Source organism: Xanthomonas sp. fls2-241-TYG-148 (assembly GCF_030208815.1).
In the GTDB taxonomy this organism is placed as follows: Bacteria; Pseudomonadota; Gammaproteobacteria; order Xanthomonadales; family Xanthomonadaceae; genus Xanthomonas; species Xanthomonas campestris.
Window position 1 is genome coordinate 115,343 of sequence record NZ_JARVTE010000018.1, and the last position, 115,343, is coordinate 230,685.

A 115,343-nucleotide genomic window follows, 5' to 3' on the forward strand; every position below is an offset into this window, starting at 1 on the left:
GCCGCTGTGATGTTCCAGCCAGCGCTGATAGCTCAGATACTCGCGCCAGGCCATCAGCAGATACACGCCGAGCGAGAGCAGCACCAGCGCGTCCTGCAGCGGCGCGATCCAGGGCCGCTGCACGGCGGCGTCCCAGGCCCATTTGCGCTGCAGCGGCCAGGTGAACAGCCAGGCGTAGTAGCCGCCCTGCAGCAGTGCCGGCAGCAAGTGCAGCGCCCACCGGCGTGGCAGATGCGCGCGCGCCAACTGGCGCACATAGAGCCAGACCAGCGGGCCAATCGCCAGCTCCCAAAACAAGGGGGCGTAGGTCAGGTCGGGATAGGCGTCGTAGGCACCGGCGTAGCCGAGCGTATAGGGCGTGATCAGCGCCACCACCACCAGCAGCAGTGCGGCCAGACAGCGGTTGGCAATGCGGTTGCGCGGCGCCCATAGCAGCAGGCCCGCGCCGATCACGCCGTGCGCGCTGCCAAGCAGCAGGCTGGTGCTCCACATCCCGAAACTGATGCTGGACATGTCACCCCGCTGTGCCGATCGCGCCGAGTATAGGCCCGCCTCCGCGGCGCGGTGCATCAGGCGTATGCAGCCATCTCCGCAGCCGCGCAACAACGGTGTGTCAGTGCAGCCCGGCCGAGATCTCGGCGGTTGCCGCACGCAGTGCGCTCAATGCGGCCTGCGGGCCGACCAGCTCCGGGCGGCGTTCGATGAAGGGCACGGTGAGCGTGTAGGTGGCACTGCCGCGCTGCAGGATCGGTGCGGTGAGGTCCACCACGCCCACCACCGCCTCGCTGGCGTGCATCGCGTAGCCTGCCTGGCGGGTCTGCTCGGCATCGCGCAGGAACTGCGCGCGGTCGTAGGGCACGTCGCTGGCGTCCAGCTGCTCCAGCCAGCGGGTCTGCACTTCCGGCTGCTGAAAGGCGAACAGCACCAGGCCCGAGGTGGAATGGGCGAGCGGGCGGCGATGCCCGGGCCGCACCACCAGGCCCAGGTCACTGGGCACGTCCATCTGCGCGATCACCACGATCTGGTCGCCGGACGGCGCCACCAAATGACAGGGCTGGAAGATCGCATCGGCCAGCCGGCGCATCACCGGCAACGCGGCGTCGGTAATGGTCTGCACCTGCGGCTGCTGCATGCCGAGCATGAACAACCGGTTGGTCAGCACGTAGTCGCCTTCGCCATCGCGGGTGAGGTAGCCGCGCTCTTCCAGCACCTGCAGCATGCGGAAGATCTCCCCGCGCGAGCGGCCGATGCCCTGCGAGATCGCGCCCATGCTCATGGGCTGCGCCTGGCGCGCCAGCAGCTCCAGGATGTCCAGGCCCTTGTCCAGGGCGGGGGCACGGTACTTGGCGGGTTCGATGCTCATCCGTTTGCAACTCCAGGCACGATGCAGCGCGTCAGGGTACAGGCATCGGCTGGAGGCCCGCCAACGCCGTTCGGTGCAAATATAAACAAAGTTTTTATATTTGCATGCCACTGCGGCGCGCAGTACGCTCGCCTGCACAATCTGCGCAAGCGCCACAGCCTTGGGAGGGGAGAGGTCGCATGCATTACAGCGATACCGCCGCGTCACCGCGCGGCAACCTGGCGCGTACCGCCGTGGTGCCCCTGTTGTTGATCGTCAGCCTGTTTTTTCTATGGGGCATGGCGAACAACCTCAACGACATCCTGATCAAGCAGTTCAAGAAGGCCTTCGAGCTGTCCGACCTGCAGGCAGGGCTGGTGCAGAGCGCCTTCTACCTAGGCTATTTCGTGTTCGCGATGCCGGCGGCGATGTTCATGCGCCGCTACAGCTACAAGGCCGCGGTAGTGCTGGGCCTGCTGCTGTATGCCTGCGGCGCGTTCCTGTTCTATCCGGCCGCGCAGGTGCACACCTACTGGCTGTTTCTGCTGGCGTTGTTCGTGATCGCCAGCGGCCTGGCGTTTCTGGAAACCACCGCCAATCCGTTGGTCACCGTACTGGGCCCGGCCGATGGCGCGGCGCGTCGGCTCAATCTTGCGCAGGCCTTCAATCCGCTGGGCTCGATCACCGGCGTGCTGGTGGGCCAGCATTTCATTTTCTCCGGCGTGGAGCACACCCCAGCCGAGCTGGCGGCAATGGCGCCGGCCGCGCGCGAGGCCTTCTTCGCCACCGAATCCTCAGCCGTGCAGATGCCCTATCTGATCATCGGCGTGGTGGTGGTGCTGTGGGCGATCCTGATCGCGCTGGTGCGCTTCCCGACCGGCGATGCCGGCGTGGGCGCGGCGGCCCCCAAGCGTGCCAAGTTCGGCGAATTGCTGCGTAACCGGCTGTTCGTGTTTTCGGTGGTGGCGCAGTTCTTCTACGTGGGCGCGCAGGTCGGCATCTGGAGTTATTTGATCCGCTACCTGCAGGATGCGGTGCCGGGCACGCCGGAAAAAAGCGCAGCCACCTATCTGACCATCTCGCTGGTGCTGTTCATGGCCGGGCGCTTTATCGGCACCGCGCTGCTGCGCTATCTGGCGGCGGCCAAGTTGCTGGCCAGCTTTGCCACGATCAATCTGCTGCTGTGTGCAGTCGCGATCGCGTTGCCCGGCTGGACTGGCCTGTATGCGCTGGTTGCGGCCAGCGTGTTCATGTCGGTGATGTTCCCGACCATCTTCGCGCTGGGCCTGGATGGCATGCACGATGACGCACGCAAGCTGGGGTCTTCGTTGCTGGTGATGGCCATCATTGGTGGCGCCTTGCTCACTGCGCTCATGGGTGCGGTGTCGGACATGGCCGGCATCCATTGGGCGATGGTGGTGCCCGGTGTGTGCTTCGGCGTGATCCTGCTGTTCGCGTTGCGTGCCCGTCGCGTAGCGCCTGTCGTGGCGGGGGCATGAGCATGCAGCGGCTGTGCTATGTGCTGGATCTGCACGACGATGCGGCGTTGATTGCGCAGTACGAGCGTTGGCATCGGCCGAGCGAGGTGTGGCCGGAGGTGGTGGCGTCGTTGCAGCAGGCCGGGATTGCGGAGCTGGAGATCTTTCGCAGCGGTGACCGGTTGGTGATGTTGATGACGGTCGGTGAGGACTACGATCCGGCGGCCAAGGCGGCGCGTGATGCGGGGGATCCGCGCATCCAGGCATGGGAGGCGCTGATGTGGCGGTTTCAGAAGGCCTTGCCTGGGAGTGCGCCTGGGGAGAAGTGGCGGGAGGCTGGGCGGATTTTTGCGTTGAGTGAGGCGGTGAGTGTGCAGCAGGGTTGAGTACTGTTGCTTAAGCTTTTTGCAGATTTTTGGTCTGGAGTTTGGGCCTTTTAGTCCAACGTACGTTTGCGTAGGCCTCGGCATTTGGCGCTTGCTCTGATAATAATTTCGCCCTGAACGGTGTGGATAATTTCCGCTTTCTCCGGATTTCCTGCGATGAGTTGCGTTCCGCAAGTTCAGGAGCTTTCACGCCCTGTCGGGCGCGAGTCACTTTTCTTTGCTTGTGCAAAGAAAAGTAACCAAAAGAAAGCACACCCCGTCCTCGCGCCCGACGCGCTGCGCGCGACGGGTGCGCAAGGCCGGCAGAAATTTTTGTAAGGGACATCCATGTCCCTTACAAAAACGTCGCGCATCCATGCGCGCCGCCCTGCGGGTTGTATCTGCCGGCCTTGCCGCTGCGGTATGGGGCCCTGGAAGCGAATGACAGAGCAAGAGCAAGAGCAAGAGCAAGAGCAAGAGCAAGAGCAACAGCCAAAGCCAGTGAGAGCGAGAGTCAGCGCAACATTCGGAGCCACGGTCGAAGAAAAAAGTCGGTGCAGCAAGCATTGCAGCAGTGCCAAAGCAACAATAGCCAAGCAATACCGGCGGCTCAGGTATTAGGCGAGGGCAGTAGGTTCTCGCCGGTTGCTGGTACGCGGTCGCGTCGCTCGCCGGAAGCGTGGATGGGTAAGCGATACCGGGTGCCAGAAGGTCTGTACATCAACGTCAGTTTCCCGACCCGGTTTGCCAAGGCGCTGAAGAAAAGCGCGAAGAAGGCGGTCACGTTGCGCGGTGACGCTTACGCGATGTGCCTGGCCTGGCCTGTCTTGGACTTGTTGCCGTGTTGTCGTGTTGTCGTGTTGCCTTGTTGCTTCGGTGCTGACGTTGCGTACCGAAAATGCGTTTCTTGCTGTGGCGGTCGCAGTACCAGCCACGCCTCTTGGGCAGCCGATCGGCGTGGAGCTGTTGTGGAATGCAGCGCGTTGTCGCCGCTCGTCGCTCGTTGGAGGTGAGTGACTCCACACCTGCACACTGTGTAGGCATGGCGCAGCGCCCCGCATCGCCTAGCTGTGTTTGTCAGTGCACCGCTCGGTCACGCCCTGGTCCACTGCAAACCAACGAGAAACGGCTTCAGTCGCAATCAGGCTCAGCGAAAACTGCCCGTCGCTCATGAAGCCGTTTTGCACCGCGCACTGCTGCAGCACGCGGTGCGTTGACGCTGCTTATGACTTCGCCTTGCTGGCTGCCAGGTCTTCGACCCAGAAGCGGCCGTCGGGGTAGCTGAATTCTGCGATCGAGGCGGGGTGCATTTCTGCCGAGAAACCGGGCACCTCTGGGGCAAGATAGCGGCCGTGCTGGATGCGTACCGGGTCCAGGAAGTGCTGGTGCAGGTGGTCGACGAATTCGATGGCGCGGTCTTCCATCTTGCCGGTGATCGCGACGAAGTCGGCCATCGCCAGGTGCTGCACCAGTTCGCACAGGCCCACGCCGCCGGCGTGCGGGAACACGCGCACGCCAAACTTGGCGGCCAGCAGCAGGATGGCGAGGTTTTCGTTGACGCCGCCCACGCGTGCGGCATCGATCTGGATCAGGTCTACCGCGCCGGCCTGCAGCAGCTGCTTGAACACCACCCGGTTCTGGGTGTGCTCGCCGGTGGAGACCGGCACCGGGGTGATGCCCTGGCGAATGGCGGCATGGCCCAGCACGTCGTCCGGGCTGGTGGGTTCTTCGATCCAGGCGATGTCGAATTCGGCCAGCTGGCGCATCCAGTCGATGGCCGGGCCCACGTCCCAGCGCTGGTTGGCGTCTACCGCCATTGCGATGTCCGGGCCGATCGCGGCGCGCGCCAGGCGACAGCGGCGGATATCGTCCTGCACGTTGGCGCCGACCTTGAGCTTGATGGTGCGGAAGCCGTCGGCCACCGCTTCCTTGGCCAGGCGCACCAGCTTTTCATCCGAATAGCCGAGCCAGCCGGGCGAGGTGGTGTAGGCCGGATAGCCCTGTTCGATCAGCGTGGCGATGCGTGCTGCACGCTGCGGTTGTGCATCGCGCAGGAGGGCCAGCGCTTCGTCGCGGGTGAGGGCGTCGCTGAGGTAGCGGAAGTCGATGGTGTCCACCAGCTGCTCGGGCGTGAGCTCGGCAATGAAGCGCCACAGCGGCTTTTTCGCCGCGCGCGCGGCCAGATCCCAGGCGGCGTTGATCACCGCGCCGATCGCCATGTGCATCACGCCCTTTTCCGGGCCCAGCCAGCGCAGCTGCGAGTCGTTGGTGAGGCGGCGTGCGAACGCGCCCAGGTCCGCGATCACCTCGTCCACCGATAGGCCAACCACGTGCTCGGCCAATGCGGCCACGGCGGCGGTCTGCACGTCGTTGCCGCGGCCGATGGTGAACACCAGGCCGTAACCGGCCAGGTCTTCCGCGCCGTCGGTGCGCAGCACCACATAGGCGGCCGAGTAATCCGGATCGGGATTCATCGCGTCCGACCCATCGAGCTCGCGCGAGGTGGGGAAGCGGACGTCGTGGGTCTCGAGGGCGATGATGGTGCTCATGGAAGTCCTGGCGATGGAAACGGGAATAGGAAAATGGGTTGAAAAAACGTGAGCGAAGCGGTGCGCTTGACCCTCTCTCCTCGGGAGAGGGGTGAGGGTACGGACGCAAAGCGCCGGAGATATTGAAGCGCTGCAATGACCATGCGCTTGCAACGCAGATCAGTAAGAGCAGCTATCAAAACTACTGCGCAGCCGCCAGGCGGGCGCGGCCGGTGCTCGGAATCCTCATGTACCCACGTACATTCCGGTTCCTCCGCGCCGTCCGCACCCACCTGACGACTGCTCGCTACGTTTTGTTAGCCGCTCTAAATCAACTTCCTGACTCACTGCGCGTCGGTATCGACGCGCTGCGACGCTTGGAAGTTCAACGCCCTCGCACCCCGCATATAAAAATTTGCGCATGACGCATCGACATGTCAGGCCTAACAACAAAGACACAGTGCGACGACTGCTTGGATACGTCGCTACGTACCCTCACCCCAACCCCTCTCCCGCGGGGAGAGGGGCTTAGGTTGCATCGCGCGGATGCATCATTACCTGTCTTGACTGCAAGCTCGCTCCCGGGGGACCAGCATCCCGGGAAGGGAGTTAGGCAGCTTCAAACAGCATCACGCGGATGCGCCACCACCGGCTGACGCTGGCGACCCAGGCCTTCGATCTCCAGCTCCATCACGTCGCCCGGCTTGAGATACACCGGCGGCTTCTGGCCCAGGCCCACGCCCGGCGGGGTGCCGGTACTGATCACATCGCCCGGCATCAGTGTCATGTAGCGGCTGATATGGCTGACCAGTTCGGCCACGCCGAACACCATCGTGCGGGTGCTGCCGTTCTGGTAGCGGTGGCCGTTGACCTCCAGCCACATCGACAGGTTCTGCGGGTCGGCGATCTCATCGCGCGTCACCAGCCACGGGCCGATCGGGCCGAAGGTGTCGGCGCTCTTGCCCTTGACCCACTGGCCGCCGTGTTCGAGCTGGAATTCGCGCTCGGACAGATCGTTGATCACCGCATAGCCGGCCACGTGGTTTAGCGCCTCGTCCACCGACACATCGCGCGCCACATCGCCGATCACCACGCCCAGTTCCACTTCCCAGTCGCTCTTCACCGAGCCGCGCGGGATGATCACGGTGTCGTTGGGGCCGCACACCGCGGTGGTGGCCTTCATGAAAAGAATCGGCATCTTGGGCACTTCCATGCCCGATTCGGCGGCGTGGTCGGCGTAGTTCAGGCCAACGCAGATGAACTTGCCGATCTGGCCAACCGCCGCGCCGTAGCGCTGCTCGCCTTCGATCAGCGGCAGCGATGCGACATCCAGCGCGCGCAACGTGTCCAGACCGGCGTTGGTGATGTGCTCACCGGCCACGTCGCTGATCACGCCGCTCAGGTCGCGGAGCTTGCCGTCGCTGTCGATCAGGCCGGGACGTTCCTGGCCGGGGGCGCCTACGCGTACGAGTTTCATGCAGTCTTCCTTTGCAGATGAGGAATGGAGCGGCTAGCAAACCTAGCGCGCGTGCATCGGGTGGGTAAGGACGGGGTGCTCAAATCAGGGCGGACGCGCGATACAGACCGTATCTGGCACTGGCCGCGTCCACGCTGTGGTGAGCGCCACCTTGATGCGTTGCCGCGCTCAGTTGGACCAGCCGCCGTCGATGATGTGGGTCTGGCCGGTGGTGAATGACGATTCGTCCGAGGCCAGGTACACCACCAGCTGCGCGATCTCGCGCGGGTCGCCCAGGCGGCCCATCGGCTGGCGGTCGGTGAAGCTCTTCCACACCGCCTGCTCGTCGCCGCCGAGCGCTTGCACGCGCTGGCCCAGCGACGGCGTCTTGATGGTGCCCGGGCAGATCGCATTGCAGCGCACGCCCTGGGCCACGTAATCGGCGGCGATCGCCTTGCTCAAGCCGATCACCGCGGCCTTGGTCACGCCGTAGACGAAGCGGTTCGGCACGCCCTTGATGCTGGAAGCCACCGAGGACATGTTGATGATGCTGCCGCGGGCGCGCTCGAGCATGCCCGGCAGCACCGCCTTGCAGGTGTAGTACATCGCATCGACATTGATCGAGAACGAACGGCGCCAGGCCGGCTCGTCGCAGTCCAGAATGCTGCCCTGGTGCACGTAGCCGGCGCAGTTGAACAACACATCGAACGGGCCGTGCGCGGCCACCAGCGCAGTGATCGCCGCCGCGTCGGTGACATCCAGCAACTGGGTGGTGATGGCGTCGGATTCGGCGGCCAGCGCCTGCAGCGCGGCGGCGTCGATGTCGGTAGCGATCACGTGCGCACCGGCGCGTGCGCAGGCCAGCGCGCTTTCGCGGCCGATGCCGGCGCCGGCGGCGGTGATCAGGCAACGCTTGCCCTGCAGGCGGGTGTTGGACGTCGTGGGAATGGAGACTGTCATACCGATAAGGTTCCGTGGGTGGGGGCCGCCGGCCGTGGCAGACGATAGAACGTGCGTGCGTTGTCGCCGAACACCGCCGCGGCGTGGCCGTCGGCGTACTGCTGTACCAGCTGCTGTGCGATCTGCAGCCACTGTGCGTAGTCCGCGCGCTGGGTCAGCACCGGCCAGTCGCTACCCCACAGCACACGTTGCGCGCCGAAGCGTGCGAACAGATGCGCCACATAGGGCTCGAGCGTCTGCGCGGTGGCACCGCGCGCCGCTTCGGTGAGCAGGCCGGAGAGTTTGCAGTGCACGCCGGGATGCTGCGCCAGCGCCGCGATGCCGGCGGCCCAGGCAACGAATTCGCCCGCGGCAATCGCCGGTTTGCCGCCATGGTCGACGACCACGCGCAGGCCGGGATGACGCTGCAGGCGCGCCTGCAACGCGGGCACGTGCGCGGCGCGGATCAAGGCATCGAATGCCAGGTCGTGCGCGATCAATGCATCGAAGGCAGCATCCAGCGCGGGGCTGGCCAGCCACTGCACATCGGCAATGTCCTGCACCATCGGGCGCAGGCCCTTGAGCAGGCCACCGCCGGCGCGCACCAATGCGCCGATCCGCGCAGGTGCATCGGGCGCGGCAAAATCCACCCAGCCCACCACGCCGGCGATGCGCGGGGTGTCGCGCGCCAGCTCGAACAGGTAGCAGGTTTCCGCCTCGGTGGCGGCGGCCTGCATCACCACCACGCTGTCGACATCGGCCGCATCCAGCGCGGCGCTCACATCGTCCGGACCGAAGTCGCGGTACAGCGCGCTCAGCTCCGGCGTGAGCCAGTCGTAATCGCCACGGCCCAGGTGCCAGAAATGCAGGTGCGCATCGACCCGGCTCATGGCGTGGGCAACGCCGCGTCGAGCAGGCCGTCGTCGCGCAGCCGCTGCCACAGCGCGGCCGGCACCGTCGCTTGCAGGCGCGCACTGGCCGACTGCACTTCGGCCACGCTGCGCATGCCTGCCACCACCGTGATCACCGCCGGATGCGCCAGCGGGAACTGCAGCGCGGCCGCACCGATATCCACGCCGAACGCGGCGCAGGCGGCGTACAGACGCTGCGCATGGTCCAGCGTGGCCGCATCCACCGGGGCGTAGTTGTAGGTGGCGCCGGGGCCGCGCGCGTCGCTCAGCAGGCCCGAGCTGTATGGGCCTGCCGACAGGATCGCCACGTTGCGTTGCTGCGCCTGGTCGAGCAGCGCGCGTGCGCCGTGCTGTTCCAGCAGGGTGTAGCGGCCGGCCAGCATTACGCAGTCGAGCGGAAACCGTGGCAGCACCTCCAGTGCCACGTCCTGCTCGTTGACGCCCAGCCCGATCGCTCCGCATGCACCGGCCGCCTTCAGCTCCGCCATCGCCGGCAAGGCCTCCTCCAAGGCCTGGCGCAGCACGTTGGCATGGTTGTCGCCGTGGGTCAGCGCACCGATGTCGTGCAGCAACAGCACATCGATGTAGTCGGTGCCCAGGCGTTCCAGGCTGGAGGCGAACGCGCGCCGCACGCCATTGGCGCTGTAGTCGAACTCGGCGCGCCGGCCGGCCACCGCAAAGCCGTCGCGCCCGGCAACCGCCGTTGCGTCGTCATAGACGCAGCGGCCCACCTTGGTCGACAGCGTGTAGTCCGCGCGCGGCACGCCGGCCAGCCCACGGCCCAGGCGCGCCTCGCTCAGCCCGTAGCCGTAGTAGGGCGCGGTATCGAAATGGCGGATGCCGGCCTCGAACGCGCCCGTCACCGCGGCCAGCGCGTCGCCCTCGTCGACCGCGCTGTACAGATTGCCGATCGGCGCCGCGCCAAAGCCCAGTGCCGACAACTGCACTGCGGTGCTGCCCACACGCTGGCGCGGCACATTCATGCCGGCCACCGGGTGCGCAGGGCGCGGGCGGCAAGGGGGCGAACGTGATCGGCACAGCGGTGATGCGACATCGGGGACATCCAGCAGCCGGTGGGGCCGGGCTGTTCGCATATGAATATCGCAATCATAAGTGAACAGGGCACGCTGCAGTGCAGCATATGCCGGCAGGCGCGCCCGCCAGTCGAGGTTCCTATAGAAGGTCCGATTGCGGTTGCCTGCACGCAGGCGCTGGGGCTAGATACCAGGTCCTCATGACGCCACAGGCCCTGCATGCCAACCACCACCCGGCGGGACGTATTCAAGCTGCTGGCCGCAAGTGCCGGTGCCGCCGTGGCACCGGCGGCGCTGGGCGCCACCGCAGCGCCGCCGGCCGCGGGCTGCGCGCAGCCCCCGCAGTGGGGGCGCGGGGTCGAGGGGCAGCGCACTGCGGATCTGGGCAACGGCACCTATCGCAATCCCATCGTGGCCGGCGACCATCCGGACCCGACCATCCTCAAGGATGGCGACGACTACTACATGACGTTTTCGTCGTTCTTCTCCTACCCGGGCATCGTGCTGTGGCATTCCACCGACCTGGTCAACTGGACGCCGATCGGCCCGGCCCTGCGCCAGCAGCTTGGCACCATCTGGGCGCTGGACCTGTGCAAGCACGACGGCCGCTACTTCATCTACATCCCGGCCAATCCCGACGACCGCGGTTGGTCGATCTTCGTGATCTGGGCCGATGACATTCGTGGCCCGTGGAGCACGCCGGTCGATTTGAAGATCGCCGGCTGCATCGACCCGGGCCACGTGGTGGGCGAAGACGGCGCGCGCTATCTGTTCGTCAACGGCATCCGCAAGATCCGTCTACGCGCCGATGGCCTGGCTAGCGACGGCCCGCTCGAACCGGCGTACGCGCCGTGGCGTTATCCAGACGACTGGGTGGTGGAAAACTTCGCGCCCGAAGGCCCCAAGCTCACCTGGCACAACGGCTGGCTGTATCTGGTCACCGCGGTCGGTGGCACCGCCGGGCCGGTGACCGGGCATATGGTGATCGCCGCGCGTTCGCGCTCGGTGCATGGGCCGTGGGAACACTGCCCGCACAATCCACTGGTGCGCACGCAATCACCGCAGGAGCCGTGGTGGTCGCGCGGCCACGCCACGCTGGTGGAAGGCCCACGCGGCGACTGGTGGATGGTCTATCACGGCTACGAAAACGGCTTCCGCACGCTGGGCCGGCAGACCTTGCTGGAGCCGATCGAATGGACCGCCGATGGCTGGTTCCGGGCCACCGGCGGTGATCTGTCCAGGCCGTTGCGCACGCCGGCGCGTCTGGCAACGGCGGCGGCACCGATGGCGACAGGCTTCGCGTTGTCCGATGATTTTTCCACCGACAAGCTCGGCACCCAGTGGAGCCTGCATGCGCCCAAGCCCGGCGAGCAGGCGCGCGTGCGGCGGGCCAACCAGGCGTTGACGCTGGCCTGCACCGGCACATCGCCGGCAGACAGCGCACCGCTGACTTGCGGCGTACCGGATCGCGCCTACACGGCCGAGGTGACGTTGGAGCTGGTCGGCAATGCCGAAGGCGGCATCCTGCTGTTCTACAACCACAAGGCGTTCGTCGGGATTGGCTTCACCGCCGATACCATGAAAACCTACGAATATTCCGAAGAACTGGTGTGGGCACGCGCACCGAACACGCAGCGCCACATCCGCGTGCGCCTGACCAACGATCAGCAGGTAGTGACCTACCACTATTCGTTCGATGAGGGCCGCAACTGGGTGCGCCATCCCACTCGCATGGAAGTCTCCGGCATGCATCACAACGTGTTCGGCGGCTTCCTGAGCCTGCAGCTGGGCATCTACGCCGCGCAGGAGGGCAGCGTGGTGCTACGTGATTTCCGCTATCGCGCGCTGGGTTGATGCGGCTGGCTGCGCTTGGGTGAGTTGCCAGTGCATGCGCACGTGTGGACAGCATGCGCGAGGACATGCGGGAACACGTTGAGGCAGCGCTATTACCTAGGCACTTTCAGCGTATGCGCACGTCACTGCATTGCAACGCCGAGAAAACAGCGCACATCACGCGCGCCGTCTATTGCGACATCCACCAGGCGCTTGCTGCCCTGCACGCAGTGCGCCTCACAGTTCCCGCGTGCGGAAAAGCGGGGCCGCGCGGCCCCGCCTGGCGGCTTAGCCGCAGCAATAGCACACGTTGCCTTGCCCCAATTGGCCGCCGAATTCCGGACACTCGGCCGCGCATTGCCATGCGCTGCAGGCTTCAGTCGTGGGCTGGGTGTTGCTGCCTGCCATGACCTGGAATGCGCCGAAGCCGGTACTGGCCAGGAACGCCGCTGCCACCAACGCATTGCGTACAGATAACCAACGCTTGTTCATGCACTCACTCCTTCACCGTTGCCAATGCCGCTGGCGCATCCGTGCGGCGCAACGCGGCGACCAGGTCCTGCACCCGCTCCGTGGTATCGAACAGGCCAACATGGGAATGGCGCACGCGCCCCTCCCCATCGACGGCCATCACCAATGGCACATTGCGCGCCCGAAACAGCATCAGCGCGCGGCGGTCGGTCAGCGTGACCACCGGAAAATCGAAACCATGCACGTGCGCATAGCGCGCAGCCTGCGCCGAGTCGCAATGGCAGACACCCAGCAATTGCGGACGGCCCGGCAGGTTGGCCTGCAACTGGCGCGCCGCACGCACCACCGTCGGCGCCGAGCGCTGGCAATACGGGCAGGTGGTGGTAAAGAAGAACAGCACTTGCGGCTGCCCCTGCGCGGCGCCCAACGTATAGCTGCGTCCATCCACACCCGTGGCAGCGATGGTCGGCACGTACATGCCGGCGTAGGGCGCAGTCACGCGCGTCTGCAGCCAATGTTGCTGCGTGCGCAATTGCTGGTTCTGCCACGCCAGCACCGCCACCAGGATGCACGCCGCCAGCAAGCCCAACCATAGCCATGGAAAACGTCGCGCCATCTGTGCTCCTGCTGCATCGCGTGAGCACGAGCCTTGTCCAGGCATCAGCAGATGGTCAATGGTGATATCGACAACTGCGATGGCGCGCGACACCTGGCTGTGGAAGCGATCACGCCGCAGCGCTTGGGCTTGCCAGTCTTTCCGCGTGACGCAGCTGTTAGTTGCGCAAGTGGACGCGGTTGGCGCGCGGTGCGCACGTTGCCAACAGGTCGTGTTGCAGAAGGTGTGGGTTCGCCGGCGGCCGGCAAAAGATGAGCAAGCGCCTCGCACCCGCTTGCGAGCAGTGACTGCGGTGTGGCGCTTGGGCCTGCTGCGCCTGGAGACGGCGTGGCATGCTAGCGCTCTGCGGCGCGTCGGTGCGCGCTGGTACCCAGGGGACCCATGCATACGCTCTTTTCCGCACGCCGCCTGCTGGCGCTGGCCGTGCTTGTCTGCGCCAGCGCGCAGGCCAATGACAGCAGTTTTGGCGATGACAACGGCACCATCCGCTTGCTGCACCAGCCCGACATCAACATGGACAAGGAAGTGCTGTTCCTGAGCGAGGAGCGCGTACAGGTGGACTACGTGTTCACCAACAACAGCGAGCGCGACCTCAGCGTGCCGGTGGCCTTCCCGATGCCGCCGATGTATTTCGGCATGGCCGACCACAGCGAACTCACCGATTTCAAACTGTGGGCGGACGGCAAGCCGATTGCCACCACGCGCAAGTTGGTGGTGTTGCTGGACGACGGCAGCGACATCTCCAAGGCGTTCGTTGCCACCGGCTGGACCCAGGACGATGTGGCCGCCTTCACCGAATCCGGCACCCCACCCAAGGGACGCAAACCGTTGCCCGCGCGTTGGGTCGATGCCGACGCGCAACCGCGTTTCACCCTCAACGAGTACTTCGTGTGGCAACAGGCTTTTCCGGCGCGCCGCAGCGTGCAGATCCGGCATGCGTATGCGCCCAGCCTGTCCACCGGCGTGCCGCAGCCCAGCACGTATTTGCTGGAGTCTTATGCCAAGGACACGTGCATTGAACCGGCCACCAAGAGCAGCATGCAACGCCGCGAAGGCCAGTCCGGCCTGGCCTGGGCCAACTTGCGCTACGTGCTCACCACCGGCAAGAATTGGAACGGCCCGATCAAGGACTTCCAGTTGACCATCCGCAAGCAAGCCGCCAGCGACATCCTCAGCCTGTGCTTCGACGGCGAGCTGAAAAAGATCGACCCGCTGACCTTCCAGGCCAAGCAGGCCAACTTCGTGCCGATGCGCGATCTGAACATCTTGTTCGTGCGCGCGCCGGAATAGACGGCAGCGCTCCACATGTAGGAGCGCACCCAGGCGCGACGGAGCTTTACCGGTAACGCCCACCACAGTCGTCTGCGCCAACGCGCATCAGGGGTCTTCTGCAACACGCGGCTTCGCCGAGAAAGCCCATCGCGTCCAGGTGCGCTCCTGCGCTGGTGCGGCGTTGCGTTGTGCGGCATTGCAACTCTATCGTTTAACCCAACAACAACGACGGCAAAGGGTAGCGGGATCACACGTAGGAGCGCGCTCGCGCGCGACCGGGCTTCCTCCGACCAACCCAACGCCCGCACACGCACGCGTGCGCGCGTCAGTCGTCTTCCGGCGGAGGCAACACGATGCCGTCGGCATCGATGGCGAGCTTGCCGGCCATCAACACCGCCTGGGTGCGATTCGTCACCCCAAGCTTGCGCAGGATGGCAGTGACGTGTGCCTTGATGGTGGCTTCGGACACGCCCAGGTCGTAGGCGATCTGCTTATTGAGGCGGCCGGCGCCCAGCATCTGCAGCACACGGAATTGTTGCGGTGTGAGATCGCGCAGGCGTTGGCCAACCTCACGTTCTTCGCTGTCGGTCGGCGGCAGGTTCTGTGCCTCGGCCGGAATCCAGCGTTCGCCATCGAGCACCGTGGCCAGGGCGCGGCCAATGGTGTCCGAGTCGGCGGATTTGGGGATGAATCCGAATGCGCCATGGTCGATCGCACGCCGCATCACCGTGGGTTCTTCGCGTGCAGACACCACCACTACCGGCAGCTGCGGATGCAGCGAGCGCATATGCACCAGCGCGCTGAATCCCTGCGCGCCCGGCATGTTGAGATCCATCAACAACAGGTCGGCATCGGGCTGCGCATCTGCCAAGGTATATAGCGCATCGACGTTGTCGGCCTCGAACAGTTCCACCCCCGGCATCACCCGCTGCACCGCCCCGCGCAAGGCTTCACGGAACAAAGGATGGTCGTCGGCAATCAGCAGGGTGGTCATTGTGGGGCCGGGAATCGGGAGTGGGGAATCGGGAATTGCAAAAGCAACAGCGGAAAGCGAAGGGCGTGCGATCTGGCGTTGGGCGTGTAAGGCGGCGGGAGCGGGGCGCCGAAGAGGAGGTGCGCGAGCAGGGATCGGCGTCTCACCAATCCCCACCTCGCGCCCTAACTCCCCAGCCCCCAGGGAACCGCTCTCACGATTCCCCACTCCCGATTCCCCACTCCCAGCTCCTCAGCGCGTCAGCCGCTCATTGACCAGCGAATCCACCACCGATGGATCGGCCAGCGTGGAGGTGTCGCCCAGCTGATCGGGTGCGTTTTCGGCGATCTTGCGCAGGATGCGGCGCATGATCTTGCCCGAGCGGGTCTTCGGCAGGCCCGGAGCCCACTGCAGATGGTCCGGCGAGGCGATCGGGCCGATCTCCTTGCGCACCCAGCTCACCAGTTCCTTGTGCAGCTCTTCGCTGGGCGTCTCGCCGGCGATCAGGGTCACGTAGGCATAGATGCCCTGGCCTTTGACGTCGTGCGGGAAGCCGACCACGGCCGCTTCGGCGACCTTCGGGTGCGAGACCAGCGCGCTTTCCACCTCGGCGGTGCCGATGCGGTGGCCGGAGACGTTGATCACGTCGTCCACGCGGCCGGTGATCCAGTAGTAGCCATCGGCGTCGCGGCGGCAGCCGTCACCGGTGAAGTAGCTGCCCGGGTAGGTGCGGAAGTAGGTGTCGATGAAGCGCTGGTGGTCGCCGTAGACGGTGCGCATCTGGCCCGGCCACGAATCCAGCAGCACCAGGTTGCCCTCGGTGGCGCCTTCCAGGATCTTGCCTTCGGCATCGACCAGGGCCGGCTGCACGCCGAAGAAAGGTAGGGTGGCCGAGCCGGGCTTGAGGTCCACCGCGCCGGCCAGCGGCGAGATCAGGATGCCGCCGGTTTCGGTCTGCCACCAGGTGTCCACGATCGGGCAGCGGCTGTCGCCGACCACCTCGTAGTACCAGCGCCACGCTTCAGGATTGATCGGCTCGCCAACGCTGCCGAGCAGGCGCAGGCTGCTGCGCGAGGTCTTCTTGACCGGCGCTTCGCCTTCGCGCATCAACGCGCGGATGGCGGTGGGCGCGGTGTAGAAGATGGTGACCTGGTGCTTGTCGATCACTTCCCAGAAACGCGAGACGTTGGGGTAATTCGGCACGCCTTCGAACATCACCGCGGTGGCGCCGTTGGCCAGCGGTCCGTAGACGATGTAGCTGTGGCCGGTGACCCAGCCCACGTCGGCGGTGCACCAATAGATGTCGTCCTCGCGCAGGTCGAACACCACTTCATGCGTGTAGCTGGCAAACAGCAGGTAGCCGGCGGTGGTGTGCAGCACGCCCTTGGGCTTGCCGGTGGACCCGGAGGTGTAGAGGATGAACAAAGGGTCTTCCGCGTTCATGCGCTCGGGTTCGCACTCGGCTGGTTGACCGTCGACCACGTCATGGAACCAGCGGTCGCGCGGGGCCTGCATGTCCACCGCGCCGCCGGTGTGGCGCACCACCAGCACGGTTTCGACCGTATTGGTGCCGGGAATCTTCAGTGCCGCATCCACGTTGGCCTTGAGCGGGATCTTCTTGCCGCCACGCAGGCCTTCGTCGGCGGTGATGATCAGCTTGCTCTGGCAGTCGATCACGCGGTCGGCGATGGAGTTGGCCGCAAAGCCGCCAAACACCACCGAGTGCACCGCACCGATGCGCGCGCAGGCGAGCATCGCCACGGCGGCATCGACGATCATCGGCAGATAGATGGTGACCCGGTCACCCTTCTTGACGCCCAGGTTGCGCAGCGCGTTGCCCAGCTTGCACACGCGCTCATAGAGCTCGCGGTAGGTGACCGGGTAGGACGGCGAATCCGGGCTGTCAGGTTCGAACAGCAGCGCGGTCTTGTCGCCGCGGGTAGCGAGCTGGCGGTCCAGGCAGTTGACGCTGGCATTGAGCTCGCCGTCGCCGAACCAGCGCACGTGGAAGTCGTCCAGCGCGAAGCTGACGTCCTTGATCTGGGTGGGTTGCTTGAACCAGTCCAGCCGCTGCGCGGCCTTGCCCCAGAACTGCTCGGGGTGTTCGATCGATTCGCGGTACAGCGTTGCGTACTGTTCCCGCGTGATGCGCGCACCGGCGGCGAACGCGGGATCGACGGGATAAACATCAGCCATGGCACCCTCACTTGCGATCAACTTGTCGGAAGAGGGCCGCTTGCGCGTGCCCCGTAGACAATCAGTGTGCCGCATCCATTCTGTCCCGGCGGTCAACGGAGCCTTAGACCATGGTCGTAACTGCCGCTGCGACAGTCGGTCGCCTTGCCAAATGCTGCATTGCAGCTACGACCAAAGGCGAATAGGCGGCAAAGCGTGGCCTGCCGCACGCTCCGCCTAGCGTCGCCGTCCATGCGCGATGCCTTCACCGGGGAGGGGGTTCCATGAAACACCGTAAAGCACCGTTGGTGCGCAAACCGCTGGCTGCCGCTTTGTTCGTGGCCACCATCCTGCCGGGTGTCGCGTTCGCGCAGACCTCCAAGGAAAAGGCGCTGGAAGCACGCATTGCCGATCTGGAACGCCAGGTCCAGATGCTGGTCTCCGCCCAGCAGCAACAGCAGGGCCAGATCACCCAGACGCAGACCCAGGTCGGCGAGGTGCGTGCCGCGCAGGCACAGGCACCTGCAGCCCCGGCACTGCCGGCGGGCAAGCGCCCGATCCAGCTGACCAGCATCACGCCCAATGCGGCGGCGGGCACCACGTTCCGCTACGGTGGCTTCATCAAGGCCGACTTCATGACCACCCGCACCTCCGACGGCGCATTGCCCGAAGGCGCGGTGGGGCGGTACCTGTATATCCCGACGCAGACGCCTGTCGGGGGACAGGCCTCGAGCACGGACACCGACTTCCATGCCAAGTTCTCGCGCTTCAACCTGGGCGTGGACACCGTCACCGAGAACGGCGACAAGCTCACCGGCTTCATCGAACTGGATTTCTTCGGCAACGCGCTGGCCAACCAGGTCAACAATCTGTACGGCGGCACTTTGCGGCATGCCTACATGAGCTGGAACAACTGGCTGGCCGGCCAGACCTGGTCCAACTTCGTCGATGCCACGATCCTGCCCGAAGCGGCGGACATCGTCGGGCCGACCGACGGCGCGCTGTTCAGCCGCCAGACCCAGATCCGCTACACCCGCGGCGCCTTCAGCGTGTCGGCAGAAAACCCCGAGACCCTGACCACGCCCTACCAGGGCGGCAACACCATCCTGGCCTCGGACCACGGCGCCATGCCGGACCTGACCGCGCGCTACAACTGGAAGGGCACCTGGGGCACCTTCGGCCTGTCGGCGATTGCCCGCCAGTACCGCACGCGCAGCGCGCTGACCAACGACACCGACTTCGGCGGCGCCATCGCCGGCGGCGGCCGCTGGATCATCAATGCCAACAACGATCTGCGCTACCAGCTCAGCTACGGCGAAGGCCTGGGGCGGTATCTGGGCCTGGGCAATGGCTCGGACGTGGAGATCGACATCGACGGCAAGATCCAGACCGTCAGCACGCTTGCCGGCTGGGTGGCCTGGCGCCATGACTACAACGCCAAGCTGCGCAGCACGATCATGTATTCGCGCGTGAACTACGACCACGACATTGCCAACACCGGCGCGCTGGCGAGCAAGTCGCAGCAGAGCATCCGCGCCAACGTCTTCTATTCGCCACTGCCCAAGGTGGATGTGGGCGCAGAGCTGATGTATGGCCGCCGCGAAGCCGAAAACGGCGACAGCGGCGACATCTCGCGCCTGCAGTTCACCACCAAGTACAGCTTCTAAGTTTCACCCATCGGTTGCCCCTGCCACCGCGGTGGTGGGGGCCGTACCGCCCCTGCAGCACTGGAGACTGACCATGACCGTCTCGAATGACGCACTGATCGCCAAGATCGATGCCAATCCGAAGTACCACGCCCTCAAGCGCCAGCGCAACACGCTGGGCTGGACCCTCACTGCGCTGATGTTGCTGGCCTACTACGGCTACATCGGGTTGATCGCCTTCGACAAGGCGTTCCTGGCCAAGCCCATCGGCGACGGCGTGACCTCCGTCGGTATCCCGATCGCGATCGGGGTGATGGTGTTCACCATCATCATCACCGCCATCTACGTGCGTCGTGCCAACAACACCTACGACCAGCTGACCGCGCAGATCCTGGAGGAAGCCCGCAAATGAGCAAGACTTCGCGCCTTCTCCTGATTTTGGCCGGTCTGCTGCCGGCCGGCCTCGCGCTGGCCGCCGGCGGCGACATGGGCCAGGTCGACAAGCAACCCACCAACTGGGTGGCGATCGGCATGTTCGGCTTCTTCGTGCTGGGCACCTTGTGGATCACCAAATGGGCGGCCGCCAAGACCAAGTCGGCCTCTGACTTCTACACCGCCGGCGGTGGCATCACCGGCTTCCAGAACGGCCTGGCGATCGCCGGCGACTTTATGTCGGCTGCCTCGTTCCTGGGCATTACCGCCGCGGTGATGGCCAACGGCTACGACGGCCTGATCTACGCGATCGGCTTTCTGGTCGGCTGGCCCATCCTGACCTTCCTGATGGCCGAACGGCTGCGCAACCTCGGCAAGTACACCTTCGCCGACGTGGCCGGCTATCGCTTTGCGCCAACCGCGATCCGTAGCTTTGCCGCATCTGGCACGCTGGTGGTGGTGCTGTTCTATCTGATTGCACAGATGGTCGGCGCCGGTGCGTTGATCAAGTTGCTGTTCGGCCTGGACTACTGGGTGGCGGTCACCCTGGTCGGCGTGCTGATGATGGTCTACGTGCTGTTCGGTGGCATGACCGCAACGACGTGGGTGCAGATCATCAAGGCGGTGCTGCTGCTGACCGGCGTGACCTTCATGGCCGTGGCGATCATGTGGCACTTCAACTTCAGCTTCGAGGCGTTGTTTGCCGAGGGCGTGCGGGTGAAGACCGCGATTGCGGCCAATGGCGGTGCATCGCCTGAGGATGCAGCCAAGGCGGGCCTGTCGATCATGGGGCCGGGCGGCTTTGTGAAAGACCCGATCTCGGCGATCTCCTTCGGCATGGCGCTGATGTTCGGTACCGCCGGCCTGCCGCACATCCTGATGCGCTTCTTCACCGTTCCCGACGCCAAGCAGGCACGCAAGTCGGTGCTGTGGGCCACCACTTGGATCGGCTACTTCTACATCCTGATCTTCATCATCGGCTTCGGTGCGATCGCCCTGGTGCTGACCAACCCGCAGTTCGCCGATGTCACCACCGGCACCATCCACGGCGGCAAGGGCGCGGCCAACATGGCGGCAGTGCTGGTCGGCAATGCCGTGGGCGGCAACGTGTTCATGGGCTTCATCTCGGCGGTGGCCTTCGCCACCATCCTGGCGGTGGTCGCAGGTTTGACCCTGTCCGGCGCCTCGGCGGTGTCGCATGACCTGTACGCCACGGTGATCAAGAAGGGCAACCCCGCGCCGGGTTCGGAGCTGAAGGTCTCGCGTGCCACCACCCTGGTGCTGGGCGTGATCGCCGTGCTGCTGGGCATCGTGTTCGAGAAGCAGAACGTGGCCTTCATGGTGTCGCTGGCGTTCGCCATCGCCGCCTCGGCCAACTTCCCGGTGCTGATCCTGTCCTTGTTGTGGAAGAACTGCACCACGCGCGGTGCGGTGGTCGGCGGCTTCCTGGGCCTGATCTCCTCGCTGGTGCTCACGGTGCTGTCGCCGTCGGTGTGGGTGGACACGCTGGGTAACGCGGCCGGTTCGGCGCCGTTCCCGTACACCTCGCCGGCGCTGTTCTCGATGACGATTGGTTTCGTCGGTATCTGGCTGTTCTCGGTCCTGGACCGCAGCCCGCAGGCGGCCAACGAGCGCGCCGCGTTCAAGGCACAGCAGATCCGTGCCGAAACCGGCCTGGGTGCGTCCGGTGCCTCCGGTCACTGATCCACCGCATCACTGAGTGCTGTCACGCAGACGCCGGCCTTGTGCCGGCGTCTTGCGTTTGTGGTATGAGAGCGACGGACCGGTGTGCTGCGAATACCTCTCGTCGATGGGTTCATGGGCGCCTGCGCGTGCGCCGGGGAGCTGCGGCTGTGCAAAGGCGCAGCCGAACCCTTCTCCAAAGGCCGCCTGTCTGCCCAGCGCACGCAATGCCCGGATCTAACGACGATTGCGAATCGAACGCCGAAAGTCCCGTGCCTGACCACCACACCCCTGACAGTCGACGCCGGCGTTCCATGCCAGATGTGCACGCATCCGCATGCGGTTGCGCGTTGCCTCATCTCGCGCCGATTCGGGTGACGCCGTCATTCACTTCGTTTTTCGCGCCACCGCTGCGCGGTCGCAGAAAACGGCAACACCAGCGAAGAAATTAAGTCATCGAGAGTGACTAAATTGGCCCACAAGCCGAACGCTGATCACGCCCGGCTTGGCCTCTCCCCGGTATCCACCGGCTGGCGAGTGCGCTGCAAGCGAGTTCGCCGATTGCGTCGACCCATCGGCTCTCGTCCATCCCTTGCCCTTCCTGCACCTACGAACCGGGACACAGAGACCATGTCTACCATCCTTGCTCCACATCCGCTGGCCCGCGCCTGCCGCCTGCTCGGCGCACTGGCCCTGCTGGCTGCACTGCCGCAGCTGGCGTTGGCGGCCTGCAACGACAGCTCCGACCTCAAGATGCAACGCATCCTGTTCAACTCCTCCAACACCGTGGTGCTGGCACACCGCGGCCTGTGGGGCAAATACGCCGGTATCGCCGACATGCCGGAAAACTCGCGCGGCTCGCTGCAAATTGCCAACGACCAATGCATGGACGGCGTGGAGCTTGACGTCAAGCTCACCAGTGACGGCGTGCCGGTGCTGCTGCACGACTACAACCTGGGCCGCACCACCACTGTGTGGCAGCACCATCCGGGGGTGAAGTACGACCCGATCACCAACCAGGGCGTCAATCCATCCATTCTGGTCACCCCATGGTCGGAGGTCAGCCAGTTGTTCCTGCTGACTCCGGACCGCCGCACCACCACTGGCTATCACGTGCCGCGCGTGGATGAGCTGTTCGCCTATTACAAGCAGCACAACTTGCGTACGCCGATGGTGTTCGACATCAAGGATGCGGCCACGGTACGCGCGGTGCGCAAGGCCGCCGAGAGCCAGTTCGGCGTGGCATCCGGAAGCTACGTCGCCGCCAAGGTCAATGCGACGCTGTATACCAGTCGCGATGCCTACCGTGCAGATGGCAGCGGCATGGTCGGCATTCCAGTGTTCACGACCAACATGCTGGGCAAGATCAATGTGCGCCAGACGATCTCGGCATGGATGAGTTCGGGTAACCAGACGATGGAGATCAACGTCAAGCAACTCGGTGGCTTACTGCAGAGCGATGCCGATTTCATCCGCGAGCGTGGTTATCGTGTCGGCGTGTTCCAGGCGATTCCGGACGGCCCGTCTGCCGGCAAGTTCTATCAGAACAGCGGCGCCTGTTGCTACGCCCTGTCGGATCTGTATTTCTCCTATTCCGGTGGCCGCGATACCGCAGATAACCGCGGCAATCTGGACTACATCGTCCACAGCCAGGCCTTCGGCCTGATCACCACCGATGATCCGAAGGCCGCGATCCGGTATCTGCAGGCAGCCCACAAGCACGACTAACTGGTGCCTTTCCCGGCCCATGCGGGCCAGTGGCCCCGACGGCGGCATTGCCCGTCGTCGGGGCCTGTCATCACGGAGATCTCTTGCATGTTGCAGTCCCTTTGTTTGTCCGGCGCGCTTGCGCTGGGTCTGATTGCTGGCGTGCCGTCGGCGCAGGCCGCCACCGCCGATTCCGGCGTATCCCACGGCGTCACCACGGTGTTACAGATCGGCAAGCAGGCGTTTACTGCGCCGGAATATCGCGCGCTTGCGCTGGCGGATCTGCCCCAGGGCGCCAACCCGGCCGGTGCGGCTGACCCGGCATTTGTCCGCGCGTTTGCCGACCGGAGGCTGCTGCTGGATCAGGCACGTCAGGTGCACCTGCAAGACGACCCGGTGGTCGCTGTGCAGCTCCGCCAGGCCACTGACGCCATCCTTGCCGACGCGATGCAGCGGCGCGCACGCACCACGGCACACATCGATGCAGCGCAAGTGCAGGCGCAATTCAACGCGCACCCGCACGACTATGACGAAGTCCGCTTGAGCCATGTGTTCGTGGCGCTGCAGCCGCAAGGCGATGCTCGCCGTGGGACGCCGCTGAGCGATGCGCAGGCATTGGCCCGTGCACAGCAGCTCAAGCGTCAGCTGGACAGCGGCACGCCGTTCGAGGAAGTGGCAAAGCGCGAATCCGACGATGGCAGCACGGCCGCAGAGGGCGGCGAACTGTCGTCGATCTTCCTGCGCAACGTTGCCGATGTCTTCGCTGCCCCGGTCCAGGCGCTGGGCGTGGGCGACGTATCGGCACCGGTGCGTGGGCCAGAGGGCTATCACCTGATCCGTGTGGACGCGCGCATCCCCGCCGCGCTGGAGACCGCACGCGGGCAGATCGAGGTGCAGTTGCGTGAGCAGGCGGCGACGGCCGCGCTGGAGCGACTGCGGCAGGCCAACCCGTTGCAGTTCGATCACGCGGCGTTGGAAGCGGCGCTGCGCTAAAGGCAGGAACCGATGGAGATGTCCGTCCCCGTTGCGCGCGCTGCCGTCGGCAGATCACGCTGGGTGTTGGCGGCCGTGTTGGCAGTCGCCGCGCTGGTGGTGGCGTGGTGCATGCACGGTGCGGCGAACTCCGCGGGCCGTGCTGCAGCCGTCGTGGCCGTACCAGCGGCGGTGAAGGTCGCCGCTCGTGCGCCCGTTCGACACGCAACATCAGGCGACCTGTTCGACACTGCGATGCAGGCGCTTGCCTGCACCGAGCGGCTGCAGCAACGCACGGCGCAGATCGCCCGTGGCGCAACCGCGCAGCCTGAGCAGGCGCTGTGCACGGCGATGCCGCCAGAACAGGTCGACGCGCTGCTGCGTACAGCGGCGGCGCGTGGCGACCTGGCCGCGCAGCGCTATCTGTTGGCGCAACGTGCCGCGCAGATGATGCAAGCCACTGCCGCCGCGACACCCGCCGGCCAGCAGGCACGGCTGGCGCCCAATGACGAGCGGGAGATGGCCTCGATCGTCAGCGCGCTGGAGTTGCTGGCGCTGCAGGGGCAGCCCGATGCCATCGAGAGCCTGGCGCAGGTGGTGGCATCACCGCTGCTGCGTGCGCCTGACCCGGTGTATGCCGCGGCCTGGCGCCTGGCCGCGCGCCAACCTGCGGGTTCATCGCACGATGCTTCCACAGCGTTGCAAGGCGAGGAGGAACTGCTCGACGGTTTGAGCGAACAGCAGGGCGCGCAGGCACGCACCCTGGCGTGGGAGATCTTCGATGCCTGCTGTCGTCGCGCAGCCGATGACGCACCTAGATGACGCACCTAACCGTGGTGCAGCCAGTCAACCGAAATAGCGCGCCTGCAACGGCAATGTCGCCGCACCAATCGCGCAGGCATCGGTCGGTGCTTCGGCCGGCAGCAGCAGTGGCATCGGGCGTGCTTGCCCGCGGCGTGGCAGGTTGTCGATGCGGACCGCGGCAATCAGGCGGCGCGCCAGATCCGCAGGCAGGCGGCCGCCGAACACGATGGCCTCCGGGTCGCACACCGCGGTGATGGCCGAGACGATCAGCGACACACCCGGGGCACTACGCGCCAGCCAGCGTTCGATCGCCGGCCAGCGCGGGTCGTAGGCGGCCAGCAGTGCGCGGATATCCGGCAGCTCCACGCCGTCTTCGGCCAATAGCTCGCGCAGCAATTCCAGCGTGGCGCGTTCCAGCCGCTGCGCGGGCAGCATGCCGGCGAATTCACCGGCGTTGCCGCGTGCGCCGCGTAGTACCTGGCCATTGATCACCAGGCCGCCGCCCAGGCCGTAGCTGAGATACAGATAGGCAAAGTCGCGATGACGCCGGCCTACTCCGAGCATCGCCTCGCCGGCGGCGGCCACGCTGCCGTCGTTGTCCATCCACACCGGCTGCGCGCAGGCCTCGGCCAGCCACGGGCAGAGGGCGAACTCGCCCAGCGCACGCAACGGGTCGGGCGGATTGATACGCCCGTCCTGGCCGGTGAAGAACCCGGTCATCGCCACGCCGATGCCCAGGCGCGGGCCGGGCGCATGCGGCAGGCTGGCCAGCAGCACAGCATCGCCGGCCTGCAGCTGCGCCAGCACGCCGGCGGCGCTGGGGTCGGTGAGCGGCAGCTCCTGCACGCCGAGCACCTGCCCGGCGAAGTCCATCAGCGCCAGGGTCAGCGCGTCGGTGGCAATCGAGACCCCGAGCGTGTGCCCATGGCCGGGGCGCAGCGACACCGCGATGCCCGGCTTGCCGCGGCCAGGCCGCGCCAGCCCCTCGCCCATGCGCACCATGCCGCGCGCCTGCAGGCTTTCGATCAACCGCACCGCGGTCTGCACGGTCAGCCCCGTGCCACGGCTCAGGTCGGCACGGGTCAGCACGCCGGCCAGGCGCAGGCGGTTGAGCATGTCGCGCTCATTGAGGCTCAGCCCTTCGAAGGGCTGGCGGTGCGCGGGCGCGGCGAAGGCGGTCGAGGACGGCATGGGCGAGCAGGGCGGAAGAGCAACGCGCAAGCATACCGGCTGCGGCTGAAATAATTAATTCACAGTAAGTTATTAAATTGGCAGCTTCTGCCCTCATTGGTTGCGCCATGTCACGTTTCAGCGCCTTTCTTTGCCCTCGTCGCGGTCTGCTGGCGCTGGGTGTCGCGGCCAGCCTGAGCGCGCAGGCCGCCGAACCCGTGGTTGCCGCGGCCGGGGACGAGACCGCCCCGGTGCAGCTGGATGCCGTGCAGGTCTCCGGCCAGCACCTGTCCATCCGCCAGGCTATTGGCGCCAAGCGCGAGGCGGCGGTGGTCTCCGATGGCGTGGCGGCCGATGACATCGGCTCGATCCCGGACTTCGGCCTGGGCGAGGCGCTGCAGCGCGTGCCCGGCGTCTCGATGGTGGTCAACAACGGCCGCGGCGAAGCGCAGTTCATGAGCCTGCGTGGCTTCAATCCCGACTACAACACGGTGCTGATCGACGGCGTGGCGCTGCCGTCCACCGAAACCAGCCGGCGCGTGCAATCGCTGGACGTCATTCCCGCCTCGCTGGCGCAGCAGGTGGATATCTACAAAACCTTCAACGCCGACATGGACAGCAATGCCATTGGCGGCATCGCTGCGTTGCGCACGCGCAGCGCCTTCGATCACGACGGCCGCTTCGCCACCGTGCGGGCCAATGTGGCCGATTGGGAAAACCGCCGGCAGCTGCAGGGCAGCACGCCGTCCGGGCAGGTGCAAGGCAGTTTCAGCCAGACCTTCGGGCCGGACAATCACTTCGGCGTGGTGCTGTCTGCGGACTACTTCCGCCGCGATTCGTCGTCGTTGAACACCGCCATCGACAGTTACAGCTACTACGCCAACGGCCGCCGCCAGGACCTCACCCCGGCACTGGACACCGATGGTCTGGCGATCGCGCCGGACCGGTTTCGCCCGCTCAGCTACGACAACGTGCGCCAGCGCCGCAGCGCGTTCGGCAAACTGGAATACGACGATGGCGACAGCCTGAAACTTGCGCTCAGCGCCGGCGTGTTCGAGCACAGCAACGACGAGCAACGCCGTTCGCAGTGGATCAACCGCGTCGGCAATGCGGCGGTGACCGATGCCGACAGCGGCCGGTTCGCGCAGGGCAGCGCGCAGGTGGATGCCAACCGTTTCGACCAGACCCGCACGCTGCGTTACGCCCAGCTTGGCGGCAGCTTCCGGCTCAATCCCGAAGGCCATGTGGATCTGGTGCTCAACCGCGCCACCGGGCGCTATGTGCAGGACACCCGCGAAGACGTCTTTGCGGCGGCCGCGTCCGCGCGGCTGGGCTTTGGCTATGCGCTGGGCAGCGACACGCGGCCCACCATCACGCTGGCCGACCCGGCGTACTACGCCAACCCGGCCAACTACACGCAGTCGTACTTCCTGACCCGCACTGAGAAGAGCAGCACCGACACCACCACGGTCAAGCTGGATTACAGCCAGAACGCCGATGCCGACGCGCAAGGCTGGGGGCTGCGCACCGGCCTGCAGTACCGCGATCTGCAACAGCGCTACAACCTGGATGAAGTGCGCCGCAATCCATCCGGGCGCGTCACGCTGGCGACTGTTGGCACCGATGATGCGCGCATCTGCCCGTACGCCGATTTCAACTGCCTGCTGCTGGTCGACCCCGGCAAGGTGGCCGCGTTCGCCGCTGCTGCACCTGGCGCCTACGTGCTGGCCAACACCAATGCGCGTAACAGCGCGATCAGTGATTTCCGCATCGATGAGCGCAATGGTGCCGCCTACGCGATGGGTGTCTGGCATGGCGCACGCACCCAGGCCACGCTGGGCCTGCGCAACGAATACCTGCAGCGCACCGTGCTCAGCGCGGTGCCGCAGCCGCTGACCAGCACCAGCAACTACGTCCAGCAATCGGCCGACAGCGACCGCCGCTTCTTGCTGCCATCGGCGAACTTCGCCTGGGACATCACCCAGGCACTCAAGCTGCGTATGGCCGGCAGCCGCACGATTGGCTTGCCCACCTATGGCGACATCGGCCAGAACAGCAGCCCGGTGGTGGATGTCACCGGCTTCACCATCAACCGCAGCATCGCCAACCCGCAATTGCGCCCGCGCCGCTCGGACAACCTGGATCTGTCGCTGGAGTGGTACCCGGACCGCGACTCGCAACTGTCGGTGGCGCTGTTCCACAAGCGCATCGACGACGAGATCGTGCGCACCACCAGCACCGACACCCAGCGCGATCCCGGCGGGTTGAGCGGCACCTACCAGGTGACCACCACCCAGGCGATCAATGCCGGCACCGCGCAGGTGCAGGGCATCGAGTTCACCGCAATCGACAGCCGCTTCGATTTTCTGCCCGGCGGCTGGTCCAACCTGGGCGCGATGCTCAACCTCACCGTGCTCGACCCGCGCACGGCCGAGATACAGATGGCCGATGGCAGCCAGCGCGGCTTGCCCGGGCTGATGGAATCGCCCAAGCGCAGTGCCAACGCGTCGCTGCTGTACGACGTGGGCCCGTTCAGTGCGCGCATCAGCGCCAACTACACCGGCGCGCAATTGATCTCCGCAGCCACCGACAACCGCGTCAACGACCGCTATTACGACGCCATCACCAGCTACGACGCGCAGCTGGCCTGGCGCCTGAGCGCGCAGCTGCGGCTCACCCTGCAGGGCCGCAACCTCAGCAATGCGCGGCTCACCCGCGTGATCGGTGCAGAGCAACAACTCATGCGCGAGCAGCTCGATAACGGCCGTGCCTATTACCTTGGAGTGGACTATGCGTTTTGACCCGATGCGTGCCGCCGCGTTGCTGTGCGCAGTGCTGGCCCCGATCGGCGCTGCCGCCGGTGCAGAGACCAACGCGCCCGCTGCCAGCGTGCCGTTCGTGCCGATCGAAACCGTGGTCAGCGGCGACTGCTGGGGCCAGTGGCCGCAGGATGTGCTGGCGGCGGTGAGCCGCTGCAAACCGGCCGAAGGCAACCGCCTGGCATTGCAGGTGCGCGATGACGCGCGCGGCCCGGCGCGGGTGGGGATGGATGCCACGCCGTGCACGGGCGCGCGCTGCGCCGGGTTGTTGCAGGTGCTGCAGCTGGCGCCCACCCAGCGCCTGCTCTTGCGCGTGCCGCCGGCGCAGCTGGACAACGTGCTGGCGGTGCTGGACCAGGCCCAGGCGCGTGCGCGCGTCACCATCGAGCCGCTGGTCGCGCCGGTGCCCGCACCCACCGCACCGCTTACGCTGGCACCGGGGGTGCGTTATTGGCGGCAAGCCATCGGCGGGGCGCAGCCGGTGATGCTGCACATCGCCCAGATCGACCTCACCACGCCGGGCCTGCAGCTGGTCGGCACCCCCGGCGACCGCAGCGACGGCGGCGAATTCCGCGCCACGCCCACCACCGCGTTCGTGCGTGACGGCGCGCTGGCATTGGCGATCAATGCCGACTACTTCCTGCCCTTCGATGGCGGCCATCTGCTGGACAAGCCGTTCGTACCGGTCGCCGGCCAGGGCGTTACCGCCGAAGGTCTGGCCATCGACGCCGGCCGCACCGATTCGGCGGCGGCCACCAGCGACCCCCGCGTCAACGCGGCGCTGTGCGTCAGCCAGCGCGAGGCGGTGCGCATCGTGCGCGGCAGCTGCCCGGCCGGGTCGCGGCTGGGCGTGGGTGCAGGTCCCTTGCTGTTGCTCGATGGCAAGCGTCAACCGCGGGAAGCCAGCCGCGCCGCCTATTACGATGGCCCCGAACCGCGCAGCGCCGTGGGCCTGGACCGCAGCGGACACACCTTGTGGATGGTGGTGGCCGACGGGCGCCAGCCCGGCTACAGCGCCGGCATGACACTGGACGCGCTCACCGCCGTGTTCGAGCAACTTGGCGCGCATGCAGCGATCAATCTCGATGGGGGTGGCTCCAGCACCCTGGCCGCACGCGTGGACGGTGATGTGCGCGCGCTCAATCGCCCCATCCACACCGGCATCCCCGGCCGCGAGCGCCCGGTGGCCAACCAGCTGGGCGTGCGCATCGCGCCACAGCCCTGAGGCGGATCGGGCCATGGACGAGGGCGCGGTACCATTGGTGGTTTGAACCACGGTCCGCGCCATGAAGATTGCCTCCTGGAACGTCAACTCGCTCAACGTGCGCCTGCCGCACCTGCAACAGTGGCTGGCGGATTTTGCGCCGGACGTGGTGGGCATCCAGGAAACCAAGCTGGAAGACCACAAGTTCCCGGATGCGGCACTGGCCGCGCTGGGCTACCGAAGCGTGTTCTGCGGGCAGAAGACCTACAACGGCGTGGCGATCCTGTCGCGCTCGCCGGCGCTGGAGGTGCAGATGGGCATCCCCGGGTTCGATGACGTGCAGCAGCGCGTCATCGCCGCCACCGTCGATGGTGTGCGCATCATCAATCTGTATGTGGTCAACGGCCAGGACGTCGGCACCGACAAGTACGCCTACAAGCTGCGCTGGCTCGAGGCGGTGCACGACTGGATCGCGCAGGAGCTGCAACGCCACCCGCAGCTGGTGGTGCTGGGCGACTTCAACATCGCCCCGGACGCGCGTGACGTGTACGAGCCGGAGGTGTGGAGCGACAACCACATCCTCACCTCCACCGCCGAGCGCGGCGCCCTGCACAAGCTGCTGGCGCTGGGCCTGCACGATGCTTTTCGCCTGCATCACGACGATGCCGGCCACTTCAGTTGGTGGGATTACCGCCAGGCCGCCTACCGCCGCAACCTGGGGCTGCGCATCGACCTGACGTTGGTGTCGGATGCGCTGCGCGCCCGCGCGGTGGAGGCGGGCATCGACCGCGAACCGCGCACCTGGGAGCGCCCCAGCGACCACGCACCGGCGTGGGTGCGGCTGGCCGAGGCAGGCGCATGAGCGAGCGGCATCTACGGCGCAGCACGCACAAGGTGGGCGATGTCACGCTGGGCGCCGTGCATCGGTTGAATTGCCACTGCGGGGCGGTGCAGATCGATCTGGACCTGCCGCACGGCCTGGTGGATCCGCGCCGCTGCGATTGCTCGATGTGTCGCCGGCGCGGGGCCATCGTCGCGTCGGTGCCGCTGCAAGGCCTGCACGTGCGTCAAGGCGAAGACGTGTTGCGGCTGTACCAGTTCAACACGCATGCAGCCGCGCATTATTTCTGTGGGGTGTGCGGCATCTACACGCACCACCGCCGGCGTTCCAATCCCAACGAATACGGCTACAACGTCGGCTGCCTGGAGGGCGTCAACCCGTATGCGTTGAACATCACCGTGCCGGTGGAAGACGGCATCCATCACCCGGCCGATCGCGTTGCACCGCAGTGAGCCCTTGGCCAGCTGAAACAACAACGCCCGGGCAAGCCCGGGCGTTGTATTCACAGCACTGCGCTGGACTCAGCGCACGCGGCCGCGGGTAAACAGATTGACGATGGCCAGCAGGATCACCGCGCCCACCAGCGACCACACGAAGGTCCACAGCGTGATGGCTTGGTTGATGCCGCCGCCGAACAGGAAACCGGCAATCAACGCACCCACGATGCCCACCACCACGTTGAGGATGATGCCCTGCTGCGCATCACGCCGCATGATGATGCTGGCCAGCCAACCCACGATCCCGCCGACGATCAACCAGATGATGATGCCCATGCCGCCACTCTCCTCGTTCGTTCGCACCGGAGCTGGTGCGTGGGCGCCATTCAACGCAGCCGGCCGTGAAACGCTTGTGCAGCGCGCTGAACGGCGCGGCCTGCGGTTCGGGTTGGTGCAGGCCACGTGATGGCGTCCGGCATGCAGCCAGCCGCGGAGGCGGACCACTGGCAATTCGGCACCACCCAGGTCTGGCGGCGTGCGCATCGGCATGGCGAACGCGGCGAGCCGCAGGCGCGCGAACTGCTAGGCAAGGCGCTGGGACTGGACCCGGCGCAGGTGCCGCTGCAGCGTGACGCGCGTGGGCGGCCGACCTTGCAGCCGGCCCTGCCCGAGTGGGACACCGGCTGGAGCCACAGCGGCGATCACCTGCTGGTGGGGCTGGGCCACGGCGTGCGGCTGGGCGTGGATCTGGAACGCATCCGCGAACGCCCCCGCTTGCTGGACATCGCGCAGCGGTTCTTCCACCCGGACGAAATCGCCTGGCTGACGGCGCTGCCCGCCGAGACGCAACAGCCGCTGTTCTTTCGCCTGTGGTGCGCCAAGGAAGCGCTGCTCAAGGCCCATGGCCACGGGCTATCGTTCGGCCTGCACCGGTTGGCGTTTGCACCGGTTTCCTCCGGTGCGCTGCAGCTGCACTGGTGCGACCCGGCGCTGGGCGAGGCTGCGCGCTGGCAGCTGCACGAATGGCTGGCCGCGCCCGACTGCCGCGCGGCGCTGGCCTGTTACCCGTTGGCGGTGTGAGGCGGCAATGCACCGTGCGGCAGGATCGGCTGGCGAAACTGCGCCACACCATCGAGGTCGCGCAAAGTCACCGTGAGCACGCCGCTGTGGCCGTCGATCTCCACCTCGCCAAAGAACTGAAAGCCTGCCAACGGTGAGGTGTTCGGTGCCGGTGGCGCCTTCTGGAACACCACCGTGGGGCCGAAGGTGGCATCCAGTGCATTCGGCCCGAAACTGCCGGCATTGAGCGGGCCGGCGACAAATTCCCAGAACGGTTCGAACTGCTGAAACGCGGCCTGATCCGGATGGTAGTAATGCGCCGCGCAGTAGTGCACGTCGGCAGTGAGCCAAAGCGTATTGCGAATACGCGCGGTGCTGATGAAACGCAGCAATGCGGCGATTTCCTGCTCGCGGCCGCGCGGCACGCCCGGGTCGCCATTGGCAATGGCTTCCCAGCGCGCACGTCCATCCGCATCCTGGCCGTCGGGAACCTGCAGCCCGATCGGCATGTCGGCGGCAATCACTTTCCATTGCGCGCGCGAGCCGGCCAATTCGCGCTGCAGCCAGGCCAGTTGTTGCGGGCCGAGAAACGCGGCATCTGCGCCCGGTGTCGGTTGCAGGTTGTCGCTGTTGGCACCGCGATAACTGCGCATGTCCAGCACGAACACATCCAGCAGCGGGCCATAGCTGATCTTGCGGTAGATGCGCCCATCGCCGTCGGCCCGCACGCCGCGCATCGGCGCGTATTCCAGGAAGGCCTTGCGTGCGCGCGTTGCGAGCACCTCGATATCGCGCACCTGGTAGCGCGTATCCAGCTGCTTACCGGGCGACCAGTTGTTGGTGGTTTCGTGGTCGTCCCACTGCCACACCTGCGCCACCTCGGCGTTGAAGCGGCGCAGATGGTCGTCGAGCAGGTTGTAGCGGTAATTGCCGCGAAATTCGTCCAGGGTCTCGGCCACCTTGCTCTTGGCCGCAGTGGTGAGATTGCGCCAGCGTTTGCCGTCTTCCACCGTGAGTTCGGCCGGGACCGGGCCATCGGCATAGATGGTGTCGCCGCTGTGCAGGAAGAAGTCCGGGTTGCGTGCGCGCATCGCCGAATAGATGCGCATGCCACCGATGTCCGGATTGATGCCAAAGCCCTGGCCCACGGTGTCGCCGCTCCATACGAAACGCACGTTGTCGCGTGCCTGTGGCGCGCTGCGCAGATGCCCATGCACCGGTGCGCTCAACACGCCGCTGTGTGCATCTTCGAAGCGCACCCGGTAGAAGATGTCCTGCCCCGGCGGCAGCGCGGCCAGGTCCACGCGTGCGGTGAAATCCTGGGTGGGCAGCGCCAGCGGGCCGTCGATCCGCCGTGCATGGCGCAGGCTCGGTCGCGTATCCCATTCCACCCGCAACCGCGCCGGGCGATCGCAGCGGCTCCACAAGATCGCGCGGCCCCCCTGCACATCGCCGCTTTGCACGCCATCGGTGATCAGCGGCCGCCCGGACGGCGCGGCCAACGTGCGTGTGGACCAGCCGGCTGTGGCCGGCAACAGCAGGCCGGCACCTAAGCCTTGCAACACGCGGCGGCGGGCGGGATCGGAGGCGGTCATGGGCAGTCCTTCAGTCAGCGGCGGCTGCCTGCAGGTGTAGCGCGGCTGTTTGACCGCCGCGTGTCCGCCAAGGGCACTGGTGGAAGTCGCGTGACCGGGATCACGCTGATGCCGGGCGGGCGGACGCGCGTCCCCCACCGAACGCGTCAGGCCGCGCCGGGGATGCGCCGCTGTATCGCGCCCGACACGGTATGAATCAGGGGCTGGCTGGCGTCGGTGTGCACCGTGCTCGTGTGCTGCTACAGACGCTTCCCGCTTCCCGCTTCCCGCTTCCCGCTTCCCAATCCCCAATCCCCAATCCCGCCGCGCCACTGCCAGCTGCGATAATCGCGCCATGAACGATGCCGCACTTCCCCCCGATGTCTCCGCCGCACTGGCCAACGGCCTGCAGGCCCAATCCCTGGATGCGGACTTTGCCGCGCCGCTGCTGCGTTACCTGACGCTGCTGGTGCGCTGGAACAAGACCTACAACCTCACCGCCGTGCGCGACCCGCGCGAGATGGTCACCCGCCATCTGCTCGATTCGCTGGCCATGCAGCCCTACATCGTCAGCGGCACGTTGGCCGATCTGGGCACCGGCCCCGGGCTGCCCGGCATCCCGCTGGCAATCACCCGCCCGCAGCTGCAGGTCACACTGGTGGAAAGCAACGGCAAGAAGGCGCGTTTCATGCGAGAGGCGCTGCGGCACCTGACGCTGGGCAATGCCCGCGTGGCCGAGGCGCGTGCCGAGGCCGTGGACGAACCGGCCGCCTACGACCATCTCACCGCCCGCGCGCTGGATACGCTGGCCGGCATCATCGCCGTCGGCGGGCATCTGCTGCGCCCGGGCGGCAGCCTGCTGGCGATGAAGGGCGTCTACCCGCACGAGGAAATCGCCGCATTGCCCGCCGGCTGGCGCGTAGGCGAGGTGCATCCGCTGCAGGTGCCCGGCCTGGACGGCGAGCGTCACCTGGTGGTGGTGCACAAGGACTGATCTGGCGTGGCCGCACACGCGGCGGCGCGGATGGAAGCAAGCTCAACTGCAAGCCTGACGCACGCGTTGGGACTTCCGGCCCATGGCAGCCGGCCCGGTGCCTGCGATGATCGGAGGTTCGTTTCGACCGCAGGTTGCCCGCACGTGACATCTCCCCTTGCCGCCGCACTTTCGTTCGCCCTGCTGGGCCTGTCCTTCAGCGCCGATGCCGCGCCACCGGTAGCGGCCAACGCGCCGGCCACGCTGCGCGCCGAAGCGCCAGCCGATGCGCGCTTCCGCGCCATCTACGAGAAAGAATGGGCATGGCGGCAGGCCGAGACCGGCCAGGCCGACGAAGACACCGACACCACCGGCGACAACACCCGCCTACCCGACGTTGGCCCGGCCGCGCAGCAGGCGCGCCTGGCGGTCTGGGACGGCGTGCTCAAGCAGCTCGACGGCATCGACCCGGCCACGCTCTCGCCGGCCAACCAGGTCAACTACGCCATCTACCGCCCGCAGGTGGAAAACCTCGCCGCCGAAGTGCGTCTGCGCGCCTACGAGATGCCGTTCAATTCGGACAGCTCGTTCTGGTCCAACCTGGGTTTCATGGCGCAGCGGCCGATGAAGACCGCCGCCGAATACCGCGCCTACATCGCCCGCCTCAATGACGTGCCGCGCTATTTCGACCAGCAGGTCGCCAACATGCGCGCCGGCCTGGCCCGCGGCTTCAGCGTGCCGCGCGCGGTGCTGGACGGGCGCGATGGCTCCATCGCCACCGTGGCGCAGGTGAGCGACCCCACCGAGTCCACCTTCTACGCACCGTTCAAGCAGCTGCCCGCGCAGATCCCCGCCGCCGAGCAGGCGCAGCTGCGCGCGCAGGCCAAGGCGGCCGTGAGCGGCGCGGTGATCCCGGCGTACGCCAGGTTGCTGACCTTCTTCCGCAACGACTACGTGCCCAAGGCGCGCACCACCCTGGCCGCCGAAGCCATGCCCGACGGCAAGGCGTTCTATCGCCAGCAGATCCGCAAATACACCACGCTGGATCTCACCCCGGACCAGATCCACCAGATTGGCCTGGACGAGGTGGCGCGCATCCAGACCCAGATGAACGCAATCATCCAACAGGTTGGGTTCAAGGGCAGCTTTGCGCAGTTTTTGACCTTCCTGCGCACCGATCCACAGTTCTATGCCAAGACTCCGCAGGAGCTGCTGGACCGCGCCGCGTGGATTTCCAAGCGCGTGGACGGGCAAGTGGGCAAGTTCATCGGCACGCTGCCGCGCGGGCGCTTCACCATCAAGCCGGTGCCGGACGATATCGCCCCGTTCTGGACCGCCGGGCGCGGCGGCGCCACCACCTATTGGGTCAACACCTACAACCTGCCGTCGCGGCCGTTGTACAACCTGCCCGCGCTCACCCTGCATGAATCTTCGCCTGGCCACTCGCTGCAAGGCTCACTGGCGCTGGAACAGGGCGAGCAGCCGGCCTTTCGCCGCGAAAACTACATTTCCGCCTATGGCGAAGGCTGGGCGCTGTACACCGAAAAACTCGGCCAGGAGATGGGCATCTACGAGACGCCGTACGAAGAGTTCGGCCGGCTCACCTACGAGATGTGGCGCGCCTGCCGGCTGGTGATCGACACCGGTGTGCATCACGACGGCTGGAGCCGCGACCAGGCGCTGGCCTACCTGCGCGACCACACCGCGCTGAGCGAGCACGAAGTCACCACCGAGGTGGACCGCTACATCTCCTGGCCGGCGCAGGCGCTGAGCTACAAGCTCGGCGAGATTGCCATCGTCAAGCTGCGCGCCGAAGCCGAGCAGGCGCTGGGCGAGCGCTTCGACATCAAGGCCTTCCACGACGTGGTGCTGCGCCAGGGCTCGGTGACCTTGCCGGTGCTGGAACAGCAGGTGCGCGCCTTCATCGCGCAGAGCAAGGCCCGTCCGGCCGACCAGAAGCCGGCACCAACCACCGCGCCGTGATCGCCCGGGCCCGCAGCCACGCGGCGGCCTGCGCAGGAAGACGGCACCAGTGGCCCGCTCCACGTAGGAGCGGCCCTGGCCGCGAAGCCGTACCGATCCCCCAACCGACGTCCCGCACCCGTCAGGCCCACCCCGACACCGGCATCGGTGTTTCTACGCTTAACGCGACAAGACACCCGCACTGCGATTGTGTAACCCCCCCGGCCTCTATACGCTGCGGGCATGTTGCTCCGCCGCGCCCGCCTGTTGCACCCGTTGCTGCGCCTGATGGCGCTGGCGGTGCTGATGATGGGCGTGCTGGTCGCGCCCATCGCCTGTGCGCTGGGCGACGTGCATGCCCTGGCGCATGACCAGGCACATCTGGACGACACCGCCGCGCATGGCCACGACGGTGCCGACGAAGCCGATGCGGGCGGCGACCAGGATGGCGCCGGCCTGCTGCATGCCCTGATGCACAGCGGCTATTGCCACGGGCACAGCCCGGCCCTGTTGTCGGCCGCAGCGTGGGGCCCCTTGCCGGCCAGCGCGCAGGCGCAGCCGGCGCCGCTGCCCAGCGTCTACCGCTCGCACCTGATCGAGACCCTGTTGCGTCCCCCGATCGCGGCGTGATGCATCGCCGGCAGCTGCCGGCCTGTCCATCGATCCCGATTCCGGAGACACCCTCATGTGGTTGCGACTGACGGCACTTGCCGTCTTCGCGGTCGTGCCGTGCGCCATGGCGCAGGACGTACCGCCCAAGCCCGTGCTGACCCTGGACGACGCCATTGCGCGCGTTGCCCGGCAGCATCCCGATCTGCGCCTGGCCGATGGCCAGCGTGCGGTGCTCACCGCCGAAGCCGAACGCGACGCCCTGCGCCCGCCGCTGCGCCTGGGCGCACAGGTCGAAAACGTGTTCGGCACCGGACCTGCGCGCGCGCTGGACCAGGCCGAACTCACCGTCACCCTGGCCGGGGTGCTGGAGCGCGGCGGCAAGCTCGACGCGCGCCGCACCCTGGCCCAGGCGCGCATCGACGCGCTGGCACCACAACGCGCATTGGCACGGCTGGATGTGTTGGCCGAAGTGGCGCGGCGCTATCTGGCCATCAGCCTGGCGGCGCAGCGGCAGACGGTGGCGTTGGAGACGCTGGCGCAACGGCAGCGCACCGTGCGGGCGGCGCGTCAGCGCCTGCAGGCCGGCGCATCGCCCGAATCGGTGGTGCTGACCGCGCAGGCGCTGCAGGCCCGTGCGGAACTGGAGCGCGATCGCGCGCAGCAGGAATGGTTGGCCGCATGTCGGCAGCTGGCGGTGTTGTGGGGCGAACGCACGCCCGACTTCGCCGCAGTCACCGGCGACCCACTACAGCTGCCGGCGATTCCCGACTTCGACGTGCTGGCGCAGCTGCTCGATGCCACGCCCGAGCTGAAGCGCTTGAACAACGAACAGCGCGTGCGCGAGGCACGGGTGCGGCTGGCCCGCAGCCAGGCACGCCCGGATCTGGATTGGCAGGTGGGCGTACGCCGCCTGCAGGGCAGCGATGCCACTGCGCTGGTCGGCGGCGTGTCGTTGGCGCTGGGCAGCGCGGCACGTGCGCAGCCGGAGATCCGCGCGGCCGAAGCGGAGCTGTCGTTGCTGGACATCGAACGGCAGTCGCAGGCGCTGGTGCTCTACACCACGCTGGCCGATGCGCACGGTCGTTACCGCGCTGCACAGCTGGAAGTCAGCCGCATGCGCGAGGACGTGCTGCCCGCGCTCGCCCGCGCCGATGCTGCTGCCGAGCGCGCCTACCGCGCCGGCGCCACCAGTTATCTGGATTGGGCGCAATTGCAGGCGCAGCACAACGACGCACGTCAGCAGCAACTGGCCGCCGCATCCGAGGCGCAGACCGCGCTGATCGAAATCCAGCGCCTGACCGGCCAGCCGTTTGTCGTGCCCGCGCAGGTGACGCCATGAGCCTACACGTCTGGCACCTGCAGTGCCGCAGCAGGCTGATCGCACTGCTGCCTGCACGCATCACCGCCGGTTGTCTTGCAGCGGCGGCACGCCTGCGCGTGCTGCCACGCGCACATCTGCAGACGCACACATCGCGCACCACCTCCACGCGCTGTTCTTCATCGCTTGCCACCTCCAGCGCACTGCGCGGGCACCTCACAGGATCTGTTTCCATGACCACGACTTCTTGGATCGCGCCGCTGTTGCTGGCGCTGCTGCTGGGCGGCTGCGGCCGTGACGGCGAAGACGCACACGCGCATGCCGGCGAAACCGCAGAACACGGCGGCGAGGCGCACGCCGAGGAAGCCGCCAAAGGCAGCCATGGCGGGCGCCTGCTGAGCCAGGACGGCGACAGCGTCGAGTTGGCGATTGCCGAAGACGGCACCCCACCCACCTACCAGGCCTGGCTCTACCGCGATGGCAAACCACTGCCGGCAACCGCCGGCAGCGTGGAGGTGCGGCTGACCCGTCTGGGCGGCGCCACCGAAGTGCACCGGCTCAGCGCACGCCCCGATGGCCGCCTGCTGGCCGACAGCGTGGTGGCCGAGCCGCATTCGTTCGATGTCGAGCTGCGCGCGACGGTGCAAGGCAAGGCGCATCGCTGGACCTATGACAGTTACGAAGGCCGCACCACGATCGCCGCGGCGATCGCCAAGGAAAGTGGCATTCGCGTGGCACCGGTGGCCGCCGGCAGCATTGCCGACCAGCATGAGGTGCAGGGCCTGCTGACGCCGGCCGAAGGCGGGCAGGCACAGGCCACCGCGCGCTTCCCCGGCCCGGTGCGCAGCCTGCGCGCCAACGTGGGCGACCAGGTGCGCGCCGGGCAGGTACTGGCCACGGTGGAGAGCAATCTGAGCCTGACCACCTACAGCGTGAGCGCGCCGATCAGCGGCACCGTGCTGGCACGCAACGCCAGCGTGGGCAGCAATGCCGGCGAAGGCCAGGCGCTGTTCGAAATCGCCGACCTCTCCACCTTGTGGGTGGACCTACACATCTTCGGCGCCGATGCCGGGCACATCACCGCCGGCGCGCCGGTCACCGTGACCCGCATCAGCGACGGTGTGGTGGCGCAGACCACGTTGGAGCGGGTATTGCCAGGCACCGCAACCGCGAGCCAGAGCACGGTGGCGCGCGCGGTGCTGCGCAATACCGATGGCCTGTGGCGGCCAGGGTCGGCAGTGAAGGCGCGGGTGACGGTGGCGCAGCAGCCGGCCAAGTTGGTGGTGCCGGTGGCCGCGTTGCAGCAGTTCCGCGATTGGCAGGTGGTGTTCGTGCAGGTGGGCGAGACCTACGAGGTGCGGCCGTTGACGCTGGGTGCGCGCGATGCGCAGCAGGTGGAGGTGCTGTCGGGGGTGGCGGCGGGGGATGTGGTGGTGGTGGAGCAGAGTTATCTGGTGAAGGCGGATATCGAGAAGTCGGGGGCGTCGCATGATCATTGATCGTTGCGTGTCTGCGGTGTCCTCCGCTGCGCTGGCATTTCAGTTGGGTTTGCCGGTGTTTCGTGACAGCTCAAACCATGGCGTGTGCGCGGTTGCGTGCTTCGCTAGCAATAACGAACGTGGTGTTCGGTCTTTTCGGATGGTGCAAGGGCAGGGGCTTTCACGCCCTCTCGGGCGCGAGTCACTTTTCTTTGCTTGTGCAAAGAAACGTAACCAAAAGAAAGCACACCCCGCCTACGCGCCCTTCGGGTGCGCGGAGCCGGCGGGAATTTTCGGAAGGGACATCCTGTCCCTGCCGAAAACGTCGCGCATCCTTGCGCGCCGCCCCGGTGGGGTTTGCCCACCGTCTACGCCGCTGCGGAAGGGGCCCCGGTACGGCAACGGCAAGATCGAAAGCAACAGCAACAGCAACAACAGATATGCCAATGGCAATGCTGATCACAAAGACGCTCGCTGCATCAGCTGTCGCTGCAGTGATTGGGGCAGTGCTGGGTTCTTTGGCGCGATAAGTCGCAGGCGCGCTGTTGGCGCGATCACTGCGCCATGTACGTCGCGCGTTTGTGGAGGTGCCCGCCATGCTTACTAAGATCATTCGGTTTGCGATCGCGCAGCGGTGGTTGATGCTGGCGTTGACGGGGGTGTTGATTGCGATCGGTGCGTGGAGTTTTTCGCGGTTACCGATCGATGCCACGCCGGATATCACCAATGTGCAGGTGCAGGTCAATACGGCGGCGCCGGGATATTCGCCGTTGGAATCCGAGCAGCGGGTGACGTTTCCGTTGGAGACGGTGCTGGCGGGGCTGCCGGGCTTGGAGTCCACGCGGTCCTTATCGCGCTACGGGTTGTCGCAGGTGACCGCGGTGTTTGCCGATGGCACCGATCTGTACTTTGCGCGGCAGCAGGTGGCCGAGCGGCTGCAGCAGGTGAAGTCGCAATTGCCGCCGGAGCTGGAGCCGCAATTGGGGCCAATCGCAACGGGCTTGGGCGAGATCTTCATGTACACGGTCGAAGCCAAGCCGAACGCGCGCAAGGCCGATGGCAGTGCATGGACCGCGACCGATCTGCGCACCTTGCAGGATTGGGTGGTGCGCCCGCAGTTGCGCAACGTGCCTGGCGTGACCGAGGTCAACACCATCGGCGGGCATGCACGGCAGATCCATATCACCCCGGATCCGGCGCGTCTGGTGGCGTTGGGCTTCACGCTGGACGATGTGGCTCAGGCGGTGGAGGCCAACAACCGCAACGTCGGTGCCGGCTACATCGAACGCAGCGGGCAGCAGTTCCTGGTGCGGGTGCCGGGGCAGGTGGATGACATCGCGCAGATCGGGGCGATTGTGCTGGATCGGCGCGAAGGCGTGCCGATCCGGGTGCGCGATGTGGCACAGGTGGGCGAAGGTCGCGAGCTGCGCAACGGTGCCGCCACGCAGGACGGAACCGAGGTGGTGCTGGGCACGGTGTTCATGCTGGTGGGCGCCAACAGCCGCACGGTGGCGCAGGCGGCTGCGCAGCGGCTGGAGTTGGCCAACGCCAGTCTTCCGGCCGGTGTGCGTGCGGTGCCGGTGTACGACCGCACCGCATTGGTGGACCGCACCATCGTCACCGTTGCCAAGAACCTGATCGAAGGCGCGTTGCTGGTGATCGTGGTGCTGTTCCTGATGCTGGGCAATGTACGTGCAGCGCTGATCACCGCCGCGGTGATCCCGCTGGCGATGTTGTTCACCCTCACCGGCATGGTGCGCGGTGGGGTGTCGGGCAATCTGATGAGCCTGGGCGCGCTGGATTTCGGCCTGATCGTCGATGGCGCGGTGATCATCGTGGAGAACTGCCTGCGCCGTTTCGGCGAGGCGCAGGCACGGCTGGGCCGCGTGCTGGAACGTGACGAGCGCTTTGCCCTCACCGCCGAGGCCACCGCCGAGGTGATCCGCCCCAGCCTGTTCGGTGTGGGCATCATCGCGGCGGTGTATCTGCCGGTGTTCGCGCTCACCGGTATCGAGGGCAAGATGTTCCACCCGATGGCAGTCACCGTGGTGCTCGCGCTCACCGGCGCGATGCTGCTGTCGCTGACCTTCGTGCCGGCGGCCATCGCCTTGTTGCTCGGCGGCAAGGTGGCCGAGCACGAAAACCGCGCCATGCGCTGGGCACGCGGGGTGTATGCGCCGCTGCTGGATCGCGTGTTGCGGCATGCGCGCTGGGTCGGCGTTGGTGCGCTGGCCACGGTGGTGTTGTGTGCGGCGCTGGCCACCCGGCTGGGAAGTGAATTCATCCCGAACCTGGACGAGGGCGACATCGCCCTGCATGCCATGCGCATTCCCGGCACCAGCCTGGAGCAGGCGATCAGCATGCAGGCCACGCTGGAGCGGCGCATCAAGCAGTTCCCTGAAGTGGCGCACGTGTTCGGCAAGCTGGGCACGGCGGAAGTGGCCACCGACCCGATGCCGCCATCGGTGGCCGATACGTTCTTGATCATGCATCCGCGCGAGCAATGGCCGGATCCGCGCAAGCCCAAGGCGCAGTTGGTGGCCGAGATCGAAGCGGCGGTGCGGCAATTGCCCGGCAACAACTACGAGTTCACCCAGCCGATCCAGATGCGCATGAACGAGCTGATTTCCGGCGTGCGTGCGGATGTGGCGATCAAGCTGTACGGCGATGACCTGGACACGCTGGTGACGGTGGGTCGGCGGATCGAGGCCGTCGCCCGCAGCGTGCCTGGCGCGGCCGACGTGGGCCTGGAGCAATCCACCGGACTGCCGATGCTGGCCGTGGTGCCCGATCGCGACGCGTTGGCCGGCTACGGCCTCAATCCCGGCGTAGTGCAGGACACCGTGGCCGCGGCGGTGGGCGGGCAACCGGCCGGGCAATTGTTCGACGGCGACCGCCGCTTCGACATCGTGGTGCGCCTGCCGGAAGCCTTGCGCCAGGACCCGACCGCGCTGGCCGACCTGCCGATCCCGCTGCAGGGCGATGGCGAACGCAACGATGCGGACGAATCCAGCCGCGCGGCCGGGTGGCGCAGCGGTGCGCCGACCACGGTGCCGTTGCGCGAGGTGGCCAGGATCGAGAGCGTGCTCGGGCCGAACCAGATCAATCGCGAAGACGGCAAGCGGCGCATCGTCATCACCGCCAATGTGCGCGACCGCGATCTGGGCAGTTTCGTGGCTGAGGTGCAGCAGCGTGTGCAGGCCGAGGTGGCGCTGCCGACCGGTTACTGGATCGGCTACGGCGGCACCTTCGAGCAGCTGATCTCCGCCGGCCAGCGCTTGGCCTGGGTGGTGCCGGCCACCCTGCTGCTGATCTTCGCGCTGCTGTACTGGTCGTTCGGTTCGTTGCGCGATGCGGTGGTGGTGTTCAGCGGCGTGCCGCTGGCGCTGACCGGCGGCGTGGTGGCGCTGGCGCTGCGCGGGTTGTCGCTGTCGATCTCGGCCGGTGTGGGCTTCATCGCGCTATCGGGCGTGGCGGTGCTCAACGGCCTGGTCATGATCGCTTTCATCCGCGGCCTGCGCGATGCGGGCATGCCACTGGAGCAGGCCCTGCGCGAAGGCGCGTTGGCGCGCTTGCGGCCGGTGCTAATGACCGCACTGGTGGCGGCACTGGGATTCGTGCCGATGGCCTTCAATGTCGGTGCCGGTGCGGAAGTGCAGCGCCCGCTGGCCACGGTGGTGATCAGCGGCATCGTCTCCTCGACCCTGCTTACCTTGCTGGTGTTGCCGGTGCTGTACCGCTGGCTGCACCGCGAGCGCGCCCCACGCACCGCAGCGATGACGGCGCCGCAGCACGGGGGCACGCCATGAGCGCGCCCTGTTGCGTATGCGGGGAGGCGTCTGGAGGGCCGCCGCCCGGGAGGGGGGGGTACAGGCCGGCCTAAGTGCTTGCGGTACAAGGAAATGCCGTGCATAATGCGCGGCTCGCTGTGCCCGGATCGCTCCGGACGGCGGCACCCAACGCGATGGGGTGCCGGCCTGCTCCCAGCGTAAGTACTTGATTCCCAACGTTGCGTGGCAGCCAGGCGCTGTCGGGGCCGCCGTTTTCCTGGCTAAGGAAGACACCAAACTTTATCGAGGTGCGCAATGTCCCGCGTATGCCAAGTGTCCGGCAAGCGTGTGCAGACGGGTAACAACGTCTCCCACGCAAACAACAGAACCCGTCGTCGTTTCCTGCCCAACCTGCACGAGCGCCGCTTCTGGGTCGCCAGCGAAAACCGCTGGGTCAAGCTCCGTGTTTCCGCGCATGCGTTGCGCACCATCGACAAGAACGGGATTGATGCCGTTCTGAAAGAGCTGCGTGCGCGCGGCGAAAAGGTCTGAGGAGTAAGCAGTCATGGCAAAAGGCAAGCGTGACAAGATTCGTATGATTTCCTCGGCCGCTACCGGCCACTTCTACACCACGGATAAGAACAAGAAAAACACTCCGGGGAAGATGGAAATGATGAAGTACGACCCGGTCGTGCGTAAGCACGTCATGTACAAGGAAGGCAAGATCAAGTAATCCACCGATTACGTGATCTGCTTCCAACAAAAACCCCGCCGCGAGGCGGGGTTTTTGCGTTTGCGGAGTGTTGCGGGGTTTGATCGCAACAATGGTTTAAATCCGCATACTTCCTGGGCCACTACGCCTCGGCGGACTACATCCCCTCTCCTGCGGGAGAGGGGCAGGGGTGAGGGTACGGGGCGAAGCCACTCGCAGTGGTTGGAGTGCCAGAGGCTTCGCACGTACCCTCATCCGCCCCTGCGGGGCACCTTCTCCCGATGGGAGAAGGGAACACCGCTACAGCCCACGCGCAGGCAGTTGCGCATCCAGGCGCGGGTAGACCCACCTGGCGTTCTGGGCCACTACACCTCGGCGGACGGCATCCCCTCTCCTGCGGGAGAGGGTGCGGGGCGAGGCCACTCGCAGTGGTTGGAGTGCCAGAGGCTTCGCACGTACCCTCATCCGCCCCTGCGGGGCACCTTCTCCCGCTGGGAGACGGGAACATCGCTACAGCCCACGCGCACGCAGTTGCGCATCCAGGCGCGGGTAGACCCGCCGCGCGTTGCCTTCGAACACCTTGCGCTTGTCTGCATCGGAGATGGTCAGTGCATCGATGTAGCGCTTGGTGTCGTCGAAGTAATGCCCGGTTTGCGTGTCGATGCCGCGCACCGCGCCCACCATTTCCGAGCCGAACAGGATGTTGTCGATGTCGATCACTTCGAACAGCAGGTCGATGCCCGGCTGGTGATACACGCAGGTATCGAAGAACACATTGCGCATCACATGCGTGGCCAGCGGCGGTTTGCCCAGCATGTCGGCCAGCCCGCGAAAGCGCCCCCAGTGGTAAGGCACCGCGCCGCCGCCATGCGGAATGATGAAGCGCAAGCTCGGGAAGTCGCCGAACAGATCGCCTTCCAGGAACTGCATGAAGGCGGTGGTATCCGCGTTGAGGTAGTGCGCACCAGTGGCGTGGAAGTTGGCATTGCAGCTGCCGGACACATGCACCATCGCTGGCACATCCAGCTCCACCATCTTCTCGAAGAACGGGTACCAGGCACGGTCGGTGAGCGGTACGCCGTTCCAGTGCCCGCCGGACGGGTCGGGATTGAGATTGCAGCCGACAAAGCCTAGTTCGTTGACGCAGCGTTCCAGCTCGGCGATGGAGTGGCTGATCGGAACGCCCGGCGACTGCGGCAGCTGGCAGACACCGATGAAGGTGTGCGGATACAACTGCACCACGCGCGCGATCAGGTCATTGCAGCGCTGCGTCCAGGCCTGGCTCACCGCTTCGTCGCCGATGTGGTGGGCCATGGTGCTGGCGCGTGGCGAAAAAATGGTCATGTCCGCGCCACGCTCGCGCAGCAACCGCAGTTGGTGCTGTTCGATGCTCTCGCGTAGCGCATCGTCGGAAATGTGCGGGTACTGCGGGGCCGGTTGCTGCGGGTTGTCGTGATGGGCGATCTGCGCCTTGCGGAACGCATCGTGCGCAGCAGGTGCGGTGGTGTAGTGGCCGTGGCAGTCGATGATCATCGGGTCGTCTGGTGTGAGGGAACGTGCGCATCGCGCGGTTGCTTGCAGCCGCTGCAGCCGGGCGCGCGGGATCGGCAGGTGCCTACATACGCGCGTTTGCGCAGGCGGTAGCCGCTGCAGGCGGCACATCGCGCAGACGGTAGCGCCTGAGCTGCCGAGTGCACCGGCAGCTGCATCAAGCTCCCGGCCGTGCCGTCATTGGCAGGCGTGAATGGCATGGGCCGCTGACTAGCCAAACAGCACCCCATCGAACAGTTTGCGGGCCGTGCGCACGACGGCGGCGCGCACCACGTTGCCGTGCGCGTCCAGTGCAATGAGGCAGCTGCTGGCACCGCTGGGGTGTTCGATCTCCAGCTGCTGCGTGGTGCCGCCCGGCAGCTGTGCCAGCGCGTGCGCCGGCGTGCCGGGCAGCAGGCAGGCAGTGGCCACGGTGACCGCACCCAGCACGCCAATGGAGGCATGGCAGCGATGCGGAATGAACGAACGCACCGTGATCGCGCCGCCGTTGCGCGGGGCGGAAACCAGCATCAATTTCGGCACGGTGGCGGTGGCCACATCGCCCAGCCGCATCAGCGGCCCGGCCTGCAGGCGCAGGGTCTCCAGGCGCGCCTTGAGCGCGACATCGGCATCGAGCGTGGCGCGGTCTTCGTCGCCGCGGATGCCCACATCGCTGGCACGCAGTACCACGCAGGGCATGCCGTTATCGATCAGCGTGACCGCAATGCCGTCCAGCAGGTCCACCGGGTTGCCGGTGGGTAGCAGTGCGCCGCAGCTGGAACCGGCGATCTCGGCAAAGGCCAGCGCGACGGGCGCGGCGGTGCCGGGCACGCCATCGATCCGGGTGTTGCCGGCGTAGGTCACCTGGCCGCCCGGCGTGCACACGGTGGCGGTGGCCACGGTGCCGGTGTTGCGCATGAAGATGCGCACCGCAGTCTGGCCGTCCTGGGCAGGCAGCAGGCCGCGCTCCAGTGCGAATGGCCCCACGCCGGCCAGCAGGTTGCCGCAGTTCTGCGCGTCGCTGACCTGCGCCTGGTCCACCGAGACCTGCACGAACAGGTAGTCCACGTCGGCATCGTCGCGCGCGGAGCGGCTTACTACCGCCACCTTGGAGGTGAGCGGGTCGGCGCCGCCCATGCCATCGATCTGGCGCAGGTCCGGCGAGCCATAGGCGCGCAGCAGGAAGGCATCGCGCGCGGCGGTGTCGGCCGGCAGGTCCGCAGCCAGGAAGAACCCGCCCTTGGAGGTGCCGCCGCGCATCCACATCGCGCGCACGCCCTCAGACATAGCGCAGGCCCTTCGCGGCCAGCCGCTCGCGCATGGCGTAGATGTCCAGGCCCAGTTCGCCGCGCGCCAGCCGCTCGCGCTTGATCAGTTCACGCGCTTCGCGTGCCTGGGCTTCGGCCAGCACTGCCTGCGCCTGGGTGCTTGGCACCACGCAGACGCCGTCGTCGTCGGCCACCACCACATCGCCCGGCTGGATCAGCTGCCCGGCGCAGACCAGCGGCACGTTCACCGCGCCCAGGGTCTCCTTGATGGTGCCCTGCGCGCAGATGGCGCGGCTCCACACCGGGAAGCCCATGGCGGTGAGGTCGCGCACGTCGCGCACGCCGGCGTCGATGATCAGCCCACGGCAGCCGCGCGCCTGCGCCGAAGTGGCGAGCAGGTCGCCGAAATAGCCGTCGCAGCACTCGCTGGTGGGCGCGACCACCAGCAGGTCGCCGTCGCGCAGTTGCTCGATCGCCACATGCATCATCCAGTTGTCGCCCGGCGGGACCGACACCGTGACGGCGGTGCCGGCGATGCGGCAGCCGGCATAGATCGGCCGCAGCCGGTGATGCAGCAGCCCGCTGCGGCCCATGGCTTCGTGCACGGTGGCGACGCCCGCCTGCGCCAAGCCTTGCACGACCGCGACCGGGGTACGCGCGATGTCGGTGACGACCTGGCTCATCCATCCATCCTCGTTAGCAATGCGCCGAGTCTGTTGGTGGAGCGCTTTCTGGCTCAAGATCAATTTAAGGTATGTCTATTGGTTCTGCTTATAGTTAGAGCATGTCGACACCCTTCGAACTCAACCTGCGCCACCTGTATGCCATGCATGTGGTGGCCGAAGCGGGCAGCGTCAGCGCCGCCGCGCCACAGGTGAACCTGTCGCAGCCGGCGCTCACCCAAGCCATCGCGCGGCTGGAACAGCAACTGGGCGTGCGGTTGTTCGACCGCCATCCCGGCGGCATGGCCGGCACCGAGGCCGCGCGCCTGCTGGCACCGCGGGTGGCGCGCGCATTGGCGCATCTGGGGCGCGGGCTGCGGGTGGCGCGGCGCGCGCTGCGGCTGCCGGCCCGCCCGGGCCTGGAGCGGCGGGTGTCGCTGGGGCAGCTGCAGGCACTGGTGGCGGTGGACGTGGCCGGCAGCTATTCGTTGGCGGCGGTGCGCACCGGGGTCTCGCAGCCGGCCATCTACCGCGCGGTGCAGACGCTGGCCGATGTGGTCGAAGTGCCGTTGATCGTGCGCCGCGGCAAAAGCGTGCACGCCACGCCGGTGGCGCTGCGGCTGCTGCGGCAGGTGCGGCTCGCCCTGGCGGAGCTGGGCGCCGGGCTGGACGAGGTGGCCGCGCTGCGCTCCCAGCACGCAGGGCGGGTGACGGTGGGGGTGATGCCACTTGCCCGCGCTGTATTGCTGCCGCGGGCGCTGGCGCGCTTCGCACGCAGCCACCCCGGTGCCACCGTCAGCGTGGTCGAAGGGCCGTATCCCGAGTTGCTGGCGCAGCTGCGCGAGGGCGGGCTGGACCTGTTGATCGGCGCGTTGCGCGAGCCGTTGCCCGTGCACGACGTGGTGCAGGACGCGCTGTTCGACGATGCGGCGGTGATCGTGGCGCGTAGCGGGCATCCGCTGGCCGGGCAGGCCTACGCCTTCGCGCAATTGCTGGACTACCCATGGGTGGTGGCGGCCACGGGCACGCCGCTGCGCGCGCGCTGGGAGCGCATGTTCCGCGACCAGCAGCTGGAGCCGCCGCCGCCGCGCATCGAATGCGGGTCGGTGCTGGTCATCCGCGGGCTGCTGCTGGAAGACGAGTGGCTGACCGTGATGTCGCGTGACCAGTTCCTGTTCGAACAACGCGCCGGGCTGCTGTGCGAGATCGGCCTTGCGGTGCCGCAGCTGCGCCGGCAGATTGGCCTGACCACACGCGCCGACTGGCACCCCACCCGCGCGCAGTCGGCCTTCGTGCAGACCGTGCGCCAGGTGTGCGCCGACCGCGCACTGCCGGCCGATACCGCAGCCGGGCAATTCCGGCATTGCGCGGCGGCGTCCGGACCGTTGCGTTTATGCGCGGCCCGGTCAGAATCGGGCTCCCCTTGAAGAGACCCGATGCCGATGCTGCCTGACTGGTTGCAAGGGACCTGGCTGCTGGCGCTGGACTGGGCGATCCGCCTGGCCGCGCTGCTGTGGATCCCCACCCGCACCACGCCTGGGGCGGCGCGCAGCTGGTTGCTGCTGATCGGCTTCGTGCCGGTGGTTGGCCTGCCGCTGTACCTGTTGTTCGGCCACCCGTGGCTATCGCGGCAGCGCGTACAACGCCAGGCCACGGCCTCGCAGGTGATCCGCGAGCAGCAGCTGCCATTGCACGCCTTGCGCTGGACCCCGCAGCCGGACACCAGCAGCGCCGAAGTGGTGCCGTTGATCGAGCGGCAGGGCGATTTCATGCCAACGCTGGGCAATGCGGTGGAACTGCTGGACGACTACGAGGCCTCGCTGCAGGCGCTGATCACCGCGATCGACCAGGCGCAGGAACGCGTGCATCTGCTGTATTACCTGATGTTCGACGATGCGGTGGGCGAGGCGGTGGTGGCTGCGCTGGAACGCGCCTGCGCACGCGGCGTGCGCTGCCGCTTGCTGCTGGATGCGATGGGCGCCAAGCGTGGCCTGCGCCGTTATCGCCAGCGCCTGCAAGCCAGTGGCGTGGAGGTGCTGGCCTTGCTGCCCGGCGGGCTGCGTTGGCGCCGCAGCGGGCGCATGGACCTGCGCAACCACCGCAAGATTGCGGTGATCGACAACCAGGTCGGCTTTGTCGGCTCGCAGAACCTGGCCGCACCCGGCTTCATCGCCGGCGCGCCCAATCGCGAACTGGTCGCGCGCGTGCGCGGTCCGGTGGTCAACCACCTGGAAGCGGTGTTCGCCAGCGACTGGTTCACCGAAACCGGGCAGCGCCTGGACGTGTGGCCGGACGCACCGGTGTACGACGACAACATCGCCACCCAGTTGCTGCCCAGCGGGCCGGCGTATCCGTTCGAGAACGCGCGCGACGCGATCAACGCGGTGATCCACCTGGCGCGCCGCAAGGTGGTGCTGGTCACGCCGTATTTCGTGCCGGATGAAGCCATGCTCAGTGCGCTGCGCATCGCCGGGATGTCTGGCGTGGACGTGCAGTTGATCCTGTCCGAACACAACAACCAGCGGCTGGCGGCGTGGGCGCAGGAAGCCTATTTCGAAGAGTTGCTGCGCTGTGGAGTGAAGATTGCGCTGTACCGGCCGCACTTTCTGCATGCCAAGCACCTGAGCGTGGACGAAGACATTGCGCTGGTGGGCTCGATCAACCTGGACATCCGCTCGTTTGCGCTCAATGCCGAGATCGGCATGCTCTGCTACGACCGCAACGTGGTGCTGCGCCTGCGCGAGATCGAGCAGGATTACCTGGCGCAGTCGCAGCCGGTGGACATCGCGCAGTGGCGCCGCCGCCCGGCCTGGCGGCGAAGCCGCGAAGGCATCGCACGCCTGGCGGATGCATTGATGTAGCGGGCGGCTGGATGGCTGTCGCGCGGTGAGGTCTGGCATTGAAGCGTCGGGCAGCATGGTGGCCTGATTCGCAAAGCGTTGGCGTAGTGCATGCACGCACGCTGCTGCCACGGGTGATAGAGAGCAGCCCACCCACAGCGTGGCGCCGGCCAGTACCGGCCTGGGTGCTGCGTGCAGTCTCACCGCGTGGGGCTGCGAACCTCACCCAGCAGTCAGCTGCCGCGCAGCGAATCCAGCACCTCACATGTCGGTTGCTGCTGCACCGGTGGTCATGGGTCCGACGCAGCCATCGCCTACAATTGCGGCATGAACGAACAGCGTGTGCCCGGCGATGCAGCGATCGCCATCGTCGGTGGTGGCGCGTCCGGCGTGCTGGTGGCCTTGCAGCTGCTGCGCCAGGCCACCGCGCCGCTGCAGATCGTCATGATCGAGCCCAGCGGGGTACTGGGCGAAGGCGTGGCCTACGCCACGGCGCGGCCCGAGCATCTGCTCAATGTGCCGGCCGCGCGGATGAGCGCGCTGGCCGAGTTGCCAGGCGATTTTGTCGCCTACCTGCAGGCCACGCAGGCCTGCCCGGCGCTGGACGCGGCGCAACTGCCGCAGCAGTTCGTGGGCCGCTGCCTGTATGCGCCGTACCTGCGTGCGCGGTTGCAAGAGGCCTGCGCGCACAGCCCAGCCACACTCACTGTCTGCAGCGCTCGCGTACGCGACCTGCAGCCCAATGCCGCAGGCGCGCTGCTGCACTTGGACAACGGCCAGCACCTGCAGGCTGCCAGCGTGATCCTGGCGGTGGGCAATGCCTTGCGGCCGCTGCCATTGCGCGGTGCCGCCGGCCTGGCGCCCGGCCAGCGCGTGGAAGCCTGGGACACGCCGGCAGTGGCGCAGATTCCGCAGGACGCGGCGGTGTGCATTATTGGCTCCGGGTTGAGCATGGCCGACAGCGTGGTCACCCTGGCCGCGCAGCAGCACCGCGGCGCGGTGCACGTGGTGTCGCGGCACGGCTTGCTGCCGCTGCCGCACGCACACGCCACGCCGGCACCGTTCGACCCGCAACCGCTGCTGGCACTGCCCCTGCGCGCGCGCGCGCGCGCATTGCGCCGGCACGCGCGCGACGCGGCCGCGCAGGGCCTGCCCTGGCAGAGCGTGATGGAGCGCATCCGCCCGTCGAGCCAGGCGCTATGGCAGACGCTGTCGGCCGCCGACCAGCGCCGCTTCTTGCGGCATGTGGTGCGCTATTGGGATGTGCACCGCCACCGTATCGCCGCGCCGGTGCATGCGCAGTTGCAGGCAATGCAGGCGCGCGGGCAATTGCAACTGCATCGCGCGCGGCTGGATGTGGCGTACCAGGCCGGTGCCTGTGTGCGGGTGAGCGCCAGTGCCGGCGCCGGGCATGCGCTGCAGCTGGATGTGCAGACACTGATCAACGCCACCGGCGTGGAAATGCGCGTGCAGGCCATGCGCAACGGCCTGCTGCAGCAGCTGCTGGGCCAGGGCATCGCCACGCCCGGCCCGCATGGCATCGGCGTGGACACCGCCGCCAATGGCGCGCTGCTCGATGCCGATGGCCGCCCCAATCCACGCCTGCGGGTGATCGGCAGCCTGCGCATCGGCTCGCTATGGGAAAGCCTGGCGGTACCGGAGCTGCGTGAGCAGGCAACGGCGATTGCGCGGGATGTGCTGGTATTGCTTGGGCGGTGAGGGGCGTTATTCCCTTCTCCCGCTGGGAGAAGGTGGCGCGAAGCGCAGGATGAGGGTGCGAGCGAAGCTCTCGTGTTACCCACCACTCGTAGTGGCTTCGCCCCGTACCCTCACCCCAACCCCTCTCCCGTAGGAGAGGGGCGTTGTTCCCTTCTCCCGCCGGGAGAAGGTGCCCCGAAGGGGCGGATGAGGGTCCGAGCGAAGCCTCGCATCCCAAACCGCTTCATCCCAATCTCAGCCGCAGCGACGCCACAAGCGGTAAAATGCCGGGGTGGATGTCTCTCATTTGCTCGATCATTTAAACCCCGCCCAGCGCGAGGCCGTTTCCGCGCCGCCGGGGCATTACCTTGTGCTGGCCGGCGCCGGCTCCGGCAAGACGCGCGTGCTGATCCATCGCATTGCCTGGCTCAATGAAGTCCAGGGCGTGCCCAACCACGGCATCTTCGCGGTGACCTTCACCAACAAGGCCGCCGGCGAAATGCGCCACCGCACCGACCTGCAGCTGCGCAACGGCAGCCGCGGGATGTGGATCGGCACCTTCCATGGGCTGGCCCATCGCCTGCTGCGCCTGCACTGGCAGGACGCGCGGCTGCCGGAAGGCTTCCAGGTCATGGACAGCGACGACCAGTTGCGGCTGGTCAAGCGCGTGGTGCAGTCGCTGGAGCTGGACGAGAGCAAGTATCCGCCCAAGCAGATGAGCTGGTGGATCAACGAGCAGAAGGACGAAGGCCGCCGCCCGCAGCACATCCAGCCCGAGCCCAACGACGACTGGACCGAGGTGCGCCGGCAGGTGTACGCCGCCTACCAGGAACGCTGCGACCGCTCCGGCCTGCTGGATTTCGCCGAGCTGCTGCTGCGCGCACACGAATTGCTGCGCGACACCCCGGCCTTGCTGGCGCACTACCGCGCGCGCTTTCGCGAAATTCTGGTGGACGAGTTCCAGGACACCAACGCCATCCAGTACGCCTTCGTGCGCGTGCTGGCTGGCGAGAGCGGCCACGTGTTCGTGGTGGGCGACGACGACCAGGCCATCTATGGCTGGCGCGGTGCCAAGGTCGAGAACGTGCAGCGCTTTTTGAAGGACTTCCCCGGCGCGCAGACGGTGCGGCTGGAGCAGAACTACCGGTCCAGCGCCAATATTCTGGGCGCGGCCAATGCGGTGATCGCGCACAACCCCGACCGCATCGGCAAACAGTTGTGGACCGATTCCGGCGATGGCGACCCGATCGATCTGTACGCGGCCTATAACGAAGTCGACGAGGCCCGCTATGTAGTCGAGCGCGCGCGCCAGTGGGTGCGCGATGGCGGCAGCTATGGCGAAGTGGCGGTGCTCTATCGCAGCAATGCGCAATCGCGCGCGCTGGAAGAAGCACTGATTGCCGAACAACTGCCGTACCGCGTGTACGGCGGCATGCGCTTTTTCGAACGCGCCGAAATCAAGGACGCGCTGGCGTACCTGCGCATGCTCACCAACCGCAGCGACGATGCGGCGTTCGAGCGTGCGGTCAACACGCCCACGCGTGGCATTGGCGATCGCACCCTGGATGAAGTGCGCCGGCTGGCACGCGTCAATGCGCTGTCGCTGTGGGAAGCGGCAATGCTGTGCACGCAGGAAAACACCCTGGCGGCGCGTGCACGCAATGCACTGGCTACGTTCCTGAGCCTGGTCGGCCAGCTGCAGGCCGAAACCGGCGAGATGGACCTGGCCGAGCGCATCGACCATGTGCTGATGCGCTCCGGCCTGCGCGAGCATTGGGCCAAGGAAAGCCGCGGCGGGCTGGATTCGGAATCGCGCACCGAGAACCTGGACGAACTGGTCTCGGTGGCCTCGCGCTTCACCCGCCCGGACGATGAAGACAGCCAGGGCATGACCGAACTGGTGGCCTTCCTCGCCTACGCCTCGCTGGAAGCCGGCGAAGGCCAGGCGCAGGCCGGCGAAGAAGGCGTGCAGCTGATGACGCTGCACTCGGCCAAGGGCCTGGAATTTCCGATCGTGTTCCTGGTCGGGCTGGAAGATGGCCTGTTCCCCAGCGCACGCTCGCTGGAAGAAAGCGGCCGGCTCGAAGAAGAACGCCGCCTGGCCTACGTAGGCATCACCCGCGCGCGCCAGAAGCTGGTGCTGTGCTACGCCGAATCGCGGCGCATCCACGGCCAGGACAACTACAACGTGCCGTCGCGCTTTCTGCGCGAGATCCCGCGTGACCTGCTGCATGAGGTGCGGCCCAAGGTGCAGGTCTCGCGCACCGCCTCGCTGGGCGCCGCACGCGGCGGCCCGGTGCACGCCGTGGTGGACGCTGCACCGATCAAGCTCGGCGCCAATGTCGAACACCCCAAGTTCGGTGGTGGCGTGGTCGTCGACTACGAAGGTGCCGGCGCGCATGCACGCGTGCAGGTGCAATTCGATGAAGTGGGCGCCAAGTGGCTGGTGATGGCGTATGCGAATCTGACGGTGGTGTAGGCGAGCCCTTACCAGCGCCAATCCTGTCGCCTGGGTGAAGCTATCAGGGCAAGCTGGCGCTTATCGGTAGGGCGGAAGAGGCTGGCTGATGTCGGAGCTCACCAAGCCCGCCGAGATTGCTTCATCGCTTGACGACCAGCCTGAGGGCAGATGGCATTGCATCGACTTTGGTGCCGTACGCCTACATTTCCCAGCTGAAGGTGGAGTTGATTCGCTTACCTCCTATGGTGAGCGTCGACTTGTTCGCGAGCACAACTAGTGCAAATGGTGGCACTCCCTGGCCGCCACCCGGGTAAATCAACCGCAATATTCTGCGTTTGGTATCGAAGGTTTTTACCTCGAAGTCGTTCTGCAATGGGACGCCCTTGCTGTCGCCCGGCGCGTAGAAATGGATGCTGGCGATAACAGGGCGGCCGTCGTTGCCGACTTCAAATGTCATTGCGTAGCCGCCGCCTTCGAAGGAAAGGCTTGAGGTGGCGTAAGCGGGTGGGCTGCAGCAGATCGCAAGCAGCGCGGCCAGGCAAACGTAAAAACGTTTTTTCATGGTGTCATCCTTGAGAGCGCACAGCGTGGAACGGCACTGTCGGAGCGAGTATTACTTATGCCGCTGCCGCGTCACAACGCATCTGCATCTGACGATGCGAATATTGCGGCTTCTGCGTGCCCTTAACAGCCGCCTGGCAATTGCTCGCCACCTTCCTTGGCGCTACTAGGGCCGAGCCAGTGATCTCTCTCTGGTTATATGCGGCACAGGCAACGAGTCAGGTCAGAAGATCCAGACAGCCAAACGCGGTGGTGCGCTGCCCGATGCATTCGCGACAGCTTTCGTGACAAGCTGCGGTCGAACCGACTTTATGAAGGCACACAGCCCGATGTGCACCGAAAAACAGAAGATGCTCGCAGGCGAGCTGTACAACGCAGCTGATCCCGAATTACAGGCAGATCAGGCTGCCGCCGCCGCGTGGATGGCGCGTTACAACGCCGCTGCGCAACAGCCCGCTGCGCAGCGCCACGCGTTGCTGGTCGAGCGTCTGGCCGAGGTGGGTGCGGGTGCGGTGATTCGCCCGCCGTTCCATTGCGACTATGGCTACAACATCCGCTTGGGTGCGGGAGTTTTTCTCAACTTCAATTGCGTGATTCTGGATGTGTGCGAGGTCAGCATCGGCGATGGCACGCAGATCGGGCCGGCGGTGCAGTTCTACGCGGCTGATCATCCGCGCGATGCGACTGATCGTGCCAGCGGGCTGGAGTTTGGCCGACCGATCCATGTGGGACGCAATGTGTGGATTGGCGGCGGCGCGATCATTCTTCCGGGCGTGCGCATTGGTGACGATGCGTTGATCGGCGCCGGTGCGGTGGTCACCCGCGATGTGCCGGCAGGCGCTACTGCGGTGGGGAATCCTGCGCGTGTGCGCATGGCGCGCACCGATCCGCAGGCGACCCCGACCGACTGACCGCGTATCCCGCTGAATTGATCTGTCTCAAGGCGATAGTTGCGCCGCGCTGTCACGCTGATTTCCGCCGGTGGATGTGCCGGCATTCCAGGAGGCCACCATGTACAAACGTATCCTGATCGCCATCGATGCGTCCGAGCTGTCCCATCGCGGGTTGTTTCAGGGCCTGGAACTGGCCAAGGCCACTGGCGCCAAGGTCGACATCGTCACCGTCTCCGAGCCGTGGGCGATGGGCATGTACGACGCGATGGGTTGGAGCGTGGGGTACGAAGCCAGCCCGGACTATCGCAAGGAGCGCGAGGCGGCTGCGGAAAAGATCCTGCGCCCGGCTGTGGAGTTGGCGATCGCTGCGAACCTCAAGGCGACCGCGCGGCACGTGCTTGACCGTTTTGCGGCCGAGGGCATTGTGCAGACCGCCGAGGAGTGCAAGAGCGACCTGATCGTGATGACTTCGCACGGCCGCCGCGGCATGAGCCGCGTATTGCTCGGCAGCCAGACGGTGGAAGTGCTGACGCACAGCACGATTCCGGTGCTGGTGATTCGTTGAGATTGCGGTTGATGCGTTGATGCGAACGCGATGACCAATCAGGTTCAGGCTGGTCGTGCAGAACGTTTGTAGGAGCGCCCTTGGGCGCGATGGGCGTTACCGGTAAGGCCTCATCGCGCGCAAGCGCGCTCCTACGCAGGGGCGTGCAGCTCGTCATTTGCTTGAGGTAGCTCGGCAACAGCCGCGCTCAGCGGCATGCGCAGCGTGATGCATGCAGCGCGTCGTAGGAGCGCCCTTGGGCGCGATGGGCATTACCGGGAAGGCCTCATCGCGCGCAAGCGCGCTCCTACGTAGGTGTGTGCAGTTGTTCATTCGCCTGAGGTAGCTCGGCAGCAGCGCGCTCAGCGGCATGCGCATCGTGATGCGTGCGGATCATCGTAGGAGCGCCCTTGGGCGCGATGGGCATTACCGGGAAGGCCTCATCGCGCGCAAGCGCGCTCCTACGTGCATCTCGGGTCCAACCAGCCCCACGCTCAGCCGTCCATCGGCTCCAGCTGCGCCGCAAACCGCGGTATCGGCCGTGCCAGTCGGCGCAGGGCTTCGGCATGCACCAGCGGGGCGCCGTGGGTGGGCGCGATGGCGCTGGTGCGCGGGGTGTTGCGCTCGGGTTGCACGTCCTGGCCGAGTTCGCGCATGAAGCGCCACATCGGCATGTAATGGCCACGCCGCGGTGTCTGCGCGGCGGGGGCGGCGCGGCATTGCCGGCGCCACTGGATCGGCGGCATGCCGAAGCGCTGCTGGAACGCACGCTGGAACTGGCGTTCAGAGGCAAACCCCATTTCATACAGCAACCAGGTCAGGCTGCACTCCGGGTACGCCTGCAGATAGCGGTGCACGGTGCGCAGCCGTTGCTCGCGGATATAGCTGGCCACGCCGCCGCGCGACTGGAACAGCCGGTACAACGACGCACGCGATAACGCGAAGGCCTGCTGCAGCGAGTCGGTGCCCAGCTCGGCCTCGCCGATGTGCTGCTCGATATACGCCAGCAGGTCGATCATCAACGCGGCGCTGGCCTCGCCAGGCATGATCGGCGCGGTGGTCAGGGTGGTGCGGTAGGACATGGTCATGCGCGTGCATCACGGCCCACTCCCCGGGGCCTGTCCCTTGATCAACCGAGAAAAGCGCCGGCAACCCATCACGGCGATGTCACGAAATCGGCGATGCATCACGCATCCATGCGATTGAGACGAATTGTCGGGTGAGCGCCCAGGGCCATTCCTAGACTCGCCGCAGCGCTGAGAAAGCGGCACCACGGCCCTGTTCGGCACGCGTGGTGCGCGGCGGGTGCGGGGTTCGCACACCGGGCGCCACAGCACGGTCCAGGCCGTCACACCGGGCCGGCGGAATCAGGCAAATGCAGCGCACGTGCATCGCACGGTGGCGCAACGGGCAAGCTCAATCGGAGATCAGGCATGGCCAGCAGTCAGAAGTTCATCGCCCGCAATCGGGCACCACGCGTGCAGATCGAATACGACGTGGAGGTCTACGGCGCGCAGAAGAAGGTGCAGATCCCATTCGTGATGGGTGTGATGTCGGACCTGTCCGGTGTCAACGCCGGCGAGCTGCCCTCGCTGGAAGAACGCAAGGCCCTGGAGATCGATGTCGACAACTTCGACAGCCGTCTGCAGTCAATGCGCCCGCGTGTGCAGTTCAAGGTGCCCAACACGCTTACCGGTGAAGGCGAGCTGGCGGTGGATATCACTTTCGAAAGCATGGACGACTTCTCGCCTGCCGCCATCGCGCGCAAGGTCGAGCCGCTGGCCAAGCTGCTGGAAGCACGCACGCAGCTGGCCAACCTGGACACCTACATGGACGGCAAGGCCGGCGCCGAGCAATTGATTGCGCAAGCCATCCGTGACCCGGCACTGCTGCAGTCGCTGGTGTCCGCCGCCAAGCCTGCCTCCGAGCCGGAAGGAGCCTGACCATGTCCGCCACCGAAGCCGCACTGGCCAGCAGCACCGCCGACACACTGGAACACGGCGATTTTGCCGCCTTGCTCAACCGCGAATTCCGCCCCAAGAGCGAGCGCGCCAAGGAAGAAGTGGAATCGGCCGTGCGCACCCTGGCCGAGCAGGTACTCAATCGCAGCGATGTGGTCAGCGAAGATGTCTCGCAGACCATCAAGGCCTATATCGCCGAGATCGACCGCACGCTCACCGCGCAGCTCAACCAGATTCTGCACCATGCCGATCTGCAGCAGCTCGAAGGTGCCTGGCGTGGCCTGCATTATCTGGTCAGTAACACCGAAACCGACCAGCAGCTCAAGATCCGCGTGCTGAACATCAGCAAGAAGGAACTGGGCAAGGTGCTCAAGCGCTACAAGGGCACCGCGTGGGATCAGAGCCCGATCTTCAAGAAGGTCTACGAGCAGGAATACGGCCAGCTTGGCGGCGAGCCGTACGGCTGCCTGGTGGGTGATTACTACTTCGACCAGAGCCCGCCGGATGTGGAATTGCTCAACGGCATCGCGCAGGTGGCCGCAGCCGCGCATGCACCGTTCATTGCCGCCGCTGCGCCCAAGTTGATGGGCATGGACAGCTGGAGCGAGCTCTCCAACCCGCGTGATCTGGCCAAGATCTTCTCCACGCCCGACTACGCCGCCTGGCGTTCGCTGCGAGAGTCCGAAGACGCCAAGTACATCGGCCTGGCGATGCCGCGCACCTTGTCGCGCCTGCCGTATGGTGCAGCCACCGCACCGTTGGACGAATTCGATTTCGAAGAAGACACTGCCGGCGCCGATTCGGCCAAATACACCTGGCAGAACGCAGCCTATGCGATGGCAGTGAACATCAACCGCTCGTTCAAGCAATACGGCTGGTGCTCGCGTATTCGCGGCATCGAATCCGGTGGTGCGGTGGAAGGCCTGCCCACGCACAGCTTCCCCACCGACGATGGTGGCGTGGACATGAAGTGCCCCACCGAAGTGGCGATCACCGACCGTCGTTCGGCCGAACTGGACAAGATGGGCCTGATGCCGCTGGTACACCGCAAGAACTCGGACATGGCCGCCTTCATCAGCGCGCAGTCCTTGAACAAGCCGGACGAATACGACGACCCGGACGCCACCGCCAATGCGGCACTGGGCGCGCGCCTGCCGTACATGTTCGCGTGCTGCCGCTTTGCGCATTACCTCAAGTGCATCGTGCGCGACAAGATCGGCTCGTTCTCCGATCGCGAACAGATGCAGGGCTGGCTCACGCGTTGGGTCACTCAGTACATCGACGGCGACCCATCCAATTCCAGCGAAGAAACCAAGGCGCGCAAGCCGCTGGCCGCGGCCGAAGTGGTGGTGGAAGAGGTAGAAGGCGCGCCCGGTTACTACAGCTCCAAGTTCTTCCTCAAGCCGCACTACCAGCTGGAAGGCCTCACCGTCTCCCTGCGCTTGGTGTCGCGCTTGCCCTCGGCCGCCAAGGCCTGATCCGACGCGTTTGCGTCACGGCGACGGCGTGCATCTGGCGCGTCGCGCCCCTGTGTTTCCCACTTAGCGAAGGAGCAGTTCCATGGCGTTCGACATGCACATCAAGTTTGGCAGCGGCAAGGTCAAGATCGAAGGCGCATCCAACCACAAGAAGCACAAGGGCGAGATCCCGATCCTGGCGTGGTCGTGGGGCGCGAGCAATTCCGGCGACCTGCACACCGGCGGCGGCTCGGCCAGCGGCGGCAAGGCGCATATCCAGGACATTTCCATCACCAAGTATGTCGACGGTTGTTCGAATGCACTGCTGGATGCGGTGTGCACCGGCGCGCGCGTGGATGGCGCCTGGTTGTATGTGACCAATGCCACCGGCGAGCAGAGCGACTTTCTCACCATCGAGTTGAGCGAAGGCGTGCTGATCACCTCGCTGTCCACCGGCGGTTCCGGTGGCGAAGATCGCCTGACCGAAAACGTGACGCTGCATTTCGGCAAGTTCAAGTATGGCTTCCAGCCGCAGGACGACAAGGGCATCGCGCAGGGCGGCGCGAAGGAATTCACCTACGACATCCAGGGTGTTGCGAAGGCGTAATTCAACACTGCAATGACCGGCGGCGCCGCACCCGGCGTCGCCCCCTCTTCCAACAAGGAACCGCGCGATGGATGCCACCGCACAGACCCTGCTTGCCCGTGGCGAGCCGGCACAGGCGCTGCAGCAGCTGATCCAGCAGGTGCGCCGGCAACCGGCCGATGCAGCGCAACGCGTGTTCCTGTTCCAGCTGCTGGCCGTGCTGGGCCAGTGGTCGCGCGCGGCCGCCCAGCTGCGTGCCTGCGCCGAATTGGACAGCAGCACCAAGCCGCTGGTGCAGACCTATCTTACCGTGTTGCACGCCGAGCAGACGCGCGCCGAGGTGTTCGCGGGCAAGTGCCTGCCGCATGTGATCGGTGAACCGGCTGCCTGGCTGGCGATGCAGCTGCAGGCCTTGCAACTCTCCGCACAAGGCCATGGCGAACAGGCCGCGTTGTTGCGTGCGCAGGCCTTCGAGCAGGCACCTGCGAGCGCCGGTACGCTGGATGGGCAGCGCTTCGACTGGCTGGCAGATGCCGACCCGCGCTTTGGCCCGTGCATTGAACTCATCCTCGACAGCGGCTATGCCTGGGCACCACTGAGCCAGCTCCGCCAGCTGCGCTTTGAAGCACCGGTGGATCTGCGCGACACCGTGTGGGCACCGGTGAGCGTGCTGTGGCGCAATGGCGGCCAGGCATTCGGTTATGTACCGGTGCGCTATCCCGGCAGCGAGCATCTGGATGCCGGCGAACTGCAGCTGGCGCGCCGCACCGAATGGACCCAGGGCGCGCAGGGCGAGATCGGCCTGGGCCAGCGCATGTGGAGCACCGAGGCGCGCGATGTGGCGCTGCTCGAAGTGCGCGACGTGCAGTTCGACGCGGACTGACCCGCCATGGCCGAGCTCACCACCACCGAACGCCTGCAGCCCTCGCTGCTGGACCGGCTGACCGACACCGCACCCAGCCAACGCGATGAGAGCCGCGAGCAACGCGTGATCTCGGCCACGCGCCTGCGCGAATGCGTCATCCGCGACCTGTCGTGGTTGTTGAACACCGTGAATCTGGACACCAGCCATCCGCTGGAGGCGCACCCTCAGGTGCAACGCTCGGTGCTCAATTTCGGCATTCCCGATCTGGCCGGCGTCGCGGTCACCGGCATCGATGCGGCAGCGCTGCAGCAGCGGTTGCGCGAGGCGATCCTGGCATTCGAGCCGCGCCTGATTCCAGAGACCTTGCGCGTGAGCGTGCATGCCGATGGCGCGCGCATGGACCGGCGCTCGCTGCTGTTCACCATCGAATCGGAAATGTGGGCGCAGCCGCTGCCGTTGAACCTGTATCTGAAGACCGCGCTGGACCTGGAAACCGGCCGGCTCGACGTTGTCGAAGGGCACGGCTGAGCCATGGACCCGCGCCTGCTCCCGTACTACAGCCGCGAACTGCAGCACGTGCGCGACATGGGCGCGGAGTTTGCGCGCGAGTATCCCAAGATTGCCGGGCGGCTCGGCCTGGATGCCTTCGAATGCGCCGATCCGTACGTGGAGCGGTTGCTGGAAGGTTTTGCGTTTCTGGCCGCGCGCGTGCAACTCAAGCTGGATGCGCAGTACCCGGTGTTCACCCAGCACCTGCTGGAGATGGTCTACCCGCATTATCTGGCACCGCTGCCATCAATGGCGGTGGTGCAGTTGCAGCCGGACCTGAAAGACAGCGGCCTGGCCGCCGGCGTGGCGGTGCCGCGCCACAGTGCGCTGCGCAGCCTGATCGGCGCCGGCGAGCGCACCGCCTGCGAGTTTCGCACCGCCCATGCGGTCACGCTGTGGCCGCTGCAGCTGGCCGAGGCCAAGTACCTGGAGTCGCCGGCCGCGTTGGCCGCTGCCGGTGTGGCGGTGCCGCCCGGGCGCAGCGTGCGTGCTGGCATCCGCCTGCGCCTGGAGGTGGTGGGCGGCGCACAGGCGCAGGATCTGGCGCTGGATGCACTGCCGCTGTTCCTGGCCGGCGCCGATGGCCTGCCCAAGCGCCTGTACGAACAATTGCACGGCGACTGCGCGGGTGTGGTGGTGCGTGGCAACGATGCCGGCGGCGCCACGCGCGAACTGCTGCTTGATGCCGATGTACTGCGCACGCGCGGCTTCGCCGACGACGATGCATTGATTCCCTACGACGGCCGCTCCTTCAGCGGCTATCGGCTACTGCAGGAATACTTCGCTTGCCCGGAGCGCTTCCTGTTCGCCGAACTCACCGGCCTGCGCGCTGCTTTGCGTCGGCTGCACGGCAGCAGTTTCGAAATCGTGGTGTTGCTGGAGCGCAGTGTGCCCGCACTGGCGGCGGCAGTAAGCGCAGAGCACTTCAAGCTGTTCTGCACGCCGGCGATCAATCTGTTCGAACGCCGTGCCGACCGGATCCATCTGCACACCGGTCGGCACGACTATCACGTGCTGGCCGACCGCACCCGGCCGATGGATTTCGAGATCCATCACCTGGGCGAGGTGGAAGGTTTTGGCGACCGCCAGGAGCCGGAGCAGCGCTATACGCCGTTCTACGGCGGCGATGCGCGCACCTGGCATGCGCGGCACGGCGCGTTCTACACCATGCGCCGTGAGCCAAGGCTGCTGTCGGCGCGCCAGCGCCGCGACGGTGCGCGCTCCAGCTATGTGGGTAGCGAGGTCTTCGTCAGTTTGGTGGACGCCGACGACCAGCCGCACAGCACACGGCTGCGCCAGCTGGGCCTGCAATTGTGGTGCAGCAACCGCGATCTGCCGCTGCATATGCCGGTGGGCAAGGGCAGCACCGATTTCAGCATGGACAGCGGTGTGCCGGTGCAGAGCGTGCGCTGCGTGGCCGGCCCGACCAAGCCACGCCCAGCGCTCTCCGATGGGCAAACTGCCTGGCGCCTGCTCAGTCAATTGCAGCTCAATTATCTGTCGCTGTTCGACGAGGGCCCGGGCGAAAGCACCAGTGCTGCGGCGCTGCGCGAGATCCTCACCTTGTACTGCGACCCGTTCGACGCCTCCGCACAGCGGCAGATCGAGGGTATCAAACAGGTAAGAGGCACCCCGATCGTACGGCGCATTCCGGTGCCTGGCCCGATCACTTTCGGGCGCGGCCTGCAGATCACGCTCACCTGCGAGGACGCCGCTTTCGAAGGCACCGGCGCGTTCCTGCTGGCCTCGGTACTGCGGCACTTCTTTGCGCGCTACGTCTCGGTGAATGCGTTTACCGAAACGGTGCTGCGCACCACCGAACGCAACGAGGTGGCCCGATGGCCCGCTCAGCCCGGCTCCCGCCCGCGTCTGTGAGCGCGGCCGCCGCAGCGCTGGAACAGGCGCTGCAGGCCCGGCCACACGACTTCAGCCCGTTTGCGGCCTTGCGCGCGATCGAGCGCTGCCATCCGCAGCAGCCGCGCCTGGGCGAATCCGCGCGCGCAAGCGACGACGTGGTGCGCTTGCGGCATCTGCCGTCACTGGCCTTCGCCCCGCATGCGCTGGAACGCTACGTGCCACAGCAAGACGCTCAACCGGCCGCGTTGTACAGCGTGTTTCTGGGCCTGTTCGGTCCAAATGCACCGTTGCCATTGCACCTGACCGAATACGCCATCGAGCGTGCGCAGCAAGCCAAGGACGGCACCTTCGCCGCGTTCGCCGATGTGTTCCATCACCGCATGCTGAGCCTGTTCTACCGCGCCTGGGCGCAGGCGCAACCCAGCGTGCAGGCCGAGCGCCCGGCGAGCGACCAGTTCCGCGCCTGGCTGGATGCACTGGTGGGTATCGCCAGCCCGCAGTTGCGCGACCGCGATGCCTTGCCCGACGACGCACGGCGCTACTACGCCGGCCGCCTCGGTGCGGCGACACGTACACCGGAAGGTTTGCGCGCCTTGCTGCAGCAACTGTTTGCCTGGCCGGTGCAGGTGCAGGAGTTCATCGCCGAATGGATGCGCCTGCCTGTCGATGCGCACCTGCAGCTAGGCATCGGCCCGCGCAATGCGCGCCTGGGTGTGGATAGCGTCGTCGGCGCGCAGGTGCGTGGCGCGCAACAGCGCGTGCGTATTCGCCTGGGGCCGCTGCCACGCATCGCCTTTCAACGCTTCCTGCCCGGCGGGCAGGCGTTGCGCCAACTCACCGCTGCGGTGCGCAGCTATCTGGGCGACGAATTCGGCTGGGAGCTGCAGTTGTTGCTAAAGGCCGACGAGGTGCCCACCCCGCGCCTGGCGCGCAACAGCCGGCTGGGCCTGGACACCTGGCTTGGCCGCCGCGCCTGGAGCATTGCCGATGCCGACGACGTATTGCTGCGCCCCTCCGGGTGAGGCGCCCGGCCACTTGATTCGCTCACGACCGATGTACTGACTTCGAAGGACGCACCCATGGCCGAGATCTCCCGCAGTGCCCTGTTCGGCAAGCTCAATCCGCTGGCCTATCGCGGCATCGAAAGCGCCACCGTGTTCTGCAAGCTGCGTGGCAACCCGTATGTGGAGCTGGTGCACTGGCTGCATCAGTTGCTGCAGCTGCAGGACTCGGACCTGCACCGCATCATCAAGCATTTCCAGCTCAACCCCTCCACGCTGGCGCGTGATGTCACCGCCGCGCTGGATGGCTTGCCGCGCGGCTCCACTGCCGTCACCGATCTGTCGGCCAATGTGGAAGAAGCGGTGGAGCGCGGCTGGGTGTATGCCTCGCTCAGCTTTGGCGAGGCGCAGGTGCGCACCGGTTATCTGGTGGTCGGCATCCTGAGCGTGCGTGGGTTGCGCAATGCGTTGTTGGCGATCTCCAAGGAGTTCGACAAGCTCACGCCTGCGGTGCTCAACGAGCACTTCGCCGAGATCGTGGCCGGCTCGCCGGAAGACGGCCTGCTGCCCAGCGATGGATTTTCGCTCGGTCAGACCGCTGCCCCTGGTGAGGCTAGCGGTGCCATCGCGCCTGCCGCGCTCGGCAAGCAGGAAGCGCTGAAAAAATTCACCACCGATCTCACTGCGCAGGCGCGCGAGGGCAAGCTCGACCCGATCATCGGCCGCGATGACGAGATCCGCCAGGTGGTCGACATCCTGATGCGTCGCCGCCAGAACAATCCGATCCTGGTCGGCGAGGCCGGCGTCGGCAAGACCGCCGTGGTGGAAGGCTTCGCGCAACGCATCGCACGTGGCGACGTCCCGCCCGCGTTGAAGGACGTGCAACTGCGCACGCTGGATGTTGGTCTATTGCAGGCTGGTGCCAGCATGAAGGGCGAGTTCGAGCAGCGCCTGCGCGCGGTCATCGACGAAGTACAGGCCAGCCCGAAGCCGATCATCCTGTTCGTCGATGAAACCCACACCCTGGTCGGTGCCGGTGGCGCGGCCGGTACCGGTGATGCGGCGAACCTGCTCAAGCCCGCGTTGGCGCGCGGCACCTTGCGCACCGTGGGCGCCACCACGTTTGCCGAATACAAGAAGTACATTGAAAAAGACCCCGCACTGAGCCGCCGCTTTCAGGCCGTGCAAGTGGATGAGCCTGACGAAGCCAAGGCCGTGCGCATGATGCGCGGCGTTGCTTCGATGATGGAGCAGCACCACAGCGTGCAGATCCTTGACGAAGCGCTGGAAGCGGCGGTCAAGCTCAGCCACCGCTATATCCCCGCACGCCAACTGCCGGACAAATCGGTGAGCCTGCTCGATACCGCGTGCGCCCGCGTGGCGGTGAGCCTGCACGCTACCCCGGCCGAAGTGGACGACAGCCGCCGCCGCATCGAATCGCTGGATACCGAGCACGCCATCATCGAGCGCGAGCGCGCGATCGGCATCGTGGTAGAGGAGCGCGCCGCTGCGTGTGCCGGCTTGCTGGAAAGCGAACACGGCCGCCTGCGTGATCTGGAGCAGCGGTGGGTTGCCGAGAAGGCATTGGTGGACGAGCTGCTTTCGCTGCGTGCACAACTGCGTAGCGGTAACGCGCCGGTGGAAGGCACTGGTAGTGCACTGGAAGCAGAGGCCGATGCCGATGCCGATGCCGAGCAGATCGCGTCTGGTGACACAGCGGTGCTCGAAGCACCGGTGCACGTGGATCGCGACACGCTGTTGGCGCGCCTGCAGTTGGTGCAGGCCGAGTTGGGCGCACTGCAGGGCGAATCGCCACTGATCCTGCCCACGGTCGACTATCAAGCCGTCGCCGCCGTAGTCGCCGACTGGACCGGCATCCCGGTCGGGCGCATGGCGCGCAACGAAATCGACACCGTGCTGCGCCTGCCCGAGTTGCTGGCCAAGCGCGTGATCGGCCAGGACCACGCCATGGAGATGATCGCCAAGCGCATCCAGACCAGCCGCGCCGGCCTGGACAACCCGGACAAACCGATCGGCGTGTTCCTGCTGGCCGGCACCTCCGGCGTGGGCAAGACCGAAACCGCGCTCGCGCTGGCCGAAACGCTATACGGCGGCGAGCAGAACCTGATCACCATCAACATGAGCGAGTACCAGGAGGCACACACCGTCTCCTCGCTCAAGGGCGCACCGCCCGGCTATGTCGGCTACGGCGAAGGCGGCGTGCTCACCGAAGCGGTGCGCCGCAAACCCTACTCGGTGGTGTTGCTGGACGAAGTCGAGAAGGCGCACTCGGACGTACACGAACTGTTCTTCCAGGTCTTCGACAAAGGCTGGATGGAAGATGGCGAAGGCCGCCGCATCGACTTCCGCAACACCTTGATCATCCTCACCAGCAACGCCGGCACCGAGCTGATCGCCAGCCTGTGCGCCGATCCGGAACTGCTGCCGGACCCGGAAGGCATGGCCAAAGCGCTGCGCGAACCATTGTTGAAGGTGTTCCCGCCGGCATTGCTCGGCAGGCTGGTGGCGATTCCATATTACCCGCTGAGCCACGACATGCTGGCGAAGATCGTGCGGCTGCAGTTGAACCGCATCAAGCAGCGCATCGAAGCGCGCTACAGGATTCCATTCGAGTACGACGACGCGGTGGTCGAGCTGGTGGTGAGCCGCTGCACTGAGAGCGAATCGGGCGGGCGGATGATCGATGCGATTTTGACCAATTCGATGTTGCCGGAGATCAGCCGGGAGTTCCTGCGGAGGATGGTCGACGGAAAAGACATCGCGGGCGTACGAGTGGGGCGCAAGGAAGGCGGATTCGACTATCGCTTCGATTGAAAACGCTCCGAGGGTGCGAAGGAGCTTCAATGACGGAGAAAGAGCATGCAATGCGAGAACATCGTGCTGATCCCCTTTTACCACGGTGATGGGGACCAGGAGTTGGCGGACAATCTTGAAGCACTTTCCAAAAAATACAAAGGTAGGACGGTCCGCGCCCGCGCGGTCACTGTCGTATCGGCCGAGTTCGGCAAGTCCGCGAAGGTGGAAGAGGTGGTGGGGGCCATTTTCGCGAGCAGTGATGTGCTTGGGGCTTCGCGGGATAACGGACTCTACTTTCTAATTCACGCAGGCGCGACTCAGTCCAACCCGTCTGCAGTGTTCCTCGCCGAGGTAGTCGCGGGACTCGCCAAGAAGGGAATCTGTTTCCGGAAGATCAATTTGGCAGGCTGTTTCACCGGGGGAAACAAGCTCGGTAATGTTGCGAGCAGTGTCTTAGCCGAGTTCACTCGTAGGCTTGTCGAACTCATACCCAAGGAGGAAAGAGGCGCGCTCCTAACTGGACTGGGTGTGAGTGCCTACCTCACCGAAGTCACGACGTTTGATGAGGAAAGCGTCTACTACCAAGGCCTGATTCTGAAGCAATTCACATCGCCAGCCGGATTAGACGGTATCCATAACCTTGTTCAGAGGACGAAAGAGAAATCGTTATCCAGGACGCATCCAGATGTTCTGGATGGACAAGCTAAGGCTCTTGTGGACTTCAACAGGGAGAATTTCGCGAAGATATACGATGGAAAAGCATACAAAAAGGTTTCCTCCGCAGATCCGAAAACCCAAGAGAGTGTCTATATCGCACAGCGAGGAATAATTGCTAAGAAGATAACCATGCAACAAGCCATTGCAGAGTTGGTCGCCGGTTACGAGATGTATATGAGAACGAAGGTCGTTGCTATGTTTGATGACAGGAGTTCAAGTTTCATCCCGGGATCCATCGCCAGCTACACCGACAATGACACGGTGAAGAGCATGATCGTTGAAGTTGAAAGAATGCGAGGGTCTTCGAAGTACACGTTCCACCTTTGAGTCCATCGCGGACCCCACATCGAGATCGCAAATTTTGGCTCTCGATCACGGTGCAGCGCTCGACCGGTGGCGAATCTCCAAGTCTTCGTCCTGTTCCTGCGACAATCCCCGTCCGCAAGGAACCCGGCACGCGCCGGGAAGTGAGCGTCGGGTCGTCTCCCGTGCCAGCCACGCGTTGACGACCGACCGGGGAGGAGGCGGCGATGGACGAGCGGCAGGCGCTGTACCTGCGGGCGAAGGGCATCGTGGCGGCGGCCGACGAGCTGCCGCCGGACGAGCGCGCCGATTTCGTCGCGCGCGAGTGCGCGGGCGACGCCGCGCTGCTGGCCGAGGTCGCGTGGATGCGGCAGGCGGTGGCGTCGGAGACCACGCTGCACGCGACGCGCTGGGCGCTGGCCGAGGCGCCGGAACTCTCGGGCGAGCAGTTCTCGGCCGATGCCGCGCGCGACTACCGCGTGTTGCACCGGCTCGGCCAGGGCGGCATGGGCGTGGTCTACCTCGCCGAGCGCCAGCAGGACGGTTTCACCCAGCGGGTCGCGCTGAAGCTGCTGCGCCGCGTGAGCGGCGACGCGCGCACCGCGCTCGAGCGCTTCCAGCGCGAGCGCGCGCTGCTGGCGCGGCTCGAGCATCACGGCATCGCGCGGCTGGTCGACGGCGGGCTGCTGTCGGACGGCCAGCCGTTCCTCGCGATCGAGTACGTCGAGGGCGAGCACATAGTGAAGAACGGGGTCAGGTTCATTTTAGGTGATGGGGTCAGGTTCACTTATCAGTCGACAGCGGCGACTTGTGGGCTGATTAAGTAGCCTACAGCCAGTGTGCGTGCGCGCCGGCGGTAATGCAGGATGAAGTGAGGACCATGGAGGACCATGGGTTCGGAGGACAAAAAAAACGGGGCAAAAAAACGGGGCTAGGTTCACTTTGGAAGTCAACCTGACCCCGTTTCCCGGCAATGCGCCGTGGAGTGCCGATCGTCGCAATTGTGGATGGCAGTGAAAGTTTTTATTTGTCTAGGTGGAGCCTAGCGGATCTAGGGTTGATCGAAAGTATGTCGATTCTGAAATAGAAGCGCAGAGGATCGGGTCTGCTTCAATTTACTAATTATTCCTCTTTTTTTGCGAGAACTAGTTCTGGAGGATTTATGGTTGTGATTGGAAGCAATAGCGCTGGGGAAATTCATGCGGAAATGGAAATGTTCACGTATGGAGGGACGATACGCGGGCGTCCGATTCTGATCAAAGGCCCGCTAGTCGACCAGAAGCCTGGCAATCACAAAAAGGAAAAGCCGGCGTTGCCGTATGCGTTGCAGGGCATTCCTGGGAAGCCGGATTTTCGCCCGCTCAATACCAATGCAGGCCACTTGCTTGCAACGCAGTTCGGTGGGCTGAACGTACCCCAGAATATCGTGCCGATGTACGCCAGCTTCAATCAGCACGGTGCATGGAAGAGCCTTGAAAGAGCGCTTAAGAAAATCATCCGCTCCGGAGAAGGACGCATCACGCTTTCTGTGACCATCTCCTATGGCGCCAACGCCGATCCTCGAATTCCCTCGGCCTTCTCGGCCATTGCAAGCTCCGAAAGCGGAAAGTCCTGGTCGTTTGGTTTCATACCGCATATCCCCCCGGCGATCGAGCACATCGAGCTTGACGAAGACGAAGTAATTCTGGTGACTACGCGTTACTGGCAGATGCGCGATTCAGGGTGGATGATGGACCATCTTTATCCGCAGCTCAATCTCCCCGAGCAGAACGCAAGGCGACATTATGCTGTGCTCGACTACATGAGCGAGGTCACTGGCGACCTGAAGAGTGTTTCCATCAGCAACGCGCGCAAATTCGAGGATTACCAGATAAATAACATCCTCACGGTCAACAGGATCTTCTTTGATGGTTACCTGGCGCCGGATGACCCGGGCGATCCTTTCTCTGGCGGACCACTTCTAACTGTTGCCGGTGATCAAGGGCCGCATGTGGACCATATCAGGCCAAAGGCTACATCGGCGGGATGCAATGCATACAGCAATGCTCAAGTGCTCAGTGGTCTGGGAAATCTACGCAAGGGCACAAAAAAGTAGCCGGTGGTTATGGCTGTTGTTGCTGGGGGTAACGGGTTCAGGTTAACTTATCGGTCGATAACAGCGACTTGCGGTGCCGACGAGCCGCTCAATGCCCGCAAAAAGATGTGTCGACGGCCGCTGTGCTTGCGCGTCGGCGGTAACCGCAGTTCTATGCGCTTCCACCGCCGGCTGAGTCGTCTCCCGCGCAACAGAGGGTGCATGTGAAATTAGTCAGCGAGCACTGTGCGTCGGCTTGGCGCTGCCATCGGCAATGTCCCGGTTTTGTGGCGGTCCAGGCCGGCGGGTAACAAGCCGCCCGCCGCGCTTTACCCATCCTCGCCACCGAAGAAAAAGTGCTGCTCCTGAGGAACGACGCATCGCGCCCTGGGATGGGTAAGCTATGCCGTTTGGGGGGAGGCATCAATGAAAAGAAGTCTTGCAGTGGTGATGTGCGTGTTGTCGTTGCCGGCAGCGGCGCAGTCGGCCTACAAGTGCAGCGATGCAAAGCTGGGGACTGTTTACCAGTCCACGCCGTGCGCCGACGGCGCGGAGCAGAAGCGTTGGAACAAGCAAGCCGCGCCGACCCCGACGGCAACACCTGCGCAGGCGGGTCCGCAAGCGGCATCCGGCAAAAACCAGGAATCAAACCTGGGGCTAAGCCTGATCAGTTACGAGCGCCAGCCGAGTCCGGAGGCGTGTACGCGCGCCACCCATGTGCGCGATAGCGCGCGCGCCGATACTACGATGCGTCGCGATCCGGATTTCATGCAGGCTGTCGAACGGGCGGTCGTGCAGGCCTGTCGCTAGGTAGGGCATTACAAGTCGAGTGTCTGCAATCAAGGCATGCCAAGGAAGATCGATGCAAGAACGTGAAGGAGCGTCTGCGAGATGGGGCGAATTGTTGCTCGTGGTGACGATTGCGTTCGGGCTGTCGATCTGGTCCAGCGCTTCGGCAGTCGCGCGCGATGCCGTCGAGCCGGTCTTCTCCGACGCGAGCCTGTGGGGCATGGTGTTCTACGAACTGCTCATTCTGGCGATCTTGTTGCCAGTGCTGTGGTTCCGCGGATGGAGACCGCAGTCGCTGGGGCTGCAGTGGCAGCTGCGCGACTTGGCGGCGGGGCTCGGCTTGCTGGCGGTGTGCCTGTTGGTCACCTATCCACTCACGCTGTTGAACTGGAGCTTGGGGAGCAACACGAATCCATTCGATGCGATGGTCGCCGGGCAGCTGTCGATCACGGCTGTGCTGGCGATCTCGCTGATCAATCCGATCTTCGAGGAAGTGTTCGTGTGCGGTTACGTCATCCACGCCCTGGAGCCGCGACATGGCCGGGCCTTCGCGGTGAATGTAAGCGTGGCGCTCCGCACTTCGTATCACCTGTATCAGGGCCCGATTGGCGCCATCAGCATCTTGATGCTCGGGTTGATCCTGGGTTGGTGGGTGGCACGGCGAGGGCGACTGTGGCCGGCGATCCTGGCGCATGGCGCGCTGGATCTGCTGGTTGGTGGTCTACACCTGACTGGCTTGGCGTCGCCGCGATGTCGCACACTTGCGCTTTGGTCGAACACAGGACGCGGCGATGGCACGGCGATATGGATGGAGCGGGTTACTGGTGTGGCTCGTGGCGTTCGGCGCGGTGGCCGCCGGTCCGGCGCCTGGCGAGTACAGCACCAAGCAAGGCTGGGGCAGCCTGCAGGTCAGCGACAAGGGCGGGGTGCGCCAGTTCGAGATTCTCACCATGGGCGCCAACGGCCACAGTTGTTCGCTATCGGGCACGCTGCAGGGCGACAAGGCGGAGGTGAGCGATGCTGTCGGCGCGCCCTGCAAGCTGTCGTTCAAGCCGGTAGCGGGCGGCTTCACCATCGCCGCGCTGACTCAGGACAGCTGCCGCGACTATTGCGGCATGCGCGCCAGCTTCGAAGGCGACTATCTGCAGTTGCCGGCCGGCTGCACTTCCGCTGCCAGCAGCCGACGGCGTGAGGCGTATCTGCGGGACTATCGCAGCAAGCGCTATACCGAAGCACTTGCCGGCATGCAGGCGTTCGCGGGCGGGTGCGGCGAGTTCCTCAACTGGCTTGATCGCGACCGTTTCGCCAACGACCGCGCCCTCACGCTGCTGCGCCTGAATCGTCCGCAGGAGTGCCTGGCGGCGCTGGACGCCACCATGGCTGGTCGCAGCCACGACGAGGACTCGTTCCAAGCGGAGCTGGATCAGAACAGCACGATGCTTCCGCCCAGCGACTGGGATGCGTATCTGCCCATCGCCAAGTCCACCTGGTTCAATCGCAAGCTCTGCGAGGCGGCCAAGCGCTAAGCGTGAGTGGCCTGCGTCGTTGCGCCCCGCAAGCGCCGGCATACGGCGTCGGGCCGGAAGTGCTGATCGATTGAATCAGAAGCTGATTGCGCAACAATGCATGCATGCACAACATCCTGCTCGCCCTGATCTGTCTGCTCGCCTCCGTCACCGCCAATGCCGGGTCCGCTCCAGAGCGGATGCTGATCTTCAGCAAGACGGCCGGGTTCCGCCATGAGTCGATTCCGACGGCGGTGGCGAGGCTACGGCAACTTGCGCAAGAGCAGGGCATGGCGGCCGACCACAGCGAGGATGCGGACGTCTTCACTGCCGACAACCTGGCGCGTTACCGCGTGGTGGCGTTCGCCAACACGACAGGCGAGATTCTAGCGCCGGCGCAACAGCAGGCTTTCGAGGGCTTCATTCGGCAGGGCGGTGGATTCCTGGGTGTCCATTCGGCCGCCGATACCGGCTACCAGTGGCCTTGGTATGGGCGATTGGTCGGGGCATGGTTCAAGAAACATCCGCCGGGGCTGCAGTCCACCCGCGTGCAGCGCGAGCGCGATGGGCAGTCGGTGGGCGATGCCTGGCCGATCACCGATGAAATCTACAACTACCGCCACAATCCACGCGGGCAGGTGCAGGTGGTCGCCACGGTGGACGAGCGGCTGTATGCCGGTGGCACGATGGGCGCAGACCATCCCATTGCGTGGTGCCACGCATTCGACGGCGGCCGGGCCTGGTACACCGGGCTGGGCCACGACGCGGCCGTTTATGCCAATACCGATTTCCTTGCGCAGTTGCGCCAGGGGCTGCGCTATGCGGCCGGGTACGCGCCCGGCTGCTGAGTGCGTTACTGGCTTGTTCGCTTGCGCCGAAGGCATGGCGCGCGGCGCGTAGAGTTGTGACAGAAAGCAGGCCTATGGCGCGACTGTGCTCGCGACGGCGCCGTGGCGCCACTGTTTCGGCACCTGTGACGATGGCGGCCCACCCGGCGCGCCAACGGCAGCCGGCAGCTTACCGATCCCGCGTAGGCGGCCCGTCGACACCACCGGTGTCAGCGAGCTAAACCGTTACGTATTGAACAGTCCACCTCGCTCCCAATGCGGGATACTGCGCGTCCACGCAGGCGAGATGGACCGGATGTCCGAGCTCCCGATCACCGAGTTGTTGCAGGCCTGGCAGCGCGATGAACCCGGCGCGGGCGATGCATTGGCGCGGCAGGTCTATGACGTATTGCGCGCCACGGCGTTGCGGGTGTTGCGGCGCGATGCGCGGTTAGGGCTGCAGGCGACCGAGCTGGTACACGAGGCGTGGATGCGGTTGGAGCAGGGCCAGCAGGGCTTCCGTTCGCGCTCGCATTTCTATGCGGTGGCGGCGCTGCAGATGCGCCACCTGCTGGTGGACCTGGCGCGGCAACAGGCCAGCGCCAAGCGGCTGGGCCAGGCGGTGACGCTGACGATCAGTCTGTCCGATGGCGCGGCGCGGCCGGAAGCCTTGTTGATGGTGGCCGATGCCTTCGACAAATTGGCACAGCTGGATGAGCGCAAGGCCAAGGCATTCGCGTTGACCGAACTGGTGGGCTTCAGCGTGGCTGAGGCGGCCGAGCAACTTGAGGTGTCGGTGCCGACGCTGGAACGCGACCTGCGCTTTGCGCGGGTGTGGTTGGCCGCGCAGCTATGAGCCTGGCGGCCACCACCTGGCAGCGACTGGAGGCATTGTTTCATCAGGCCTGCGCGCTGCCGGTGGAGGCACGTGAGGCATTTGCGCGTGTGCAGGCCGGCGACGATGTGGTGCTGCGCGACGAGTTGCTGGCCATGCTGGCGGTAGAGGCGCAGGCCACCATGCGCGTGCGTGCACCGCTCAAGCACGCCGCCGCCGCGTTGCATGCGCCATTGCCGGAACTGCCGGCCGGCACGCGCTTTGGTGCGTGGGCGATCGACCGGTTGATCGGTGCCGGCGGGATGGGGCAGGTGTATCTGGGCCACCGCGCCGATGGCACGTACGAGCGCGAGGTGGCGATCAAGCTGGTGGCCGCCGATGCGCTGGACGTGCAGGGCAGAGCGTTGTTCGAGTTCGAATGCCGGCTGCTGGCACAGATGGTGCACCCGGCGATTGCACAGATTCACGACGTGGGCACCGACGCGCACGGCCAGCCGTATCTGGTGATGGAGTACCTGCGCGGGGAGCCGATCACCTGGTGGTGCGACGAACACCGGTTGTCGCTACATGCGCGGGTGCTGCTGATGCTGCGGGTGAGCGAGGCGGTGCAGCACGCGCACCAGAAGGGCGTGATCCACCGCGACCTCAAGCCGAGCAATGTGCTGGTGAGCGAGGTGGATGGCCGGCCGATGCCCGGGGTGATCGACTTCGGCATCGCCATCGATGCGGCCAACCCGGGCCTGACCTCCGCGCATGGGCGTGGCACGCCGGGCTACATGAGCCCGGAGCAGGCGCGCGGCGCGCTGGATGTGGATGCGCGCAGCGATATCTATGCGCTGGGCGCCATGTTCTACGAACTCAGTTGCGGGTTGGCGCCGGTGGCCGGGCGCGATGGCCTGCCGCAACCTCCGTCGCAACGTGTGGCCGCCGTGCCAGCCGAGGCGCGCGCGCGCATCTGTGCGGCGCGCAGCACCGCGCACGCACAGCTGCAGCAGCAGCTGCGCGACGGGCTGGATGCGATCGTGTTGCGTGCGCTCGCGCCCGAACGTGGTGCGCGCTATGCGTCGGTGTCGGCCCTGCTGGACGATTTGCACCGCTGGCTGGACGGCTACCCGCCGCGTGCGCTGCAGGCCGGGCGCTTGCTGCGCCTGCGCAAGTTCACCCAGCGCCATCGCAGCGGTGTGCTGGCCGGCGGCCTGACAGTGATCGCGGTAGTGGCCGGGCTGGGCGCCACGGTCTGGTCGCTGCAGCAGGCTGCGCGTGATGCGCAGCTGGCGCGGGTGACAGGCGATTTCATGAGTTCGGTGTTGTCCAGCGTGGACCCGGCGGTGGCGCAGGACCTGGACAAAACCTTGATGTTGCGCGTGTTGCAGCAAGCCTCGCAACGCGCCGCGCGCGAGCTGGCCGAGCAACCCGACGCCCGCACCGAGGTGGAACTGACGCTGGGCCGCACCTTGATTGCGCTAGCCGATTACCCGCAGGCGGTGGCGCACCTGCGTACCGCGCACGCGCTGGCGCGGCAGCAGGGCGGGGAGGGCAGCATGCGTGCACTCACAGCGGCCTCGATGCTGGGGCAGGCGTTGATTGGCGGCGGCCACGCTGCCGAGGCCGAGCGCGTGCTGCGTGCGGCAATCGCACAGGCCGCGCGCGGTGATGCCAGGCAGCAGAGCGTGGGCAATGCGATGCGTGCGCGGCTGGCGTGGACGCTGCGCGATCAGGGGCGCATGAGCGAGGCACTGGAGCAAAGCCGGCATGCTTATCTTGCCGCGCTGGCGAATGCAGCCACCACCACGGACCAGCGCATCGACGCGGGCAACTTCTACGCCAGCATGCTGGCCGAAACCGGCCAGCTGACAGAAGCCATTGCCTTGCAGCGCAGCTTGTTGCGCGAACGCATCGCGATGCGCGGGCCTGAGCATCCGTACGTGGTGTCGATGCGCAACAGCCTGGCGGTGTCGCTGCTGATGCAGCGCGACTTTGCCGCGGCCGAAGCGGAGTTGGCGCCACTGCTGCGCACCACCCGTAAGTTGTACGGCGCGCGCGCCAGCGACACCTTGATGGTGGAAGGCAACCTGGCCGGCGCGTTGCGCCAGCAGGGCAAGGTGGCCGAAGCGGGCCCGCATTACCGCGCTGCCCTGGAGGGCGCACGTGCGGTGTTCGGCGAGGCCGCGCCGAACACCATCAGCTACCGCAGCAACCATGCGTTCTGGCTGCTGGACGCCGGGCAGCCGGCAGCGTCGTTATCCGAGCAGCAGGCCGCGTTGGCCACGGCGCTGCGCGTGCTGGGGCGCGCGCATCCGCAGACGGCGGAGATCCTGCGTGGCATGGCCGAGGCCGAGCGCGTGCTGGGCCGCCCTGTGGCCGCACGTGAGCACGCGCAGCAATCGCTGCAGATCCTCACCGGCATCTATGGCGACGCCGAAGCGCCGTTGCAGGCGGCACGCCAGACACTCGCGGCGCTGGACGCAGCGGCGCTGCCAGCCGAGGTCGCCGGCGTCGATGCGGCGCCGCGCGTGGCCGAACGCTGAGACGAATTGTCGGGTTGCCGGCACGCCGCTGCCTGATCCTGCAGTTCTTGGGAGTGCGCTGGAGCATGTCATGCAGCCTGCTGCGCGGATCACCGATCTGCACGTCTGCCCGATGGTGACCGGCATCGTGCCGCATGTGGGCGGGCCGATCGCCGGCCCGTGTGCGCCCACGGTGTTGATCGGCGGCCTGCTTGCGGCACGCATCGGTGATAGCTGCGTGTGCGTGGGGCCGCCGGACAGCATCGTGGTCGGTGCGCCCACGGTGTTGATCGCCGGCCAGCCGGCGGCACGCCTGGGCGACAGCACTGCGCATGGCGGGGTCATCATGCTGGGTTGTTTTACGGTGTTGATTGGATAGGGCGAAGCTTGTGCTGGAGTCGTGCAAGTTGGGCATGGGGTCGCGCGCAATATTTGCAGGGATGCGCGATTGCTTCTGTGCGATGCGCGAGCGGTTGAAGTGGCGTGGATGTTGTCGTGCGCATGGTGACTGCGTCCCGGGCCAACCGCGTCTTTGCCCATGACACATGTCGCGAGCCTCGCTGAAGCTTCCGCCACAGCAGTTGGCACGTTTTAGCCGGTATTGCTGCGCTCAGCGTTTGAGGCGCGCAACAGATGCAAGATCAGATGTCGGTTGCCTGCGGCAAGTACGCACTTAGTTGCATGCATGCGCTTGTGCTGCATCGTGCCCGAACTAGTGATCTCGCAATGCTGCTGGCCTCATGTAGCTGCACCTCATCGGGAAGGCCGCATCGCGCCCAAGGGCGCTCCTACATTGGTTTTGCTTGGTTTGCGACGGTGACGTGGTTACAGCCAGCGGTGCAGGAGAGTGCGCCATCCGAACCCAGCGATTTCGTTCCGCCGTCTCCAGTACTGGCACCAGTGCCTGCACCACCTCCCGCTTTCCCGCTCCGGAGATCCCAATGAGCACCGCCATCGCGCAGACCGACCTGAGCCCATCGACCGCAGCGACCGCACCGCTGTCGCAACCGACTGCACCGCCGGCAACGCTTGCGCAGCCGGCCACGTTGCAACGCGCCATCACCGCACACCGTAGCGGCCGCCTGGAGCAGGCCGCGCGACTGTATGCGCAGTTGCTGGAGATGCAACCCAGCCATGCCGATGCATTGCATTACCAGGGCGTGCTGCAGCATCAACGCGGTGAGAGCGACGCCGCTGTTGCCTCGATCACGCAGGCACTGTTGCTGGCGCCGGCGCAACCCGATGCCTGCAACAACCTGGGCAACGTGCACCGCGAGTGCAGGCGCCTGGCCGAGGCCGAACAGAGCTATCGCCGTGCGCTGGCCCTGGCGCCAGCGCATGCGGACGCCTTGTCCAACCTGGCTGCGGTGCTGGAAGCGCAGCGCCGTGTCGAAGAAGCCTTCGTCACCTATGCCGCGCTGCTGCACACCTATCCCGAGTCCGCGCATGGGCACTATCTGCTCGGGCTGTTCCTGCGCAACAACGCGCAGGAGGCCGAGCATCTGCAACAGTCCGTGGAGTGCCTGCGCCAGGCCTGCACGCTGGCACCGGAGCACCTGCTCGCACGTGAGGCGCTGGGTACCGGCCTGTATCTGCTGGGCGAGCATCAGCAGGCGCAAGCGGTGTACCGCGAGTGGTTGCTGCGCGACCCGGGCAATGCGGTGGCCACGCATATGCTGGCCGCCTGCGGCGGCACCGCCGCACCGCCACGCGCTGGTGATGTCTATGTTCGCGAGCTGTTTGACGGCTTTGCCGACAGCTTCGACGAGCAGTTGCTGCACAACCTGGACTACCGCGCGCCGCAGCTCCTGGCCGACGCGTTGGTTGCCTGCCTATCGGTGCCCGACGGCCGCCTCGCGGTGCTGGATGCCGGCTGCGGCACCGGCCTGTGCGCGCCGTTGTTGCGTGCGCACGCGCGTGAGCTGGTGGGTGTGGATTTGTCGCCGGGCATGATCGCCAAGGCACGCCTGCGTGGTGGCTACGACGCACTCGAGGTGGCCGAACTCACTGCCTATCTGCAAACACAGCCAGCACGCTGGGACGTCATCGCCTCGGCCGATACGCTGGTGTACTTCGGCGCACTGCAGGGCGTGCTGGCGGCGGCCGCCAGCGCGCTGACGCCCGGCGGTGTGCTGGGCTTCACCGTGGAAGCACTGGAGGCTAGCGGAGACGATGTAACGCTGGATGCCAGCGGCCGCTATCGGCACAGCCATGCACATATCGTTGCAGCGTTGCAGCACGCGCAATTACAGACAGTGGCCATTGCCGCGCAGGCCTTGCGTAGCGAGCGCGGCCAGCCCGTACATGGCTGGGTGGTGACCGCGCGCGCGCCTGGCAGCGCGTGAGACGAATTGTCGGCTTTCGCAGGCATACGCGTGTGAGCATGCGTTGCCGACGCTGAAAGATGCCGCAGCGTGCGCGTGACTCCGCGCTCGGCTGCGTCGGTCAAGGCGCACCGCGTTGCCCTCACCCTCTGTGGATGCTTCGATGCCACGCACCATCACGCTGCACACCGACATTGGCGAGCGCCTGCTGCTGCACCGCATGCAGGCCAGCGAAGCGTTGGGGCAGCTGTTCGACTACCGCATCGAGGCGCTGTGCAGCGATGCACGCCCGGACCTGCGTGCCTTGCTCGGCACGCCCGCGGCGGTGGAGCTGTCCGATGACGGCAACGTGCAGCGCTGGTATCACGGCATGGTGGCCAGCTGTGCGCAAAGTGGCTACACGGTGATCGACGGGCTCAGCTATGCGGCACTGGAACTGCAGTTGGTGCCCAAACCCTGGCTGCTCACCCAGCGCCGCGACTGCCGTATCTACCAGGACATGAGCGTGCCGGACATCATCACCAGCGTGCTGGGCGATATCGGCTACGGCGATGTGCAGCGGCGACTGAGCACGCCGTATCCGGCGCGTACCTACTGCGTGCAATACCGCGAGGACGACTTCAGCTTCATCAGCCGCCTGATGGAACAGGAGGGCATCTATTACTACTTCACCCATGGCCGCACCGCGCACACGCTGGTGCTGGCCGATGCACTGGGCGCGCACGCCACCGTGCCGCCGGTGGCGAGCCTGCCGTATGTGCCGCCGGAATTGCAGAACCGCCGGTTGCAGCAGGCGGTGGTGAGCCAGTGGCGCAGTGCGCGCGCACTGCATACCACCGAGCACCAGCTCACCGATTACGACCCGCAGCTGCCGCGCGCCTCGCTGGCGGCCCAGGACCAGGCCGCCGGTGCCGACCTGCATCCGGTGGACGCACTGGTGGCGTTCGATTTCCCCGGCGCGCATCCGGTGCAGGGTGTCGGTGAGCGCTATGCCCAGGTGCGGCGCGAGGCGCACAACGTGCAGCGCGGCTGCCACGATGCGCAGACCAATGCCTGCGAATTGCCGGTGGGCGCGCTGTTCTCGCTGCGCGGCTTTCCCAACGAAGCCTACAACCAGGAATACCTGGTGGTGTCTGCCGAGACCATCCTGGTGGCGCCGGAACATGCCGGCGACACGCCGCCGTTTTCCAGCCGCCTGCGCGTGATCGACAGCCGCCTGCCGTTCCGCAGCCTGCAACGCACGCCACGACCGAGCATCGCCGGCCTGCAGACCGGTGTGGTCACTGGCGACACTGTCGAAGACATCGCGGTGGACGCGTACGGCCGCGTGCAGGTGACCTTTCATTGGTCCACCTCCGCACGCACGCACGGTGGGCCGTCGTGCTGGGTGCGGGTGGCCTCGATGTGGGCGGGCAAGGGCTGGGGAGCAATGAGCCTGCCGCGCGTGGGGCAGGAAGTGGTGGTGAGTTTTCTCGATGGCGACCCGGACCGCCCGCTGATCGTGGGCAGCGTCTACAACGCCGACCATGCACTGCCGTTTTCGCTGCCCGACAACAAGACCCAGAGCGGGATTCGTAGCCGCACCTTGCTGGGCGGCGCAGCGGATTTCAACGAACTGCGCTTCGACGACAAGGCCGGTGCCGAAGAGATCTACCAGCGCGCTCAGCGTGACCTGCGCGAAGAAGTGCAGCACGACCATACCGCCACCGTCGAGAACGACCAGGTGGTGACGGTCAAGCACGACCGGCGTGCGCGCATCGACAACAACGACAGCGTGGATGTCGGCAAGAAGCTGCTGTTGCAGGCCGGCGAAGAGATCGAGCTGGTCACGGGGAGCGCGCGCCTGGTGATGAAACAGAACGGTGACATTGTGCTGAGCGGCGTCAACATCCTCATCGACGCTACCGCCGAAGCCAAGACCACCGCTGCCACCATCAAGCAGGTGGCCAGTGCGCAATTGCAGGCCACCTCGCCGGCCACCGAGGTGGTGGGCGATGGCACGTTGAAGCTGTCGTCCGGCGGCATGCTCACCGCCGAGGCCGGTGCTTCGGCCACGCTGAAAGGCCCGCTGGTCAACATCAAGGCCGATGCCCTGGTGCAGGTCAGCGGCGGCCTGATCATGATCGGATGAGTACCCCCATGCCCTCGCTCGCACAGGCCTGCGCGCAGATGCAGCTGTCGGACACGGCCTGCGCACATCTGCGCGCCCCGCTGGCGCCACAGGCGGCGGTGAGTGCGTTGCTGGCGCACGGCCATGGCGACGATGCGATCAAGTTGCTGGCGCGGCTGCTGCCCAAGCGCTATGCGGTGGCCTGGGCATGCCAGTGCGCGCGCGCCGAAGCGCTGGATGACGAAGACCGTGCCGGCGCGGCGCTGGCGGAGAAATGGGTGCGCGAGCCCAGCGAGGCGCATCGCCGCGCGGCACAGGCGTTTGCGCATGCCGGCGGTTATGTCTCGCTGGGTGCATGGCTGACCGCCGCGGTGGCGTGGTCTGGCGGCAGCCTGGCGCCCCCGCAGCAAACCACCGCGGTACCACCAGCCGAACATCTCACCGCACGTGCGGTGGCCGCGGCCATCACCTTGCTGGCCGCGCGCGAACCGGCCGCCATGCAGGCGCGCCGGGAGGGTTACGCGGCGCATGCGCTGCAGTTGCTGGCCGGCGCAGCGGCGTCATGAGCGTGCGTTGCTGCGGTGACGTGCGTGTTGTCGATTCTTGTCTGGAGGAGCGTGTGTCGTGTCCAGTGTGCAGTTGATCCTCACCGTCAGCGGCGCGCAGGCCGCGCAATTCGGCGCGCAGGCGCAGAAGCGCTTTGCCGGCAGCGGCGGCAGTATTGGCCGCTCCGATGAAAGCGATTGGGTGCTGGCTGCGCCCGGTATCTCACGTACCCACGCGGTGGTGCGCTTTCTCAATGGCATGTATTTCATCGAAGACCGCAGCACCAATGGCATTTCGCTCAATGGCACGCCATTGACGCGCGCCGAGCCGGCCGCGCTGGGTGATGGCGACCGCCTGCAACTGGACAGCTTCGAGGTCCAGGTGCAGCTGCAGAGCGTCAGCCCTGTGGGTGCCCTGGCAGTGACGCCCGCGTTCGATCCCTTGCTGGATGCGATGGACGACCGCACCCAGATGGCGCCGCCGCCCAGGCCGCTACAGGCCGCCGTGCCCAGTGCTGCATTTGATCTGCTGGATTTCGGCGCACCAGCGGTCGGGCGCGCGCCGGTGGATGACGCATTGGGCGATTTGCTGTTGGATGCCACACCCCGGGAACTGGACCCGCTGCGTTTGCTGGATCCGCTGCCGGTCGCGCCGGTCATTCCCGCGCCGAGCACGTGGAATCACAGCAACGCCAACCAGGACCATTTCCGCCCGCCAAGCACTGGCGCAGCGCGTGCCACCTTGCCGGAAAACTGGGACATGACGCTGGGCGACTTCGCACCGGCAGTGGTAGCGGCATCGGCAGTGGCAGTGGCGGCGCCGGTGCCTGCGAGCCCTGGCGTGTCTGGCGCACTGCCGAGCGCGATGCCAGCAATGGCAGGTCTGCCACCGGAGCTGGACCGCATCTTCGCCATCGTGGTCGACGGCGTGATGGACGTGCTGCGTGCACGCGCCGAGATCAAGAACACCTTTCGCTTGCCGGTCACCGTGATCCAGCGCTCGGAGAACAACCCGCTCAAATTTGCGGCCACCGCCGAGGATGCGCTGCAGAAATTATTGGCACCGCCGAGTGCCTCCTTCCTGTCCGGCGTGCCCGCCTTCGAAGATGCCTTCGATGACATCCGCTGCCACCAGATGGCGATGTTGGCCGGCATGCGTGCGGCCTTCGACGCCATGCTGTTTCATTTCAGCCCAGACCGGCTGGAGCAGGAAGCCGATGCGGGCGGCAAGCGATTGAGCTTCGGCGGCAAGGGCCGTTACTGGGAGCGCTATCGCGATAATTTCGAGCAACTGCGCGGCGACCCGGATGATTGTTTTCGTCGCTTGTTTGGTGACGAATTTGCGCGCGCGTACGAGGCGCAGTTGGCGCGGTTGAAATCGGCGCGGCGGCAGCCAGCAGCGCGCTAAGCGCGGCGCGATCTAGGTTTGTAGGAGCGCGCTTGCGCGCGATGAAGCGTTCCCGGTAAGGCTTCATCGCGCGCAAGCGCGCTCCTACGACAGCCGGGCCGATTGTTCTTCTTAGGGGCGTGGTGTCCCCTAGCTGCGCACCCCAACAGGCCATGGACCAGCTCTGGTAGGAGCGCGCTCGCGCGCTATGAAGCATCACCGTGGCACCTGCCCGCACGAAGCACACGCCTGCAAAACGCGCGAAGAAACAGCGCCTTCCAGCCCGCAACACACCCCAACAATTCCCAACACCCCACTGAGACGTTTTGACGGGTGAGCGCCGCGGGCGCGCCGCAGAATCACGCCATCGACACGGTCCAGCGGACGTGTCCGTGCGGCGCAGGGGCGCCGACAGCACAGCATCGCGACGGCGCGCCATGGCCTGCAGCGGCGACCGGCTTCTTCAGAGCGAGTGGATCATGCAGAACAACAAGGTCGTCTGGAGCGAAGGGCTGTTTCTGCGCCCGCAGCATCTGCAGCAACAGGAGCGGTACCTGGAACGCTATGTCGATCTGCGTGCCGCGCGGCTGCGCCCGCATGCCTGGGGCGTGAGCGAGCTGGAATGGGAAACCGATCTACTCGCGGTCGGCAAGCTGGGCCTGCGCCGTGCGCGCGGCGTGTTTGCCGATGGCACGCCGTTCGCGATGCCCGGCGATGATCCGCTGCCGGTGGCGCTGGACGTGGACCCGAATTGCCGTGACCAGATCGTGTATCTCACGTTGCCGTTGCGCGTGCCGGCGCAGCCGGAACTGGGGCGGCCGGAGTCGCCGGCCGATCAGTTGTTCCGCTACCGCGTGCGCGAGACCGAAACCGGCGATGCATCGGGCAGCACCAGCGAAGCGGTGCTGATGGAGGTCGGTGGCCTGAGCACGCGGCTGCTGCCGCAATCGCAACCATTGGAAGGCCTGGACCGCATCGCGGTGGCGCGCATCATCGAATCACGCGCAGACCGCCAGGTGGTGCTGGACCCGCACTTCATTCCCAGCGCGATGGTGTGCCAGGCCTCCTCACGGCTGACCACCTTCCTCATCGAACTGCTTGGCCTGCTGCATCAGCGCGGCGAAGCCTTGGCCTCGCGGGTGACCTTGACCGACCGCGGCGGAGCGGCCGATATCGCTGACTTCCTGCTGCTGCAGCTGGTCAATCGCTGGCAGCCGCAGATCGCGCATTGGGCGAGCGCCCCGTTGGCGCATCCGGAAGACCTGTTCCGTGCGCTGGTTGCGCTGGCCGGTGAGCTCAGCACGTTCACCGCACCCGGCAAGCGGCCGCCGGCGTGGCCGGCGTATCGGCACGAGGCGCAGCAGGAGAGTTTTGAGCCGGTGATCGCCGCGCTGCGCAGCAGCTTGAGCGCAGTGTTCGAACAGACCGCCACGCCATTGCCGGTGCAGGCGCGCAAGTTCGGTGTGTGGGTGGCGATGGTGCCCGACACCAGCCTGCTGGACAGTGCGGCATTCGTGCTCGCCGCCAAGGCCGACATGCCGGCCGAAGAGCTGCGCCGTCAGCTGCCCGCGCACGCCAAGATCGGCCCGGTGGAACAGATTCGCGACCTGGTGAATCTGCAGTTGCCAGGCATCGTGGCCACGCCGATGCCGGTGGCGCCGCGGCAGATTCCGTATCACGCCGGCTACCTGTATTTCGAGTTCGACAAGAGCGCGCCGCTGTGGCGCAACTTGAAGACCTCCGGCGGGATCGCCTTCCATTTCGGCAGCGAATTTGCCGGGCTGGACCTGCAACTGTGGGCCATCCGGAGTTGAGCGCATGAGCCGTCCCGTTGCCGATTTCGACCCCGCCTACGTGGCCTCGCCCACACCGCCTGCAGACAGCGGCGTGGCCGAAGACACCGACATCAGCGAGCTGCTTGGGCGCAGCGTCAACCCGCTGGTGCAGGCCGCCACGCCGCTGTTGTTGCTGGCCGTGCAGTTGCGCCACAGCGCGCAGCTGCCGGATGTGGCCCGTCTGCGCGAGCAGGTGATGGCGCAGGTGCGGCGCTTCGAACAACGCGCACGCGATGGCGGTGCGCCGGTGGAAGCGGTGACCGCGGCACGCTACGTGCTGTGCACCTTGCTCGACGAGGCGGTGCTCAACGCGCCGTGGGGCGAGCGCAGCGGTTGGTCGCAGAAGACCTTGCTGGTGGTGTTCCATAGCGAATCGTATGGCGGCGCCAAGTTCTTCCAGATCCTGGAGCGCTTGTGTGCGGATGTGGCGCGGCATCTGGACCTGATCGAACTGATGTACCTGTGCCTGGCGTTGGGGTTCGTGGGCCGGTATCAGATCGAAGCCGGCGGGCTGGCGCGTATCGGCGAGATCCAGGACGACCTGTACCGCCGCATCCGTGCCGAGCGCGGCGCCGCACCGGACACGCTGGCGCCGCATTGGCGCGGTGTGGAAGACCGCCGCCGGCTTGGCCGGTATCTGCCGGTGTGGGCGGCCGCGCTGCTGGGGCTGAGCGTGCTGGTGGTGGCGTTTGTGTGGTGTCAGGCGCGCTTGAACAGCCTGTCGGCACCGATCAGCGCGCAGGCCGCGCAATGGGGCCTGGCCCGTGCCACGCCACCGGATGCCGCGCCGGTGGCGCCGCCGCGCCTGCGCCTGAAGCAATTGCTGGCCGTGCCCGAGCGGGCCGGGCTGCTGCGGGTGGACGAACAGGCCGATGGCCAGGCCCGTGTGCAGCTGAGCAGCACCGCAATGTTTGCCTCCGGTGGCGTGGAGGTGGAGCCCACGCAGCGCGGTGTGATCGAACAGGTTGCCGTGGCGATCGATCAATTGCCCGGGCGGGTGATCGTGGTGGGCCACACCGACGACGTGCCGGTGCGCTCGTTGCGCTTCCAGGACAACTTCGCGTTGTCCGGCGCGCGTGCGCAGGCGGTGGCGCAGTTGCTGCAGACACATCTGGCCGTGCCTGGCCGGGTGGAATTCATTGGCGCTGGTGATTCGCAGCCGCTGGCGCAGCCGCCGCAATTGCCGGCCAACCGCGCGCGCAATCGCCGCGTGGAGATCCTGTTCCAGCCTGGGGAATGACGATGAAGACGCTGCTGTCCAAACTGGGCGCGGGGCTGGTGGTGAGCGTGCTGGCGCTGGCGTTGTTGTCGCTGCTGGTGTGGGTGGGCGGGCCGTATCTGGCGGTGGCGGGCTGGAGCCCGCTGACCGGCGTGGCGGCGCGGTTGCTGGCGATCGTGCTGCTGATTGCGGTGTGGGTGGGCGTGCTGCAACTGCGCCGCTGGCGTGGGCAGCGGCGCGCCGCGCAGTTGTCCAGCGCATTGGCCGGGCCCGGCCGCGACGACGACCGCGAATTGCGCAGCGGGCAGGAGCGGCTGCAGCTGCAGGCGCGCTTCCAGCAGGCCATCCAGTTGCTGCGCAAGCGCCGCGGTGGCGCCGATCTGTACAGCTTGCCGTGGTATGCGCTGATTGGCCCGCCGGGCTCGGGCAAGAGCACCTTGCTGCAGCATTCCGGGCTGCAGTTTCCGCTGGCCGCGCGCATGGGCGAGCAGGCACTGCGCGGCGTGGGCGGCACCCGCGATTGCGAGTGGTGGTTCACCGATGAAGCGGTGTTCCTGGACACCGCCGGGCGCTACACCACGCAGGATTCCGACCAGGCGGTGGACGCCGGCGCCTGGCGCGATTTCCTGCGCCTGCTGCGCCGCCATCGTCCGCGGCGCCCGCTCAACGGCGTGCTGGTGACGATGAGCATGTCCGACCTGTTGCTGCTCGACGATGCCGAGCGCGACACCCATATGCAGGCCATCCGCCGCCGCCTGGACGAACTGGCCGAACAGCTGCAGGCCAGCGTGCCGGTGTATCTGATCTTCACCAAGTGCGACCTGATCGGCGGCTTCGGCGAATTCTTTGACGACCTCAGCCCGGCGCAGCGCAGCCAGGTGTGGGGCCTGTCGTTCCCGCTGGTGCAAACGCTGGATGGCCGCGCGGCGCGGCGCTTCGCCGAGGAATTCAATGTGCTGCAGCAGCACCTGAGCGCGCGCCTGTTCGACCGCCTGAACCTGGAACGCGACCGGCTGCGGCGGGCGGCGATCCTGTCGTTTCCGCAGCAGGTGGCGGCACTGGGCGAGCGCGCGCGGCAGTTTGTCGAAGGCACCTTCGCCGGCAATGCGTATGGCCCGGCGCCGCTGTTGCGCGGCGTGTATCTCACCTCGGGCACGCAGGAGGGCACACCGATCGATCGCATGATGGGCGCGGTGGCGCGCACGTTCGGCATCGAGGATGCGCGCGTGCATGCACCCGGTGCGCAACGGCGCACGTTCTTTGTCGAACGCTTGCTGCGCGAGGTGGTGCTGCGCGAATCCGGCCTGGCCAATACGCCGCCGGCGCAGCAGCGGCGCATGGCCTGGCTGCAGGCTGCGGCCTACGCGGGCGTGGGGTTGCTCACCGCCGCGTTGCTGGCCGGGCTGGGCGCCAGCTACCTGGGCAACCGCGCCTATCTGGCGCAGGTGCGCAGCGCATTGGACGCACGCCCGGCCGTGGCCGACCCCAACGCCGCCACCAGCATGCCGGACTACGTAGCGCGCACGCTGCAGCAGGCCGATGCCACCCGTGCAGTGGTGCAGGTGGCACGCCAGTACGACGGCGGCGCGCCGTGGTCGATGCGGCTGGGGTTGTTCCAGGGCCGCGTGCTCGGCGAGCACCTGCAGGCTGGCTACCTGCGCCAGCTCAATGCCACCTTGCTGCCGGCGTTGGCGGTGCGCTTCCGCACCGGCCTGGCCGACAACGCACAGGCCCCGCAGGCGCTGTATTACACCCTCAAGGGCTATTTGATGCTTGGCCAGCCGGCGCATCTGGACCCGGCCCAGCTCAGCGCGCTGGCCGCGATCGAGGCGCGTGCGTTGTTTCCACGTGCACAGCCGCTGCAGGCTGCCTTCAATGCGCATCTGCAGGCGCTGCTGGACAGCCCCGGGCGTGTGCGTGCGTTGTCGCTGGATGGCGAGCGCATTGCGCAGGCACGGGCCAGCCTGCGCGCGGCCGATCTGGCCACGCTGATCTACGGCAACCTGTTGCTGACTCCGCCGGCAGGTGCGCCGTTGCGGTTGGACAAGGCGCTGGGCCTGCTCGCCGACACCTTCGTGCGGCGCAGTGGGACCGCGTTATCCGCGCCGGTGCCGGCGCTGTACACCCAGCCGGTGTTCGCCGCCCTGCAGCGCGACGGCATTGGCCAGGCGGTGGAACGCTTCGGTCAGGACGATTGGGTGTTCGGCGGCGCACCGCTGGATGCGCTGGCCAAGGCCGGCCTGGCGCGCGAGGTCGGGCAACGCTACGAGGCGGATTACATCCGCCATTGGGACGCGCTGCTGGCCGATCTGCAGCTGCGCCCGGCCGCCGATCTGGCCGCCGCCAGCGCCACCGCGGCAAAGCTCGCCGGCCCCAGTTCGCCGTTGCGGCTGTTGCTGGGCGTGGTGGGTGAGCACACCCAGGCGATGGACCGCGCGCCGCCGGCCGATGCCGCGCAGCGGGCCTTGGCGGCAGCAGAAAAAAAGGCCGGCGCCACCGCGCGTGCGGCCGCGGCCAAGCTGCCCGGCGGCGCGGCGATGAGCGCGGCGCTGGCCCGCAGCGCCGATCCCGCCGCAGCGGATGCACCGCCGCCCGGCACTGCCATCGCCGAGCACTTCGCCGCGCTCAATGCGCTGGCTGCCGGTGCACCGGGCAGCACGCCGCTGGACCAACTGCTCGGCGTGCTCGATCAACTGGGCAAGCAGCTGCTGGTGGTCTCGCAAGGCGGCGGCGATGCGGCGGCCGCCAGTGCGCAACTGGCGCTTGCCCGGCAACAGGTGGCGCAATTGCCGCCGCCGGTGACGCAGTGGTTGCAGAGCCTGGCCGGCAGCAGCGCCGCCTTGATGACGCAGGGCGCGCGCGCCGCGCTGGATGTGCAGGTGCGGCAATCGGTGGGCGAGGTGTGCAGCGATTTCGTGCGCGGTCGTTACCCGTTCGACCCGGCGGCGCAGGTGGAAATCCCGCTGCAGAATTTCGGCGAACTGTTCGGCACCGGCGGGCGCCTGGACGCGCTGTACACCGGCACCGTGCAGCCGCTGCTGGACACTCAGGCCGCGCAATGGCGCTGGAAGGAAGGCCCCGATGCGGTGGTCGGCGCGCCCGGGCTGCCGGCGCAGCTGCAGCTGGCGCAGCGCATCCGGCAAAAGTATTTCCGTGGCGGGCCAACCCCGCAGGTGGGCTTCACCGTATTGGCGCCCACGCTGGGCGAGGGTGTCACCCGGCTCACCCTGGACATCGAAGGCCAGCGCTACGACTACCAGGCTGGCGCGGCGCAAAGCATGCCGATGATCTGGCCCGGCCCGGTGCCCGGGCATGTTTCCATTGCCGCCTTCGGTGCCGACGGCGTGGCACTGGGCACGCTCGATTACCAGGGCGAATGGGCGTTGTTCCGCGCCTTGCAGGCCGGGCATCTGGAAAACCCCTCGGATCTGCGCTTTGTCGCCAGCTTTGCGCTGGGCGGCCATGACGTGCAGGTGCCGCTGCGCGCGGGCAACCTGCGCCATCCGTTTCTGGACAGCGACGTCCAGCGCTTTGCGTGTGGTGGCTGAGATGACCACCACCGCACCGGCCGGGTTCCACGGCAAGCTGCCCGGCGTGGGCGATTTCGTGCAGCGCCGGCTGCCGGCCAGCTTCGTGCAGCCGTGGGACGCGCACTTTGCCGCCTGCCTGGACGCCGTGCGCCAGCAGTTGGGCGAACGCTGGCCCGCCGCCTACCGCAGCAGCGCCGTGCGTGCGTTCGCGCTGGGGCCGGGCGTGTGCGGCAGCGCGGCCTGGGCCGGGGTGATCGGCCCGGGCGAAGACCGCGTGGGGCGCTGTTTCCCGCTCACCCTGGCCGCGCCGCTCGGCGACGGCCAGCTGCCGGCCAATGCCTGGTTCGCCGCCCTGGCCGGCTGCCTGGGGCGTGCGCTGCGGGCGCGGGCCGACGCGGTGGCGCTGGATACCGCATTGCTGGCCCTGCCAGTGGCCGGTCACGCGGCCGCCACTCCCGCACCGCCGGCAGGCCAGTCGCTGTGGTGGCTGCTGGGCGGCAGCGCCACGCCGCTGGCCGGTCTACCGGACGCCGACTGCTACCTGGCCTGGTTGCTGGCCGATCAGGACATCACCGAGGTGACCCGATGAGCGCGCCCTATCAATCGGCCGGGCATACCGAAACCGGCAAGGTGCGCCGCCTCAACGAAGACGCGCTGCTGGTGCGCGAAGACGTCGGGTTGTGGGTGGTGGCCGATGGCCTGGGCGGGCACAGCGCCGGCGACTACGCCAGCCAGTTGTTGGTGGAGCGGCTGGGCGCGCTGGAGCGCCCGGCCGACCTGTGCGATTTCCTCGACGCCATCGACGACACCCTGGCGCAGATCAACCACGACCTGCTGCAGGTTGCGCGCATCCGCCGCGTGGACATGATCGCCACCACCGTGGTGGTGTTGGTGCACGACCCGGATTTCATGCTGTGCGGCTGGGTCGGCGACAGCCGCATCTACGCCCAGCATGGCGGCCCGCTGCGCCAGCTCACCCGCGACCACGTGCACGGCGTGCGCGACGACATCACCCAGTTCGGCGGCGGCCAGGCCAGTGCCGTCGCCGCCGGCGCGCTCACCCGCGCGGTGGGCGCGCAGGAACCGTTGTTCGTCGATTGGGTGCTGACCCCGAGCCTGCCGGGCACGCAGTTCCTGCTGTGCAGCGACGGCATCAACAAGGAAATCCCCGACCCGGAGCTGGATGCCGAATGCCATCGCTTCGGGGAGCCACGCGCGCTGCTGGCGCGCTTGTTCGATCTGGCGCTGGGGAGGGCGGCGCGCGACAACGTCACCGCCGTCGTCGTCCGCCTGCAGGAGTGACCGCATGCATGAAGACACCGCCACCGTGACCGAACTCGTCACCGCCATGCGCAGCGGCGCACTCGACCTGCCCGCCGTGCTGGCCGCACTCGGCAAGCGCCAGGCCCTGCCCGAGGCCGAATACCGCGCCGGGGTGGAAACGCTGTGGAGCCTGCAGCGCGAACACCTGCTCGACACCACCACCGTCACCACCCTGATCAGCCGCCTGGAAGCCCTGCGCCATGCCGCGCCGGCACCGGCACCGGCAGCGATCGCCGCAACGCCGCCCACCGCAGCACCTGCGCCCGCAGACGACGACGCCACCGTGGTGATGCCGCTGCGCGCCGCGCCGCGCGTGCAGGACGACGACATCACCCGCGTGCAGCCGGCACTGCCGCTGCCGAATGAGGTGCCCAGCCTCACCAGCCTGGGCATCGGCACCCAGACCGGCGTGGGCACGCAGACCGGCACCGGCACCGCCGGCACGGCCAGCCTGTCCAGCTGGCGCGCTTTGGCCGATGCCGCCGGTGGCGAGCACGCCGGCGTCGGCAGCCTGCTCAAGGGGCGCTTCCTGCTGGAGCGCGAACTCGGGCGCGGCGGCATGGGCGTGGTGTATCTGGCCCGCGACGAACGCAAGGTGGAAGCACGCGACCGCGATCCCTGGCTGGCAGTGAAAGTGCTCAGCGACGAGTTCCGCCGCCATCCCGATGCCTTGGTCGCCTTGCAGCGCGAAGCGCGGCGCTCGCAGAAACTGGCGCACGACCACATCGTGCGCGTGTACGACTTCGACAAGGACCGCACCCTGGTCTTCATGACCATGGAGTACATCGACGGCTGCGATCTGAAAACCCTGATCCGCGAACAGGCCTTCAATGGCATGCCGCTGAAACAGGCCTGGCCCTTGATCGACGGCATGGGCCGCGCCTTGATCCGCGCGCACGCCGCCGGCGTGGTGCATTCGGATTTCAAACCCGGCAACGTCATGGTCACCCGCGAGGGCGTGGCCAAGGTGTTCGACTTCGGCATCGCGCGCGCCGGCAAGCACGCCGCCGATGTCGCCGGTGAACAGACCGTGTTCGACGCCGCCACGCTGGGCGCGCTCACGCCGGCCTATGCCAGCCTGGAAATGATTCGTGGCCAAGACCCCACCCCGGCCGACGATCTGTATGCGCTGGGTTGCGTGTGTTTCGAATTGCTCACCGGCAAGCACCCGTTCGACAAGCTCAGTGCCGAAGTGGCCCTGCGCGAGGGCCGCCGCCCGCCGCCGGTGCCCGGCCTGACCCGCCGCCAGTACGCCACCTTGTGCGCGGCAGTTGCGTTCCCCGCGGCACAGCGCCTCAAGCGTGTGGACCAGTTGCTCGATGGCCTGCGCCAGATTCCGCTGCGCGAACGCGCGCTGCCGGTGCTGGGCTATGGCGCCACCGCGTTGGTGCTGCTGGGCCTGGGCGGGTGGGGCGCGTCGCGCTATCTGCATCAGCGCCAGTTGGACGAGGTGATCGCGCGCTTCGGTGCGCAGGATCCGCAGCGCTATCGCAACGAAACCGAGGCCATGCAGGCGCTGTCCAGCCTCAGTGCCGACGACCGCCGCCGCGTGCTGATGGACCGCAGCGATCTGATCGAGGATTTCCTGCTGCGCCGCCTGGATGCGCTGTGGAATCCGGCCAACGGCCACGACGATTATCGCGGCGCGCTGCATGTGTTTGCGCTGCGCGACCGGCTGCGCCTGTATTCGCCAGCGCTGGATGCGCGCCGCCAGACCATGGAGCGCGAAAAGAACGAACGCCTCAACGCGCTCGACACCACGCTCAACCGTCAGCTCGACGCCGGGCTGCTGTTCCGCAGCCAGGCCGACAACGCATTAGCCACCCTGGACCAGGTGCGCCGCATCGACCCCGGCAGCAGCCTGCTGCGGCATTCCACGCTGGAAGTGCGCCTGGATGCGGCCATCGCGCAGGCCGTGGCCGCCGGCCGGCTGGCCACTGCGCGCACCGAGCTGGAACAGGCGCGCGCGGTGTTTCCCGAGTCGTTGCGGCTGCAGCTGCGAAGCGCCGAGGTGGACGTGGCCGAGCAGCAGGCCAAGCGCACCGCGGTGGCCGCATTGCCGCGCGATGCGGCTGCCGCCCGCCAGGCGCTGGCTGCTGATCTTGCGCAGCCTGCCGTTGACCCCGCCTGGCGCGCACGCGTGGACGCAGCGTTGCGTGCATTGCCCACCGCCGAGCGCAGCACCCAGGGCACGGCCGTGGCCGCGGCCATCGCCGGTATCGTCGCGCCACAGAATGACCCGGCGCAACTGCCCGGCGCGCAGGCGCTGGTGGATTTCGGCCTGGGCCTGCAACCGCAGTCGGCCGAGTTGCTTGCCCAGCGCGCGCGCCTGCAGACGCTGCGCCAGCAGATGGACCAGGCACTGGCCCGCGAAAGCGCCGAGGCCGATGTGGCCGGCAGCATCGAGTCGCTGCGCCGCGCCGCGGCCGCCAACGATCTGGGCAAGACCGGCGACGCGCTGGCACGCATCCGCACGCTGCAACCTGAGCATCCGTTGCTGCGCAGCGAAGGCCCGCAACTGCTGTCGCAGGTGTACCGCAGCACCGCCGCCGACGCCTTCGCGCAGGGCCGCTATGCACAGGCGGCCGAACTGCTGGCCCAGGGCGTGCAGACGCTTGGCCAGCGCGCGGAACTGCGTAGCGCGCAGGCGCGTTATGCGGTGGTCGCCGCGGTAATGCGCGCCGGCACCGTGCCGGCCGCCGAGCGCCAGCCACTGGGCCAGCGCCTGCAGGCGCTGTACCGCACCGACGCCACCGCGATGACCCAACTGGAAGCCCAGCTCAAGGCCGCCGGCCAACTGCCCGAAGGCACGCTCGCTGCCCGGCTGCAGCGTGCCCCGGCCGGCGATGCGCCGGCGTCGGACAGCGTGGCACCCAGCGCCGCTGCCGAGACCCCGGCCGCAGGCGCCAAGCCCGCACGCGGCAAGGCCACCACCGGCAAGCCTGGCGCAGCCGGCACGGCGCCGGCGCGACCGGCGGCGCCACTGCCCACCAGGGTGGACGATGAGGCCGGCCTGCCGCCGGTTCCCACCGGCCCGGACCCGTGCGGCGCCACCGGGCTGGCGGGGCGGGGCGCGGCCTGCTTCGACACCCTGGGCGACACCCGCGGCCCGATGCTGGTGGTGATCCCCGGCCTGCCCGGGGGCACCCCGTACGCGCTGTCGCGCGGCGAAGTGGCGGTAGCCGACTTCAATCTGTTTTGCCAGGCCACCGGCCGCTGCACCGCACAGGCGGCCGCCACGCCCGAGCTGGCGCGTGCACCGGTGCGCAACATCAGCCTGACCCAGGCGCGCGCCTACCTGCGCTGGCTCACCATCGGCAGCGGCGGCTGGCGTTACCGCCTGCCCAGCGACGCCGAGTGGCTGCACGCCGCGCAGGCTGCAGCCAACTGGCGGCAGGCCGAAGACAGCAACTGCGTGCCGCCCACCGCCACCGCCGGCGACGGCCCGCGCGCCCCGGTGTCGGCTCGCGGGCGCGAACCCAACCCCTGGGGCCTGATCAATCTCACCGGCAACGTCTGGGAATGGGTCAGTACCGGTGGCGGCGTACAGACGCGCGGTGGCAGCTTCGCCAGTTACTGGTCGGACTGCACCGTGCAGGCCAGCCGTGCCGACAATGGCTCCGCGCAACCGGACGTGGGCTTGCGCGTATTGCGGGAGCTGCCATGAGCACCGCCCCGCACCCGGCCAACGCGCAGTTGCAGGCGCTGGCGCAGGCGCACCAGCACGGCCAGCTGGACCGCGCGCAGTACCGCGCCCGGCGCCGCAGCGTGCTGGACGCCGCCCGCCAGGCCCAGGGCGTGACCCTGCGCAACGCCCTGCCCACTGCCGCCGGAGGCCAGTCGAGCCTGCCAGGTGAGCGGACCCGGCAGCGCAAATGGGGGCGCCGGCCTGTCGCAATCTTCGTAAGTGTGATTTTCGTCACGCTAATATTGCTAATATTCCGTAAATGTACGTCGGGGTTCGATCCGCGTTCAGCAAGTGATGCGGTCAGCTGTGCCAATTGCCGCGTCACCGCCCCTGTGCGGACGACCAGCGCCACCGGGCACGTCGGCCTCGCTCCACAACGGATTGTCTTAGGGGAAATGGACGAATGCGTATGACGTGTCTGGCCGCGGCGGTGTCCGCGTGCCTCGTGCTGGCCGTGCCTGCCTGGGCGCAGACGGCAACCGATGCCACGGTGGCGGCGCGCGCTGCGGCGCTGCCGGCGGTGAAGGATCGGAGCGACAGCACCCTCACCCTGCCGGTTCGCGGCTTTCGCGTGCAGGGCGTGGGCACCTATCCGGATGCCGGCATCGACCCGGCGCGCGTGCAGGCCGTGGCCGACGCCGCCTTCGCCGAACTGGCGCAAGGCCAGCCGGTGGTGGCGCTGCGCTTCGATCAGCTGCAGGCGGTGGCCGACACCATCACCCGCACCTATCGCACTGCCGGCTTCATCGTCAGCACTGCCTACCTGCCGGCGCAGACGCCCGGGCCGGAGCAACGCATCGAGATCCGCATGCTCGAAGGCCGTATCGGCCAGGTCAGCGTGCAGGGCGCCGCGCGCTACCGCGGCACCGCGCTGGCCGCGCCGCTGCGGCAGTTGCAGGGCCGCCCGCTGCGCAAGCAGGACGTGGACACCGCGCTGCTGTATGCGCGCGATCTGCCCGGGGTTTCAGTGTCCTCGGTGTTGCAGCCGGGCCAGAATGCCGGCGAAACCGACGTGGTGCTGGTCGCCAGCGAAGCCGCGCGGCCGTATGTCATCAGCCTGGGCGGCAACAACTACGGCACCGAACTGACAGGGCGCTATCGCGCACAAGCCGGCATCACCTGGAACAGCCCGTTCGGCGTGGGCGATGTGTTCGCCGCCAACTACGCCTATTCGCTGTCGCCGCGGCAGAGCCAGATCGGCGCGCTGTCCTACGCCTTGCCGGTGTCGCAGGTTTCGGGCCTGAGCGCGGTGGTCGGCGCCAGCCGTAGCGAACTGGAAGTGCGCAACGGCGTGTTCGCACTGCTCGGCCTCAGGGGTCCGACTTCGGTGGTCTACGCCGGCGCAGACTGGAAATTCGTCAACCGCGAATTGCTGCAGGTGCAGGGCTCGGCGCGCTATCTGCAGGAACAATCGCGGCTGGAGGCGTTGGGCATGCAGTTGTCCGACCAGAGATTCGATGTGGTGGAGCTGGGTGCCTCGGTGCGCCGCACCGATCTGCGTTGGCGCGGCGTGGACTTGTTGCAGGTCAGCGCACGCCAATCCGTGCGCGATCGCTCGGCGGCGGTGGATCAGGTCAGCCCTGGCCGCGACAGCTATTTCACCGTAGCGCGGCTGGCGTACACGCGCCTGCAATATCTCACCCGCACCCAGCGCCTGTATTTCAAGTTCAATGGCCAATACAGCAACGACACGCTGACCCCGATGGAGCAGTTTGCCGTCGGTGGCCCCGACAGCGTGCGTGCCTATCCGGTGTCCGATGCATTGGGCGATCGCGGGTATTACACCGCGCTGGAATACCACGTCGATGCGCCCGGCTTTGCCGATGCCGCCTCGCCGTTCAACGGCCGCCCCTGGCGCGAACTGCTGGAATTCGATGTGTTCGCCGATCACGCCCGTGTGTTCGCGTCCAACGGCAGGAGCGCCCCGGTCAGCTTCGATGCGGCCGGCCTCGGCGCCACCTTCCGACTGCCGCAGTTTGCCAATTTCGAATGGCGCATCAGCGCTGCGTTGCCGACCGGAAGCCACCTGGCCTCCGATGGTCGCGACGATGTCCGTTACTACACGCGGTTCGGCTTCACTTTCTGAGGGTTTTGCGCATGCACGCCACCAACCACGCTTCGCATTGCCCGCGCCCTCCGCGCGCCCTCCCGCTGCGGCATTGCCCGCTGGCACTCGCGCTGGCGGCCTGCCTGACCGCCAGCGTGCCGACTGCGGTGATGGCGCAGGTCAGCGCCACGCAACTGCCCACCGGCGGCAGCATCGTCGGCGGCACCGGCAGCATCAATGCGGCCAGCGGGGGCAGCCAGTCCATCACCCAGACCTCCAACCGCATGGCGCTGACCTGGTCCGCGTTCGACATCGGCTCATCGGCTACGGTGACCTTCAACCAGCCGTCCAGCAACGCGGCGGTGCTCAACCTGATCCAGAGCGGCAATCCCACGCAGATCTTCGGCAATCTCAACGCCAACGGTCAGGTGTTTTTGATCAACACCAACGGCATGATCTTCGGCAGTACCGCGCAGATCAATGTCGGCGGTCTGGTGGCCAGCACCTTGGGCACCACCGCTTCCAGCTTCATGACCGGCAACGATGTGCTCGATGCCGGCGGCAATACGGTCGCGCTGATGTCCAACAGCGGCACCATCAACGCCGCCGCCGGAGCGGTCGACCTGATCGGCGGCAAGGTGGTCAACCACGGCACCATCACCGCCAGCGCGGGCAACATCAATTTGGTCGGCGCCGACAAGGTCACCCTCACCTTCGAAAGCGGTGGCTTTGGCGTCGTTGTCGACAAGGCCTTGCCGCTGCAGCTGGACAGCGTGGCAGTAGAAAACAATGGCACCCTCAGCGCGCCCGGTGGCACCATCACGCTGCAGGCGCGCGCGGCACAAGGCCTGTTCGACCAGCTGATCAACAACAGCGGCATCATCCGCGCGGCGGCGATTTCCGGCGTCGACGGCAGCGTCTCGCTGATCGCCAACGGTGGCGCAAACGTCGGCATTGCCGGCAGTGGCAGCATCGACGTGGGTAGCGGCGCGATCAGCATCAGCACCGACCGCAGCGTGCAGCAGAGCGGCGTCTACACTGCGGGCACCCTGGGCGGCAGCATCGGCGGCAGCGCGAGTTTCAGCGGCAGTAACCGCATCGCCACACTCGGCATGCTGGACGTGGGTGGCACCCTGAGCTTGACCAATGCCAACGGCCTGACCCAGACCGCTGCGCTGACCGTTGGCGGAGACAGTAATTTTTCCCTGGCCGGCAATGCGCTGACGCTGAACAACGCGGCCAATACGTTTGGCGGGACCTTCAGCGCCACCGGCGGCAATGTCGCAGTCAACGCCGCGGGTGCCTTGACGATCGGCAGCCTGAGCCAGTCCAGCAACAGTGCGCTGTCCTTGAACGCCGGCGGCCGGCTGACGTTGCCGACCACCGCCATCAACACCGGCAGCGCCGACCTTAGCTTGCGTAGCGGAGACAGTTTGAGCACCGCTGCGGCGCTGTCCGGCAGCAACGTCAGCCTGACCGGCACCAACGGCATTTCCCTGGCCCACGCCGTCACCGCGACTGGCACGCTGGCCTTGACCAGCAGCACGGGTGCGATCGACCAAACCGCCGGCGCGCTCACGGTGACCGGCACCAGCACGATCAACGCAGGTGCCGGTGCCATCAACCTCGCCGGCGCCAACAATGATTTTGGTCAGGCCATCAGCCTGACCGGCGCGGGCATGCGCGTGGTCGATCGCACGACCTTGCAGGTTGCGTCGTTGACCTCGGCCGGCAATACCGGCATCGATCTGCAGGCTGGCGGCAGCCTGATCCTGCCTGTGCAGTCGTTCGACACCGGCAGCGCCGATCTGAATCTGGTGTCCGGCGGCGGCACGCTGAGTACACGCGCAGACCTGCGCGGACGGAATGTCAGCCTGAGCGGGCGCGATGGCATCACGCTCAACCACGACATCACCAGCACCGGGACGCTGGTGCTGAGCAGTAGCGCCGGCAACATCAACCAGACCGGCGGCTTATTGGACAGCGGCGGCTCCGCCACGGCCATGGCCGGCGGCACGCTTAACCTCGGGCGTGCCGGCAACGAATTCCGCGACAGCGTCAGCGTGAGCGGAACCGGTATCACCGTGGTCGATCAAACCGAGCTGGTGGTGTCCTCGCTGACCGGTGGTGCGAACGGCGCCGTTTCGCTCACCGCCGGCAGTGCACTGACCCTGCCCACGCAGGCGATCAACACCGGCAGCGCCGATCTCACGCTACGTGCCAACGGCGGCGTGCTGACCAGCAATGGCGCACTCACCGGCAACAACGTGCTGCTCTCCGGGCGCGACGGCATCAGCCTGAGCGGCAACCTCACCAGTGCCGGCACGCTGGAACTGACCAGCAGCAGTGGCGCGATCGTCCAGGATGCGGGCGCCATCGATGCCACCGGTGCGGCCACCGTCGATGCCGCTAGCGGCATTGCCTTGAACGCAGCCGGCAACGATTTCCGCAGCACGCTCAGCGTCAGCGGGAACGGCATCAGCGTCGTCGATCAAAACGATCTGACCGTGAGCGCACTCACCAACGGAAGCAACAACGCGCTCTCGTTGCAGGCCGGTGGCGCGCTGACCCTGCCGCTGGCCGACATCGACACCGGCACCGCCAACTTGACGCTGCGTAGCGGCACCCGCCTGACCACCTCCGGTGTCCTGGCCGGCAACAACATCAGCCTGACCGGGATCAACGGCATCACCCTGGGTGGCAACGTCATCACTCCCGGGACGCTTGCACTGATCAGCAGCACCGGTGGCATCACCCAGAGCAGCGGCCTACTCGACGTCAGCGGCGCGGCCACCATCAACGCTGGCACCGGCGCGGTGACGCTGGCCAACGCCAACAACGACTTCCGCAGCGGCATCAGCCTGACCGGCACCGGCATCACCGTGGTCGACCAAAACGACCTCGTGATCACCGCACTCAACAGCGGCAGCAATGGCGCCGTCTCGCTCACCGCCGGTGGCGCACTAACGCTGCCCGCGCAGGTCATCGACACCGGCAGCGCCGATCTCACCCTGCGTGCCAACGGCGGTGCACTCACCACCGACGCACTTGCCGGCCGCAATCTCACACTGACCGGACGCGATGGCGTGACCTTCGCGCAGGACGTGACCAGCACCGGCACGCTTGCGGTGACGACCACCAACGCAGTCATCCTCCAGAACGGCGGCGTATTCGATATCGGCGGTGCGGCCACGCTCAACGCAGGCACCGGCGCGATCACGCTGGACTCGGCCGGCAACGACTTCCGCAGCGGCATCAACCTCACCGGCACCGGCATCACCGTGGTCGACCAAAACGCTCTCACCGTTTCGGCGCTCAGCAGCGGCAGCAATGCCGCGATCTCGCTGACCGCCGGTGGCGCATTGGTGCTGCCCGCGCAAGCCTTCAACACCGGCAGCGCAGATCTGACCCTGATCGCCAACGGCGGTGCGCTGAGCACGGCGGGCACGCTCAGCGGTCGCAACATCACGTTGCGCGGACGTGACGGCCTCACCCTGGCGCATGACGTGACCACCAGCGGCACCTTGCAGCTGGGCAGCGACGTTGCCATCGCCCAGACCGCCGGCACGCTGGATGTCACCGGCGCCGCGCTGGCCAATGCTGGTGGTGGCACGCTCAGTTTGAGCAGTGCCAACAACGACTTCCGCAGCGGCATCAGCCTGACCGGCACCGGCATCAGCGTGGTCGACCGCAACGACCTGACCGTGTCGTCATTGAACAGCGGCAGCAATGGCGCGGTCTCGCTCACCGCCGGTGGCGCACTAACGCTGCTCGCGCAGGTCATCGACACCGGTAGCGCCGATCTCACCCTGCGGGCCAACGGCGGTGCACTCACCACCGGCGCGCTGGCCGGCCGCAACCTCACACTGGCCGGCCGCGATGGCGTGACCTTTGCGCAGGACGTGACCAGCACCGGTACGCTGGCGGTGACGACCACCAACGCCGCCATCCTCCAGAGCGGCGGCGTATTCGACATCGGCGGAACGGCCACGCTCAACGCCGGCACCGGCGCGATCGCACTGGGCTCGGCCGGCAACGACTTCCGCAGCGGCATCAACCTCACCGGCACCGGCATCATCGTCACCGACCGCAGCGACCTGGTGGTGTCCTCACTCAGCAGCGGCAGCAATGCCGCGATCTCGCTGACCGCCGGTGGCGCACTGGTGCTGCCGACGCAGGCACTGGAGACCGGCAGTGCCGACCTCACCCTCGTCGCCAATGGCGGCGCCCTGGCCACCGGCGGTGACCTGAGCGGTGCCAACGTCCGCCTGACCGCGCGCGATGGCCTGATGCTTGGGCACGCTGTGCGCAGCACCGGCGCGCTCAGCATGCAGACCGCCAACGCCGCGATCACCCAGAGCGCTGGCGCAATCACTGCGGCAGGCAACACAACGATCAATGCAGGCAGTGGTGCTGTCAGCCTGACCAGCGCGAGCAACGACTTTGTCGGCCTGCTCAACTTGAGCGGCGGTGCCACGCAGGTCCGCGACAGCAATACCCTCACCCTGGGCACGCTATCCACCGATGCGCTCACCGCCACCAGCGCGGGCGCCTTGAACCTGGGCAGTGGCAGCGTGCACGGTGCACTCACCGCGACCAGCGGCAATGCGGCGATTACCCAGGGCGGTGCGTTGTCGGTCGGTGGTACAGCCACGTTGAATGCAGGCAGCGGCGACATCGTGTTGACCAATAGCAATAACGATTTTGTCGAGGCGCTTTCGGTAGTAGGCAGCAACGTCGACATCGTCGATCGCAACGCATTGGCCTTCGGGACTGTGGCAGCCGATTCGTTGACCACCTTCGCTGGCGCTGCACTGGATCTCGGCGCCGGCAGCATTGCCAACTCCCTGAGTGCGATCACCAACAATGGCCCCATCACTCAGAACGGTGCGCTCAGCGTCGGCGGCATCGTCGCATTGAATGCGGGTGCCGGCGGGATCACCTTGGACAGTGCTGGCAACGCCTTCCAGGGTGCACTCAGCCTGAGCGGTGGCGCGACCCGGATCAGCAATGACACAGCCCTGACCTTTGGTACGCTGTCCGTTGATGCGCTCACCGCCACCAGCACTGGCGCCTTGAACCTGGGCCTCGGCAGCGTGCGCGGTGTACTCACCGCTAGCAGCGGCAACGCGGCGATCATCCAGGGCGGTGCGTTGTCGGTGGGTGGTCCTTCTAGCTTGAACGCCGGCACTGCCAGCATTGATCTGCGCGATAGCGGCAACGATTTCGGTGGTGCCGTTACGCTGACCGGTGGCGATGTCCGCCTTCAGGATCGCAACGCGCTCGCCCTGGGCCTGCTGTCCACCGGCAACCTGACCGCGACCAGCGTCGGCGCCTTGAATCTGGGCAGCGGCACGGTGGCGGGGACGTTGCAGGCGACCAGCACCAACGGCGAAATCAGTCAGAGCGGCGCGCTGAACGTGGCTGGCGCCAGCACGCTCGACGCCGGTACTGGCAGCATCACGCTCAGCGATACAAATAATGCCTTGCAAGGTCCGGTCGACCTTCGCGGTCGCGCCACGCAACTGCGCAATAACACTGCGCTCACGCTGGGCACCATCGATACCGGGGCGTTGCAGCTGCGTAGCAATGGTGCGTTGAACCTCGGCAGCGGACGTGCTGACAGCCTGATCGCCAGCAGCAATGGCAACGCAATCAGCCAGAGCGGCGCACTGGCCATCGCTGGCGAAAGCGCTTTCGATGCGGGTGCCAACACGATCCGCTTGACAGACGCCGGCAACGACTTCGTCGGCGCGGTATCGCTGAGCGGCGGCGCCACCGAGGTGGTCGATGCCTCTGCATTGCGCATGGGCACGCTCAATACTGGCGCGTTGACGCTTGCCAGTGGCGGCGCACTGACCCTGGGAACGGGAACCGTCAACGGCGCACTGGTGGCCAACGCCAATGGTGCGATCGACCAGAACGGCGCACTCATGGTTGCCGGCACCAGCAGCCTCGAGGCGGGCACTAACGCAATCGCCTTGACCGATGCCGGCAACGACTTCGGTGGCGCGGTGTCGCTGAGCGGTGGCGATACCCAGATCGTCGACCGCACGGCATTGACATTGGGCACGCTGCGCACCGGTGCTTTGCGCGCAACCAGCACGGGGGACTTGAACCTGGGCAGTGGCACGATCGACGGTGCCTTGACTGCGCAAAGCAACGGCGGTGCGCTGACACAGACCGACGCCTTGTCCGTTGCAGGCACCGCCACCCTCGATGCAAGCAGTGGCAACATCGCACTGAATAACAGTGCCAACAGGTTTGCAGGCGCAGTGAACCTCAATGGTGCCGACGTGCAGATCGCCGGCAACACCCTCACCCTGGGCACGCTCTCCACCGATGCGCTCACCGCCACCAGCGCGGGCGCCTTGAACCTGGGCAGTGGCAGCGTGCGCGGTGCACTCACCGCGACCAGCGGCAATGCGGCGATTACCCAGGGCGGTGCGTTGTCGGTGTTTGGTACAGCCACGTTGACTGCAGGCAGCGGCGATATCGTGTTGACCGACGCCAACAATGATTTCGGCAGCACGGTCGCACTGAGTGGCAATGCCATCGCGTTGCAGGATCGCAACGATCTGAGCGTTGCTGCGCTGCAGAGTGGTGCCAACGCCGCGGTGTCGCTGGTTGCCGGCGGCGGCCTGAGCCTGCCTGTCAGCCAGATCGACACCGGCACCGCTGCGCTGACACTGGCGGCCAACGGCGGCATGCTGGCGGCAGCAGGTCCGTTGCGCGGTGGTGCGGTGCAATTGACCGGTGCCAACGGCATTGCGCTGAGCAACACGCTGACCGCCGGCACGCTGACCTTGACCAGCACCAATGCGGCGATCACCCAGTCCGGTGGTGCAGTGCAGGTGGCGGGCAACGCGGTGGTCGATGCCGGCAGCGGCGCAATCGCGCTGGATGCCGCAGGCAGTGATTTCCAGGGCCTGCTCGCGCTGCGCGGTGGCGCCACCACCGTGCGCGACAGCAATGCCCTGAGCCTGGGGACGCTGGACACCGGCAGCTTGCAGGTCACCAGCACCGGTGCGATGAACCTGGGCGTTGGCCTGATCAACGGCGATCTGGTCGCCAACACCAATGGCGGTGTGGTCACCCAGAGTGGTGCGCTCACCATCACCGGCAGCACCCGCATCAACAGCAGCGGCGCCGGCATCACCCTGGACAATGCAGGCAACGACTTCCAGTCTGCAGTGTCGCTCTCCGGTGGCGACAGCCGCCTGCGCGACCGCAACGCGCTGGCCTTGGGAACGCTGGACGTCGGCGCGCTGGATGTCGCCAGCACGGGTGGCCTGGATCTGGGGCAGGGCCGCATTGGCGGCACGCTGATTGCGCGCACGCAGGGCGGCAGCAACGCGGCCGGCACCGGATTTGTGGCAGCGGCGGTCACGCCGTTGGCGACCGGTGGCGCCATCACCCAACAAGGCGCATTGACCGTGGCCGGCACCAGCGTGCTGGACGCCGGCAGCGGCGACATCGTGCTGACCGACGCCAACAACGACTTCCAGGGCAACGTGCAGGCCACCGGCGGCAGCATCGCCATTGTTGATCGTGACGTGCTGGCGGTCAGCGCCCAGGCCACCGACGCACTCAACCTGCAGGCCGGCATCCAGCTCGCCAGCACCGGCACACTCAGCGGTGGGAGCATCGCCTTGAGCGGCGGCAGCGGCGTCGTGCTCGGGCACGACATCAACAGTGCCGGCAACGTCGCGTTGCGCAGCGGCGGCGCCATCACCCAGACCGGCGGCAGCCTCACGGCTGGCCGCCTGAGCGGTAGCGCTGCGGGGGCGGTCACGCTGACCGGCGCCAACAACGCCATCGCCGCACTGGGTGATTTCAGTGCGCAGGGCCTGGATGTGGTCAGCAACCGCACGTTGCTGGTGAATGGCCGCGTCGATGGCGGTGCCTCGCTGCGCCTGCGCAGTGGCGGCGAACTGCTGCTGGAGGGGCAGCTCAGCGGCGCCAGCAGCTGGCTGCAGGCGGTGGCTGGCATCCGTCAGCGTGCCGGCAGCTGGATCGAGGCGGGCCTGCTCAGTGGCAGCGCCGGTGGCGCGGTGGTGCTGGGTGATGCCGCCAGCTTCATCGACAACCGCATCGGCCGCCTGGGCAACTTCACCGCCGGCAGCGGCTTCAGCCTGACCAACGCCGGCAACCTGCTGCTGGTGCTGGCGAACGGCAGCAGCTACAGCGTGGATGCCGGCAACAGCCCGTTGTTCCTGTCGGTACGCGGCGACCTGCTGCAGGACGGCCGCGCAACGCTGCGCAACGGCACCGGCACCTATGCGGCCACCGGCCGGATTGGCACCCAGGACAACCCGCTGTACGTGATCGGCAGCGGCACCCAGACCATCAGCGCGGTCGGTGCGCCGCCGGCCTACTTCAACGCCACCACCGCCGATGGCGGGCTGCTCGACCTGGCCGGTACCTCCGGCTTCAACGTGCCGACTTCGGCCTTCGCGGCGCGGGCGCAGAGTTCGGCCAGCCGCGTGGTGGCCTTTGTCGATCTCTCCGCCAGCGGCACGCCATACCGCGCGTTCGGCCTGGTGCGCCCGGGCCTGCGTCTGCCCGACGACCAGCAACCGGCTTGCGATGCCGGCGACCCGGACGCGGTCTGCAGCCCCCCGTGATGTTCCGCCGCCGCCCGTGCGCGGCGGCTCTTCGATGGAGCCTGTGCCATGCAAGACGACAGTGCGCTGGACCCCCTGCTGGCACCGGTTGGCGATGACGCGCCAGCCGGCCCGGACCTGGAGTACGACCCGGATTTCCTGCGCCTGGAGCGCGAATCGGCCATCCGTCCGGAACGCACGCTCGGCGACAGCGTGATCGCCGCCGAGGAGCCGGATTGGGAAAAAGTGCAGACGCTGGCGCTGGAGTTGAGCCGGCGCAGCCGCGACCTGCGCATCGCCAGCAAGCTCGGCGCCGCCTGGCTGCGGCTGCGCGGCCTGCCCGGCTGGGCAGACGCCCTGGCGCTGATCCACGGCCTGCTCGGCCAGCACTGGGACAGCGTGCACCCGCAACTGGATGCCGACGACGACAACGACCCCACCGCGCGGGTCAACGCGCTGGTGGGCCTGAGCGACCCGATGGGCCTGCTTGGCGCATTGCGCACCACCGCCTTCGTGCAGTCGCCGCGGCTGGGCCGCTTCAGCCTGCGTGACCTGCGCGCCGCCAACGGCAGCCTCAAGCTGGCCGAAGGGCAGGCCGTGCCCAGCCTGGCCGAGATCGAAGCCTGCTGCCTGGATTGCCCGCTCGACACGCTGGCGGCCTCGGCCAAGGCGATTACCGACGCCGCCGCCACCGCACGGGCGATCGATGCCTTGCTCACCGAACAGCTCGGCACCGCCGCGCCGGACCTGCGCCCGCTGCTGGCCGACCTGCGCGATCTGGAGCGCTTCGTGCTGCCGCACTGGCAGGCGCGCCAGGGCAGCACGGAAGAGGCCGTCGACGCCACCGAGCATTCAGGTGATGACACTGCCACCGCTGCGGGCAACCCGGCGCGTCGCACTGGGGAAATCGCCGGCCCGGACGATGTCATGCGGCGGCTGGAGGAGATATGCGCCTATTACGCCCGCAACGAACCGTCCAGCCCGGTGCCGATGTTGCTGCGGCGCGCGCAGCGACTGGTTGGCTGCGACTTCCTGGCACTGATGAAGGAACTGGCGCCAGGCGGGATCGATGAACTGCAACGCGTCACCGGCCCGCTGGAGAACAGCTGAGCAACGCGCTCACCACTGTCAGCTGCTGCAGGGCGAAAGTAGCGGCGCTACCAGCCGCTCGCCGGGCGCTACAGGATTGCCGAATCCGCTCGCCCAGCACGCCTGCTCTGGTGCTCCGTCGCACCGAAATCTGCGGGCCCGATTGGCCCGCAGCATCTACAGCACGCACGACGCCTTCAGGACGCACCAAACAAGCGCCGGGCGACGCAATCGCTAAGCTCTTCGCCTAGCGAATCCCCAATCCCGAATTCCCAATCACCGCTCCCCAATCACCAGCTATACAACTGCCAATACGTCTTGTTGACCTTGTCACGCTCGGCGTCGGTATGGCCGTCATGGTCACGATCGTAGAGGAAGTACGGCGCGCCACGTGCGGGGGTCACGCGCACCATTTCCAGCTGCCCGTTGACGCGGTATTCGTCGACCTTGTCGCCGTTACCCATGGTCTTGCTGGTGACATCCGCATTGGCCGGCACATCGCCGCCGCCACCGGTGGTGGCGCAGCCGCCGAGCAGCAGCAGCGGCAACAGCAAAAGACTTGCTCTCTTCATCGTGATGGTCCGTGTGAGGTCGTCACCGAGTATGCGCTGGCCGGGTGTGGCGTGGGCGTGCAGCGTAGAATTACGGCATGAGCAGATTAGTCCTGATCGACGGGTCCAGTTACCTGTATCGCGCGTTCCACGCGCTTCCGCCGCTGACCAATGCCCAGGGCGAGCCCACCGGTGCGTTGTTCGGCGTGGTCAACATGCTGCGCGCCACCTTGAAGGAACGCCCGGCCTATGTGGCGTTCGTGGTGGATGCACCCGGCAAGACATTTCGTGATGACTTGTATGCCGACTACAAGGCCAATCGCCCGTCGATGCCCGACGACCTGCGTGCGCAGGTGCAGCCGATGTGCGACATCGTGCATGCGCTGGGCATCGACATCCTGCGCATCGACGGCGTGGAAGCGGATGACGTGATCGGCACGCTCGCGCTGCAAGGCGCCAGCGACGGCCTGGCCGTCACCATCTCCACCGGCGACAAGGACTTCGCACAGCTGGTGCGCCCGGGCGTGGAACTGGTCAACACCATGAGCGGCAGCCGCATGGATTCGGACGAGGCGGTGATCGCCAAGTTCGGCGTGCGCCCGAACCAGATCGTCGACCTGCTGGCGCTGATGGGCGACACCGTCGACAACGTGCCCGGTGTGGAAAAGTGCGGCCCCAAGACCGCCGCCAAATGGCTGGCCGAATACGACTCGCTCGACGGCGTGATCGCCAATGCCGACAAGATCAAGGGCAAGATCGGCGAAAACCTGCGCGCCGCCTTGCCGCGGCTGCCGCTCAATCGCGAGCTGGTCACCATCAAGACCGACGTGGTGCTGGCCAGTGGCCCGCGCGCGCTGGACCTGCGCGAGCCCAACGCCGAAGCGCTGGCGGTGCTGTACGCGCGCTACGGCTTCACCCAGGCGCTGCGCGAACTCGGTGGCGCCGCCGCCGAGGCCGGCGCGCTGACCGCACCGATGGCGGTGGCGCGCACCGAGCCTGGCCGTGCACGCGGCACCGGCTTCGTGTCGGCGCCGGCTGCCGCTCCGGTGGAGCTGGACCCGGCGCTGTCGGCGCCCGGCCAGTACGAGACCATCCTCACCCAGGCGCAGCTCGACAGCTGGATCGCGCGGCTGCGCGCGGCCGGGCAGTTCGCCTTCGATACCGAAACCGACAGCCTGGACGCGCTGCAGGCCAACCTGATCGGCCTCAGCGTCGCCGCCGAGCCCGGCCAGGCCGCCTACCTGCCATTCGGCCATGACTTCCCCGGCGCACCAGCCCAGCTCGACCGCACGCAGGCGCTGGCGCAGCTGGCGCCGCTGCTGACCGACCCGGCGGTGCGCAAGCTCGGCCAGCACGGCAAGTACGACCTGCACGTGATGCGCCGCCACGGCATCGCCCTGGCCGGCTACGCCGACGACACCCTGCTGGAGAGCTTCGTGCTCAACTCCGGCAGTGCCCGCCACGACATGGACAGCCTGGCCAAGCGTTACCTGGGCTACGACACCGTCAAGTACGAAGACATCTGCGGCAAGGGCGCCAAGCAGATCAAGTTCGCCCAGGTCAGCCTGGAAGACGCCACCCGCTACGCCGCCGAAGACGCCGACATCACCCTGCGCCTGCACCAGGTGCTGGGCAAGCGCCTGGCCGCCGAGCCGGCGCTGGAGAGTGTCTACCGCGAGATCGAAATGCCGCTGGTGGGCGTGCTGGAGCGCATCGAGGCCAACGGCGTATGCGTGGACGCAGCCGAACTGCGCCGCCAGAGCGCGGACCTGTCCAAGCGCATGCTCGCCGCCCAGCAGAAGGCCACCGAACTGGCCGGGCGCACCTTCAACCTGGACTCGCCCAAGCAGCTGCAGGCACTGCTGTTCGACGAGCTCAAGCTCCCCGCCGTGGTCAAGACGCCCAAGGGCCAGCCGTCCACCAACGAAGAAGCCCTGGAAGCCATCGCCGACCAGCACGAACTGCCGCGGGTGATCCTGGACTACCGCAGCCTGGCCAAACTGCGCAGCACCTACACCGACAAGCTGCCGGAGATGATCCACCCGCAGTCCGGGCGCGTGCACACCAGCTACCACCAGGCCGGCGCGGCCACCGGGCGGTTGTCTTCGTCCGACCCCAACCTGCAGAACATCCCGATCCGCACCGAAGACGGCCGCCGCATCCGCCGCGCCTTCGTCGCCCCGGCCGGACGCAAGCTGATTGCCTGCGACTACTCGCAGATCGAGCTGCGCATCATGGCGCACCTGTCCGGCGACCCCGGCCTGGTCGGCGCATTCGAATCCGGCGCCGACGTGCACCGTGCCACCGCCGCCGAAGTGTTCGGCCGCACCATCGATACCGTCAGCGGGGATGAGCGCCGCGCCGCCAAGGCGATCAACTTCGGCCTGATGTATGGCATGAGTGCGTTCGGCCTGGCCCGCCAGCTCGGCATCGGCCGTGGCGAGGCGCAGGACTACATCGCGCTGTACTTCAGCCGCTACCCGGGCGTGCGCGACTTCATGGAAACCACCCGCCAGCAGGCCCGCGACAAGGGCTACGTGGAAACCGTGTTCGGCCGCCGGCTGTATCTGGACTTCATCAACGCTGGCAGCCAGGGCCAACGCGCCGGCGCCGAGCGCGCGGCCATCAACGCGCCGATGCAGGGCACCGCCGCCGACATCATCAAGCGCGCCATGGTCAGCGTGGATGGCTGGATTGCCGATCACGCGCAGCGCGCCCTGATGATCCTGCAGGTGCACGACGAACTGGTGTTCGAGGCCGACGCCGACTTCGTCGACACGCTGCTGGCCGAGGTCACCGCACGCATGTCCGCAGCTGCCAGCCTGCGCGTGCCGCTGGTGGTCGATTCGGGCGTGGGCGATAACTGGGACGAGGCGCATTGATGGTGCGGTGCATGCCTTGTATGCTGAATACGCAGATCAGAATATTCAGAAACTCGCATCGCGCCGCCGCACTGAATAACCGCTAAATTCTACAAATTCTTAACGGCGATCTTCACGATCCATCAATGTAGAAAATGGTGTTATATCCCTCGACGGGCGCAACGCCTGTCGGCAGATCTCTCCCATCCCCTGGAGCAGATCTCGGAGCGGAAACTCCTCCCCAAGTTTCCGTTCCCTGGCCCCGCCGACCTCCCCCTGGTCTGCGGGGCTTTTTATTGCCCGTGATTTCTCATGCTGGCCATGTATGCCGCAGTGCTACAGCGGTGAATCGGGCTCAGCGCCTACAGCGTAGCGGCAGAGGCGGATGGCACTCTTCAGCGCTTTTACTGAGCGTGCTGAGAGCCACAATGCACGCGTCACTGCGTGCAGCGCAACATAACCAGTTCATCGAATGACGGGGCGACCTGGTTTCGTCTGCAATCACAAATTTAAATAGGGGTGATTTAATCTGGGAATCAACACTGTGTTTCATCGGTGACGCGTCTGGACATTCAGCCGAGCCAATCGCGCGGAATCAAATAATCGGCCAGGCGTGCTTCGGCGCTTCCCGGCTGCGGCTGGAATCCATATTCCCAGCGCACCTGCGGCGGCAGGCTCATCAGGATGCTCTCGGCACGGCCACCGCTCTGCAGCCCGAACAGGGTGCCGCGGTCGTAGACCAGGTTGAACTCCACGTAGCGGCCACGCCGGTACAGCTGGAAGGCGCGCTCAGCCTCGCCGTAGGGCGTGTCCTTGCGGCGTTCGACGATCGGCAGGTAGGCGTCCAGGAAGCCGTCACCGACCGCGCGCTGGTAGGCGAAGTCGCGTTCGAAGTCCTGGCCCAGGTCGTCGAAGAACAGCCCGCCCACGCCGCGGGTCTCGTTGCGGTGGCGCAGGAAGAAGTACTCGTCGCACCAGCGCTTATGCGCGGCGTAACGCTCCTCGCCAAACGGCGCGCACAGCGCCTGTGCGGTGCGGTGCCAGTGCATGACGTCTTCGTCGACCGGGTAGAACGGGGTCAGGTCGAAGCCGCCGCCGAACCAGGCGGCCACCATCTCGCCGTCGCGCTCGGCGCGGAAGTAGCGCACGTTGGCGTGCGTGGTCGGGATGTGCGGATTGTGCGGGTGGAACACCAGCGACACCCCGCAGGCGCGCCAGGTGGCGCCGGCCAGCTCGGGCCGATGCGCGCTGGCCGAGGGCGGCAGCCGCGCGCCGGACACGTCGGAAAAGCCGATGCCGGCCTGTTCGAACACGGCACCATCGCGCAGGATGCGGGTGCGCCCACCGCCGCCTTCCGCGCGTTGCCACAGGTCTTCGGCAAACCGCGCCTTGCCATCGATGGCTTCCACGGCGGCGCAGATGCGGTCCTGCAGATCGGTCAGATAGTCACGTACACGGTCGAATTCGTTCATGCTTTGATTCTAAGCGGTGCACCGGGCTGCGTGCATTTCGCACACGCGCCAAGGTGCCGCGGTGCGACGCGGTGGGTCGTCTGGTCGTCCGCGTGCAGGGCCGCCAGGTCGTCGCCACAACGCCCGATCTACCGTGGAGGTGCAGTGCCATCACCGCGTGCAGGTGCTTGGGGCGGCAGGGCGGTCGCGAAGGCGTTTTCCGGGCTGGATCGACGGCGTGCCTCGCAGGCGGCGAGGCCGCCACGCACGCAAGGCCCCTCCGCTTGAAGACAACCGCTCCCAGCCGTGATTCCAGGCGAACGATCAGCCCCGTGGCGAGGGCGCAAACTCCGCGCGCACCGCAGGCGCGCACAGCCGCCATGCCAGGGCGCACTGAAACAGCGCGATCACCAGCGCACCGATGCCGGTGAGCACCAGCGCCATCAGCCGCGTGGTCTGCAGGCGCGCCTGCATCTGCGGCCACTCCGGGCTGTGCAGGATGTCAGCCGGCAGCATCGACTGCAGGCCATCGAACAGCGGCCCGATCAGGGCCAAGCCACCGAAATTAAGCAATCCGGTGATCACCAGCACCAGCACGAAGCCGATCCGCGCCCACTCACGCCGCTGCAGCAAGGCCCAGCTCATCCAGGCGAAGGCCACCGACAGCACCACGCCCAGCACCGACAGGCTCACCCCATGGTCGATCAGCCATTGCCAGGAGGCGGGCATGCGCATTCCCGGGGGCAGTGGCAGCGCGGGGGAGCCGGGCACCAGCACGATCAGCAGGATCTGCAGCAGGTTGGTCAGCGCGCTGGCCACGCCCAGCAGCAGCGACACCCACGCCATTGGCGTGACGAACCCGCCGCGCGTTGCCGGTGCCGGCGTGCGGCTCATTGCAGTGAGGCGACGTGCGCGGCCACTGCCGCCTGGCCCGGTGCATCCAGCGCCGGCTGCATCTGCAGATACCAGTCGGCCAGCGCATCGGCGGGCAGGCAGACGCGCAACAGTGGTGTGCTGCGCTCCAGAAACGTTTCGAAGAACGGCAGCCCGCGGACGAACAGGAAATGCCCATCGGTGATCGACATGCCGGCATACGCTTCGCGCAGCCATTCCAGGTGCGGCAATGCATGCTCGCCGTGGCCGGCCTGGGTCAGCGCGCTGAGGAAATTGGTGCGCGCGGTGGCCGGCGAGGTAGCGCGTTCCTGCTCGTTCAACCGGTCGAACTTCATCAGCCAGGCTTCGCCACGGTCGATTTCGTTGCACATCACTGAGGTGGTGACCAGTTGCAGCGCGTTGTGCGCGCTCTGCTCCACCTCGAACAACGCCAGCCAATGCGGAAAGGCTTCGTGGTACCGGCCCAGGGCGCTCAGCGAGATCGCGCACAGGCGGTGCGCATCTGCGCCCACGTCCAGATGCGCCACTGCGGCGTTGTACGCACCGACGTGATCGCCCTGCTGGAACAGCGCCAGCGCGGGCTGCAGCTGTGGATCGATGTCGGCAGCGGCGTCTGCATCCGCGGCAGGGGCGGCTTGCGCTGCGGCGAGCGGCGGTGTCGCCGGGGTCTTGCGTCCAAACAAACGGTCCCACAGGCCCATCGCGATCCCTTCTACGCGCCGATTGAGGAGTGGATGGCGCCGCGCGGCCGGTGGCGCACCGGTCAGGCAGCGGACCGACGCACGGGGCGCATGCACGCACGCCTGCTGCCGATCCTGCACCAAGCTTAATGGGTGACACGTAGGGTGGGGTGAGTGCGTTGCAGCGTCACTGCCGTGCGCGCACGCGTGGTCGGCATGCACCGCTCCGATCATGGGTCGACGCAGCGCTGGCAGCCAATCTCGCGTGTTCCTCCTAGCCGCAACATCCACCGTAGGAGCGCACCTGGGCGCGATAGGGCATTACCGGGAAGTCCCGTCGCGCCGAGGTGCGCTCCTACGGGTGATTCGTGTCGCTCGGACTCTGCACAAGCACGTCGATGAGAAGAGACCCCCACATATGCGATTTCCCGCGAACCCAATGCACGGGTGACCGATCTTGCGGATGCCTCTCAGCGCAGCATCCGTCGTAGGAGCGCACCTGGGCGCGACAGGGCTTTACCGGTAAGTCCCATCGCGCGCAGGTGCGCTCCTACCTGCGATCGCGTCACTCGGACACTCTGCAAGCATGCTGGTGCCTGCACACGTGGTTATCTGCGAATCAAACGCGCTGGCGCTCGCACTGTGTAACCGCACCAGCGTGGAGGGCGGCGAACGCAATGTCGGCATTACCTCCACGCCATGGCGATACACGACGCATCGCCCTGGCAAGACCGCTGCCGTTACGGCTTCACCTGTTCGTTGAACAGCTTGAGGATGCGCTTGTACTCATCCAGCCACGAATCAGCCCGCGTGAAGCCATGGCGCTCCAGCGGATACGGCGCCACCTGCCAGTTGTCCTTGTGCAGCTCGACCAGCTTCTGGGTCATGTCGACCGAGTCCTTGAAGAACACGTTGTCGTCGATCATGCCGTGCGCAATCAACAGATGGTCGCGCAAGCCCTCGGCATAGTTGATCGGCGAGGAAGTCTTGTAGGCCTGCGGGTCGAGGTCGGGCGTGTTGAGGATGTTGGAGGTGTACTCGTGGTTGTACTGCATCCAGTCGCCGACCGGCCGCAGCGCGGCGCCGGCCTTGAACGTGCCCGGGCTGCGGAACAGCGCCATGTAGGTCATGAAACCGCCGTAGGAGCCGCCGTAGATGCCGGCACGCGCGCGATCACCCTGCTTGGTGTCGACCAGCCACTGCAGGCCGTCCAGATAGTCTTCCAGTTCCGGATGGCCCATGTTGCGATAGATCGCGGTGCGCCAGTCGCGCCCGTAACCTTCGGAGGCGCGGTAGTCCAGATCCAGCACGATATAGCCCTGCTGCACCAGCAGGTTATGGAACATTTGCTCGCGGAAATACGGCGTGTAGCGCGCCGACACGTTCTGCAGGTAGCCGGCGCCGTGCACGAACATCACGATCGGGTACTGCTTGCCGGGCTCGGGATGCTGCGGGCCGTAGTACTTGCCCCACACCGTTCCGGCGCCGTGCGTTGAAGGCACCTGCACGTATTGCGGCGCGATCCACGGC

At 66.7% G+C, this 115,343-nt stretch carries 84 protein-coding genes, 1 other RNA gene and 2 pseudogenes (2 of these 87 running past the window's edge); 63 read left to right on the forward strand and 24 right to left on the reverse strand.

What is annotated here, in order from left to right; all coding sequences use genetic code 11:
- Positions 1-492 carry the start of an AraC family transcriptional regulator gene (locus QRM60_RS16975; protein ID WP_285446739.1) on the reverse strand. 684 nt of this gene lie to the left of the window's left edge, so 492 of the gene's 1,176 nt are visible here — the first part of the coding sequence; it begins with the start codon at positions 490-492; the stop codon falls past the left edge of the window.
- Between the two features lie 121 nt (positions 493-613).
- Positions 614-1,363: an IclR family transcriptional regulator gene (locus QRM60_RS16980; RefSeq protein WP_103701739.1), complete on the reverse strand. Its 750-nt coding sequence runs from the start codon at positions 1,361-1,363 to the stop codon at positions 614-616.
- Between the two features lie 179 nt (positions 1,364-1,542).
- On the opposite strand from QRM60_RS16980, the gene fucP reads away from it, so the two are divergent.
- Both fucP and QRM60_RS16990 read left to right on the forward strand, forming a co-directional pair.
- A complete protein-coding gene (fucP, locus tag QRM60_RS16985) occupies positions 1,543-2,841 on the forward strand; it encodes an L-fucose:H+ symporter permease (RefSeq protein ID WP_285446680.1) in 1,299 nt (432 codons plus the stop codon).
- Positions 2,838-3,206: an L-fucose mutarotase gene (locus tag QRM60_RS16990; protein ID WP_014506093.1), complete on the forward strand. Its 369-nt coding sequence runs from the start codon at positions 2,838-2,840 to the stop codon at positions 3,204-3,206. The genes fucP and QRM60_RS16990 overlap by 4 nt, the downstream gene beginning before the upstream one ends.
- Positions 3,207-4,408: 1,202 nt before the next feature.
- Here QRM60_RS16990 and QRM60_RS16995 read toward each other — a convergent pair.
- Positions 4,409-5,734 carry an L-fuconate dehydratase gene (locus QRM60_RS16995; RefSeq protein ID WP_115557258.1) on the reverse strand — a complete coding sequence of 442 codons (1,326 nt, stop codon included), beginning with the start codon at positions 5,732-5,734 and terminating at the stop codon, positions 4,409-4,411.
- 227 nt (positions 5,735-5,961) lie between these two features.
- Between QRM60_RS16995 and QRM60_RS17000 the strand changes: the two genes are divergently transcribed.
- A non-coding RNA gene (locus tag QRM60_RS17000) (sX9 sRNA) lies at positions 5,962-6,036 on the forward strand.
- Between the two features lie 296 nt (positions 6,037-6,332).
- Here QRM60_RS17000 and QRM60_RS17005 read toward each other — a convergent pair.
- From QRM60_RS17005 to QRM60_RS17020, 4 genes are all read right to left on the reverse strand, one after another.
- Entirely contained in the window at positions 6,333-7,190 is an 858-nt protein-coding gene (locus tag QRM60_RS17005) for a fumarylacetoacetate hydrolase family protein (protein WP_042595873.1), read from the reverse strand.
- Between the two features lie 168 nt (positions 7,191-7,358).
- Positions 7,359-8,129, reverse strand: a complete 771-nt coding sequence (locus QRM60_RS17010; RefSeq protein ID WP_285446681.1) for an SDR family oxidoreductase — start codon at positions 8,127-8,129, stop codon at positions 7,359-7,361.
- Positions 8,126-8,998 carry an amidohydrolase family protein gene (locus QRM60_RS17015; RefSeq protein WP_161962904.1) on the reverse strand — a complete coding sequence of 291 codons (873 nt, stop codon included), beginning with the start codon at positions 8,996-8,998 and terminating at the stop codon, positions 8,126-8,128. Before QRM60_RS17015 ends, QRM60_RS17010 begins: the two co-directional genes overlap by 4 nt.
- On the reverse strand, positions 8,995-10,002 hold the full coding sequence (locus tag QRM60_RS17020) for an aldo/keto reductase (RefSeq protein WP_274298877.1): 1,008 nt from the start codon (positions 10,000-10,002) through the stop codon (positions 8,995-8,997). Before QRM60_RS17020 ends, QRM60_RS17015 begins: the two co-directional genes overlap by 4 nt.
- Before the next feature lie 270 nt (positions 10,003-10,272).
- Here QRM60_RS17020 and QRM60_RS17025 point away from each other — a divergent pair, with 270 nt between their 5' ends.
- Positions 10,273-11,907, forward strand: a complete 1,635-nt coding sequence (locus QRM60_RS17025; RefSeq protein WP_285446682.1) for a family 43 glycosylhydrolase — start codon at positions 10,273-10,275, stop codon at positions 11,905-11,907.
- 267 nt (positions 11,908-12,174) lie between these two features.
- On the opposite strand, the gene QRM60_RS17030 is transcribed toward QRM60_RS17025, so the two are convergent.
- Together QRM60_RS17030 and QRM60_RS17035 are read right to left on the reverse strand one after the other, a co-directional pair.
- Positions 12,175-12,378 (reverse strand): hypothetical protein, encoded by a 204-nt coding sequence (locus QRM60_RS17030; protein ID WP_012439607.1) that lies wholly within the window; start codon positions 12,376-12,378, stop codon positions 12,175-12,177.
- 4 nt (positions 12,379-12,382) lie between these two features.
- Complete coding sequence (locus QRM60_RS17035) at positions 12,383-12,946, reverse strand: TlpA disulfide reductase family protein (protein ID WP_285446740.1); 564 nt, start codon at positions 12,944-12,946, stop codon at positions 12,383-12,385.
- Between the two features lie 408 nt (positions 12,947-13,354).
- Between QRM60_RS17035 and QRM60_RS17040 the strand changes: the two genes are divergently transcribed.
- On the forward strand, positions 13,355-14,263 hold the full coding sequence (locus tag QRM60_RS17040) for a DUF4424 domain-containing protein (RefSeq protein WP_285446683.1): 909 nt from the start codon (positions 13,355-13,357) through the stop codon (positions 14,261-14,263).
- A 307-nt stretch (positions 14,264-14,570) separates the two neighbouring features.
- On the opposite strand, the gene QRM60_RS17045 is transcribed toward QRM60_RS17040, so the two are convergent.
- Together QRM60_RS17045 and acs are read right to left on the reverse strand one after the other, a co-directional pair.
- The gene (locus tag QRM60_RS17045) at positions 14,571-15,239 is read right to left on the reverse strand and encodes a response regulator transcription factor (protein ID WP_011039130.1); all 669 of its coding nucleotides are present in this window, start codon (positions 15,237-15,239) and stop codon (positions 14,571-14,573) included.
- A 231-nt stretch (positions 15,240-15,470) separates the two neighbouring features.
- Positions 15,471-17,414 carry an acetate--CoA ligase gene (acs, locus tag QRM60_RS17050; RefSeq protein ID WP_014506105.1) on the reverse strand — a complete coding sequence of 648 codons (1,944 nt, stop codon included), beginning with the start codon at positions 17,412-17,414 and terminating at the stop codon, positions 15,471-15,473.
- A gap of 263 nt (positions 17,415-17,677) precedes the next feature.
- Here acs and QRM60_RS17055 point away from each other — a divergent pair, with 263 nt between their 5' ends.
- The 6 genes from QRM60_RS17055 (at position 17,678) to QRM60_RS17080 (ending at position 24,655) form a co-directional block, all read left to right on the forward strand.
- Positions 17,678-19,060 (forward strand): DcaP family trimeric outer membrane transporter, encoded by a 1,383-nt coding sequence (locus QRM60_RS17055; protein ID WP_042595882.1) that lies wholly within the window; start codon positions 17,678-17,680, stop codon positions 19,058-19,060.
- Between the two features lie 73 nt (positions 19,061-19,133).
- Positions 19,134-19,451 (forward strand): DUF485 domain-containing protein, encoded by a 318-nt coding sequence (locus QRM60_RS17060; protein ID WP_011039127.1) that lies wholly within the window; start codon positions 19,134-19,136, stop codon positions 19,449-19,451.
- Positions 19,448-21,175 carry a cation acetate symporter gene (locus QRM60_RS17065; RefSeq protein ID WP_042595884.1) on the forward strand — a complete coding sequence of 576 codons (1,728 nt, stop codon included), beginning with the start codon at positions 19,448-19,450 and terminating at the stop codon, positions 21,173-21,175. The genes QRM60_RS17060 and QRM60_RS17065 overlap by 4 nt, the downstream gene beginning before the upstream one ends.
- 699 nt (positions 21,176-21,874) lie before the next feature.
- Complete coding sequence (locus QRM60_RS17070) at positions 21,875-22,882, forward strand: glycerophosphodiester phosphodiesterase family protein (protein ID WP_285446741.1); 1,008 nt, start codon at positions 21,875-21,877, stop codon at positions 22,880-22,882.
- Between the two features lie 87 nt (positions 22,883-22,969).
- A complete protein-coding gene (locus tag QRM60_RS17075; protein ID WP_161962906.1) occupies positions 22,970-23,854 on the forward strand; it encodes a peptidylprolyl isomerase in 885 nt (294 codons plus the stop codon).
- 111 nt (positions 23,855-23,965) lie between these two features.
- Positions 23,966-24,655 carry a hypothetical protein gene (locus QRM60_RS17080; RefSeq protein ID WP_238595621.1) on the forward strand — a complete coding sequence of 230 codons (690 nt, stop codon included), beginning with the start codon at positions 23,966-23,968 and terminating at the stop codon, positions 24,653-24,655.
- Between the two features lie 24 nt (positions 24,656-24,679).
- Here QRM60_RS17080 and QRM60_RS17085 read toward each other — a convergent pair whose 3' ends face one another.
- Entirely contained in the window at positions 24,680-25,828 is a 1,149-nt protein-coding gene (locus QRM60_RS17085; protein ID WP_115557267.1) for an ROK family transcriptional regulator, read from the reverse strand.
- A 107-nt stretch (positions 25,829-25,935) separates the two neighbouring features.
- Here QRM60_RS17085 and QRM60_RS17090 point away from each other — a divergent pair, with 107 nt between their 5' ends.
- The 4 genes from QRM60_RS17090 (at position 25,936) to QRM60_RS17105 (ending at position 31,123) form a co-directional block, all read left to right on the forward strand.
- On the forward strand, positions 25,936-28,608 hold the full coding sequence (locus QRM60_RS17090; RefSeq protein ID WP_285446684.1) for a TonB-dependent receptor: 2,673 nt from the start codon (positions 25,936-25,938) through the stop codon (positions 28,606-28,608).
- Entirely contained in the window at positions 28,598-29,851 is a 1,254-nt protein-coding gene (locus QRM60_RS17095; RefSeq protein WP_285446685.1) for a phosphodiester glycosidase family protein, read from the forward strand. The genes QRM60_RS17090 and QRM60_RS17095 overlap by 11 nt, the downstream gene beginning before the upstream one ends.
- A 61-nt stretch (positions 29,852-29,912) precedes the next feature.
- Positions 29,913-30,692, forward strand: a complete 780-nt coding sequence (xth, locus tag QRM60_RS17100) for an exodeoxyribonuclease III (RefSeq protein WP_011039115.1) — start codon at positions 29,913-29,915, stop codon at positions 30,690-30,692.
- Positions 30,689-31,123 (forward strand): GFA family protein, encoded by a 435-nt coding sequence (locus tag QRM60_RS17105; RefSeq protein ID WP_014506121.1) that lies wholly within the window; start codon positions 30,689-30,691, stop codon positions 31,121-31,123. Before xth ends, QRM60_RS17105 begins: the two co-directional genes overlap by 4 nt.
- Before the next feature lie 69 nt (positions 31,124-31,192).
- Here QRM60_RS17105 and QRM60_RS17110 read toward each other — a convergent pair whose 3' ends face one another.
- Positions 31,193-31,444 carry a GlsB/YeaQ/YmgE family stress response membrane protein gene (locus tag QRM60_RS17110; RefSeq protein WP_039404974.1) on the reverse strand — a complete coding sequence of 84 codons (252 nt, stop codon included), beginning with the start codon at positions 31,442-31,444 and terminating at the stop codon, positions 31,193-31,195.
- Between the two features lie 129 nt (positions 31,445-31,573).
- On the opposite strand from QRM60_RS17110, the gene QRM60_RS17115 reads away from it, so the two are divergent.
- Positions 31,574-32,188, forward strand: coding sequence for a 4'-phosphopantetheinyl transferase superfamily protein (locus QRM60_RS17115; RefSeq protein ID WP_285446686.1), 615 nt, complete (start codon positions 31,574-31,576; stop codon positions 32,186-32,188).
- Here the strand turns inward: QRM60_RS17115 and QRM60_RS17120 are convergent.
- Positions 32,170-33,762 carry an alkaline phosphatase D family protein gene (locus tag QRM60_RS17120; RefSeq protein WP_285446687.1) on the reverse strand — a complete coding sequence of 531 codons (1,593 nt, stop codon included), beginning with the start codon at positions 33,760-33,762 and terminating at the stop codon, positions 32,170-32,172. The genes QRM60_RS17115 and QRM60_RS17120 overlap by 19 nt on opposite strands.
- Before the next feature lie 334 nt (positions 33,763-34,096).
- On the opposite strand from QRM60_RS17120, the gene rsmG reads away from it, so the two are divergent.
- From rsmG to rpmG, 8 genes are all read left to right on the forward strand, one after another.
- On the forward strand, positions 34,097-34,735 hold the full coding sequence (gene rsmG / locus QRM60_RS17125) for a 16S rRNA (guanine(527)-N(7))-methyltransferase RsmG (RefSeq protein WP_115577905.1): 639 nt from the start codon (positions 34,097-34,099) through the stop codon (positions 34,733-34,735).
- 144 nt (positions 34,736-34,879) lie between these two features.
- Positions 34,880-36,697, forward strand: coding sequence for a DUF885 family protein (locus QRM60_RS17130; protein ID WP_285446688.1), 1,818 nt, complete (start codon positions 34,880-34,882; stop codon positions 36,695-36,697).
- Positions 36,698-36,919: 222 nt separating this feature from the next.
- A complete protein-coding gene (locus tag QRM60_RS17135) occupies positions 36,920-37,306 on the forward strand; it encodes a hypothetical protein (RefSeq protein WP_016944268.1) in 387 nt (128 codons plus the stop codon).
- Positions 37,307-37,361: 55 nt separating this feature from the next.
- Complete coding sequence (locus tag QRM60_RS17140) at positions 37,362-38,627, forward strand: TolC family protein (protein WP_285446689.1); 1,266 nt, start codon at positions 37,362-37,364, stop codon at positions 38,625-38,627.
- A gap of 212 nt (positions 38,628-38,839) precedes the next feature.
- Positions 38,840-40,105, forward strand: a complete 1,266-nt coding sequence (locus QRM60_RS17145) for an efflux RND transporter periplasmic adaptor subunit (protein ID WP_228420253.1) — start codon at positions 38,840-38,842, stop codon at positions 40,103-40,105.
- 575 nt (positions 40,106-40,680) lie between these two features.
- Positions 40,681-43,893 (forward strand): CusA/CzcA family heavy metal efflux RND transporter, encoded by a 3,213-nt coding sequence (locus tag QRM60_RS17150; RefSeq protein WP_285446690.1) that lies wholly within the window; start codon positions 40,681-40,683, stop codon positions 43,891-43,893.
- A gap of 276 nt (positions 43,894-44,169) precedes the next feature.
- The gene (gene rpmB, locus QRM60_RS17155; protein ID WP_002809459.1) at positions 44,170-44,406 is read left to right on the forward strand and encodes a 50S ribosomal protein L28; all 237 of its coding nucleotides are present in this window, start codon (positions 44,170-44,172) and stop codon (positions 44,404-44,406) included.
- Between the two features lie 13 nt (positions 44,407-44,419).
- Positions 44,420-44,587 carry a 50S ribosomal protein L33 gene (gene rpmG, locus QRM60_RS17160; protein WP_002809462.1) on the forward strand — a complete coding sequence of 56 codons (168 nt, stop codon included), beginning with the start codon at positions 44,420-44,422 and terminating at the stop codon, positions 44,585-44,587.
- 489 nt (positions 44,588-45,076) lie between these two features.
- Here the strand turns inward: rpmG and QRM60_RS17165 are convergent, their stop codons facing one another.
- From QRM60_RS17165 to QRM60_RS17175, 3 genes are all read right to left on the reverse strand, one after another.
- Positions 45,077-46,099, reverse strand: coding sequence for an amidohydrolase family protein (locus QRM60_RS17165; RefSeq protein WP_285446691.1), 1,023 nt, complete (start codon positions 46,097-46,099; stop codon positions 45,077-45,079).
- A gap of 228 nt (positions 46,100-46,327) precedes the next feature.
- Positions 46,328-47,383, reverse strand: a complete 1,056-nt coding sequence (locus QRM60_RS17170; RefSeq protein ID WP_285446692.1) for a 4-oxalomesaconate tautomerase — start codon at positions 47,381-47,383, stop codon at positions 46,328-46,330.
- Positions 47,376-48,047: a 4-carboxy-4-hydroxy-2-oxoadipate aldolase/oxaloacetate decarboxylase gene (locus QRM60_RS17175; RefSeq protein ID WP_285446693.1), complete on the reverse strand. Its 672-nt coding sequence runs from the start codon at positions 48,045-48,047 to the stop codon at positions 47,376-47,378. Before QRM60_RS17175 ends, QRM60_RS17170 begins: the two co-directional genes overlap by 8 nt.
- Before the next feature lie 101 nt (positions 48,048-48,148).
- On the opposite strand from QRM60_RS17175, the gene QRM60_RS17180 reads away from it, so the two are divergent.
- The 4 genes from QRM60_RS17180 (at position 48,149) to uvrD (ending at position 55,043) form a co-directional block, all read left to right on the forward strand.
- The gene (locus tag QRM60_RS17180; RefSeq protein ID WP_285446694.1) at positions 48,149-49,453 is read left to right on the forward strand and encodes a LysR substrate-binding domain-containing protein; all 1,305 of its coding nucleotides are present in this window, start codon (positions 48,149-48,151) and stop codon (positions 49,451-49,453) included.
- Positions 49,454-49,468: 15 nt separating this feature from the next.
- Positions 49,469-50,887 (forward strand): cardiolipin synthase, encoded by a 1,419-nt coding sequence (cls, locus tag QRM60_RS17185; protein ID WP_029629072.1) that lies wholly within the window; start codon positions 49,469-49,471, stop codon positions 50,885-50,887.
- A 306-nt stretch (positions 50,888-51,193) separates the two neighbouring features.
- Positions 51,194-52,585 carry an FAD/NAD(P)-binding protein gene (locus QRM60_RS17190; protein ID WP_285446695.1) on the forward strand — a complete coding sequence of 464 codons (1,392 nt, stop codon included), beginning with the start codon at positions 51,194-51,196 and terminating at the stop codon, positions 52,583-52,585.
- Positions 52,586-52,856: 271 nt separating this feature from the next.
- Positions 52,857-55,043 (forward strand): DNA helicase II, encoded by a 2,187-nt coding sequence (gene uvrD / locus QRM60_RS17195; RefSeq protein ID WP_285446696.1) that lies wholly within the window; start codon positions 52,857-52,859, stop codon positions 55,041-55,043.
- A gap of 181 nt (positions 55,044-55,224) precedes the next feature.
- On the opposite strand, the gene QRM60_RS17200 is transcribed toward uvrD, so the two are convergent.
- A complete protein-coding gene (locus QRM60_RS17200) occupies positions 55,225-55,482 on the reverse strand; it encodes a hypothetical protein (protein WP_042597863.1) in 258 nt (85 codons plus the stop codon).
- Between the two features lie 433 nt (positions 55,483-55,915).
- Here QRM60_RS17200 and QRM60_RS17205 point away from each other — a divergent pair, with 433 nt between their 5' ends.
- Together QRM60_RS17205 and QRM60_RS17210 are read left to right on the forward strand one after the other, a co-directional pair.
- Positions 55,916-56,497: a sugar O-acetyltransferase gene (locus QRM60_RS17205; protein ID WP_285446742.1), complete on the forward strand. Its 582-nt coding sequence runs from the start codon at positions 55,916-55,918 to the stop codon at positions 56,495-56,497.
- A 100-nt stretch (positions 56,498-56,597) separates the two neighbouring features.
- Positions 56,598-57,044, forward strand: coding sequence for a universal stress protein (locus QRM60_RS17210; RefSeq protein WP_011039095.1), 447 nt, complete (start codon positions 56,598-56,600; stop codon positions 57,042-57,044).
- Positions 57,045-57,517: 473 nt separating this feature from the next.
- Here QRM60_RS17210 and tagK read toward each other — a convergent pair.
- A pseudogene (gene tagK, locus QRM60_RS17215) lies at positions 57,518-58,175 on the reverse strand (transcriptional regulator TagK).
- Positions 58,176-58,456: 281 nt separating this feature from the next.
- Between tagK and tssB the strand changes: the two are divergent.
- From tssB to tssA, 32 genes and pseudogenes are all read left to right on the forward strand, one after another.
- Complete coding sequence (gene tssB / locus QRM60_RS17220; protein ID WP_228437123.1) at positions 58,457-58,966, forward strand: type VI secretion system contractile sheath small subunit; 510 nt, start codon at positions 58,457-58,459, stop codon at positions 58,964-58,966.
- A gap of 2 nt (positions 58,967-58,968) precedes the next feature.
- Positions 58,969-60,462, forward strand: a complete 1,494-nt coding sequence (gene tssC / locus QRM60_RS17225) for a type VI secretion system contractile sheath large subunit (protein ID WP_114999454.1) — start codon at positions 58,969-58,971, stop codon at positions 60,460-60,462.
- An 82-nt stretch (positions 60,463-60,544) separates the two neighbouring features.
- Positions 60,545-61,048, forward strand: a complete 504-nt coding sequence (locus QRM60_RS17230) for a type VI secretion system tube protein Hcp (RefSeq protein ID WP_042597867.1) — start codon at positions 60,545-60,547, stop codon at positions 61,046-61,048.
- Positions 61,049-61,115: 67 nt separating this feature from the next.
- On the forward strand, positions 61,116-61,910 hold the full coding sequence (locus tag QRM60_RS17235) for a type VI secretion system accessory protein TagJ (RefSeq protein ID WP_285446697.1): 795 nt from the start codon (positions 61,116-61,118) through the stop codon (positions 61,908-61,910).
- A 6-nt stretch (positions 61,911-61,916) separates the two neighbouring features.
- Entirely contained in the window at positions 61,917-62,420 is a 504-nt protein-coding gene (gene tssE, locus QRM60_RS17240) for a type VI secretion system baseplate subunit TssE (RefSeq protein WP_042597870.1), read from the forward strand.
- A 3-nt stretch (positions 62,421-62,423) separates the two neighbouring features.
- The gene (gene tssF, locus QRM60_RS17245) at positions 62,424-64,316 is read left to right on the forward strand and encodes a type VI secretion system baseplate subunit TssF (protein ID WP_285446698.1); all 1,893 of its coding nucleotides are present in this window, start codon (positions 62,424-62,426) and stop codon (positions 64,314-64,316) included.
- Positions 64,280-65,320: a type VI secretion system baseplate subunit TssG gene (tssG, locus tag QRM60_RS17250; protein ID WP_285446699.1), complete on the forward strand. Its 1,041-nt coding sequence runs from the start codon at positions 64,280-64,282 to the stop codon at positions 65,318-65,320. The genes tssF and tssG overlap by 37 nt, the downstream gene beginning before the upstream one ends.
- A gap of 57 nt (positions 65,321-65,377) precedes the next feature.
- Complete coding sequence (tssH, locus tag QRM60_RS17255) at positions 65,378-68,134, forward strand: type VI secretion system ATPase TssH (protein ID WP_285446700.1); 2,757 nt, start codon at positions 65,378-65,380, stop codon at positions 68,132-68,134.
- A gap of 45 nt (positions 68,135-68,179) precedes the next feature.
- Positions 68,180-69,160 (forward strand): hypothetical protein, encoded by a 981-nt coding sequence (locus tag QRM60_RS17260; RefSeq protein ID WP_285446701.1) that lies wholly within the window; start codon positions 68,180-68,182, stop codon positions 69,158-69,160.
- A gap of 203 nt (positions 69,161-69,363) precedes the next feature.
- The gene (locus QRM60_RS17265) at positions 69,364-69,963 is read left to right on the forward strand and encodes a protein kinase (protein WP_285446702.1); all 600 of its coding nucleotides are present in this window, start codon (positions 69,364-69,366) and stop codon (positions 69,961-69,963) included.
- A gap of 380 nt (positions 69,964-70,343) precedes the next feature.
- Positions 70,344-71,231 carry a DNA/RNA non-specific endonuclease gene (locus QRM60_RS17270; RefSeq protein ID WP_042597881.1) on the forward strand — a complete coding sequence of 296 codons (888 nt, stop codon included), beginning with the start codon at positions 70,344-70,346 and terminating at the stop codon, positions 71,229-71,231.
- A gap of 429 nt (positions 71,232-71,660) precedes the next feature.
- A complete protein-coding gene (locus tag QRM60_RS17275) occupies positions 71,661-72,020 on the forward strand; it encodes a DUF4124 domain-containing protein (RefSeq protein WP_285446703.1) in 360 nt (119 codons plus the stop codon).
- Positions 72,021-72,423: 403 nt separating this feature from the next.
- Positions 72,424-72,696, forward strand: a pseudogene (locus QRM60_RS17280) (CPBP family intramembrane glutamic endopeptidase); the annotation flags it as partial.
- Positions 72,697-72,790: 94 nt separating this feature from the next.
- A complete protein-coding gene (locus QRM60_RS17285; protein WP_285446704.1) occupies positions 72,791-73,525 on the forward strand; it encodes a hypothetical protein in 735 nt (244 codons plus the stop codon).
- Between the two features lie 104 nt (positions 73,526-73,629).
- Entirely contained in the window at positions 73,630-74,352 is a 723-nt protein-coding gene (locus QRM60_RS17290) for a ThuA domain-containing protein (RefSeq protein WP_285446705.1), read from the forward strand.
- A 295-nt stretch (positions 74,353-74,647) separates the two neighbouring features.
- Positions 74,648-75,187, forward strand: coding sequence for an ECF-type sigma factor EcfK (gene ecfK / locus QRM60_RS17295; RefSeq protein ID WP_228437135.1), 540 nt, complete (start codon positions 74,648-74,650; stop codon positions 75,185-75,187).
- Positions 75,166-77,694 carry a serine/threonine-protein kinase gene (locus tag QRM60_RS17300; RefSeq protein ID WP_285446706.1) on the forward strand — a complete coding sequence of 843 codons (2,529 nt, stop codon included), beginning with the start codon at positions 75,166-75,168 and terminating at the stop codon, positions 77,692-77,694. Before ecfK ends, QRM60_RS17300 begins: the two co-directional genes overlap by 22 nt.
- Before the next feature lie 70 nt (positions 77,695-77,764).
- Complete coding sequence (locus QRM60_RS17305) at positions 77,765-78,052, forward strand: PAAR domain-containing protein (RefSeq protein WP_285446707.1); 288 nt, start codon at positions 77,765-77,767, stop codon at positions 78,050-78,052.
- A 562-nt stretch (positions 78,053-78,614) separates the two neighbouring features.
- Positions 78,615-80,018 (forward strand): tetratricopeptide repeat protein, encoded by a 1,404-nt coding sequence (locus QRM60_RS17310; protein ID WP_285446708.1) that lies wholly within the window; start codon positions 78,615-78,617, stop codon positions 80,016-80,018.
- 142 nt (positions 80,019-80,160) lie between these two features.
- Positions 80,161-82,128: a type VI secretion system tip protein TssI/VgrG gene (gene tssI, locus QRM60_RS17315; protein WP_285446709.1), complete on the forward strand. Its 1,968-nt coding sequence runs from the start codon at positions 80,161-80,163 to the stop codon at positions 82,126-82,128.
- Complete coding sequence (locus QRM60_RS17320; protein ID WP_285446710.1) at positions 82,125-82,673, forward strand: hypothetical protein; 549 nt, start codon at positions 82,125-82,127, stop codon at positions 82,671-82,673. Before tssI ends, QRM60_RS17320 begins: the two co-directional genes overlap by 4 nt.
- A 58-nt stretch (positions 82,674-82,731) precedes the next feature.
- Complete coding sequence (gene tagH / locus QRM60_RS17325) at positions 82,732-84,060, forward strand: type VI secretion system-associated FHA domain protein TagH (RefSeq protein ID WP_285446711.1); 1,329 nt, start codon at positions 82,732-82,734, stop codon at positions 84,058-84,060.
- 458 nt (positions 84,061-84,518) lie between these two features.
- The gene (gene tssK / locus QRM60_RS17330) at positions 84,519-85,853 is read left to right on the forward strand and encodes a type VI secretion system baseplate subunit TssK (RefSeq protein ID WP_115557596.1); all 1,335 of its coding nucleotides are present in this window, start codon (positions 84,519-84,521) and stop codon (positions 85,851-85,853) included.
- A gap of 4 nt (positions 85,854-85,857) precedes the next feature.
- The gene (gene icmH, locus QRM60_RS17335; RefSeq protein ID WP_115557293.1) at positions 85,858-87,114 is read left to right on the forward strand and encodes a type IVB secretion system protein IcmH/DotU; all 1,257 of its coding nucleotides are present in this window, start codon (positions 85,858-85,860) and stop codon (positions 87,112-87,114) included.
- On the forward strand, positions 87,111-90,641 hold the full coding sequence (gene tssM, locus QRM60_RS17340) for a type VI secretion system membrane subunit TssM (RefSeq protein ID WP_285446712.1): 3,531 nt from the start codon (positions 87,111-87,113) through the stop codon (positions 90,639-90,641). Before icmH ends, tssM begins: the two co-directional genes overlap by 4 nt.
- A 1-nt stretch (position 90,642) precedes the next feature.
- Positions 90,643-91,212 (forward strand): type VI secretion system-associated protein TagF, encoded by a 570-nt coding sequence (gene tagF, locus QRM60_RS17345; RefSeq protein WP_115557295.1) that lies wholly within the window; start codon positions 90,643-90,645, stop codon positions 91,210-91,212.
- Positions 91,209-91,925, forward strand: a complete 717-nt coding sequence (locus QRM60_RS17350; RefSeq protein WP_115557296.1) for a PP2C family serine/threonine-protein phosphatase — start codon at positions 91,209-91,211, stop codon at positions 91,923-91,925. The genes tagF and QRM60_RS17350 overlap by 4 nt, the downstream gene beginning before the upstream one ends.
- A gap of 4 nt (positions 91,926-91,929) precedes the next feature.
- Positions 91,930-95,613 (forward strand): bifunctional serine/threonine-protein kinase/formylglycine-generating enzyme family protein, encoded by a 3,684-nt coding sequence (locus QRM60_RS17355; RefSeq protein ID WP_285446713.1) that lies wholly within the window; start codon positions 91,930-91,932, stop codon positions 95,611-95,613.
- Positions 95,610-96,047, forward strand: a complete 438-nt coding sequence (locus QRM60_RS17360) for a hypothetical protein (protein WP_285446714.1) — start codon at positions 95,610-95,612, stop codon at positions 96,045-96,047. Before QRM60_RS17355 ends, QRM60_RS17360 begins: the two co-directional genes overlap by 4 nt.
- On the forward strand, positions 96,044-97,720 hold the full coding sequence (locus QRM60_RS17365) for a ShlB/FhaC/HecB family hemolysin secretion/activation protein (RefSeq protein WP_115557298.1): 1,677 nt from the start codon (positions 96,044-96,046) through the stop codon (positions 97,718-97,720). The genes QRM60_RS17360 and QRM60_RS17365 overlap by 4 nt, the downstream gene beginning before the upstream one ends.
- Before the next feature lie 11 nt (positions 97,721-97,731).
- A complete protein-coding gene (locus QRM60_RS17370) occupies positions 97,732-106,308 on the forward strand; it encodes a filamentous hemagglutinin N-terminal domain-containing protein (RefSeq protein ID WP_285446715.1) in 8,577 nt (2,858 codons plus the stop codon).
- A 48-nt stretch (positions 106,309-106,356) separates the two neighbouring features.
- Positions 106,357-107,397 (forward strand): type VI secretion system protein TssA, encoded by a 1,041-nt coding sequence (gene tssA, locus QRM60_RS17375; protein ID WP_285446716.1) that lies wholly within the window; start codon positions 106,357-106,359, stop codon positions 107,395-107,397.
- A 269-nt stretch (positions 107,398-107,666) separates the two neighbouring features.
- Here tssA and QRM60_RS17380 read toward each other — a convergent pair whose 3' ends face one another.
- On the reverse strand, positions 107,667-107,948 hold the full coding sequence (locus QRM60_RS17380; protein ID WP_011039092.1) for a DUF2782 domain-containing protein: 282 nt from the start codon (positions 107,946-107,948) through the stop codon (positions 107,667-107,669).
- A gap of 77 nt (positions 107,949-108,025) precedes the next feature.
- On the opposite strand from QRM60_RS17380, the gene polA reads away from it, so the two are divergent.
- Entirely contained in the window at positions 108,026-110,809 is a 2,784-nt protein-coding gene (polA, locus tag QRM60_RS17385) for a DNA polymerase I (RefSeq protein ID WP_119960913.1), read from the forward strand.
- Positions 110,810-111,360: 551 nt separating this feature from the next.
- Here polA and hemF read toward each other — a convergent pair.
- From hemF to QRM60_RS17405, 4 genes are all read right to left on the reverse strand, one after another.
- The gene (hemF, locus tag QRM60_RS17390) at positions 111,361-112,260 is read right to left on the reverse strand and encodes an oxygen-dependent coproporphyrinogen oxidase (RefSeq protein WP_011039090.1); all 900 of its coding nucleotides are present in this window, start codon (positions 112,258-112,260) and stop codon (positions 111,361-111,363) included.
- A gap of 303 nt (positions 112,261-112,563) precedes the next feature.
- The gene (locus QRM60_RS17395) at positions 112,564-113,133 is read right to left on the reverse strand and encodes a hypothetical protein (RefSeq protein ID WP_285446717.1); all 570 of its coding nucleotides are present in this window, start codon (positions 113,131-113,133) and stop codon (positions 112,564-112,566) included.
- On the reverse strand, positions 113,130-113,834 hold the full coding sequence (locus QRM60_RS17400) for a hypothetical protein (RefSeq protein ID WP_285446743.1): 705 nt from the start codon (positions 113,832-113,834) through the stop codon (positions 113,130-113,132). The genes QRM60_RS17395 and QRM60_RS17400 overlap by 4 nt, the downstream gene beginning before the upstream one ends.
- A gap of 719 nt (positions 113,835-114,553) precedes the next feature.
- A protein-coding gene (locus QRM60_RS17405) for a S9 family peptidase (protein ID WP_285446718.1) crosses the window boundary here: on the reverse strand, positions 114,554-115,343 show its 3' end. The gene runs 1,583 nt beyond the window's last position; only the last 790 of its 2,373 coding nucleotides appear in the window; its start codon lies off the right edge, out of view — the gene reads right to left on this strand; its stop codon occupies positions 114,554-114,556.

What these genes read in the sequence shown, in the direction of transcription:
- QRM60_RS17075 (WP_161962906.1), top strand. Translation starts at nt 22,970, where the DNA reads ATGTTGCAGTCCCTTTGTTTGTCCGGCGCGCTTGCGCTGGGTCTGATT.
- QRM60_RS17355 (WP_285446713.1), top strand. Translation starts at nt 91,930, where the DNA reads ATGCATGAAGACACCGCCACCGTGACCGAACTCGTCACCGCCATGCGC.
- polA (WP_119960913.1), top strand. Translation starts at nt 108,026, where the DNA reads ATGAGCAGATTAGTCCTGATCGACGGGTCCAGTTACCTGTATCGCGCG.
- rpmG (WP_002809462.1), top strand. Translation starts at nt 44,420, where the DNA reads ATGGCAAAAGGCAAGCGTGACAAGATTCGTATGATTTCCTCGGCCGCT.
- tssI (WP_285446709.1), top strand. Translation starts at nt 80,161, where the DNA reads ATGCCACGCACCATCACGCTGCACACCGACATTGGCGAGCGCCTGCTG.
- QRM60_RS17260 (WP_285446701.1), top strand. Translation starts at nt 68,180, where the DNA reads ATGCAATGCGAGAACATCGTGCTGATCCCCTTTTACCACGGTGATGGG.
- rpmB (WP_002809459.1), top strand. Translation starts at nt 44,170, where the DNA reads ATGTCCCGCGTATGCCAAGTGTCCGGCAAGCGTGTGCAGACGGGTAAC.
- QRM60_RS17045 (WP_011039130.1), bottom strand. Translation starts at nt 15,239, where the DNA reads ATGACCACCCTGCTGATTGCCGACGACCATCCTTTGTTCCGTGAAGCC.
- ecfK (WP_228437135.1), top strand. Translation starts at nt 74,648, where the DNA reads ATGTCCGAGCTCCCGATCACCGAGTTGTTGCAGGCCTGGCAGCGCGAT.
- QRM60_RS17150 (WP_285446690.1), top strand. Translation starts at nt 40,681, where the DNA reads ATGCTTACTAAGATCATTCGGTTTGCGATCGCGCAGCGGTGGTTGATG.
- hemF (WP_011039090.1), bottom strand. Translation starts at nt 112,260, where the DNA reads ATGAACGAATTCGACCGTGTACGTGACTATCTGACCGATCTGCAGGAC.
- acs (WP_014506105.1), bottom strand. Translation starts at nt 17,414, where the DNA reads ATGGCTGATGTTTATCCCGTCGATCCCGCGTTCGCCGCCGGTGCGCGC.
- QRM60_RS17310 (WP_285446708.1), top strand. Translation starts at nt 78,615, where the DNA reads ATGAGCACCGCCATCGCGCAGACCGACCTGAGCCCATCGACCGCAGCG.
- QRM60_RS17095 (WP_285446685.1), top strand. Translation starts at nt 28,598, where the DNA reads ATGCGTTTTGACCCGATGCGTGCCGCCGCGTTGCTGTGCGCAGTGCTG.
- tagF (WP_115557295.1), top strand. Translation starts at nt 90,643, where the DNA reads ATGACCACCACCGCACCGGCCGGGTTCCACGGCAAGCTGCCCGGCGTG.
- QRM60_RS17090 (WP_285446684.1), top strand. Translation starts at nt 25,936, where the DNA reads ATGTCACGTTTCAGCGCCTTTCTTTGCCCTCGTCGCGGTCTGCTGGCG.
- QRM60_RS17025 (WP_285446682.1), top strand. Translation starts at nt 10,273, where the DNA reads ATGCCAACCACCACCCGGCGGGACGTATTCAAGCTGCTGGCCGCAAGT.
- QRM60_RS17080 (WP_238595621.1), top strand. Translation starts at nt 23,966, where the DNA reads ATGCACGGTGCGGCGAACTCCGCGGGCCGTGCTGCAGCCGTCGTGGCC.
- tssA (WP_285446716.1), top strand. Translation starts at nt 106,357, where the DNA reads ATGCAAGACGACAGTGCGCTGGACCCCCTGCTGGCACCGGTTGGCGAT.
- QRM60_RS17395 (WP_285446717.1), bottom strand. Translation starts at nt 113,133, where the DNA reads ATGAGCCGCACGCCGGCACCGGCAACGCGCGGCGGGTTCGTCACGCCA.
- tssM (WP_285446712.1), top strand. Translation starts at nt 87,111, where the DNA reads ATGACGATGAAGACGCTGCTGTCCAAACTGGGCGCGGGGCTGGTGGTG.
- QRM60_RS17110 (WP_039404974.1), bottom strand. Translation starts at nt 31,444, where the DNA reads ATGGGCATCATCATCTGGTTGATCGTCGGCGGGATCGTGGGTTGGCTG.
- QRM60_RS17275 (WP_285446703.1), top strand. Translation starts at nt 71,661, where the DNA reads ATGTGCGTGTTGTCGTTGCCGGCAGCGGCGCAGTCGGCCTACAAGTGC.
- QRM60_RS17210 (WP_011039095.1), top strand. Translation starts at nt 56,598, where the DNA reads ATGTACAAACGTATCCTGATCGCCATCGATGCGTCCGAGCTGTCCCAT.
- QRM60_RS17350 (WP_115557296.1), top strand. Translation starts at nt 91,209, where the DNA reads ATGAGCGCGCCCTATCAATCGGCCGGGCATACCGAAACCGGCAAGGTG.
- QRM60_RS17400 (WP_285446743.1), bottom strand. Translation starts at nt 113,834, where the DNA reads ATGGGCCTGTGGGACCGTTTGTTTGGACGCAAGACCCCGGCGACACCG.
- QRM60_RS17230 (WP_042597867.1), top strand. Translation starts at nt 60,545, where the DNA reads ATGGCGTTCGACATGCACATCAAGTTTGGCAGCGGCAAGGTCAAGATC.
- QRM60_RS17190 (WP_285446695.1), top strand. Translation starts at nt 51,194, where the DNA reads ATGAACGAACAGCGTGTGCCCGGCGATGCAGCGATCGCCATCGTCGGT.
- QRM60_RS17105 (WP_014506121.1), top strand. Translation starts at nt 30,689, where the DNA reads ATGAGCGAGCGGCATCTACGGCGCAGCACGCACAAGGTGGGCGATGTC.
- tssE (WP_042597870.1), top strand. Translation starts at nt 61,917, where the DNA reads ATGGCCGAGCTCACCACCACCGAACGCCTGCAGCCCTCGCTGCTGGAC.
- QRM60_RS17165 (WP_285446691.1), bottom strand. Translation starts at nt 46,099, where the DNA reads ATGATCATCGACTGCCACGGCCACTACACCACCGCACCTGCTGCGCAC.
- QRM60_RS17020 (WP_274298877.1), bottom strand. Translation starts at nt 10,002, where the DNA reads ATGAATGTGCCGCGCCAGCGTGTGGGCAGCACCGCAGTGCAGTTGTCG.
- tssH (WP_285446700.1), top strand. Translation starts at nt 65,378, where the DNA reads ATGGCCGAGATCTCCCGCAGTGCCCTGTTCGGCAAGCTCAATCCGCTG.
- QRM60_RS17135 (WP_016944268.1), top strand. Translation starts at nt 36,920, where the DNA reads ATGTTGCTCCGCCGCGCCCGCCTGTTGCACCCGTTGCTGCGCCTGATG.
- xth (WP_011039115.1), top strand. Translation starts at nt 29,913, where the DNA reads ATGAAGATTGCCTCCTGGAACGTCAACTCGCTCAACGTGCGCCTGCCG.
- QRM60_RS17365 (WP_115557298.1), top strand. Translation starts at nt 96,044, where the DNA reads ATGACGTGTCTGGCCGCGGCGGTGTCCGCGTGCCTCGTGCTGGCCGTG.
- QRM60_RS17040 (WP_285446683.1), top strand. Translation starts at nt 13,355, where the DNA reads ATGCATACGCTCTTTTCCGCACGCCGCCTGCTGGCGCTGGCCGTGCTT.
- QRM60_RS17180 (WP_285446694.1), top strand. Translation starts at nt 48,149, where the DNA reads ATGTCGACACCCTTCGAACTCAACCTGCGCCACCTGTATGCCATGCAT.
- QRM60_RS17205 (WP_285446742.1), top strand. Translation starts at nt 55,916, where the DNA reads ATGTGCACCGAAAAACAGAAGATGCTCGCAGGCGAGCTGTACAACGCA.
- QRM60_RS17370 (WP_285446715.1), top strand. Translation starts at nt 97,732, where the DNA reads ATGCACGCCACCAACCACGCTTCGCATTGCCCGCGCCCTCCGCGCGCC.
- QRM60_RS17145 (WP_228420253.1), top strand. Translation starts at nt 38,840, where the DNA reads ATGACCACGACTTCTTGGATCGCGCCGCTGTTGCTGGCGCTGCTGCTG.
- QRM60_RS17030 (WP_012439607.1), bottom strand. Translation starts at nt 12,378, where the DNA reads ATGAACAAGCGTTGGTTATCTGTACGCAATGCGTTGGTGGCAGCGGCG.
- QRM60_RS17085 (WP_115557267.1), bottom strand. Translation starts at nt 25,828, where the DNA reads ATGCCGTCCTCGACCGCCTTCGCCGCGCCCGCGCACCGCCAGCCCTTC.
- QRM60_RS17235 (WP_285446697.1), top strand. Translation starts at nt 61,116, where the DNA reads ATGGATGCCACCGCACAGACCCTGCTTGCCCGTGGCGAGCCGGCACAG.
- QRM60_RS17055 (WP_042595882.1), top strand. Translation starts at nt 17,678, where the DNA reads ATGAAACACCGTAAAGCACCGTTGGTGCGCAAACCGCTGGCTGCCGCT.
- QRM60_RS17285 (WP_285446704.1), top strand. Translation starts at nt 72,791, where the DNA reads ATGGCACGGCGATATGGATGGAGCGGGTTACTGGTGTGGCTCGTGGCG.
- QRM60_RS17270 (WP_042597881.1), top strand. Translation starts at nt 70,344, where the DNA reads ATGGAAATGTTCACGTATGGAGGGACGATACGCGGGCGTCCGATTCTG.
- QRM60_RS17265 (WP_285446702.1), top strand. Translation starts at nt 69,364, where the DNA reads ATGGACGAGCGGCAGGCGCTGTACCTGCGGGCGAAGGGCATCGTGGCG.
- QRM60_RS17010 (WP_285446681.1), bottom strand. Translation starts at nt 8,129, where the DNA reads ATGACAGTCTCCATTCCCACGACGTCCAACACCCGCCTGCAGGGCAAG.
- QRM60_RS16980 (WP_103701739.1), bottom strand. Translation starts at nt 1,363, where the DNA reads ATGAGCATCGAACCCGCCAAGTACCGTGCCCCCGCCCTGGACAAGGGC.
- tssB (WP_228437123.1), top strand. Translation starts at nt 58,457, where the DNA reads ATGGCCAGCAGTCAGAAGTTCATCGCCCGCAATCGGGCACCACGCGTG.
- QRM60_RS16990 (WP_014506093.1), top strand. Translation starts at nt 2,838, where the DNA reads ATGAGCATGCAGCGGCTGTGCTATGTGCTGGATCTGCACGACGATGCG.
- QRM60_RS17015 (WP_161962904.1), bottom strand. Translation starts at nt 8,998, where the DNA reads ATGAGCCGGGTCGATGCGCACCTGCATTTCTGGCACCTGGGCCGTGGC.
- QRM60_RS16995 (WP_115557258.1), bottom strand. Translation starts at nt 5,734, where the DNA reads ATGAGCACCATCATCGCCCTCGAGACCCACGACGTCCGCTTCCCCACC.
- tssG (WP_285446699.1), top strand. Translation starts at nt 64,280, where the DNA reads ATGGCCCGCTCAGCCCGGCTCCCGCCCGCGTCTGTGAGCGCGGCCGCC.
- tssF (WP_285446698.1), top strand. Translation starts at nt 62,424, where the DNA reads ATGGACCCGCGCCTGCTCCCGTACTACAGCCGCGAACTGCAGCACGTG.
- QRM60_RS17170 (WP_285446692.1), bottom strand. Translation starts at nt 47,383, where the DNA reads ATGTCTGAGGGCGTGCGCGCGATGTGGATGCGCGGCGGCACCTCCAAG.
- rsmG (WP_115577905.1), top strand. Translation starts at nt 34,097, where the DNA reads ATGAACGATGCCGCACTTCCCCCCGATGTCTCCGCCGCACTGGCCAAC.
- tssC (WP_114999454.1), top strand. Translation starts at nt 58,969, where the DNA reads ATGTCCGCCACCGAAGCCGCACTGGCCAGCAGCACCGCCGACACACTG.
- QRM60_RS17065 (WP_042595884.1), top strand. Translation starts at nt 19,448, where the DNA reads ATGAGCAAGACTTCGCGCCTTCTCCTGATTTTGGCCGGTCTGCTGCCG.
- cls (WP_029629072.1), top strand. Translation starts at nt 49,469, where the DNA reads ATGCTGCCTGACTGGTTGCAAGGGACCTGGCTGCTGGCGCTGGACTGG.
- QRM60_RS17115 (WP_285446686.1), top strand. Translation starts at nt 31,574, where the DNA reads ATGGCGTCCGGCATGCAGCCAGCCGCGGAGGCGGACCACTGGCAATTC.
- fucP (WP_285446680.1), top strand. Translation starts at nt 1,543, where the DNA reads ATGCATTACAGCGATACCGCCGCGTCACCGCGCGGCAACCTGGCGCGT.
- QRM60_RS17305 (WP_285446707.1), top strand. Translation starts at nt 77,765, where the DNA reads ATGCAGCCTGCTGCGCGGATCACCGATCTGCACGTCTGCCCGATGGTG.
- tssK (WP_115557596.1), top strand. Translation starts at nt 84,519, where the DNA reads ATGCAGAACAACAAGGTCGTCTGGAGCGAAGGGCTGTTTCTGCGCCCG.
- QRM60_RS17175 (WP_285446693.1), bottom strand. Translation starts at nt 48,047, where the DNA reads ATGAGCCAGGTCGTCACCGACATCGCGCGTACCCCGGTCGCGGTCGTG.
- QRM60_RS17380 (WP_011039092.1), bottom strand. Translation starts at nt 107,948, where the DNA reads ATGAAGAGAGCAAGTCTTTTGCTGTTGCCGCTGCTGCTGCTCGGCGGC.
- QRM60_RS17320 (WP_285446710.1), top strand. Translation starts at nt 82,125, where the DNA reads ATGAGTACCCCCATGCCCTCGCTCGCACAGGCCTGCGCGCAGATGCAG.
- QRM60_RS17060 (WP_011039127.1), top strand. Translation starts at nt 19,134, where the DNA reads ATGACCGTCTCGAATGACGCACTGATCGCCAAGATCGATGCCAATCCG.
- QRM60_RS17200 (WP_042597863.1), bottom strand. Translation starts at nt 55,482, where the DNA reads ATGACATTTGAAGTCGGCAACGACGGCCGCCCTGTTATCGCCAGCATC.
- icmH (WP_115557293.1), top strand. Translation starts at nt 85,858, where the DNA reads ATGAGCCGTCCCGTTGCCGATTTCGACCCCGCCTACGTGGCCTCGCCC.
- QRM60_RS17290 (WP_285446705.1), top strand. Translation starts at nt 73,630, where the DNA reads ATGCACAACATCCTGCTCGCCCTGATCTGTCTGCTCGCCTCCGTCACC.
- QRM60_RS17120 (WP_285446687.1), bottom strand. Translation starts at nt 33,762, where the DNA reads ATGACCGCCTCCGATCCCGCCCGCCGCCGCGTGTTGCAAGGCTTAGGT.
- QRM60_RS17005 (WP_042595873.1), bottom strand. Translation starts at nt 7,190, where the DNA reads ATGAAACTCGTACGCGTAGGCGCCCCCGGCCAGGAACGTCCCGGCCTG.
- QRM60_RS17360 (WP_285446714.1), top strand. Translation starts at nt 95,610, where the DNA reads ATGAGCACCGCCCCGCACCCGGCCAACGCGCAGTTGCAGGCGCTGGCG.
- QRM60_RS17140 (WP_285446689.1), top strand. Translation starts at nt 37,362, where the DNA reads ATGTGGTTGCGACTGACGGCACTTGCCGTCTTCGCGGTCGTGCCGTGC.